Here is a 113,646-nt window from a genome sequence, read left to right as displayed (position 1 = left end):
TCGTCCCGCCATGGGCATCAACCACTTCCTTGACGATAAACAACCCCAAACCAAGGCTGGTGGACGGCTGGCCGAGTTCTTCGTCGGCGTTGCGCACCAGCGGATCGAAGATCGTGCCGATGGACTCTTCAGCAATAGGGGCCCCGTAGTTATGCACCGTGAGGCGAACAGCGTCGGGCAAGCCGGTGAGCGTCACCGTGACATCACGATTGCTCGAACCATGCTGCAAGGCATTGCCGATGAGGTTTTGCAGCAACTGACCCAGTCGCGAGGCGTCCCATACGCCTTGCGTATCACCGTCTACGCGTATTGTCGGATCGCACTCCGGGTTGCCGGCGCAGGCTTGGGCGATCGCCTCATGCGCCACGGTGGCCAGGTCCATGGGCGCCGGTTCGATCGGCAGGCTTTTGCCCAGGCGACTGCGCACCAGCTCCAGCAAGTCGCTGACCATGGCCGCCATGTGGCGGGCACCGTATTTGATGTGGTTGGCGCAGACCAGCGCTTCGCCCTCCAGCGTGGCTTTGCGCAGCAGTAATTCGGTGGACATGCTCACCGCTTGCAGGGGCGCGCGCAGGTCGTGGCCGAGAATCGCCAGAAAGATGTCCCGCGAGCGATTGACCTGTTCGGCATAGGCCGCGGTGGATTCGGCGAGGGCTTCGTCGATGGCTTCGTTGAAACGGATCATGTCCTGGAAATACGCCATGTCCGGTGATTCCAGGCTGTCGACCCACAGGCGGATGACACAGGCGCGCAGGTGACGGAATTCGCTGGTCATCTGAACCAGATCGAAACCCACGGTATGTCGCAACTCGCCATGGCTGGCGCCCGCTTCGTCCAGGCTCGGGGTTTTTTCCGGGCCTTCACCCTTGGCCTTGGCCATCTGTTCACGGGGACTCTGGGGCTTGCTCATGTCCCGCGCGGCGGCCAGCAAAATGGCCTTGGCGTGATCGCGCAGGGCCACGCCATCCATGTAGTCGGCCGCCGGCGTGATGGTTTTGGCGAACTGTTCCCATTCATCGACGATACGGTCCACCTGTTGCCGGATGAAATCGGGTAAACGCATGGGCGGGTTCCTGGGTAGGTGAGGGCGAGGCGTGTCGGAATAGTAGCGCCTTTGCGGCGCGAGTGAACCTGCCGCAGGGCGGCCGTACCCTGTGGTGCTTCAGGGGGGGGCGTCTGTAGGCGGTTTGCTCAGGTGGGGCAATGGCGTCCTGAAACGGGCCGTGGCGCCCGTCTCAGGAGGACCGCGTCGCTAAAACAGGAAGTAGCGTTGCGCCATCGGCAAGGTGTCCGCCGGTTCGCACCACAGCAGCACGCCGTCGGCCTTGACCTGATAGGTCTGCGGGTCGACGTCGATCTGCGGCAGGTAATCGTTGTGAATCAAGTCGGTCTTCTGCACGTCGCGACAACCCTTGACCACGGCGATTTTCTTCTTCAGGCCCAAGGCTTGCGGCAAGCCCGCCTCCTGCGCCGCCTGGCTGATGAACGTCAGGCTGGTCGCGTGCAACGAGCCGCCGTAGCTGGCGAACATCGGACGGTAATGCACCGGTTGCGGTGTCGGGATCGACGCGTTGGCATCGCCCATCAGGCTGGCCGCAATGGCGCCGCCCTTGAGGATCAGCGTCGGCTTGACCCCGAAAAACGCCGGACGCCAGAGCACCAGGTCGGCCCATTTCCCCACTTCAATCGAACCGACTTCATGGCTGATGCCGTGGGTGATCGCCGGGTTGATGGTGTATTTGGCGATGTAGCGTTTGGCGCGGAAGTTGTCGTTGCCCGCGCCATCGCCTGGAAGTGGACCGCGCTGCTTTTTCATCTTGTCGGCAGTCTGCCAGGTGCGGGTGATGACTTCACCGACCCGGCCCATGGCCTGGCTGTCCGAGCTGATCATCGAGAACGCGCCGAGGTCGTGGAGGATGTCTTCGGCGGCGATCGTCTCGCGGCGGATACGGCTTTCGGCGAAGGCCACGTCTTCGGCAATGCTCGGGTCCAGGTGGTGGCAGACCATCAGCATGTCGAGGTGTTCGTCGATGGTGTTGCGGGTGAACGGCCGGGTCGGGTTGGTCGAGCTCGGCAGCACGTTGGCGAAGCCACAGGCCTTGATGATGTCCGGGGCGTGACCGCCGCCCGCGCCTTCGGTGTGGTAGGTGTGGATGGTGCGGCCCTTGAACGCGGCGAGGGTGGTTTCGACGAAACCCGATTCGTTGAGGGTGTCGGTGTGGATCGCCACCTGCACGTCGTACTGGTCGGCGACGCTCAGGCAATTGTCGATGCTCGCCGGCGTGGTGCCCCAGTCCTCGTGCAACTTGAGGCCGATGGCGCCGGCCCTGACCTGCTCAATCAACGGTTCTGGCAGGCTGGCGTTGCCCTTGCCGGTCAGGCCGATATTCATCGGGAACGCGTCGGCGGCCTGGAGCATGCGCGCCAGGTGCCACGGACCGGAGGTGCAGGTGGTCGCATTGGTGCCGGTGGCAGGTCCCGTGCCACCGCCGATCATGGTGGTGACGCCGCTCATCAGGGCTTCTTCGATTTGCTGCGGGCAGATGAAGTGGATATGGGTGTCGATGCCGCCGGCGGTGAGGATCATGCCTTCGCCGGCGATGACTTCGGTGCTGGCGCCAATGGCGATGTTCACATTGGGCTGCACGTCCGGGTTGCCGGCCTTGCCGATGGCCGCGATGCGCCCGTCCTTGAGGCCGACGTCGGCCTTGACGATGCCCCAGTGGTCGATGATCAGCGCATTGGTGATCAGGGTGTCGACGACGTCGGCGGCGAGCAGCTGGCTCTGGCCCTGGCCGTCGCGGATGACTTTGCCACCGCCGAATTTCACTTCTTCGCCGTAGGTGGTGAAGTCTTTTTCGACTTCGATCCACAGCTCGGTGTCGGCCAGGCGAACCTTGTCGCCGACGGTAGGGCCGTACATGTCGGCGTAGGCCTGACGGGAAATCTTCATTCGTTCGCCTTGGTATTCAATTGAATTTGAAATCGTTCGCTGCGCTCACTTTCGCGAGCAAGCCCGCTCCCACAGGGGAGTGCGGTCGAATGTGGGAGCGGGCTTGCTCGCGAAGGGGCCGGTGCAGATGGCGCATTAATTACAGGTCACCCATGATCCTGCCGGCAAAGCCGAACACCCGGCGATGCCCGGCCAGATCCACCAGTTCCACCTCGCGACTCTGCCCCGGCTCGAAGCGCACGGCGGTGCCGGCGGGGATGTTCAGGCGCATGCCACGGCTGGCGGCGCGGTCGAACGTCAGGGCGTCGTTGGTTTCGAAGAAGTGGTAGTGCGAGCCGACCTGGATCGGCCGGTCGCCGCTGTTGGCCACCTTCAGGCTGAGGGTACGGCGGTCAACGTTGAGTTCGATGTCGCCGGGCTGGATCCGGTACTCGCCGGGAATCATCAATGGGCTCCTTGGAGAATTTTGTAGTAGAGGGCGGTCGGTTTGTAGCGCCCGCTCGGGTCGCAGGCGTAATCGGGGATTTCACCGGCGCGGGTGTAACCCAGGGCCTTGTAGAAGTCTTCGGCGGGAGAGCCGGCCTCGGTGTCGAGGTACAGCATGCCGCGTTTGTGTTGCAGCGCGGCCTGCTCCAGCGCCGTCATCAGCTGTTGGCCCAGGCCGCGCCGCCGCGCCTGCTCGCGCACCAGCAGTTTCTGCACCTCGGCGCGGTTCAGGCCATTGGCCTTCTGGCACAGGCCCAGCTGCACACTGGCCTGCACCTGTTCATCCTTGACCACCACCCACAGCAACAGGTTGCCTTTGTTCAGGCTCTCCTGAACCTCATCGAAATAGGCACGGGCCTGCGTGGCGTCGAGGCCGGCCATGAAGCCGACGCTGGCGCCATAACCGACGGCATCGAGCAGCAGGTCAATCAAACCCTGACGATAGTGCGCAAAGCTTTCAATGTTGACGCGTCGCAGTTGGGCGGGGTTCATCGGGTATCACTCCTTGCTGGCGGCCGGTGGCTCGGCGCCAGGATTGAGGGTCAGTTGCATGAAGGTCAGGTCCAGCCAGCGACCGAACTTGGTGCCCACCTGAGGCATCTGCCCGCTGATCACGAAACCGATGCGCTCGTGCAAGCGAATGGAGGCCGCGTTGCCGCTTTCGATGGCGGCGACCATCACGTGTTTACCGCAGCCCCTGGCGCGCTCGATCAGCACATCCATCAGTTTCGGGCCCAGGCCATTGCCGCGCTGGTCGCTGCGCACGTACACAGAATGTTCGACGGTGTGACGGAAACCGTCGAACGGCCGCCAGTCGCCGAATGAAGCGTAGCCCAGCACCTGGTTGTCAGCGTTGACGATCACCAGGATCGGATAGCCCTGGGATTGCCGCGCGCTGAACCAGGCCTGGCGGTTGCCCAGGTCGACGGCCTGTTCGTTCCAGATCGCGGTGGTGTTGAGCACGGCGTCGTTGTAGATGTCACGGATCGCCGGCAGGTCGGCATGCAGCGCATCGCGGATGTGGTAAGTCATGGCGTGGCCTCAGGCGATGGGTTGATGGACGGTGACCAGTTTGGTGCCGTCGGGGAACGTCGCTTCGACCTGGATCTCGGGGATCATCTCCGGGATGCCTTCCATCACTTGTTCGCGGCTGAGCAGGGTGGTGCCGAAATGCATGAGCTGGGCCACGGTCTGGCCGTCGCGGGCGCCTTCGAGCAGGGCGGCGGAAATGTAGGCCATCGCCTCGGGGTAATTGAGTTTCACACCGCGGGCCAGACGCCGCTCGGCCACGAGGCCGGCGGTGAAGATCAGCAGCTTGTCTTTTTCGCGTGGGGTCAGGTCCATCGTAGAAATCCATCAGGGCAGATAAAAAAGTTTCGGATCTGCAAACACAAATCCCTGTGGGAGCGGGCTTGCTCGCGAAAGCGGTGGATCAGTCTGTATCGATGTTGAATGACACACCGCTTTCGCGAGCAAGCCCGCTCCCACATTTAGATCGCATTTCAGGTGCTCCAGATTCTGGGTGGGACAGCTTCCCGGCCGAGCAAAACCGGCCTGAGCAATCGCCATAATTCAATCAGCCAGCCACGCGCCAGCAGCGCCTCGCTGGCCAGGCATCGGGCCACCAGCAACCCCGGCAGCTGAGTCAAATCCCCGCGCACGTCATTGGGCAGCGAACGGCACTGCTCCAGCAGCTCGCTATCGATCTCGCCGGTCACCAGCAGGGTGGCAAACACCGGTTGCCCATCCAGGCCTATCGGCGAATCGAGCAAACCGTCAGCCCCGACAATGCGCTGGCGTTCGTGCCAGAGCAACTGGCCGTCGCGGCGCAGATCCAGGTGCGCCTGGAAATGCCCCAGGTCAAAGCGCTCGCCGCTGGCCGGTCGACCCAGCGCCACCACATCCCAGTAGAACAACCGGGCATCGCCTTCAAGGTCGATCGAGGTGCTGAGCTCGGCCTGTGCCGCGCTGAAAATGATCGTTTCCTGGGGCAGCCATTCCAGTGTCGCGCCGGCCGCCACGTGCAGATCCAGCTGTTGGTAAGCCGGGCCGGCGGCGCGATACCACTTGGCCGCACCGGGGCTGGTGATCTGCGCCCAGGCATCGCGGCCGACGCTGGCCGCAATGTCCAGCCGATCGCCACCGGCAATTCCCCCTGGCGGGTGGACGATGATGTGCTGGCAGACCCCGGGGCCTTCGGCATACAAATGCTTCTGCACGCGCAAGGGGCCGAGGTGGCGGCGCTGCACCGGGCGCGTGCTGTCGCCGAAGCGGGCGTAGCCCAGCTCCAGCTCGGCGTGCCAGCTCGGGGTGAACAGCGTTGTGGGGGCAGGTGAATTCATGGTGTCTAATTATCGTTAGGTTGCTACAGATTAAAGCGTACGCTCATATCGTGACCAGACCGCGCACGCCCTCGGCTTCCATATTTTCGCCGCGACCCTGTTGCACGATCTCGCCCCGGGACATCACCAGGTATTGATCGGCCAGTTCGGCGGCAAAATCATAGAACTGCTCCACCAGCAGGATCGCCATGTCGCCACGGGCCGCGAGCTGCTTGATCACCGCGCCGATTTCCTTGATCACCGACGGCTGGATGCCTTCGGTGGGTTCATCGAGGATCAGCAGGCGCGGGCGGCTGGCCAAGGCTCTGCCGATGGCAAGCTGCTGTTGCTGACCACCGGACAAGTCACCGCCGCGCCGTTGCTTCATTTGCAGCAGCACCGGGAACAGTTCGTAAATGAAGGGCGGCACTTCTTTCGCCTCCGAGCCCGGGAAGCGCGACAGGCCCATCAGCAGGTTTTCCTCCACCGTCAGGCGGCCAAAAATTTCCCGGCCCTGCGGCACGTAGGCGATACCGGCATGCACGCGCTGATGCGGCTTGAACGTGGTGATCGGCTTGCCTTCCCAATTCACCGCGCCTTCTTTCGCAGGCAGCAGGCCCATCAGGCACTTGAGCAGGGTGGTCTTGCCCACGCCGTTGCGGCCGAGCAGGCAAGTGACTTCGCCGACCTTCACGTCAAACGACAGGCCGCGCAGGATGTGGCTTCCGCCGTAGTATTGGTGCAGCTTGTCGACTTGTAGCATTCCTTGAATCCTCCTTTAATCCCCTTGTGGGAGCGGGCTTGCTCGCGAATAGGGATTTACATTCGCCGGATGCGTTGACTGACACACCGCATTCGCGAGCAAGCCCGCTCCCACATTGGGATAGGTGTTCGCAAACCTTAGCGACCGAGGTAAACCTCGATCACCCGCTCGTTGTCCTGCACCTGCTCCAGCGATCCTTCCGCCAGCACGCTGCCCTGGTGCAACACGGTGACGTGGTCGGCAATCGAGCCGACGAAGCCCATGTCGTGCTCCACCACCATCAGCGAATGCTTGCCGGCCAGGCTCTTGAACAGCTCGGCGGTGAATTCGGTTTCGGCGTCGGTCATGCCCGCCACCGGTTCGTCGAGCAGCAGCAGTTGCGGGTCCTGCATCAGCAACATGCCGATCTCCAGGAACTGCTTCTGGCCGTGGGACAACAAGCCGGCGGGGCGATTGACCGAGGCGGTCAGGCGAATGGTGTGCAGCACCTCGGCGATGCGATCCTTTTGTTCGCCGTTGAGCCGCGCCCGCAGGCTGGCCCACACCGACTTGTCGGTTTTCTGCGCCAGTTCCAGGTTCTCGAACACGCTCAAGGCCTCGAACACCGTTGGCTTCTGGAACTTGCGGCCGATGCCGGCCTGGGCGATCTGCACTTCGCTCATCTGCGTCAGGTCCAGGGTTTCGCCGAACCAGGCCTTGCCGTGGCTGGGGCGGGTCTTGCCGGTGATGACGTCCATCAGCGTGGTCTTGCCCGCGCCGTTGGGGCCGATGATGCAGCGCAGTTCACCGACGCCGATATACAGGTTCAAATTGTTCAGCGCCTTGAAACCATCGAAGCTGACGCTGATGTCCTCCAGGGTCAGGATGGTGCCGTGGCGCGTGTCCAGCCCCGGTCCGACGCGCTGGCCCAGGCCGATGGCGTCGCGGCTGCTGCCGGCGTCCTTGTTAGGTTCCAGCGGCGGGAAGAAGGCCGGTTCGAGCATGAATTCAGCGGTGGCCGTGACTCTCATTGTTCACCTCTCTTTTTCAGCAGACCGATCACGCCCTTGGGCAGGTACAGGGTCACGACGATGAACAGCGCGCCGAGGAAGAACAGCCAGTATTCGGGGAACGCCACGGTGAACCAGCTCTTCATGCCGTTGACCACGCCGGCGCCAAGCAATGGACCGATCAAGGTTCCGCGTCCGCCGAGGGCGACCCACACGGCAGCTTCGATGGAGTTGGTCGGCGACATTTCACTGGGGTTGATGATGCCCACTTGCGGCACGTACAGCGCACCGGCCAGCCCGCACAGCACGGCACTCAGCACCCAGACGAACAGCTTGAAACCCCGTGGGTCGTAGCCGCAGAACATCAGGCGGTTTTCCGCATCGCGCAGCGCCGTCAACACCCGGCCAAACTTGCTCTGCGCCAGGCGCCAGCCGATGAACAGGCTCGCCACCAGCAACACCACGGTCGCGAAAAACAGCACCGCGCGGGTGCCCGGTTCCGTGATGCCGAAACCGAGGATGGTGCGGAAATTGGTGAAGCCGTTGTTGCCGCCGAACCCGGTCTCGTTGCGGAAGAACAGCAGCATCCCGGCGAAGGTCAGGGCCTGGGTCATGATCGAGAAATACACGCCCTTGATCCGCGAGCGGAAGGCGAAGAAGCCGAACACCAGGGCCAGCAATCCAGGTGCCAGCACCACCAGGCACAGGGCCCAGAGGAAGCTGCTGGTGCCGGTCCAGTACCAGGGCAATTCGGTCCACGACAGGAAGGTCATGAACGCCGGCAAGCCATCGCCCGAAGCCTGGCGCATCAGGTACATGCCCATCGCATAGCCGCCGAGGGCGAAGAACAGGCCGTGGCCGAGGGACAGCAGGCCCGCGTAACCCCAGACCAGATCCAGCGCCAGGGCGACGATCGCGTAGCAAAGGATCTTGCCGACCAGGGTCAGGGTATAGGCCGAGACATGCAGGGTGCTGTGCGCCGGCAACAGCGACAGCAGCGGCAACGCCAGCAGCAGAACGAGGACCACCACGCCGACGGCGATCGTGGCCTTTGGGCCGGCTTTTTGGGTCGCGGTAACGAGCAGGGGCTGGTTCATCAGTCGATCACCCGTCCTTTCAGTGCGAAGAGGCCTTGCGGACGTTTCTGGATGAACAGAATGATCAGCGCGAGGATAAGGATCTTGCCGAGCACGGCACCGATCTGCGGTTCGAGAATCTTGTTGGCGATCCCCAGGCCGAAGGCGGCGAACACACTGCCGGCCAGTTGCCCGACACCACCGAGCACCACCACCAGGAACGAGTCGATGATGTAGCTCTGGCCGAGGTCCGGCCCGACGTTGCCGATCTGGCTAAGCGCCACGCCGCCGAGGCCGGCAATGCCCGAGCCGAGGCCGAAGGCGAGCATGTCGACGCGCCCGGTGGGCACGCCGCAGCAGGCGGCCATGTTGCGGTTCTGGGTGACCGCGCGAACGTTCAAGCCAAGGCGTGTCTTGTTCAGCAGCAACCAGGTGAGCACCACCACGAACAACGCGAAGGCGATGATGACGATGCGGTTGTACGGCAGCACCAGGTTCGGCAGTACCTGAATCCCGCCCGACAGCCACGCCGGGTTGGCCACTTCAACGTTCTGCGCGCCGAACAGCAGGCGCACCAGCTGGATCAACATCAGGCTGATGCCCCAGGTGGCGAGCAGGGTTTCCAGCGGACGCCCGTAGAGGTGGCGAATCACCGTGCGTTCCAGCGCCATGCCGATCCCGGCGGTGACGAAGAACGCCACCGGCAAGGCGATCAGCGGATAGAACTCGATGGCCTGCGGCGCGAAACGCTGGAACATCAGTTGCACCACGTAGGTCGAGTAGGCGCCGAGCATCAGCATCTCGCCGCGGGCCATGTTGATCACGCCGAGCAGGCCGAAGGTGATCGCCAGGCCCAGCGCCGCGAGCAGCAGGATCGAACCCAGGGACATGCCGCTGAAGGCCTGGCCGAGCAGTTCGCCGATCAGCAGTTTGCGTTTGACCTGGGCGAGGCTGGTTTCGGCAGCGGTGTGCACATTGGCGTCGGTTTCCACGCCCGGCTCCAGCAGGCTTTCGAGGCGGGTGCGGGCCAGCGGATCACCGGTTTCGCCGAGCAGGCGCACGGCGGCGAGGCGCACGGCCGGGTCGGCGTCCACCAGCTGTAGATTGGCCAGGGCCAGGCTCAAGGCCGCATGGACGCTTTCGTCTTTTTCGCCCGCCAGTTGCTGGTCGAGGAACTTCAACTGCGCGGGCTTGGCGCTTTTCTGCAATTGCTGCGCGGCGGCCAGACGGATGTTGGCGTCGGCGGCGAGCAATTGATGACTGGCCAATGCGGTGTCGATCAGGCCCCGCAGGCGGTTGTTCAGGCGCAGGGTTTTTGGCTGGCCATCGACGGTCAACTCGCCTTGTTGCAGGGCGTTGATCAGCTCGATGCGCGCCGGATCGGGCTGCGCGGCCCAGGTTTCCAGGAGCTTGGCTTGCTGCACGGGATTGGCGGCGACGAAGTCTTCGGCGTCACCGGCGAAAGTGGCCATCGGCAATAACAGTGCGATGGCGAGGATGAAGCGGTAGAAGGCAGTGGGCATAGAGAGTCGCCTTGCACGGACTAGATGTGGGAGCGGGCTTGCTCGCGAAAGCGCTGTGTCAGTCACATTGATGCTGGATGTACCGCCGTCTTCGCGAGCAAGCCCGCTCCCACAGGGATTTATGCCCACCTCTGGTGCTGAGGTGGGCATCCTGCGATCAGTTGCTCTTCACCGCATACTCAGGCTTCTTGTCGTTGCCCGGGATGAACGGGCTCCATGGCTGGGCGCGGATCGGGCCTTCGGTCTGCCAGACCACGTTGAACTGACCATCGGCCTGGATCTCGCCGATCATCACCGGCTTGTGCAGGTGGTGGTTGGTCTTGTCCATGGTCAGGGTGTAGCCGGACGGTGCGGCAAAGGTCTGGCCGCCGAGGGCCTCGCGGACTTTGTCGACGTCGGTGGACTTGGCTTTCTCAGCCGCCTGCGCCCACATGTGGATGCCGACGTACGTGGCTTCCATCGGATCGTTGGTCACCGCTTTGTCAGCGCCCGGCAGGTTGTGTTTCTTGGCGTAGGCTTTCCAGTCGGCGACGAATTTCTGGTTGGCCGGGTTCTCGACCGACTCAAAGTAGTTCCACGCCGCGAGGTTACCCACCAGCGGCTTGGTGTCGATGCCGCGCAGTTCTTCTTCACCCACGGAGAACGCCACCACCGGAACATCGGTAGCCTTCAGGCCCTGGTTGGCCAGCTCTTTATAGAACGGCACGTTGGAGTCGCCGTTGACCGTGGAGATCACAGCGGTCTTGCCACCGGCCGAGAATTTCTTGATGTTGGCCACGATGGTCTGGTAATCGCTGTGGCCGAACGGGGTGTAGACCTCTTCGATGTCCTTGTCGGCCACGCCTTTGGAATGCAGGAACGAGCGCAGGATCTTGTTGGTGGTGCGCGGGTAGACATAGTCGGTGCCGAGCAGGAAATAACGCTTGGCGCTGCCGCCTTCTTCGCTCATCAGGTACTCGACGGCGGGGATCGCCTGCTGGTTCGGCGCGGCGCCGGTGTAGAACACGTTAGGCGACATTTCTTCGCCTTCGTACTGCACCGGGTAGAACAACAGGCCGTTGAGTTCTTCGAACACCGGCAGCACCGATTTACGCGACACGGACGTCCAGCAACCGAAGACCACCGCGACCTTGTCCTGGGTCAGCAACTGCCGGCCTTTTTCCGCGAACAGCGGCCAGTTCGACGCCGGGTCCACTACCACCGGCTCCAGCATCTTGCCGTTTACGCCGCCCTTGGCGTTGATCTCGTCGATGGTCATCAACGCCATGTCCTTGAGCGACGTTTCGGAGATCGCCATGGTCCCGGACAACGAATGCAGAATCCCGACCTTGATGGTCTCGGCGGCCTGGACAGTCCAGGTCATGCCCATCGCGGCAATGCTTGCCGTGAGTGTGAAAGCCTTGATCAAACTGCGACGCTTCATTGTGCGATCTCCATGAACGTTTAATTTTTCTGGTTGGCAGATGCGGACGACTGAAGGGTCTTTAGCAAGGGCTGTGCCCGGTCGGGAAAAGGCAGGGAAATGTCGGTTTAGAGCGCTTGCATGGGTGGGTGGCGCACCAGGAAGGGACGCGCCTGGCGCGTTGGTGCGCCGTGCTGCGCCACATTGGGGCGCAGAAATTGTGCGCGACACGGGTCCAGTGTGGGAGCGGGCTTGCTCGCGAAGGCGTTGTGACAGACAACATCTATGGCGACTGACACGCCCTCTTCGCGAGCAAGCCCGCTCCCACAGTTTTGAATGTGGTGAATCAGCGGCGGCGCATCAGGCCGATGAAGAACAGCCCGCCAATGGCGGCGGTGGCGACGCCGATGGGCAGGTCTTCGGGGGCGATCAGGGTACGGGCGGCGACGTCCACCCATACCAGGAACACGCTGCCGAGCAACACGCACACCGGCAGCAATCGACGATGTTCAGCCCCCACCAACCGCCGCGCAATGTGCGGCACCATCAACCCGACGAAACCGATCGAGCCGCTGATGGACACCAGCACCCCGGTCATCAGCGAGGCGATCACAAACACCCACAGGCGCACAGTCCTGGCATTCAACCCCAGCGTCACCGCCGTCTGTTCGCCCGCCATCAAGGCATTCAACGACCGCGCCATGCCCAGCAGCAAGACCAGGCCGAGCAGTACGCTGATCGCTGGTACGGCCAGCAGTTCCCAACGCGCCAGCCCGAGCCCGCCGAGCATCCAGAACATCACCGCCGAACTGGCGCGGTGATCGCCGAGAAACAGCAGCAGGTTGGCGATGGCCATCATCACGAACGACACCGCCACGCCGCACAGCAGCAGGCGATCGCTGTCCAGGCGGCCATGGCGGCTCGCGATCAGCAGCACCACCACCATGCTCAACAGCGCACCGATGAAGGCGGCGATGGGCAAGGTCAGCAGGCCGACGATTTCGCCGACGTGCAGCACCACGATCACCGCGCCGAGGGTGGCGCCGGACGTGACCCCGAGCAAATGCGGATCGGCCAGCGGGTTACGTGTCACCGCTTGCAGCACCGCGCCGATCAGCGCCAACCCGGCACCCACCAGCGCGCCGAGCAACAGGCGCGGCAGGCGGATCAGCCAGACGATGTGTTCCTGCCCGGCGCTCCAGTCAGGCACGCCTGAACCGAACAGCTTGTGCAGCAGGATCCGCCACACCACCTCCACCGGCACCCGCGCCGGGCCGAACCCCAGCGACACCACGCACGACACCAGCAACAGCGCGCCGAGGGCCATCAGCAACAGCGCATAACGACGGTTGATCATTCGCCGTGGAAACCCTTGGCCAGCGTGGCGACCGCGAGCACGTTGTCGATGCCCGGCGTGGCCTGCACGTAAGGGATGACGATGAAACGCCGGTGCCTGATCGCATCCACCGATTGCAGCGCCTTGTTGTCCAGCAGGAACTGCACTTTCTGTTCGGCGGTCACTTCGCCGTAGTCGACGATCACAATCACCTGTGGATTGCGCTCGACCACGTTTTCCCAATTGACCCGGGTCCAGCTCGCCTCGACGTCGTCGAGCACATTGCGCCCGCCGGCGGCGTCGATCAGGGCTTGCGGCATGCCCAGGCGCCCCGACGTCATGGCCCGGTCTTCGCCGCTGTCGTAGAGGAACACCCGTGGTTTTTCAGCCGGCAGGTCTTTGCGGATCCCGGCGACTTGCGCCTGCATCTGGCCGATCAGGGCATTGGCGCGATCCTGCACGTCGAAGATTTTCCCGAGGTTGCGCAGGTCGTTGTAGGTGTCTTCCAGGCTGGCCGGCGGGCGCTTCATCACAAAGGCGCAGGACTCGGTCAGCTCATAGACATTGATGCCCAGTGGCTGCAGGGTCTGCGGCGTCAGGTCACCGCCCACGCGCATGCCGTAATCCCAGCCGGCGAAGAAGAAATCGACGTTGGCATTGAGCAGGGTTTCCACCGACGGGTATTTGGCCGCCAGTTCCGGCAAGCCATCGAGGATGCCGAGCATGTCGGGCGTCACTGACTTCCAGCCCGACACGCCGCTGTAGCCGGCCATCCGTGGTTTGAGGCCGAGGGCGAGCATCATCTGGGTCATGTTGATGTCGTGGCTGACCGCGTGTTTCGGCGCTTGCTGGAAGGTCACTTCGCGGTTGCAGCTTTGAAGGGTCAGCGGGTAGTGCGTGGCCTCGGCCAATGCCTGGGCACTGCCCAGCATCAGGAAAAGGGACAACAGGGGACGCAAAATCATGGTTGGGTTATCCAGGTGATTCGTGGGTAGCCGTGCAAGGGGTGGTCATCGATCAGGGCATCGACGCCGAATACGTTGCGCAGCAACGCGGTGTTCAGGACCTGTTTCGGCGTGCCGCTGACGACGATGCGGCCGTGGTTGATCACGTACAGCCGGTCACAGAAGGCGGCGGCCAGGTTGAGGTCATGGATGCTTGCCAGGGTGCCGATCTGCAGGCGCTTGACCAGCTGCAACAGCTCCAGCTGATAGCGCGGGTCGAGGTGGTTGGTCGGCTCGTCGAGGATCAGCAATTGCGGCTGCTGGGCCAGGGCACGGGCGAGGATCACCCGTTGTTTTTCACCGCCGGACAGGGTTGAAAACGCGTGGTCTTCGAAGCCCTTGAGGCCCACCGATTCCAGTGCCTGGGCTGCGAGGTGGCGATCCTTGAGCGTATCGCCGTCAAACAGACCTTTGTGCGGCGTGCGGCCCATGGCAACGACTTCGTCGACGGTCAGGCCGAAAGCCTCGGGGAACTCCTGCAACACCACGGCGATGCGTTGCGCGCACCAGCGTGAAGATTGCTTCCAGACGTTGTGATGATCGAGCCTGACCTCGCCGCTTTCCGGTTTGCTGAAACGCCAGGCGCAGCGCAACAGGCTGGTCTTGCCACTGCCGTTGGGGCCGATCAACCCGACGAACTCACCGGCGGCCACGTGCAGCGAGGCATCGCGCAGCTGGAACTGGTGATGACAGTGGCCGTGGCCCAGCGGGGACCAGGTGAGGTGTGTGAGGTTCAGCGAGGTCATGCATTAACTCTGATAGTTGCGGTGATGCAGATGACGCTTTCGCGAGCAAGCCCGCTCCCACCATTGAAATACGTTCCAATGTGGGAGCGGGCTTGCTCGCGAAAGCGGTCTAAAGGAAAAAGAGACGCTAAGTGAACGAAATGCGCGGGCAGTTTACAGCGCCTTCAATCCCGCGCATCTCGTGTGCTTCATGATGAAGTTGAGGCGCTCTCAGTTTGCCGGGTGAAGCGCGACAGCAGCAGCTTGTCGAGCAGCCAGACCACCACCAGCGAAGCCCCCACCAAGGGGAATGCCACCGCCAGGGCGAACATGATGACCATCGCGGTTTTCCATTTCGGCAGGTCATGACGCAGCGGTGGCACGCCGAACTTGCCTTGCGGACGGCGCTTCCACCAGATCACCACGCCGCTGACGGCGCTGAGCAGGATCATCAGGCAGATCAGCAGCACGACGATCTGATTGAACACCCCGAACATCTTGCCTTCATGCAGCATCACGCCGATTTCCGTGGCACGGGCGACGGTGCCGTATTGCTCGTAACGCACATCGGCCAGGACCTTGCCGCTGTACTGATCGACATGCAGGGTGGCGTCGTTGCGCGGGTCATCGGCGAACACCGCGATGGTGAAAACGCCGGTCGCGGTGGTCGGCAAGGTGATGCTGTAACCCGGTTCGACCTTGCTCTGCGTGGCGATGTTTTGCACGTCCTGCAAGCTGATGGTCGGCGCGGCGGGGCCGGTTTGCGCACCGCTGTGGGCCATGTGTTCGGCATGGTCACCGGACATCGGCATCGGCGTGTTTTCCATGGCCCACGGCACGGTCTGGCGGTGAGCCTCGTTGAGGCTGCGCGCCTCGACGTCGGACTTCGGCACGTCATCCCACATCGCCGCCGGAAAGACGTTCCAGACGGCTGCGTATTGCTGGCCCCAGAAACCGGTCCAGGTCATGCCACTGAGCAACATCACCAGCAGCAAGGAAGCGCCCCAGAAACCGGTCACGGCGTGCAAGTCGCGCCACAGCACCCGGCCACGACTGCTCAGGCGTGGCCATAGAATGCCGGCGGCCTGGCCGCGCGGCCACCACAGGAACACTCCGGACACCACCAGCACCACACCCCAGCCGGCGGCCATTTCCACCAGGCGGTCGCCGACGGTGCCGACCATCAATTCGCCGTGAATTGCCCGTGCGATGGCTTGCAGGTTTTTCTTGGCGTCTTGCTCGCCGAGGATGTCGCCACGGTACGGATCGACGAATACGTTCAGCTCTTTGCCGCTGTCGAGCACGACAAACTGGGCGCTGCGTTCGGCGTTCACCGGTGGCAGGTATTGCTTGATGGTGCCTTGCGGATAAGCGTCTTTCACGCGTTTCATCAAGTCATCGGCTGCGACGGTGTGATGCCCGGCAGGAACATTGAGCCAGTTGCTGTACATCACCGAGTCGAGTTGCGGTTTGAACAGGTAAATGGTGCCGGTCAGGGCCAGCATCACCATGAATGGCGCGACAAACAATCCGGCGTAGAAATGCCAGCGCCAGGCCAGGTTGTAGAAATTCACTTTGGGCTGATTCATCACGAGTGCTCCGCGTACTTCGGATCTTTTAGTTATGGTTGGCGGGACTACGCGACGATGGGCGGGGCGCGGGTGCGGGCTCCGGGAAAAATGGTCTGCCGGGCATAGCCCAGGCGCGGGGAAGGGGGGGTGAAATGGCTGGTGGGGGGCGCATCGAACGCCGTGAATGACACGCCACCGGTGAGTGCCGGGCAATTGAACAGCAGGCTGCAATAGCCGCACTTTTCCCAGATGGCGTGATGTCCGGCCTGCGGCGGGCAGTGCTCGGCATCGGATTGCGCGCCGTGCCCGGCGTGGTCCAGCGTGGCCGTATCCATGGGCATGTCCATCGACATGCTCATGGCCGCGCGTGAGTCCATCGGCATCGACTGGGAAACCAGCGGGCCGATGAAGATCATCAACATGGCGAACAGGCTGATCCAGCTGCCGCGCGTCAGGCTCGATGGCTGACGGCGGGGGCTGGATGACCTGGCGCTAAGCGGGCGCATGGGCGTTTTCGGCTCAGTCGGTTACTGGACGTGCGCGTGCTTTTGCGTGCCTTCAGGCGCCTGCTTCTGCACCGCCACTTCAACTTTCACGTCACCGGACTTCTCGAAGTGCATGGTCATCGGGAAGCGCTTGCCGTCGCTCAGCAGGCTGCGGTCTTTCAGGTTCAGCAGCATCACGTGGTAGGCCATCGGTGCGAACGTGACTTCGCCACCCGCAGGGATTTCCACGCTCGGTACATGCTGCATTTTCATCACGTCGTTTTGCATCACGTGCTCGTGCAGTTGCGCCTCGCCTGCAATCGGCGAGTCGACACTGAGGAGGCGATCGGCGGATGTGCCTGCGTTGTGAATCACGAAGTAGGCGGCAACGTTCGGCGCGTTGGGGGGCAATTCCTGCGACCAGGGATGAGCGATTTCCAGCTCCCCGACCTTGTATTCGTGGGCATTGGCGAAGCAGGCAGGCAGCAGCAACGCGGCCACAACGATGAATTTGTTCAGCATGACGGTTCTCCGGAACGATTCAAAACGCAGGTCAATTGCGAAAAGGAATTACACCAGAGGGGATGCGCGGGGATTGAGGCTCGGCCATTGCTGGCGTGGCGACGGCGTATTGAGAGAGGCGGGGGGCATGCTTCGATTGGCTTCGAACTGCGCGAAATACAGTTGCGGAACATGGCCGGGCAACGCCACCAGTGGCGCGGAGCCGGAACAGCACCAGCAATGCTGCATGTTGGAATGATCATCGCTCGGCGAGGTTTGTTTCTCGATTTCACCCAGGGAGATCGCGACCATCTTGGTGCCGCCGGACGAACAGAAACTGCCCCACAACAACTGTTCGGCGGGCGATTTCGCCGACTGCGCCATCGCCCCGCTCATCGGCATGGCGAGCAGATTGAACAGCACTGCGAAGCAGGCTATCCAGGCAATTGCGAGCCGTTGTCGGGACATGGGACAGATCCGTTGGGTGGGCGATCAGGCGCGGCTATTTAGCCTGATCAATGCCGATAAGTAAAAAAGCGGCGTGCGGTGTGGTGTCGCAGTAAAAGTTACGTGCCCCTTGCGCTATCAGTGCGCACGTACCGCATGCACTTGCATATCTACACCAAGCGTAGCGCGAATGACGGCGAAGATCGCTGCCAGGTTGTCCATGCTCGGGTTGCCTTTGGCAGACAACATTCGATGCAGACTTTTACTGGGCTTTGCCGTCTCCTTTGCCAAACCTTCGAAGCCGACAGTGGCATTGACGAGATCACGCAAAATGATCCTGGCCATCTCGGGTTCGCCATTAAGAAACAGCGTAGCAGCCTCATCCAATAATGCCTGTGCGAACTCGGGGTCACGCTGGGCACGCTCGGCAATAGTATGTTTGTAGCTTCGGGTGAGCGCCATGATGTTATCTCCGGTGTCGGTCGGCTGTTTTTCGGGCCCGATATTCGGCAATCAATGATTTGGCCTGTTTGATGTCGGCTTTTTGAGTGGACTTGTCGCCTCCACCGAAAAGGATGATTAGCCGTTTGCCTTCTTGAACAAGATAGATTCTGTAACCGGGGCCCCAATTGATTCGGTATTCGCCAAGGCCATCGAACCACTTGATGTTGGATGTGTTGCCGAGTTCCAGTCTTATCAGCGCATTGGATACCTTAAGCGCGGCCTGCGCATTCAAGGTGCAAAACCAACGCCCGAAGGGGCTTGTTTCGTTGTCCTGCAAGTATTCTTCGAGTGTGATCACAGGCGGCCCTGAAGGTAACAAATAGGTTACTGTTCATGCAAGCCGCTAATCCTGCCTCACTGAGTCAGGGTCGCCAACGCTCCAAGTGTTTCCTCAAACGTCAAAAACTCCCGCTCAACCCCCGGCAACACCGGCCGCTTCAACACCAACACCGGCACTCCACGCTCACGCGCTATTTCCAGCTTCGGTTCAGTCGCGGTGCTGCCGCTGTTCTTGCTGATCAACACATCGATCCGCCGACTTTCGAACAATGCCCGCTCATCGTCGATCAGGAATGGCCCGCGCGCGCCGATCACTTCGCAGCGCTCGTTGCCCGGATACAGGTCCAGCGCTCGCAAGGTCCAGAACTGGTCTGCAGGGATTTCGTCCAGGTGTTGCAAGGGTTCGCGGCCCAGGGTGAACAGCGGTCGGCGGAAGGGTTTCAGGGCCTGGATCAGCTCGGCCCAATCGCCGACTTCGCGCCAGTCGTCCCCGGCCTGGGGCTGCCATGCCGGGCGTCGCAGTGCCCAGCACGCAATACCGCTCAACCGCGCTGCGGTCGCAGCGTTCTGGCTGATTTTTGCCGCGTAGGGATGCGTGGCATCGAGCAGCAGGTCAATCCGTTGGTCGCGGATGAACTGCGCCAACCCTTCGGCACCGCCATAGCCGCCGACGCGCACCTGGCAGGTCAGGTCCGTGGGTATTCGACCGATGCCCGCCAGGCTGTAGATGTGTTCCGGACCGAGGGTCCGGGCGATGGCCAGGGCTTCGGTCACCCCGCCCAGTAACAGCACGCGCTTCATTGAAAGGCTCCGGCATGACCCACAATCCCGCCCTGGCGGTCGATGGCAAATACTTCGACCTGGACCTGCGCCGGCACCACGCTGCGGGCAAAGTCCAGGGCGTGCAGGCACACCGCATCACCCAGGGCGATGCCGGCGGCGCTGGCCATGGCCAGGGCTTGCTGGCTGGTGTTGGCGTCGCGGATGCCTTGCTGCAACGCCGTATCCGCGCCGATCGCGGCGGCCCACTCGGCCAGTTGCGGCAAGTCGATGCTCGAATGCCGGCTGTGCAGGTCCATGTGCCCGGCCGCCAGTTTGCTGATCTTGCCGAAGCCGCCACAGATGCTCAGTTTGTCCACCGGCACTTTGCGCAGGTGTTTGAGCACGGCGCCGACGAAGTCGCCCATCTCGATCAGGGCGATTTCCGGCAGGTTGTAGACTCGGCGCATGGTGTCTTCGCTGGCGTTGCCGGTGCACGCGGCGATGTGCAGGTAGCCGTTGGTTTTGGCCACGTCGATGCCCTGGTGGATCGAGGCAATGTAGGCCGCACAGGAAAACGGCCGGACAATGCCACTGGTGCCGAGGATCGACAGACCGCCGAGAATCCCCAGGCGCGGGTTCATGGTCTTGAGTGCCAGCGCTTCGCCGTTTTCGACGTTGACCGTGACTTCGAAACCCCCGTGATAACCCGATTCCGTCGCGAGTCGGGTCAGGTGATCGGTGATCATTTTGCGCGGTACCGGGTTGATCGCCGGTTCGCCAACCCCCAGCACCAGCCCGGGACGAGTCACGGTGCCAACACCGCGCCCGGCCTTGAAATCAACGCCGGGTTCCGCGCGCAATCGCACCCGGGAATAGAGCAGGGCGCCATGGGTGACGTCGGGATCGTCGCCGGCATCCTTGAGGGTGCCGGCCTCGGCGCCGTCGTCCACCCGCCGGCAGAACTCCAGGCGCATCTGCACCTGTTTGCCCTTGGGCAAGGTGATTTCCACCGCGTCCGCCGTCGCGCCCGCAAGCAGCAGGCGTGCCGCCGCGAGGCTGGTCGCCGTGGCGCAGCTGCCCGTGGTCAGGCCACTGCGCAGCGGCGCGGGTTGTTCGGCGGTTTCATCACGCATCGCGAGGTTTCGTCATGTCCAGCAGGGTGATCGGCAAGGCCTGGCGCCAGGTGTCGAAGTCGCCCAGCGGTTGCGCCTGGGCGATATGAATGCGCGTCAGCTCCCCGCCATGTTGTTCACGCCACGCCATCAGGGTCATTTCACTTTGCAGGGTGACCGCGTTGGCGACCAGTCGGCCTCCCGGCTTGAGGGCCGCCCAGCAAGTGCCCAGCACGCCTTCGCGGGTAACGCCACCGCCGATGAAAATGGCGTCCGGACGTTCCAGTCCCTCAAGGGCTTGCGGCGCCCGGCCGCGAATCAGTTGCAAGCCGGGCACGCCGAGGGCATCGCGGTTGTGCTCGATCAATGGCTGGCGTCCTTCGTCGGCCTCGATGGCCAGCGCCCGGCAACTGGGATGGGCGCGCATCCATTCGATGCCGATCGAGCCACTGCCGGCGCCGACATCCCACAGCAATTCGCCAGGCACCGGGGCCAGACGGGCGAGGGTGATGGCGCGCACGTCGCGTTTGGTCAGTTGGCCGTCATGCTTGAACGCAGAATCCGGCAACCCGGCGAGGCGTGACAGGCGCGGTGTGTTCGGCTCGGCAATGCAGTCAATGGCGATCAGGTTCAAGTCGGCGATGGTGCAATCGGACCAGTCGCTGGCGATGCCGTCGATACGTCGCTCGGTTTCAGCGCCCAGGTGTTCCAGCACGCTGAGGCGGCTGGGACCGAAACCCTGTTCACGCAACAGCGCGGCGATGGCGGCGGGGCTTCGGCCGTCGTTGCTCAGTACCAGCAGGCGCGCGCCATTGAACAGTTGGGCGCACAGTGCGGCGACAGGGCGGGCCACCACCGACAGCGTGACCACGTCCTGCAATGGCCAACCCATTCGGGCGGCGGCGAGCGAGCAAGAAGAGGGGGCGGGCAGGATCAGCATGTCATCGCCGGACAGTTTCCGGGCAAGGCTGGCACCCACCCCGAACAACATCGGGTCGCCGCTGGCCAGTACACAGACAGGCTCGCCACGCCTCGCCAGGACGGGGTCCAGGGAAAAAGGGCTGGGCCACAACTGCCGCTCGCCACGGATGCAGGCGGGCAACAAATCCAGTTGCCGTTGCCCACCCATGATCCGCGAAGCGTTCAGCAAAGCGTGTCGGGCATTTTTGCCAAGACCCTTGAAGCCTTCTTCTCCGATGCCTACCACTGTCAGCCAGGGGGTCATGCCATTCCTCTTCCATCAATCGATGCCTAATCAACACCACGCCGGGCTGTGCCGGTGTGGGGGTTGCGCATCATAGCGCGCCGACGGTGGTACACGCCTTTCAACGTGATAGAGCGTTCAACCCGATCACGCTTTGCGCAGGTCGAACCGCTTCATGCGGATCTCGCGCTTTGTTTTTTCGATGCGCGCTCTATTGGCGTTCAGGCCGCCTCTATCCAGCGTCAGGTAAGCGCTTTGCTGGATCATTTTTGTCGAAGGATCTTCCCAGTCATAGAAAAGGAAGCTGCTTTTTTTCATATGCACTACCAATTCAAGATTGAAGACGGCGATGTGGAGACAACCTTTTGAATCGTAGCGTGCAGGTATCACTTGAAAACGCTTGCCCATCAGACTTTCTTCATCCAGCGAGTACAGCGCCGGTTGGTCGGGTTTCAGCGCGTCGAGCGTGTCGATCATGGCGTTTCCTTGTCGGGAATCCTGCATGCGTTGAGCGCTCTGGACCAAAAACTCCGCCACGCTACTGGAATCCATGTAACGGGTGCGGGTCGTGATGGTGTCCTCAAAGGCCGACCAACCCAAGTAGTTCAGTGTATTTACGAATTCATTCAGCCACGCTGTTGAGTTGGCGAAGCGGTTGCTGGCCCTGTCAGCGGAGTTGGTGGCGATCTGTGTGCAATCGGTGAAGTCGTCATAATCCTGTGGTGAAAGTTCACCAATACAGGAGACAAGATTGTGTGCGGTTAATAGTCCAGTCGAAATGCTTCCGTGCATGTGTTGTTCCTCATAGCGATAAAAAAGTGATGTTGGTTTTTGGTGCTCTTTTGAAAGTACAGGAGCTTAAAACGAGGGCTGTGTGGGGAATTGATTTTTGCTGTTAGCGATTGTCTCGCAGCGATTTCCAGTTGAAACGGGTCAGCGGCGTTGAGGATCCAGCGCTTTTCGTCGTCAAGCGGTGCGGGCTTTTCATCCCGCCGGACAAAGCAGGCATAATGCTGTCCTTCATTTCGTACCGGTCATCCTGTGAATCCTCGTCAGACATCCAACCCTTTGCGTCCTTCGGCCTGTCCCGGGTTGTTGCGCATCGTCCAGGCGTCGGACGGCGGTATTTGCCGGATCAAGCTCAACGGTGGCTCCCTGCGCGCATCGCAGGCGGTCGCTGTGGCGGAGGCCGCCGAGCGCTATGCCGGTGGCGTGATCGAGGCGACCAACCGCGCCAACCTGCAGATTCGCGGGATTGGCGGCGAACAGGCTGCCTTGATCGACAGCCTGCTTGCTGCGGGATTGGGGCCCAGCAATGCGGCGGGCGATGATGTACGCAACCTGATGCTCAGCCCCGCCGCCGGGATCGATCGGCTGAGGCTGATCGACACCCGGCCACTGGCCGAACAGATTCTGGCCACGGTGCAAGGCCACGAACGGTTCCACGACCTCAGCGCCAAGTTTGCCGTGCAACTCGATGGCGGCGAGGCCCTGGCCATGCTCGAACACCCCCACGATCTTTGGCTCTCGGCCTTTGAGCGTGACGGCGAGCGGCGTCTGGCATTCGGTCTGGCCGGCTGCCCGACGGACATGCCGGCAGGCTCGGTCGTCCTCGACGAGGGGCATGGCCTGGTGATCGCGGTACTTGAGTTGTTCCTCGACCTGGCGCGCCCCGAGCAAACGCGGATGCGTCATTTGCTGGCCGAGCACTCAATCGCGAGTTTGCTGGCGCAACTGGCCGAGCGTGTATCGATTCAGGCCGTTACCGAATGGCGGCGCGCCGCCGGTTCGAGTGATCTGCACATTGGCGCTCACCCCCAGACCGGCGACGGCGTTGCCTACGTGGGGGCGGTGCCGCCGCTGGGTCGACTGGATCCGGCAACACTGCGGGGCGCTGCACAACTGGCGGATGAATTCGGTGACGGCAGCTTGCGGTTCACGCCGTGGCAGAGTCTGCTGCTGCCCAACATCCCTGGCGAGCACAGCGCTGAAGTGATTCGGCGACTGGAGCAACTGGGCCTGTCGTGCGACGCCGCTCAGCCACTGACCCGGTTGATCGCCTGCACCGGTTCAAACGGCTGTGGCAAGGGCCTGGCCGAGACTAAGGGCGATGCCCTGCAACTGGCGGCGCTGCTGCACCTTCACGGGCACGCGCTGAGCGTGCACCTGAGCGGTTGCGCGCGTTCCTGTGCCGCCGCGCATACCGCGCAGGCTACGTTGCTGGCCGTCGCACCTGGTCATTACGATCTCTATTTTCGCGATGCAGCGCAGCCCGGTTTCGGCGCGCTGCACGCACGCAACCTTACTATTGAAGCGGTCGCCGCCTTGCTCGACGCCCGCTCACGGAGCCCCCTCGATGCTTGATTACATCCGCGACGGTCAGGAGATCTATCGCAACTCCTTCGCGATCATTCGTGAGGAGGCCAACCTCGCGCGAATCCCGGCCGATCTGGAAAAACTCGCGGTCCGGGTGATTCACGCCTGCGGCATGGTCGACGCCATCGACGGCCTACAGTTTTCCATCGGGGCGGGCAAGGCCGGGCGCGATGCGCTGGCGGCCGGTGCGCCGATCCTGTGCGACGCGCGGATGGTCTCCGAAGGCATCACCCGTGCACGGTTGCCGGCCAACAACCCGGTCATTTGCACCTTGCGCGATGAAAGCGTGCCGGCGCTGGCTCGGGAGCTGGGCAACACCCGCTCCGCCGCCGCACTGGAACTGTGGCGCCCGCACCTGGAAGGCAGCGTGGTGGTGATCGGCAATGCGCCGACGGCGCTGTTCTATCTGCTGGAAATGCTCGATGCCGGCGCACCGAAGCCAGCACTGATCCTCGGCTTCCCGGTGGGCTTCGTCGGCGCTGCCGAATCCAAGGCGATGCTCGCGGCGGACAGCCGTGGCGTGCCTTTTGTCATCATGCAAGGTCGCCTGGGCGGTAGCGCCATGGCCGCCGCCGCCGTCAATGCCCTCGCCACGGAGATCGAATGATGCAGCAACCTGGACGTTTGATCGGCCTTGGCGTCGGCCCTGGTGATCCGGAACTGATTACGGTCAAGGCCTTGCGCCTGTTGCGTGAATCGCCGGTGGTGGCGTACTTCGTCGCCAAGGGCAAGAAGGGTAATGCGTTCGGCATCATCGAGGCGCACCTGCAAGAAGCTCAGAATTTGCTGCCGCTGGTTTATCCCGTGACCACTGAAGCCTTGCCCGCCCCGCTTTCGTACGAGCAAGTGATCAGCGACTTTTACGATGACGCCGCCGACAAACTGGCTGCACACCTCGATGCTGGCCGTGACGTCGCCGTGATCTGCGAAGGCGATCCGTTCTTCTACGGTTCCTACATGTACCTGCACGACCGGCTGGCCGAGCGGTATCAGGCCGAAGTCGTGCCGGGCGTCTGCTCGATGCTTGGCGGTGCCTCGGTACTGGGTGCGCCACTGGTGTATCGCAACCAGAGCCTGTCGGTGTTGTCCGGCGTGCTGCCGCACGATGAACTCAAGCGCCGCCTGGCCGATGCCGATGCCGCGGTGATCATGAAGCTGGGACGCAATTTTCCCAAGGTCCGCCTGGTGCTGGAAGAACTCGGGTTGGCCGGGCGGGCGCTGTACGTCGAGCGCGCGACCATGGCGAACCAGAAAATCGTGCCGCTGGATCAGGTCGAGCCGATGTCCTCGCCCTACTTCTCGCTGATCATCGTTCCCGGTGAAAGGTGGCAAGGCTGATGCCCCGTCCAGTTCCGGCGATTGTCATTCTTGGCAATGGCAGCCTCGCCACTGCTCGCAACATTCAAAGCCTCTACCCAGGTGCGCTGATCCACGGGTTGGCCGAGCGCGTCGACGGCGCGGACTGTGTCTACCGCGAATTCGGCACGACCCTGCGTGAGCTTTATCAACAGGACACGCCGATCATTGCCCTGTGTGCCGCCGGGATTGTGATCCGTACGCTGGCGCCATTGTTGCTGGAAAAGGGCGCCGAGCCACCGGTGCTGGCGGTGGCCGAAGACGGCAGTGCCGTGGTGCCCTTGCTCGGCGGTCTCGGTGGCGTGAATGTGATGGCGCGGGAGATCGCCGCGGGATTGAACGTGACGCCCGCCATTACCACCAGCGGTGAACTGCGGTTTGGCACTTGCCTGCTCAATCCGCCCGATGGCTATGCCCTCGGTGATCTGGAGGTGGGCAAGCGGTTTGTCTCCGACTTGCTGGCCGGTGAAACGGTGCGCATCGAAGGTTCGGCACCGTGGCTGGCGCAAGCGCAGTTGCCTGAGGATGACCAGGCGCGCCTGGCGGTGCATGTCAGCCCCGTCGAACGGGCGCCGGCGGCCCACGAACTGCTGATCTATCCACGCAGTGTGTTGGTAGCCGTCAGTGCCGGCGTTGCAGACTTGCCGATCGCGATTCGCTCGGCCTTGCACCAGGCCGGCATTGCTGTGCAGTCGGTGGCCTGCCTGTTGGCGGCCGATACGGACATGGCCAACCCGGCGCTGCGTGAAGCGGCGCTTGAATTGGGTGTGCCGTTGCGATTTACCCATGCTGAAGCGGGGGCTGTTGAGCTTGCCCGCAACGCGATTGCGCAGCCTGTATCCGTTCTGGGTGACAGCAGCATTGCCATAGCGGTCGCCGAACAGCCGCTGGACCTGTTGCAGATCGGCCGCCCACGCGGGCGTCTGGCGGTGATTGGTCTGGGGCCGGGCGCGGCCGAGTTGATGGTGCCAGCGGTTAAATCCGAATTGTCTCGGGCCAATGATGTGCTGGGTTATGAAACCTACGTGCGCATGGCCGGACCGTTCCGCGACGATCAGGTGCTGCATTGCACCGACAACCGAGAAGAAATGCAGCGTGCGCGGCATGCCTTCGAGCTTGCGGCCCAAGGGCGCTCGGTGGTGGTGGTGTCTTCCGGTGATCCGGGGGTTTTCGCCATGGCCGCCGCCGTGCTTGAAGCGCTGCATGAGTCCACCGACGCGGCGTGGCACAACGTCGATCTGGAAATCCTGCCGGGTGTCTCCGCGTCACTGGCCACCGCTGCCCAGGCGGGCGCGCCCTTGGGCCATGACTTCTGCGTGCTATCGCTGTCGGACAACCTCAAGCCCTGGTCGATCATCGAGAAACGCCTGGACCTGGCGGCTCAAGCTGATCTGGCCCTGGCGTTCTACAACCCGATTTCCCGTTCACGTCCCTGGCAGCTTGGACAGGCGCTGGACATCGTTGCCCGTCACCGCGAACCACAGACGCCGGTCGTGCTGGGGCGGGACATCGGTCGTCCAGGTCAGACTTTGCGGGTCACCACGCTGGGTCAACTGAGTGTCGACCAGGTGGACATGCGCACCATGGTGCTCATCGGGTCCTCCACCACGCGTGTAATCCCTCGCCCGGATGGTCGTACCTGGGTGTACACGCCACGCAGCTATGGCGATAAGCTCACGCCCATTCAATAACAACTTTTATATCTTGAGTTGATACCAGATCGTCCAAATCACGGGCGATCTGGCGGGGGTTAATCAAAAGATGCACTGCGCAATAACAGTAGGCCATATACATATGCTGTATTTGGTTGAAGTTGTTGGTAGGTATGATTTGAGTTAGGTTTTGGGCGCTCCGGGATGGAGCGCATTTCATAAATAAAAGGATGTTATGTATGAATGTTTTTGAAAGTTCGGTCAGTGTTTCGCGCAGTGTTGATTTTGTGAAGTCCTGCGTTCGTAAACGCAAGGATAACCTGCCTGTTACAGCGCGTGCGAGGTCATTGGTCTCGGCGGTGGAGTCGAGCCCTACCAAGGAGCTGGATGCATTGGTGCTGGGCAATAGTCTGGTCGGTTACGGTAACAATATCAGCCTCCCAAACATGGCGATCATAGAAAACCTGATCACCATGTCGAAGATGGAAGCCAGCTACGAAGTGCTAGACAAGAAGGATCCCAATGCCTGGTACCTTGAGTTCACCAAGTGCATGGAGGATCTGGGGTGTTTTGTGGCGGATAAAGGTTATTCCAAACTCGCCACCAGTTCGTTGAAGCTACAAATGGATAATGTCATGGTTGATATCATTCAGGCTGCAGTCGAGGCAGCAAAAGCTGCCATTCCAGGCGCGAGCGTGCTGAGTGCCGTAACAAACTCAACACTGGATGCATTGAAGAAAGAGCCTGAAGCGATCAATTTATTGAATGCCGAATCGAAGAGTGCTGAGGGGGTGCGGTTATCCACTATTCCCTGCGAGCAACTGGCGAATGGCATTATCTTGATTGCGGTGGCGGCTATCGACCATCGAGGCGGCAGTGATGATGGGGGAGTGTTGTTTGTCGATTGGAAAACTTCGTCGCTCGACGTTTTCCATGGAAAGTCCTACATCACGTTCAATCCCGCCCGATATGCGGAAATAAAGCCATATATAGAAGAGTATCTCGGCAAACACCGCAAGGAAGTTCTGGTCAAGCGCTTCAGCCGGCGCAAGTGACGGTGTCAGGGCAGCCGGTCGACCCTCGATCGGCTGTTCCTACGGAACCAGATAGCCCCTGACCCCGGTAAAAATGATCTGCGCCGCCAGCGCGCACACGAACAAGCCCATCAAGCGGCTGACAATCTGCAACCCCTGATCACCCAGAATGCGCTCGATACGGTTGGAGAGGTACAGCACCACGCCCACCGTAAAGCTGGCCAGCGCAATGCTGATAATCGCCATGAGCTTGTCGTCCCAGTGCGGCTGGCTGACGCCCATCACCAGCAAGGCACCGATGGTGCCGGGGCCCACCGTCAGCGGGATGGTTAGCGGGACGATGGTGACGTCCTGCTGCACGTTGTCGGTCTGCACCGCCGATTTGCCCTGGGCCATGCCCAGTGCCGAGATGAACAGCACGCTGCCGGCACCGATGCGGAACGCATCGACGGTGATGCCGAAGACGCTGAAAATCACCCGGCCAAACAAATACAGCAACACACTGGAGACCAGCGTGGCGATCGCCACTTTCCAGGCCAGCCGGCGTTGTTCCTTGCGCGAGTAGCCGCGAGTCAGGCTGATGAAGCAGGACAACACGAAGAACGGGCTGTAGAGCACCAGCATCTTCAGGTAAACACTGAACAACACGTGGAGCATGGTGCAAGCTCACTGGCGAGGGAAGTCGAGGGGGAGTCTATCAGGCGTTACGGGGTCTGTCGGCTCAGGACGTGGATGTCGTGGTACGGCTCTGCAGGTCGCGCTGGGCCACCCAGTGTTCGATCAGTTCACGCAGCTGCGAGAGTTCCACCGGTTTGGCCATGTGCCCGTCCATGCCGGCCTGGCGCGCGCGCTCCTTATGTTCGGCGAGGATGTGGGCGGTCAACGCGACCACGGGGGTGCGGGTCCGCTGGTTGCCCACTTCCCAGGCACGCAACTGCTGGGTGGCGGAGAAGCCGTCGAGGATCGGCATTTCGCAGTCCATCAGCACCAGGTCGTAACGCTGGGCCTTCATTGCTTGCAAGGCTTCTTCGCCATTGCTGGCCGTGTCCGGTTGCAGGTTGAGCTTGCCCAGCATGCCGCGGATCACCTTGGTCGAGATGCTGTTGTCTTCGGCGACCAGGATGCGGAAATCGCTTGGCACCTTGACTGGCAGTGTCGGGCCGGACGACGTCATCGGCATGACCGCGAGGCCTTTGTTGCGTTGGTTCAGTTCGTCGGCCAGGGTGGTCTTGAGGGTGTAGCCAGCCACCGGTTTGGCAAGGATGCGTTTGACCCCCGAGTTGCGAGCGATGATCTTGCTGGGCGCATTGCTGATACCCGTGAGCATGATCAACAGGATGTCGTGGTTCAGGCTCGGGTCTTCCTTGATCTTGGCGGCCAGTTGCATGCCGGTCATGCCGGGCATGTTCTGGTCCAGCAGGACCACGTCGAAATAGTCTCGCAAGTGCGCCTTGGTGCGCAGCAGGGCCAGGGCTTCCTTGCCTGACGCCACCGCACTGACGTTCAGGCCCCAGGCGCTGCACTGCTGCACCAGGACCTTGCGACAGGTGTCGTTGTCATCCACCACCAGGACCCGTGCGCCTTGCAGCGGGCCGTCGAGGTCGGAGGTCGGGTGTTCGAGGCGATCCGGGTCCAGCGGCAAGGTCAGCCATAAGGTGCTGCCCTGGTTGCTGCCGCTCTTGATGCCGAATTCGCCGTGCATCAAGCGAATCAGCTGGCGGGCGATGACCAGCCCCAGATTGCCACTCAGGCGATTGGCCGAGAGGAAATGCTTGCTATGCAGTTCGGCATGCATCAACGCATCGCGCTCTTCGGCGTCCATGGGTTCGCCGCTATCCTGCACGGCGATGCGCAGGCGTGGCTTGGCACTGCGCTCGTCGAGCGCGACGACGATCAGGATTTCGCCTTCATCGGTCTTCTTCAGGGCGTTTTCAAGCAGGCTCAACAGGGTCTGGCGCAGGCGTGTCGGATCGCCGCTGATGACCCGCGGTACTTGCGGCTGGATGAAACTGATCAGCTCGACGTTCTGCTGTTCGGCCTTGGCGCGGAAGATACTCAGGCAGTCTTCGATCAGCGCGTTGAGATCGAACTGCACGTCGTCGAGTTCAATCTGTCCGGATTCGAGTTTGGAGATATCGAGGATTTCGTTGATCAGCGTCAGCAGTTCGTTGCCGGCACTGTGGATAGTCTGTACGTAGTCGCGCTGCTTGACCGAGAGAGGCGTGCCGAGCAGCAGCTCGGTCATGCCCAGTACGCCGTTCATCGGGGTGCGGATTTCATGACTGATCTTGGCCAGGAACTCGGCCTTGGCGTTGATCTCGGCGTTGCTGGCCGCCAGGTCGCGGCTGATGCTGAAGCGGTCTTCGGTGATGCGCCGCTGACGCTCGCTGAGGGCAATGCTCATCAGCAGGCCGCTGATGCAAATGAACGTCAGGAGGGTGGTGATCAGGCCATGGGGTTCGATCAGGGTCAGCCCGAGCAGTGCGGGCAGGATGATCAGCGTCCCGAGGTTGAACACCACCATGGCCGCCACGAACAGCCGCGCCGGGCGATAGCCTTTCTGCCAGTGATAGGCGCTGGCGAACAACATGGTCAGGCCCGCCAGGGCGACCAGGCCATAGGTGATGATGTTCAGTGGCAAGGTGTTGACGAAAAGCAGCAGCAGGCCGCAAATCGTAATGAATAGAATTTCGCCCAGTATCAGTTTGTTCAGCGGATGCGGGCCGAGGGGGGCGAAGAAACGATAGGCGAACATCAGGCCGCTGGGGGCCGTCAGTAACAGGGCGAGGTAGGCCCCCGGTGTTTTCAGGGCTTGCCAGTCCGGCAGCCAGGGGCCCGCCAGGTTCAGCAGCAGCACCAGGCTCAGCATCAGCAGAGCCTCGCAGGTCGCCAGCCAGACACTGCTGCGCGAGCGGGTGTAGGCGTAGCGGATGAGGTTGTGCAGGATCAGCATGGCGATACAGCCCAGCAGCAGGCCATAGAGTAGCGACTGGTTCTGGCTGGCCGCGGTCATGACCGCCGATTGCAGGGTGATATAGGGGCGTAACTGGTGCTCGGAGACCAGTCGCAGGTAAACATCGAGGGGGTTGTCGGTTTGCGGCAACGGCAGCATGAAGTCGCTGCTGGGCAGCGGCCGGTCAGCCTGGGGCTGTTTGTTGCCGGTAACCGATTGCTCGATCAGCTTGTCGCCGTCCAGCACATACATATTGAGTTGCAGCAGGTCGGGGGCGAACACTCTCAGCAATTGTTCATGCTTGCCGGGTGCAAGGCGGAAGCGAAGCCAGAGCGCGCCATCGGGCTCGGCGGCCGTGAGGCGGTCGAGTTCGATGGGGCTGAATTGGTTGGTGTAGCGGGCGGAACGGATGTCGCTCAGCTGCAGGTCGCCCTGTTCGTCAAGCAATACGCCCCAGCCACTGCCTTGCGCGGCCTGGGCCGGGAGCATGCAGAGCAGGATCAGCAGGGTGACGGTGAATCCTATGGCAATCCTGAGCCAGCGCACGGCGAAATCCCTTCGTAGGTTGATGCCAGAATATAACTATGCGCGGCGCCGGAATAGTCAGGCAAGGGCCCAAGGCCCTTGCCCGGCTGAATGGGTAGCTTATTCCTGATTTTCGCCACGCTCGCGGGCAATGGCACGGTAGCCAATGTCCTTGCGATAGAAGCAGCCTTCCCAATCAATGCTGGCCGCCAGCTTGTATGCCTGCTGTTGAGCGGCATCGACGCTGGCGCCCATGGCGGTGGCGCAAAGTACGCGACCACCGGCCGTCACCACTTGACCGTCCTTGAGTGCAGTGCCGGCGTGGAAGACTTTGCCTTCCAGTGCCGCTGCCGCATCCAGGCCCTGAATGGCAGAGCCCTTGGCGTAGTCACCAGGATAGCCGCCCGCGGCAAGTACGATGCCGACGCTCGGACGTGGATCCCATTGTGCTTCAACCTTGTCCAGCGCCTGTGCCAGGGCTGCTTCGACCAGCAGCACCAGGCTCGACTGCAGACGCAGCATGACCGGCTGGGTCTCAGGGTCGCCGAAACGGCAGTTGAACTCGATCACTTTCGGGTTGCCAGCCTTGTCGATCATCAGGCCCGCGTACAGGAAGCCAGTGTAGACGTTTCCTTCCTCGGCCATGCCGCGAACCGTCGGCCAGATCACCAGGTCCATGACGCGCTTGTGCACGTCACTGGTGACAACCGGAGCAGGGGAATAGGCGCCCATGCCGCCGGTGTTCGGACCGGTGTCGCCGTCGCCGACGCGTTTGTGGTCCTGGCTGGTGGCCATTGGCAGGACATTCTTGCCGTCGACCATGACAATGAAGCTGGCCTCTTCGCCGTCCAGGAACTCTTCGATCACCACGCGCGAACCGGCATCACCGAAGGCATTACCCGCCAGCATGTCGCGCACGGCGTCTTCGGCTTCGGACAGGGTCATGGCAACGATCACGCCTTTGCCGGCGGCCAGGCCGTCGGCCTTGATCACGATGGGTGCGCCTTTTTCACGCAGGTAAGCCAGGGCCGGCTCGATCTCGGTGAAATTCTGGTAGTCGGCGGTCGGGATCTTGTGGCGTGCCAGGAAATCCTTGGTGAACGCTTTCGAGCCTTCCAGCTGGGCGGCGCCAGCGGTCGGGCCGAAGCAATCCAGGCCACGGGAGCGGAACAGGTCGACGACGCCGGCGACCAGCGGTACTTCCGGGCCGACGATGGTCAGGGAAACGTTCTTCTCGGCGAAGTCGGCCAGCTGTTCCAGGGCCAGCACGTCGATGGCGACGTTTTCGCATTTGGCTTCAATGGCGGTGCCGGCGTTGCCGGGTGCCACGAACACCTTCTGCACGCGCGGATCCTGAGCCACTTTCCAGGCCAGGGCGTGTTCACGGCCACCGCTGCCAATGATCAAAACATTCATTTCAAAAACCTCAAATTCTGTAAGGCGCTGCAGTAGCGCTTTATGTGGGAGCGGGCTTGCTCGCGAAAGCGGTGTGTCAGTCAACAGGGTCACTGACGACAAATTGCATTCGCGAGCAAGCCCGCTCCCACATTTCGATCAAGTTGAATCAGTGACGGAAGTGGCGCATGCCGGTGAACACCATGGCGATGCCCGCTTCATCAGCGGCTGCAATCACTTCGGCATCGCGCATCGAGCCGCCTGGCTGGATCACCGCGGTCACACCCGCCTTGGCCGCATTGTCCAGGCCGTCGCGGAACGGGAAGAAGGCATCGGACGCCATGACCGAGCCCGCTACCTGCAAACCGGCGTGTTCAGCCTTGATCGCGGCGATGCGAGCGGAGTTCACGCGGCTCATCTGGCCCGCGCCGACACCGATGGTCTGGCGGTTCTTGGCGTAGACAATGGCGTTCGACTTGACGTACTTGGCGACTTTCCAGGCGAAGATCAGGTCGTGGATTTCCTGCTCGGTCGGTGCGCGCTTGGTCACGACTTTCAGGTCATCGGCGCCGATCATGCCGATATCGCGGCTCTGAACCAGCAGGCCGCCGTTGACGCGCTTGTAGTCCCAGGCAGCAGCACGATCCGCCGACCATTCGCCGCAGGCCAGCAGGCGCACGTTGGCTTTGGCCGCGACGATGGCGCGGGCTTCTTCGCTGACGCTCGGGGCGATGATCACTTCGACGAACTGGCGCTCGACGATCGCCTTGGCGGTCTCGGCGTCCAGTTCGCGGTTGAAGGCGATGATGCCGCCGAATGCCGATTCGGTATCGGTGGCGTAGGCCAGGTCGTAGGCCTTGCGGATACCGCCTTCGGCATCAGGGCTGACGGCCACGCCGCACGGGTTGGCGTGCTTGACGATCACGCAGGCCGGCTTGACGAAGCTCTTCACGCATTCCAGCGCGGCGTCGGTGTCGGCCACGTTGTTGTACGACAGTTCCTTGCCTTGCAGTTGGGTCGCGGTGGCGATGCCGACTTCGGCAGGCTTGGCTTCCACGTAGAACGCCGCGCTCTGGTGCGGGTTCTCGCCGTAGCGCATTTCCTGGGCCTTGATGAACTGGCTGTTGAAGGTGCGCGGGAATTCGCTGCGACCGGAGGTCGAGAGGGTGTCAGCGGCCTGGTTCACGGTGCCCATGTAGTTGGCGATCATGCCGTCGTAGGCGGCGGTGTGTTCGAACGCCTTGAGCATCAGGTCGAAGCGCTGGGCGTAGGTCAGGCCGCCGGCCTTGAGGTTTTCCAGTACGCTGGCGTAATCGCTGGCGTTGACCACGATGGCCACGTCTTTGTGGTTTTTCGCAGCCGAACGGACCATGGTCGGGCCGCCGATGTCGATGTTCTCGATCGCGGTCGGCAGGTCGCAGCCTGGCTTGTTGATGGTCGCTTCGAACGGGTAGAGGTTGACCGCCACCAGGTCGATCGGCTTGATGCCGTGCTCGTTCATGATGGCGTCGTCGATACCGCGACGACCAAGGATCCCGCCGTGGATTTTCGGGTGCAGGGTTTTCACCCGGCCATCCATCATTTCCGCGAAACCGGTGTAATCAGCGACTTCCACTGCGGCAACGCCGTTGTCCTGCAGCAGCTTGAACGTCCCGCCGGTGGAGAGGATCTCGACGCCCAGGGCTTCAAGCTCCTTGGCGAATTCGAGGATCCCGGTCTTGTCGGAAACGCTGATCAAGGCGCGGCGGATCGGCAGGCGGGTAGTCTGGTCGGTCATCTCAATTTCCATCAAAAGCAAAGGAGTCAGCAAAAAAGGCGACCGGTTTTACGCGGGCGCCTTTCTGGTTTGATTGAATGCTTACAGCAAATCGTACTGCTTGAGTTTCTTGCGCAGCGTGCCCCGGTTGAGTCCGAGCATCTCGCTGGCCTTGGTCTGGTTGCCCTTGACGTAGTTCATCACGCACTCGAGCAGGGGAGCCTCGACTTCGGAGAGCACCAGGTTGTACACATCCGTGACGGCAGCGCCCTCAAGGTGGGCGAAATAATTGTGCAGCGCTTTCTCGACACTCCCGCGAAGGGTCTGGCCTTCTTCGCTTGGGGTATTGAGGTGCTGTTTCAAATTCACGTTGTCGCTCACGGGTGTTGTTCCACTCACTAAAGTCTCGGTCATCATCGTCATGCGGCCACCCACTCTCCGTCCCCTGTCAGGCTCTTGTAACGTTCGGCGAAGAAGCCCTGAACGTTGGCGCATTGTGCTTCCGTATCTTCCAAACGATTGAAGTGGGCGCGAAACTCCCTGGCGCCCGGCAAGGTTGCGAGATACCAGCCCACATGCTTTCGAGCAATGCGTACGCCCATCACGTCTCCATAGAAGGCGTGCAGCGCAGCCAGATGCTCTAGCAGGATGCGTTCCACTTCGATCAGCTCCAGCGCCGGGAGCTTCTCGCCGGTGCGCAGGAAATGGTCGATCTCGCGAAAAATCCATGGCCGCCCCTGGGCAGCCCGGCCAACCAGCAGGCCATCGGCACCGGTCGCGTCGAGCACGTAGCGGGCCTTTTCCGGCGAGTCGATATCGCCGTTGGCGAAGACCGGAATCGACACCGCCTGCTTGATCGCGGCGATGGTGTCGTACTCGGCTTCACCGGTGTACAGGTCGGCACGGGTGCGGCCATGAACCGCCAGCGCCGTAATGCCTGCCTGCTCGGCGATCTTCGCCACCGTCAGGCCGTTCTTGTTGCTCCGGTCCCAGCCGGTGCGGATCTTCAGGGTCACCGGCACATCGACCGCAGCCACGACGGCCTGCAGGATCTCGGTAACCAGTGCTTCATCCTTCAACAGGGCGGAACCGGCGGCCTTGTTGCAGACCTTCTTCGCCGGGCAACCCATGTTGATGTCGATAATCTGTGCGCCCAGCTCGACGTTGGCCCGGGCCGCGTCCGCCAGCATCTGTGCGTCACCACCGGCGATCTGCACCGAGCGTGGCTCGGGATCACCTTCGTGGATCATGCGCATCCGCGACTTGCGGGTGTTCCATAAACTCATGTCGCTGGTGACCATTTCAGAGACTACTAGTCCCGCGCCCAATCGCTTGCACAGCTGACGAAAGGGTTGGTCGGTGACGCCCGCCATGGGGGCGAGAATCAAGCCGTTGTGTAATGTGTATGGACCGATGCGTACCGCCGACATAGGACTTCCCTGTTGTGGGGCCGGATCATGAGAGTTCGAAAAAGGGTTGGCATGATACCCGCTCTCGATGACTGGATAAAGGCTGAATTGAACAAAATCTGAACAGTTATTCTGTTATCGCCAGCGGTTTGGTCTGCGCGGAGTCAGTCAGAAAGCCGTCGTCAAATCGGCATCGGTGAATCGCTTCACTCGGGCGAATGGAAGCTCAGGCTGTAGTTCACCGCTTTGGCACCTGGGTCGAGAATGTCCAGCGCGATGTGGATCGGCGTTTGCGGAGGCATTTCCACCCTGCCTTCGAGGTCGCCGTTGAGGTACTCGCCAGGCTTGAAACGACGGCTGGCGATCAGGTGGCCGTTGAGATCGGCAAATCGCAGTTCCAGCAGCGGAAACGGCTGGGAGAAGGGCGCGCGGTTATAGATGATGGCATCGACCACCAGTGCACCGCTGAATTCGGGATGGCTGCGGACCACCAGGTTGCTGCTTTTGATTTTTGCGATGTCGACCTTGGACGGCACGGTGCAACCGATTTGCGGGCACAGTTGCTGGAACCATGGACGGTACTGGTCCTGGCGCGCCAGCTCGTCGAAATGGTAGGCGACGTATTGGCCGACGAGCGCGCCGGCCCCGAGCAGGATCAGCAACAGCCAGAAGAGTCGACGACCCCAGGGCGAACGGCGCTTTTGCCAGTCCAGTTGCAGCGGATCATCGGTCAAATCCTGCAGTACGTCGGCGCGAGCCCCGGGCTCGCTGCGTTCGCGTTTTTTGCGCAGGGGTTCGACGGAGGGCAAGTCGTCAGGTTCATCGCTGGTCGTGGCCGACAGGCGTTCCTGATGAAGCGGGCTGTCCAGCGGGTCGTGCAGGCGGAGCTGCGGCGGCTGGGGCTCGTCGTCCAGGTCCACCGGCTCCAGCGAAAGCGACGGTTCGGTGCGCGCGAGCAGGCCCGTTTCGTTCAGCGGTTCGCCAGTGTCCGGGGCTTCAATGGCATCGAGCCTGTCGAGGTCGTCAAGGTCGTTGATCGCTTGTGCGCGATCAGCCGCCGATTCGCTGAACAGGCTGTCGGATGTCCAGGGTTCTTCATCGGTTTCGACACTGTCGCGGCGTGCGCTGAGGGTGTCTTCGCGGTGCCGGCCGAATTCAGTGGTCGGCTGGATTTCCCGCTGTTCGAGCCGGGCAAGTTCTTCGTCCAGATCCAGGCTGTCCAGGTCCAGCTCGGTCGCGCTCCATTGCTTTTGGCTGATGGCCCGGGGTTCTGCCGGAACCGGCGCTTCGATGATGGCGGGCGTGACCGGGGCGACAGGCTCCTTGCCAGCCTGCTCAAGCAATTGCTTGGCCGCGTTGAACACCTGGAGGCATGAGCCACAGCGAACGACGCCGCGTGCCACGCTCAACTGAGCATGGCTGACGCGGAAGCTGGTTTGGCAATGCGGGCACTGGGTGACGAAGCTGTCGGTCATGCGGCAATCCGGTCTGTGCAGGCGTTCATTCTAGCGCCGACGGCCGGTAATGCGCACCCAGCCATCGCGATTGGCGATCGGATCCAGATCGAAGTCTTTGGCGTAGGCAGCGGCGACCTCGTCACCTTGCTCGGCGAGGATGCCCGACAGTGCCAGGCGACCGCCGGACTTGACCAGGCCGGACAGTTGCGGTGCCAGGGACACCAGCGGGCCGGCGAGGATGTTAGCCACCAGCACGTCGGCCTGGACCTGCGGCAGATCTTCCGGCAGGTACAGCGGGAAGCGTTCTTCAGCAATATTGTTGCGCCCGGCGTTATCGCGGGAGGCTTCGAGCGCCTGTACGTCGATGTCGGTGCCCACGGCTTGTCTGGCGCCCAGCAGCAAGGCGGCAATCGCCAGGATCCCCGAGCCGCAGCCGAAGTCCAGTACGTTGCAGTCTTTCAGGTCCTGGCCGTCGAGCCATTCCAGGCACAGGGCGGTGGTCGGGTGAGTCCCGGTGCCGAACGCCAGGCCCGGGTCCAGCAGCAGGTTCACCGCCTCAGGCTCGGGGGCAGCGTGCCAGCTTGGGACGATCCACAGGCGCTGGCCAAAGCGCATCGGCTGGAAACCGTCCATCCAGCTGCGTTCCCAGTCCTGGTCTTCGATCACTTCGCTGTGGTGCTCGGGCAGCGGGCTGCCGGTCAGCAGTTCCAGGTGGGCCAGTACCGGGCCGGCTTCGGTGCCGCCTTCGAAGAGCGCCAGCAGGTGGGTGTGCGACCACAGGGGCGTGGTGTTGAGTTCCGGCTCGAAGATCGGCTGATCCTCGGCGTCCATGAAGGTCACCGAGACGGCGCCCACTTCGAGGAAAGCGTCTTCGTAGGTTTCGGCTTGTTCTGGGCTGATGGCGAGACGGACTTGCAGCCAAGGCATGGCGGGCACCTTTGAAAAATATTGATTGCAGCCTAGCGGGCTGCGAGAAGCGCGCAAGTTTACGCGAGCGCGCGTCAGATGACGACCATCGGCGAATGGCGAAAAGATCGCAGCCTTCGGCAGCTCCTACAGGGGTAGGTTACGCCTTTGCAGGAGCTGCCGAAGGCTGCGATCTTTTGATTTATCCAGAAACAACAAAGCCGCCCGAAGGCGGCCTTGTCATGTGCCGGTTGAAGCTTAGTGCTTCTCGCCAGCCAGCTTGTGCTCAAGGTAGTGAATGTTCACGCCCCCTTTGCAGAAGCCTTCGTCGCGGGTCAGGTCGCGGTGCAGCGGGATGTTGGTCTTGATCCCGTCGACCACGATTTCGTCCAGCGCATTGCGCATGCGCGCCATGGCTTCGTCGCGGGTTGCGCCGTAGGTGATCAGCTTGCCGATCAACGAATCGTAGTTCGGCGGAACGGCATAGCCACTGTACAGGTGCGAATCGACGCGAACGCCGTTGCCGCCTGGTGCGTGGAAATGCTTGACCGTGCCCGGGCTTGGCATGAAGGTTTTCGGGTCTTCGGCGTTGATCCGGCATTCCAGCGCGTGACCGCGGATGACCACGTCATCCTGGGTGAACGACAGCTTGTTGCCGGCGGCGATGCTGAGCATCTCCTTGACGATGTCGATGCCGGTGACCATTTCCGAAACCGGGTGCTCTACCTGGACACGAGTGTTCATCTCGATGAAGTAGAAGCGGCCGTTCTCGTACAGGAACTCGAAAGTACCCGCACCACGGTAACCGATGTCGATGCACGCCTTGACGCAGCGAGCGAACACTTCCTGGCGAGCCTTCTCGTCGATGCCCGGTGCCGGCGCCTCTTCGAGCACTTTCTGGTGACGGCGTTGCAGCGAGCAGTCGCGGTCGCCCAGATGGATGGCGTTGCCCTGGCCGTCGGACAGTACCTGGACTTCCACGTGACGCGGGTTGGTCAGGAATTTTTCCAGATAGACCATCGGGTTGCCGAACGCTGCGCCCGCTTCGGAGCGGGTCAGCTTCGCCGAGGAAATCAGGTCTTCTTCCTTGTGCACGACGCGCATGCCACGACCACCACCACCGCCAGCGGCCTTGATGATCACCGGGTAACCGACTTCGCGACCGATGCGCAGCGCGGTTTCTTCGTCTTCCGGCAGCGGGCCGTCGGAACCTGGAACGGTCGGTACGCCGGCGGCGATCATCGCGTGCTTGGCCGAAACCTTGTCGCCCATCAGGCGGATGGTTTCAGCTTTCGGGCCGATGAAGGCGAAGCCGGAGTTCTCGACCTGTTCGGCGAAGTCGGCGTTTTCCGCGAGGAAACCGTAGCCAGGGTGAATGGCGGTGGCGCCAGTCACTTCGGCCGCGGCGATGATGGCCGGGATGTGCAGGTAAGAGTGGGCGGCCGATGCCGGACCGATGCAGACGGATTCGTCTGCCAGGCCCAGGTGCATCAGTTCCTTGTCAGCCTTGGAATAAACGGCGACGGTCTTGATGCCCATCTCTTTGCAGGCGCGCAGAATCCGCAGTGCGATCTCACCGCGGTTGGCGATCAGAACTTTTTCCAACTTCGCAGTCATCAAAGGCTCTCCGCGGTTCAAACGATGGTGAACAGCGGTTGGTCGTACTCAACCGGCTGGCCGTCTTCGACGAGGATGGATTCGATCACACCGCTGGTTTCAGCTTCGATGTGGTTCATCATCTTCATGGCTTCAACGATGCACAGGGTGTCGCCTTTCTTCACGGTCTGGCCGACTTCAACGAAGGACGGCGAGGTTGGCGAAGACTTGCGATAGAACGTACCCACCATCGGCGAACGGGCAACAGTGCCGTTCAGTACCGGTGCGGCCGGAGCAGCAGGGGCGGCAGCGGCAGCCGGGGCGGCGGCAGCGACAGGCGCGGCAGCCGGAGCAGGCATTGGCGCTGGCGCGTAGTACTGCTGGGCCGGGGTCTTGCTGTGGCGGCTGATGCGTACGGACTCTTCGCCTTCCTTGATCTCGAGCTCGTCGATGCCGGACTCTTCCAGCAATTCGATCAGTTTCTTAACTTTACGGATATCCATGAATCATCAACTCCCAAGGGTCGGTCAGGGGCGTTTAACGGCTGTTGTTCAAGCCTTTGCCTGTGTTTCAAGCTGCTCTAGGGCGGCCTCCAGGGCCAGTCGATAACCGCTGGCGCCAAGGCCGCAGATCACTCCCACCGCTACGTCGGAGAAGTAAGAGTGATGGCGGAAAGGTTCGCGTTTGTGCACGTTGGACAAATGCACTTCGATGAATGGGATGCTCACCGCCAGCAGCGCGTCACGTAATGCGACACTTGTGTGTGTAAAAGCTGCTGGGTTGATCAAAATGAAGTCCACGCCTTCGCTGCGAGCGGCGTGGATGCGGTCGATCAATTCGTATTCGGCGTTGCTTTGCAGGTGCAGGAGATGATGGCCGGCTTCACGCGCACGGCGTTCCAGATCCTGGTTGATCTGCGCCAGTGTCGTGGCGCCGTAGGTGCCCGGTTCACGGGTGCCAAGCATGTTCAGGTTGGGTCCGTGCAGAACCAGTAGCGTCGCCATCGGCTGTTCCCTTGTTATCGGTGAGCAATTGTCAGAACCCGGCGACTATGCCGCAAAGCCTTTGTGACTGTCCAGTTCTCTGCAATAGCCAGCACGATGTCCGATGTTTGCGCGAAATATATGACCGCTTGATTAAATCCGGTCATTCGCTTTGGCAACACGTTCGGCGAAGTCCGTGGCGTTTATCTCGCCGATGACACGGACATCGGCGCGTTCGACCCCGTCTTTGCCAAAAAACATCAGTGCCGGAGGACCGAACAGCTTGTAGCGGTCGAGCAGCGCCCGTTGTTCGGCGTTGCTGGCGGTGATGTCGAAGCGGATCAGCCGATAGTCCTTGAGGCGATCGACGACGGTGGCGTCGTTGAGTACTTCGTGTTCGATCACTTTGCAGCTGATGCACCAGTCGGCGTACCAGTCGAGCAGCAGCGGGACGCCGGACGAGCGGGCCTCGGCCAGTACGCGGTCGAGGTCTGCCGGCGTGGTCACGGTTTGCCAGGCGTTGGTGTCAGGCGTGGACTGGCTGCCGACGACGGTGCGAGGCTGGCCGATCGGATTGAACGGATCGCTCTGGCCGCTGAACCCGCCATACCAGCAGGCCAGCGCGTAAAACAGCAGGAACATGCCGAGTAATTGGCCCAGGCGTTTTCTCGGCGGTTTGTAGACGAACTCCAGCGCGCCCATGAACAAACCGACGCCACCGGCGAGCAAACCGATCAGCAATAAAGTGATCTGGCCCGGCAACACCCGACTGAGCAAGCCGATCGCCAACCCCAGCAACAGCACGCCAATCGCGTTTTTCACATAGATCAGCCACGGCCCGCTTTTCGGCAGCCACGCCGCGCCGCCCGTCGCCACCAGCAACAGTGGAGCCCCCATGCCCAGGCCGAGCATGAACAGTTTCAGGCCGCCGCCCAGGGCATCGCCGCTGGCGCTGATGTACAGCAGCGCGCCGGCCAGGGGCGCCGAAACGCAAGGCGAGACCAGCAGGCTGGAGACCACGCCCAGCACGGCCGCCCCCCACAGCGAGCCGCCTTCGGTGCGACCGGCAATCCGATCCAGTCGACTGCTGATGACCTGTGGCAACTTCAGTTCGAAGACGCCAAACATCGCCAGGGCAAACACCGCGAAAAACATCGCGAACGGCACCAGCACCCAGGCCGATTGCAACCGTGCCTGCAGATTGAGCTGCGCGCCGAACATTCCCATCAACGCGCCGAGCAGGGCAAAGCAGGCGGCCATTGGCAGTACGTAGGCCAGCGACAGATTGAAACCGCGCCAGCCGCCAACCTGGCCGCGCAGGACCACGCCGGACAGGATCGGCAGCATGGGCAGCACACAGGGCGTGAAGGTCAGGCCCAGGCCCGCGAGGAAGAACAGCGCCAATTCCCGCCAGCCCCAGGCATGGCCTGTCGAGGCGCCATCACCGGCGATACTCAAGCGTTCCGTCTCGGGCGGGTAGCACAGGCCTTTGTCGGCGCAGCCCTGATAGGTTACGGCCAGGGTGAAGGCGCGCGGATCGGTGCGCGGCAGTTCGACGTCAAGAATGCCGTGGTAGACCTCGACATCGCCGAAATACTCATCGTGCTTCTGTTCGCCCTTGGGCAATTGCGCGGCGCCGAGCGTGACCTCGACCGGGTCGGCGCGGAACTGGAAGCGGTGACGGTAGAGGTAATAGCCCTCGGTGGCGACGAAGCGCAGTTTGATCGATCGGGGCGTGCTTTCCACCAGGCTCAGCTGAAAGGCTTGGCGCACCGGCAGGAAGTCGGCGCTGTTGTTGATCGAGCCCAGGGTGGAACTGGGACGGCTCTCCAGCAGCCCGGCGGCGGTGGCCGGCAGGGTGAACACTAATAGCAGGAGGCAAAGCAGACGGCGCATGACGGTCTCGCGTATCGGGGTTGGGGGCATGATAGCGGACAGATGCGGGGTGTGCAGGCAGCGGAATTTCGTGGTGAATGTTCTGACGTCTTCGCGAGCAAGCCCGCTCCCACAGGAACTGCGCATGACCCTGTGGGAGCGGGCTTGCTCGCGAAAGCAATGTGTCAGACGCGGAAGGCCTGGACGGCGGTATGCAGTCGCCCACCCAGCACCAAAAGGTTTTCTCCTTGCTCACGCCCTTCGCCGATACGCAGCAAGTTATCCCCACCCAACTGGTGAATCCGCTCACTGTGATCGCGGATTTCGCTGACGGCGCCGCTTTGCTGGGCGGTGACATCGGCGATGCGCACGGCGGTGTCGGAAATGGTCTGGATCGCCCCGACGATTTTATCCAGCGCACCGTCAGCCGCCTGGGCCTGGTTGGCCGTGGCTTCGGCGTGCTCGACCTGGGCCCGCATGCCCTCGACCGATTGCCGCGCCGCGGTTTGCAGGCCGGCGATCAAGGTCTGGATCTCGGCGGTGGCGCCGGCGGTGCGTTGCGCCAGCGAGCGCACTTCTTCGGCCACCACGGCAAAACCACGGCCCATTTCCCCGGCACGCGCCGCTTCAATGGCCGCGTTCAGCGCCAGCAGGTTGGTCTGGTCGGCAATCGAGCGGATCACCGTCAGCACCCCGCCGATGGTCGCGGACTCTTCGGCCAGGTGCTCAATCATCTGTGCATTGCCCTGCACCTCATCCACCAGCGCATGCAGGCCGGTGAGGCTCTGGCCGATGACTTTCTGCCCGTGTTCCACCGCCAGTCCGGCATGGCGGCTGGCGTCGGCGGCCTGGCTGGCATCGCCGGCGACTTGCTGGATGGTCGCTTCCAGCTCGCCCAGGGAGTCGCGGATCATCGCCGTGTCACCGGCCTGGTGTTCGGCGCCGCGGTGCAGGTCGTTGCTCAGCTCGGCCAGGGAGCGGCTGCTGCCGGCGACCTGCTCGGCGTTGAGGCGAATGGTCCCCACCAGGTCCACCAGATAGGCGCGCAAGCGGTTGAGCGAGGCTTCAATGTCATGCAATTCGCGATTGGTCTTGCCCAGCTGGATGTCTTGGCTGAAGTCGCCCTCGGCCCAGGTCGACAGCGCGGGGGCGAGGTTGGTCAGCGTCCGGGCCAGGCGCCGTTGCAGGGTATCGATGAGCAGGGCGATGAGCAGGATCAGGCCGATCATTACGCCTTGCATCAGTCGCACTTCACCCTGGATCTGCCCGTGCTGGGCGCGCACCACGGGCTCCAGGCCGGCGATGGACTGTTGCACGTCGGCGATTTTCAGGTGGGTCGCGGTGCTGAGTTCTGCGCGCTTGCGGATTTGGTCGCGGGTGCGGGCCAGTTCCGCCGGGTAACGGTTGAGCAGGCTGTTGAGCTCGCGCTTGAAGCCGACCCCGGCATCTTCGGTGACAGCTTTTTCGCTGTTTTCCAGGCCCATCATCGCGGCGAAATCATCGGTGTTCGACTCGCTGCTGGCCGTCACGCCGAGCAAGGGCAGGGCGTCCAGTTGTCCGGCCTGGGCGCGCAGGTTGGTGACTTCGCGCTCGACATCGGCGGCCAGTTCGCTGCGACCGCTGCTGACCAGTTTGTCCCGGGCCAGCGACAGTTTGCCCAGATGCTGGGCGGCGGCGAGCAGTGGCGTCAGGTAGGCCGCGTTGCCGCTGGCGTACTGGCTGAGTTGGTCGAGGCTGGCGCCCAGTTCGCGCTCGGCTTGCAGCAGCAGGGCCTGCGGATCGCCCGCGAGTTTGCCGGCGGCGAGCAAGTCGGTTTTGCTGAACTCGTTCAGGTTCGACAGGCTGGGGCGCAAGGTGTCGGCGAGTGCCGGCGGCAATGCCCCGAGCTCCTTTTGCAGGTGTTCGATGGCCTGGCTGGCGCTGCTCAAGCGCAGGGCATCGCCGCTGGCGAGGTAGTCCTCGATGTTGCGCGCCACTTCATTCTGAAACTGCTGGGACAAACCCAGGTAGCGCTCCATTAATAAGTAAGGGCGCTCAAGGGCTTTTTGCGACCACCAGAGCGTGGCCCCCAGGGCCACGCACACGGCGACTAAAAGGAGGGTGTTTAGATTGGTCAGCAGCTTCAGGCGCATCGGGGGACAACCAACGGCAGAATGGTAAGTGCCTGAAGTTATTGCGTTTCTGTTACAGCGTTATGACGGAAGGCGTCGATCAGGATGAAAAGGTGGCACTTTGCTGTGATGCCAGCGCGGCCTGCACACGATTGCGTCCGGCGCCTTTGGCTCGATACAACGCTTCGTCTGCCTGGCTGGCCATCAACAGGCCGTCGGAGTCTTCACCCAGTTCCACCACCCCGGCGCTGAAGGTGCACCACAGATCCTGCGGCTGGGCCGGGTAGTGGATTTCGGCAAAGCGCTGGCGGATTTCATCCAGTACGTTCCAGGCCGCTTCAATGTCAGTGTCGGGCATGACAATGGCGAACTCTTCACCGCCGTATCGACCGATGAAGTCGGTCTTGCGCAATCGTTGCTTGAGAAACAGTGCCAGGCTCTTGATCACCCGGTCGCCCATGGGGTGGCCGTGGCTGTCGTTGACCCGCTTGAAGTGGTCGATGTCGAGCATGGCAAAGCTCAGAGGCTTGTTCTCGCGGCGGGCGCGGAACGAGCAGTCTTCGAGCAGTTGCAAAATGTGGGTGTGGTTGTACAGGCCGGTGAGGCTGTCGCGCACCATCCGCGCCTTCAGGTTACGCGCCCGCGCCGCGCGATTGCGCACGGTGGTGATCAGGTGCCGGGGCTTGATTGGCTTGGTCAGGAAGTCGTCGCCGCCCTCGCTCATGGCGTCGAGTTGCTTGTCCAGATCGTCCTCGGCCGACAGGTAAATGATCGGCACGCTGACGTAGCGGTCGTTATGGCGAATCACTTTGGCCAGTTCCGTGCCGGTGCAGGCGGGCATGTACATGTCGAGGATGATCAGGTCCGGCTGGAAATCGGCCAGTTCGGCCATGGCCTGGATCGGCTCGATCAAGGTCCGGGTCACGATCCCCGCGCTGTTGAGCAGGCGCTCGGTGTGCAAGGCCTGGGCGCGGGAGTCGTCGATGATCAGCACTTTGTAGGGTTCGTACTGGGCGACGCAGGTCAGGACTTCGATTTTCTCCAGCAGGCTCGACGCTTCGAGGGTGCCGGTGAGGAATTCCTGGCCACCGGCGCGCACGGCGGCCAGGCGGGTCGGGGTGTCGGTTTCGTGCAGGCTGAAGAACAGCAGCGGCAAACGGTGGTCGAGGCCTTCCTGGGCTTCGGCGGCCAGTTTCAGGCCGATGCCGGGGCCACTGAAGTCCACGTCCATGACAATCGCCGCTGGCAGGCGCTCCACCATGGAGGAGCGAAACGCCGCGACGCTGTCCAGCGACTGGGCGCTGAGTCCGAAGAATTCCAGTTGCTTGGCCAGGCGCTCGGCGCGGTCGAGGTCCTGCAACATGACGTAGATCGGCTTGCGCAGGGGCGGCAGGAACGTTTGATCGAGTTGATCGCCATGGCGCAAACCGGTGCGCGACAGGCGCTGCATCAAGCGGTTGAGGTCGGTGATCAAACCGCTGCTCAGGCGTCCGCGATTGGCGTCGACAGCCTCCAGCGACTGGCTGATATGGCGCGCCAGTTGAATGTGTTCCGGTTGTTCGAAGCGTTCGGCGAACCGCAGCAGGCGCAGGTTGGCCTCGCTCAGTTCCGCCAATTCGTTGGGTGACCACTCGCTGCGTTGCAGGCGCTGCCATATCTCAAGTATCTGACGTGCCTGATGAATGACCCGCTGGGCAAAGTGGTGCTTGAGGCGCTCGCGGCTGGGATCTTCTGGCTCGGTCATATCCTGACTACTAGTTAGGGTGCACGCTGAGGTCGACTGGTGGCTCTATGCTAGCACCTCTTTTCGATTGCATGAGTGTCGTACGTCAATAATCTGTAACGCGGACGCATTCAGTTTGTGACCGGTTGGTCTGTAATCGAATGATAATTCTTGAAGAAGGCTCTGTTCCGGGGGTTTCAGGATTTTACCCACAAGGCGCGTGGCGACTTTTCTCTGGGTTATGAGCCTCGTTGCCGAGTGGATTTACGGCTTGAATGGGCGAAGGTCTTTTGTGTAAGGGTTGTAGGGGAAACCCTTAGGGGCTGATGTCCTTCTGTAGGCGCGAGCCTGCTCGCGCAAATCGCGAATACGACGCGGGGTGTCAGGTGTTACACGTCATCGTTGTCGACCATCACGAGCAGGCTCGCCGCTACAGAAAGGAGCGCGTGTTGTCTGTTTACATCCATCGGGAAGCTTATTTCCGACATGCACCCAACGGCGGGTGCCGGGCCAAGGCACGTTGTTGTATGGTTGTGGTCGAACCGATGAACCCAAGAGCTTGAAAGGATATCGCCATGCTGGACTGGAAGAACCGCGCCGGTAGCGCGCCTGAACGTGCCGCTGAACCGAAGTCGGCAACCCGCAGTTACCTGGGCGGCCTGCTGTTCAGCCGGGCGCTGGCCACGCTGATCGGCCTCTACCTGTTAGTGGCGATCGCGCTGGGCTGGTACTGGAGCCAGGAACCCGCGCTGTTTCCGGTGCAGCAGACGGCGCAACTGGCCGCTGAAAAGGAAGGCAAGCAGATGGTGGTCGGCTACACCACCGTGGAAACCCTAAAGACCGTTGCCGGCACTTTGCTGACCAAGCAGGGCGGTTACATTTCCAACGACCGTTTCCCGCCGGGCCTGTGGATGGACAACATGCCGAGCTGGGAATACGGCGTGCTGGTGCAGGTGCGCGACTTGAGCCGCGCGCTACGCAAAGACTTCGCCCGTTCGCAGTCGCAATCCGCTGAAGACGCCGATCTGGCCAAGGCCGAGCCGCGTTTCAACTTCGACAACAAGAGCTGGGTGCTGCCGTCCAGTGAGTCCGAGTACCAGGAAGGCATCAACTCCCTGAGCCGCTATCAGGCCCGCCTGTCCGATCCGAACCAGAAAAGCGCGCTGTTCTATGCCCGCGCCGACAACCTGAACAACTGGCTGGGTGACGTCGGGACCCGCCTGGGCTCGCTGTCGCAACGTCTGTCGGCCAGTGTTGGCCGGGTCAAGCTCAACACCGCGTTGAAGACCGAAGTCGTGGTGCCGGGCGTGGCGCCGCAGGTTGACGAGGAAATCGTCGAAACCCCATGGCTGCAGATCGACAACGTGTTCTACGAAGCCCGCGGCCAGGCCTGGGCCCTGTCGCACTTGCTGCGCGCCATTGAAGTCGACTTCGCCGACGTGCTGGCCAAGAAGAACGCCACGGTCAGCGTGCGCCAGATCATTCGTGAGCTGGAAGCGTCGCAGGAGCCGGTGTGGAGTCCGATGATCCTCAACGGCAGCGGCTTCGGGGTGCTGGCCAACCACTCGCTGGTCATGGCCAACTACATTTCCCGGGCCAACGCGGCGGTGATCGATCTGCGTCAATTGCTGAATCAGGGCTGAGCCATGGTCGACAGTTCCATCGATAACCCGCGCGAAGCCGCTCACCGCGCGGCGTCGGATGCCGAGCAGATCGCCTGGGTCGATGAACAGGACAACCTGCTCGGCGCCCTGGTCCGCTGCGACCTGCGCGAGCGCGGGCTGATCGGGCGCGGCACCTATATCATGCTGTTCAATTCCGCCGGCGAGTTGTGCGTGCATCGTCGTACCCTGAGCAAGGCGATCTACCCGGGTTATTGGGACGTGGCGGCAGGCGGCATGGTGCTCGCCACGGAAACCTACGCCGAATCGGCGGCCCGGGAGCTGGAAGAGGAGCTGGGCGTGAGCGGTGTGGCCTTGACCGCCCATGACCACTTTTTCTTCGAAGACACCGGCAATCGGCTCTGGTGTTCGGCGTTTTCGGCGGTGTGGGACGGACCGTTGATCCTGCAACCGGAAGAAGTGCTTGAAGCGCGCTTTTTACCGATCGATCAAGTGCTGCGGGAAATCGAGGAAAAGCCTTATTGCCCGGACTCCCTGGCGGCGTTGAAGCGCTACCTCAGGTCTCGTGGGGAAGACGTCGCATAAGCGTTATAAATTGGCGCCGATTGGCTCTTAGCAATCGGCGTATTTGCCGTTACACTGCGCGACCTTTTCAAACTGTAACGGTATTGCTTTTTGCAGGAGCTGCCGCAGGCTGCGATCTTTTGACGTTGCTTTTGATTCGACATCAAAAGATCGCAGCCTCGTTGCACTCGTCAGCTCCTGCAGAGATCCAACCGTTTCAGTAGCGCTGCCCCTGCCTGAGTGGGGCTTCGCGGTCGATAGCCTCCCCAAGTGCTGCGACCAGTCTTTGTCCTCCCAAGAGGATTGCCGGTGGCCAAAAAAGCCGCATCCTTCGCCGCCCTTGGTGGCCTGGTATTTTCCACCGACGCAGGTCGTCATTGCCCGGAATGCAGTAAGCCGGTGGACGCCTGTATCTGCAAACAGACCGTTATCCCGGCCGGCGACGGCATCGCTCGCGTGCGTCGCGAAAGCAAGGGCCGTGGCGGCAAGACGGTGACCACCATCACCGGCGTGCCGTTGGCCGAAGACGCGCTCAAGGAACTGGCGACCACGTTGAAGAAACGCTGTGGCACCGGTGGAGCGTTGAAAGACGGGATCATTGAAATCCAGGGCGATCATGTCGAGCTACTCTTGGCCGAGTTGATCAAGCACGGTTTCAAAGCGAAGAAGTCCGGCGGCTAGCAGCCTCTGTGAAGACCACCTGCGGCTTGATCCAGTCCTGATTGCCTCACGACTGGCGTCGTCACCATGGTTTTCACAGAGCCTGTTCATGACCGGTTTCTAAACTCGTTGCGGTCGACGGGGTCTACCCCCTCGTTGACGAACCGTCATTTTCATTCTTTAGACTGCGCCGGCCTGAATCCAGGCGACGCACTATGACTTCTTTATAGGGGACTTCAATGTCCGTAAGACGCACACGCAAAGACGATGGCAGCCAATGGACAGTTGCGGACAGCCGCAGTGTTTACGGGATTCGCCATTGGGGGGCCGGGTATTTCGCGATCAATGACGCCGGTCGCGTCGAAGTTCGTCCGAACGGTCCGAGCAGTTCGCCTATCGATTTGTTCGAACAAGTCGACGAGTTGCGCAAGAGCGGCCTGTCGTTGCCGCTGCTGGTGCGTTTCCCGGATATCCTGCAAGACCGCGTGCGTCAGCTGACCGGCGCGTTCGACGCCAACATCGAGCGCCTGGAATACCAGAGCAAGTACACCGCGCTCTACCCGATCAAGGTGAACCAGCAGGAAGCGGTGATCGAAAACATCATCGCGACCCAGAACGTCTCCATCGGCCTGGAAGCCGGCTCCAAGCCGGAACTGCTGGCGGTGCTGGCACTGGCGCCGAAGGGCGGCACCATCGTCTGCAACGGCTACAAGGACCGCGAATTCATTCGCCTGGCGCTGATGGGCCAGAAGCTCGGCCACAACGTGTTCATCGTGATCGAGAAGGAATCCGAAGTCGGCCTGGTGATCGAGGAAGCCGCCTCGCTCAAGGTCAAGCCACAGGTGGGCCTGCGTGTGCGCCTGTCGTCCCTGGCGTCGAGCAAGTGGGCCGACACCGGTGGCGAGAAATCCAAGTTCGGCCTGTCGGCGGCGCAATTGCTGTCGGTGGTCGAGCGTTTCCGCGCGGCCGGCCTTGACCAGGGCATTCGCCTGCTGCATTTCCACATGGGTTCGCAGATCGCCAACCTGGCCGACTACCAGCACGGCTTCAAGGAAGCGATTCGCTATTACGGCGAACTGCGCAACCTCGGCCTGCCGGTTGACCACATCGACGTCGGCGGCGGCCTGGGCGTGGACTACGACGGCACGCACTCGCGCAATGCCAGTTCGATCAACTACGACATGGACGATTACGCCGGTGTCGTGGTCGGGATGCTCAAGGAATTCTGCGACGCGCAGAACCTGCCGCACCCGAACATTTTCTCCGAAAGCGGCCGCTCCCTGACGGCGCACCACGCCATGCTGGTGATCCAGGTGACCGACGTCGAGAAACACAACGACGACGTGCCGCAGATCGACAATAAGGAAGCGCTGCCGGAAACCGTGCAATGGCTGGTGGACCTGCTGGGTCCGACCGATATCGAGATGGTCACCGAAACCTACTGGCGCGCCACGCACTACATGAGCGATATCGCTGCCCAGTACGCCGATGGCAAGCTGACCCTGTCCGAAAAAGCCCTGGCCGAGCAATGCTACTTCGCCGTGTGCCGCCGCCTGCACAACTCGTTGAAGGCGCGTCAGCGTTCCCACCGTCAGGTGCTGGACGAACTCAACGACAAGCTGGCCGACAAGTACATCTGCAACTTCTCGGTGTTCCAGAGCCTGCCGGACACCTGGGCGATCGACCAGGTCCTGCCGATCATCCCGCTGCATCGCCTCGACGAAGAGCCGCTGCGCCGTGCTGTGCTGCAAGACCTGACCTGCGACTCCGACGGCAAGATCAACCAGTACGTCGACGAGCAGAGCATCGAAACCAGCTTGCCAGTGCACGCCCTGAACGAAGGTGAGGACTACCTGCTGGGCGTGTTCCTGGTCGGCGCCTACCAGGAAATTCTCGGCGACATGCACAACCTGTTCGGTGACACCGACTCGGTGAACATCTATCAGAACGCCGACGGCAGCGTGTACCACGCCGGTATCGAAACCCACGACACCATCGAAGACATGCTGCGCTACGTGCACTTGTCGCCGGAAGAACTGATGACCCACTACCGCGACAAGTGCGCCAGTGCCCGCATCAGCGCCAGCGAACGCACCCAGTTCCTCGACGCCTTGCGCCTGGGCCTGACCCGTTCGTCTTACCTGTCTTCCTGAGGCAAGTCCCGCTCCCATCAGGTTGTCTGAAAATTTTCCGCAGGCTGCGGAAATTTCAGATGACCTGGTAGGACGATTCTCTTTTTTCAGGCGAAACGACCTACCTCTTCGGCGATTCCTGCCATTGGTCCTCTTTTCGCGTAGGTCATTTCCTAAGTTGTACTTCCCCTCTCTACTCGGCCATGTCTCTCGGCGAGAATCCCCGGCCGTCCCTCCCGTAGAGAAACGCCGATGTTCGATCCAGTCAACGAACCTGACTTTCGTCTGGACGTAGCCGGTCTGTCCGACGCCTTCGAGGTCCTGGCCTTTACCGGTAGAGAAGCGATCAGCGAGCTGTTCGCGTTCGATGTGGATCTGCTGATCGATGACCCCTCGATTGATCTCGCCAGCCTGCTGTACCGTTCCGCTTCCCTGCATTTCGGGCCGTCGGGAAACACCCTCCACGGGCAGTTGCATGCGCTGGTCCAGCGCGAGCACGGCTCGGCCGTCAGGCTGTGCCAGGTGCGCCTGGAACCGAAACTGGCGTGCCTGGGCCAGCGCTTCAGCCAGCGCATCTTCAGCGGTCGCTCGGTGCCGCAAATCATCGACCAGGTACTCAAGGAGCATGGCATTGTCGGCCAGGACCGGCGCTTCGAACTGGGCGGCAATTATCCATTGCGCGATTTCTGTACGCAGTACCGCGAGTCGGACCTGCAATTTCTTCAGCGCCTGTGTGCCCAGGAGCGGCTTCACTACCATTTTGAACATCGGGCCCGGGGGCATTGCGTGGTGTTCGCCGATGGCCAGGGGCATTTTCGTGTGGGCGAGACTGCGGTCTTCGCTGGCGAGGGCGAACAACTGTCGGTGCGTCGCCTCGAGGTTTATCGAAGCGTCGACAGGGCGCAGCAGCGTGCCGAGTGCCACACGGACCTGGCGACTTTACGCAGCGGTCAATGGCTGCCGTTGGCCGGGCATCCGGCGCCCGAGTGGAACCGGCGGTGGCTGCTGACCCATGTCGAGCATCACGGCAGCCAGGATCCGCTGGTCCCTTACCGCAATAAAGTACGCGCGATGCACGGGGCTGCGCCGTTCGAGTCCAGCCATTGCGCGGACAAGCCCCGGATGCACAGCCTGCAACGGGCGTGGGTGGTGAGCGTCGACGAGTCGCGACCGGATCCGTCGCGCCCGGTGGCGGTGCAGTTTGACTGGTTGTATCAGGGCGAGGGGGCGACGCCGAGTCACTGCTGGCTACCACTGGCGCCGCAGCTGCAAGGGGCAAGCGGGGCGCCGTTGAGCGAAGGCACGGAGGTGGTGGTGAGCTTTATCGAGGGCGATCCGGATCAGCCGTTGATTACCGGGATACTGCACCTGCCCGATCCGGTCGAGGCGGCGCAGTTGCCGGTCCCCGTTGATGACTGCCCGCCTGAAGCGGTGCAAGACTGGCTGCGCTCGGGCGAGCCCCTGCTGATGCTGTGCCTGATGCCCGGTGGCGGCAGTTTCAATCATTGCACGCAAGCGCTCTGCACCTGCCGGGCGGCCATGCGGCTTGGCCAGAGTGGTGCAGCATGATCGCGGTGCACGCAGCCGATGCGATGCCGCAATGGTTGCTGCTGGATGTGCCGGACACGCCGCAGGCCGGTGCGACGTTAAAACACAGGTTTGACCAGGCCCGGTGGTTCTGGCTGTTCGAAGGCACCGAGTGGCACGCCATACGCGAGCAAGGCCCGGTGCTGGTCAACCTGCGGACCTGCCCGATGCCGGCCGAGGTTTACCAGCGTGAGGCGCAGCACTGGCGTGGCTTGCTGCTGATCAGCGAGGCATCACCGTCGGCGTTGCTGGCGCACTTGCGGCGCATGCTCACGGTCAGTGTCGACCTGCATCATCGAGCCTTGCTCAGCTATTACAACCCGCACACCGCCAGTTATTTTTTCGATGCCTGCGATGCCCGGGAGCTGAGTCGCTGGCTGGGGCCGATCAGCCAGGTGCGTTGGTTTGGCGGCACCTGGGCCGACCGGGCGCTCGGTAGTCAGGGATGGCAGAAGTTGCTCAATCCCGGGCTTGCCGTCAGCCCCTTGGCCGTCGAAGAAGCCCTCAGTCCCCGCCAGCAACAAAAACTGCAAACCTGCCTGCTGGAGCGTCATGCCTGGCACTGGAGCCAATCCACCTCGACGGATTACGCCCGGCTGTGGGCCTGTTTGCAGGAAGGATTGGCCCTGGGCTTCAGCGAACGCCCGGTGCTGGATGGCTGGTTGTGGCTACGCCTGCAGCACCCCGACGATATGCCGGTGCCGTCTTTGTCGGGACGGACCCAGCAGGAGCGGCTCGACAACTTGCGCCAGCGCTGGCGCAACGATCTGCCTTGAGCACCCGGGTTTCAGTGTGCGCGGGCGAACCAGCCGTCGTTGCGGCGCAGGCGCCAGGCGATGACGCCAAGGGTCAGGCTGCGCAGCGACATGAACAGCAGGAAGGTTATCCACAGGCCATGGTTGCCCCACCCTTGGAGCGCCCAGGCGAACGGCACCAGCAAGGCCACCGTCAGCAGCATGCCATTGCGCATTTCCCGGGCGCGGGTGGCGCCGATGAACAGCCCGTCCAGCAGGTAGCTCCAGACGGCGATCAGCGGCAGCGCGGCGAGGTAGGGCAGGTAGATGAACGCGGTGTCGCGCACGCTGGCAATGTCGGTTTGCATCTCGATGAACAGGTGCCCGGCCAACAGAAACACCAGCGCAAACCCCAGGCTCGCCAGCAACGACCAGCCGCAGGCCACCACCAGCGAGCGGCGCAGGGCGTCGCGGTCGCGAGCGCCGATGGCATGCCCGCACAGGGCCTCCACGGCGTGGGCCAGGCCATCGAGCGCATGGGCCGTCAACAGCAAGCCGTTGAGCAGCAGGGCGTTGGCGGCGACGGTGGCATCCCCCAGCCGCGCGCCTTGCACGGTGATCAGGAAAAACACCGATTGCAGCGCCAGGCTACGGATGAAGATGTCGCGATTGACCGCCAGCAGGGGCCGCCAACTGCGCCACAGCCCCAGCGCCGCCCAGACGATGTGCCCCGGGTAGGCGCGCAGGGCCTGGCGGGTCATCAGCAGGCCGATCAGGGCGCCGGTCCACTCGGCGATCACCGAGGCCCTGGCCGCGCCGGCCACGCCCCATTCCAGGCCGAGGACAAACCACAGGTTAAGGGCGATGTTCACCAGGTTGGTGCCCAGCAGTATCACCAGCGGCGCGCGGGCGTTTTGCGTGCCGAGAAACCAGCCGACCAGCGCATAACTGGCCAGCGCCGCGGGCAGCCCGAACAAACGGGTATGAAAGAATTCGCGGGTCATTTGGTCCAATTCCGCCGACGGCTGCATGAAATGCAGCGCGACCCCGCTTAACGGCACGCCCACCGCACCCAACACGATCGACAGTCCCAAGGCCAGCAGCAGCCCCTGCAACAAGATCTGCCGCAACGCCGCGCCATCGCCGCGCCCGGCGGCCTGGGCGGCAAACCCGGTGGAGCCCATGCGCAGAAAGCCCATGGCCCAGGCAAGGAAGGTGTACAGGCTGGACCCGACCGCAACGGCGCCGAGTTGATGGGCATGGGGCAGGTGACCGATGACGGTGCTGTCGACCAGCGCCACCAGCGGTACGGAAATGTTGGAAAGAATCATCGGCGCCGCCAGCGCCCAGACCCGTCGATGGGTAGGGCGGTCGCGCCAGTCGGCAATCAGGTTGGACATGCAGGCTCCTTGGGGGAGCGGGCATTGTAGCGGTGAACTCAATCCTTAAAACACCGCAGTACAAATGTGGGAGCGGGCTTGCTCGCGAAAGCGCAGAGTCAGGCGAAATCGTCATCGGCTGATCGGGCGCCTTCGCGAGCAAGCCCGCTCCCACAGTGGGGGGCTAATGCATGATCCAGCTGAGCAGCCACAGCCCTAGCATCAGCCAGATGATGCCCATGATGATCGACGCATTCATGAACGCGCGGATGGCCGACCACAGCAACACCAGGCCGAGAATCAGCACGACGATGCTGATGATCGAGGTGTCCATGCCCAGTGCACGGGACAGGCCGTCGACAAAGTTGCTGCTGGCACGGCTCACCCACTGGAACACGCCGCTGAGGGCGTCAACGATGAACCGGATGACTGTGCCAATCGCCTGGCCGAGCCATTCGAAAAAACCTTCTACCTGCATGGAATGAGCATCCTGATGAGTTCGAGCGTTGGGCCATTGAGCACGGTGGCTAGTTCCCCACAAGCATAGAGCGTTGCATCGTAACTGTGGGAGCGGGCTTGCTCGCGAAAGCGGTGAGTCCGTTGATGAAGATACCGACTGGAATACCGCTTTCGCGAGCAAGCCCGCTCCCACATGGAAACAGGGCTGACCACTCGATCGTTGTCACTTGCCTTCCCCCGTCATCCCCCCGAAGCTATACGCCTTCAGGAGAGCCCGATGAACCTTGTTGAACTGACCGAACGCCTGCACGCCATCCGTGATCGCAATGAATGGCGGCAATTTCACAGCCCGAAAAACCTGGCCATGGCCGCGAGTGTCGAAATGGCCGAGCTGGTGGAGATTTTCCAGTGGCTGACCGAAGACCAGTCGCGCCAGTTGCCGGCGGACAAACTGGCCCATGCCGGGCAGGAAATCGGCGATATCGTGCTTTATCTCTTGTTGCTGTGCAGTGAGTTGGGCCTGGACATGAATGACGTGGTGCGCAGCAAACTGGCCGACAGCGAACGGAGGTTCAGCTGATGAGCGACCGTCATTTCGATCAACTGGCGACACGTTTCGCGGAAAAAATCTATGGCGGTGCCAAGGGCGCGATTCGCCTGGCGGTGCTGCAGGCCGACCTGGCCGAAACCTTGCCGGACCGGCCGCTGCGGGTGCTGGACATCGGCGCCGGTCTGGGCCACATGTCGTTGTGGCTGGCCGAACGCGGCCATCAGGTGACATTGGCCGAGCCTGCCGAGCCCATGCTCGAAGGCGCCCGCCAACGCTTCGCCGAGGCCGGGCAAACGGCAACGTTCATCCAGGCACCGTGGCAGGACCTGCTCGGTCAGCTCACCGAACCCTACGATCTGGTGCTGTGCCATGCCGTCCTGGAATGGCTGGCCGAACCGCACGCGATCCTGCCGGTCCTGCATCAACTGACCAAGGCCGACGGTTGGCTGTCCCTGGCGTTCTACAACCGCGATGCGCTGATCTATCGCAACTTGCTCAAGGGCCATTTCCGCAAGATGCGCAAGAACGACATGGCCGGAGAGAAGCAGAGCCTGACCCCGCAGCAGCCACTCGATCCACGGGAACTGGCGGCGCAACTTGAGGGCATGTGGCAGGTCGAAACACAGAGTGGAGTGCGGGTGTTCCACGACTACATGCCCGTGGAATTCCAGGCCCGCGCCGAACTGGTGGACTTGCTCGAAATGGAACTGGCGCACCGTCGCCACCCCAGTTTTGCCGGGCTTGGACGTTACTTGCACTGGATCTGTCGGCCGATCTGATCGGAGCGCGAAATGAAAAGTCGTTCAGGGTTGTTGGTGATTTGCCTGGCGCTGGCGGCCTGCCAGGGCAGCAACCCGTATGTGGCATCTTCCAACCCCATCCCGCCGGCACCGCCGCAAGCGGCCAATACGTTCGACCGCAGTGCCTATCCCGCGCCACCCCGTGACTACGGGCGTTACCGCAGTTGGGCCTGGCTCAACGGCGATCTGCCGCCGGGCACCGCGTGGGCGGACTCGGCGCAGGTCGCCGAGGCGGTGAGCAATGCCCTCGATCAACGTGGCTTGCGCCCGCTGCATGACAATCGCCCGGCGGACCTGTTTGTCAGCGCGGCCCTGCGCCTGGAAACCCGCCTGCGCCAGGTTCAGGACGACTACGGGTATTACGGCGGTTACGGCGGCTACAACCGCTACGGTTACGGTCCGGGGTACGGCATGTACGGCAGCGTCCCGATCGTGCGCACTTATGAGGAACAAGTGGTCGTGGTGCAGGTGGACATGTTCGATGCGCAAAGCGGTCAACCGGTGTGGAGTTCCAGCGCTGAAACCAGCAGCCGGGGTACGCAGGGCCAGCAGGCGGACGCCATCAGGGAAGCTGTGGAAAAGGCCATGTCGGCGTATCCTCCCAGTTAGCTTCTGTAGATAAGAAGCGTTTCGCAGGTTCATGTCTTCAACCGGAGAATCATCATGTTCCGCCGTCTTGTGTTACTGGCCGTGGTCGCGCTGCTCAGTGCCTGCGCCGCCAACCAGGTCAATCATGACTTCGATGCCAGCCGCGACTTCGCGGCCTATCGCAGCTGGAGCTGGAAGGAACCCGCCCTGCAATACCGCCCTGATGATCCACGAATCAAGAGCGACCTGACCGAGCAACGTGTGCGCCAGTCGGTGACCGATCAACTGGACCAGCGTGGCCTGCGCCAGGCCGCACCCGGTGCCAAGGGTGACTTGAGTGTGCAGACCTACCTGATTGTCGAAGAGCGCCAGCAACAGGTGACCACCAACTACGGCGGCGGTTGGGGCAACCCGTGGTACGGCTACTGGGGCGCACCGATGTACAACGAAACGCGCCTGGTGAACTACAAGGTGGCGACCCTCCAGATCGACCTGCTCGACGGCAAGGACGGCAAGCTGGTGTGGCGTGGCAGTGATGAACAGATCCTCAGCCGTACACCGAACCCCTCCGATCGCAGCAATGCGATCCGCGAAACGGTCACCCGGATATTGGCCAACTATCCACCTCACGGATAAACACCTCATCCGCAAACACCACCAACTCCCCTGTGGGAGCGGGCTTGCTCGCGAAGGCGGTCGCTCAGCCGACAACGATTTCGCCTGACGCTCCCCCTTCGCGAGCAAGCCCGCTCCCACAGGGTTTTTTGTTGTCTGCGCTGGCGAGTTGCCAGCAACCACCCCATCGCTTGTCTACACTCCTTCACACCAATGGAGGTTGCGCTCGGCCATGGGCCGGCAAAGGAGTGCGCGATGTTGCCCCGCATGCAGTTTCGCGGTCCGGCCCGGCAACGGGGGGCGATCGGTTTGATGGCGGCTGGCACCCTGGCGCTGGCACTGGGGTTCACCCTGCTGGTGATCGACTCCGGCAGGCTTTACCTGGAACAGCGCAAGCTGCAACGGGTGGCCGACACCGCAGCCCTCGAAGCCGTGACCCGTGACGGCCGTTGCAAACCCGACCAGACGGCGACCACCTACGCCACGCAAAGCGCCACGCGCAACGGTTTTACCGTCGACGCGGACAGCACGCTGAAAGTCAGTTGCGGCACCGTGCAAATCGATGCCAATCACCTGCGGATATTCACCGCTGATCCCGGCAAAACCGCCGCCGTGCAAGTCATCGCCAGCCGTACCGTCACCACCAGCGTGGCGGCCGGTATTGGCGCCTTGCTGTCCGGTGCACCGGTGGGCCTCAGTACCCGGCTCAACGCCACCGCTGTCGCCGCCGAACCGAAACAGACGCTGGCACAGCTGAGCATCCGCAGCACCTTGCTGGGGGTCGACAGCGCCAGGTCGAACCTGCTGAACCCGTTGTTTTCGACCTTGCTGGGGGGCAACGTCAACCTGACCGTCGGTGGCTGGGACGGGTTGGTCAAGACCGACATCAATCTGCTGAAGTTCATGGACCAGCTCGCCATTGAAATAGGCGTCGAGGCCGGCAACTACACCCAGTTGCTGACCACTGAGGCGGGTGTGACCCAATTCATCAAGGCCGCCGCCGATGTGGTGAAACTCAATGGCGCCACGGCGCAGGTCAACACCGCCCTGGCCAAACTGCAAGTGGCGGCCACCGGTGCTTCGCCGATCAAGCTGGGTGATTTGCTGGCGCTGCAAACCGGCACGCAAGCGGCGGGCCTGGACGCCACGGTGCAGCTGTTTCAGCTGATTCAGGGCTTTGTGCAACTGGCGAACAAGAACAGCGCGGTGAACGCGGTGTTGCCGGTCAACCTGTTGGGACTGGCCGGGGTGACGACGCGCATAAAAGTCATTCAGCCCCCGCAGTTCTCCGCCGTCGGCGACCCGGCGCTGGCGAAAATCGCCCCGTTGGGGGCGAACAGGATTTATGTGCGCACCGCGCAGGTACGCATCCTGGTGTCGCTTGACCTGTCGCTGCTCGATAATGTGATGAAACTGGTCAACGCGATCCTGAAGCCGGTGGTGGGGCTGATCAATGTGTTGCTGTCGTCGGGTTGTCTGTTCGGCAACTGCACCCATGCCGACCTGCAACTCCTGCCCAATGGAGTGAGCCTGGACCTCGGCCTGGAAGCCGGCAAGGGCAGTAGTTATGTCACCGACTACTCCTGCGCCACCCCGACCAGCAAAAGCCTGACCGCCACCACCGAAATTTCGGCCCTGCAAGTCAAGGTCGGCCGGATCAACGACTCGATCTGGCTCTCGACCTCGCTGGATTCAAGCTTGTCGCCATTAACCCTGGTCGATATCGGCTCGCAGAAATGCAGGAGCTTGTCGGACTGCGACCCGCGAATTCCCTTTGGCGGGGGCGGCACCGAGCTACTGATTGACAGCGAGATTGTCGGCAAAACCGAATCCAACTACACCTATGCCAATCCCCATGAGGTCAATGTGTCACCGGACCCGACGCACCCGGTTGTGATGTCCGCAATGGTGGGCAGTTTGAAATCCGCGCTGACGGGTTTCGAGCTGATTGATCATGAGCCGAAGTTTGGCAATGTGTTGGGGGGGCTGCTCAACACGTTGACGTCGGCACTGAAGGAAGTCACAGGCCTGCTGATCCCGGCCATCACCGGCCTGCTCGCACCGCTGGTCGACCCGCTCATCGACAATCTGCTGATGAACCTGGGGATCGAGGTCAATAAGGTCGACGTCGGTTTCAACCTGACCTGCGGCGAGAAAGGCAAAGCCTACCTGGTGATCTGATCCAGCGGCACGATCGGCAGTTCGATGCAGAAGCGCGCGCCTTCGGTCGAGTTGCGCACGCTGAGCTTGCCGCCCATGTTCTCGACAATGCCGTAGCTCACCGACAGCCCCAGGCCGGTGCCGACGCCCACCGGTTTGGTGGTGAAGAACGGCTCGAAAATCCGCTCCAGCAAACGCGGGTCAATGCCGCCACCGTTGTCCTCGACCCACAGTCGCACCGACTGTTCATCCCGTTCGGCGTACAGCGAAATCCACGGCCTGAAGTCCGCATCGGCTTCGCGCTGACCGAGCAGCGCATCCCGGGCATTGACCATCAGGTTGATCAGCACCTGTTCCAGCTGATCGACATGACCGCGCACCTGCACCTCGAACACCGGTTCAGTGACGCGCACATCAACCCCTTTGCCCCGCATGCCTTCGGCCAACAGTGACAGCGTGCCCTCGATGGCCTGCGCCGGGTTGAACGGCTGTTGCTCGATCTCCGAGCGGCGGCCGAACACGCGCATGTGGTCCACCACGCGCGCGGCGCGCTGCACCTGCGTGTCGATGCGCTTGAGCTTGTCGGTCAGGTAATCGATTTGCACATCGCCTTTTTCCAGGCGCTTGAGCACATTGACGATGGCCATGCGCATCACGTTCAGCGGCTGGTTGATTTCATGGGCCAGGCCGGTGGCCATTTCACCCAGGGTGGCCATTTTCGCGCTTTGCGTGAGCTGTTGCTGGGAGCGTCGTACTTCGGTGTTGTCGCGGCCCACGGCCTGGATCTCCAGCAGCTGGCCTTGCGGGTCGAACACGCCGCGATCCGACCAGACCCACCAGGCGTGTTCCCGGCCGGGCAATTGCAGATTGATCTCGGCGGTGCTGACCGGGAAGTCCGGGGTCAACTGGCTCAGGCGGCGGGTGAAGGCTTCGCGCTGCTCCGATGACATCCAGCTGCCCAGGTTGACCCCCGGCAGTTGATCCGCCGAGCACTCCAGGTAAGTCGCCAGCGGCGTGTTGCCGAACGTCAGGGTCAGGTCCGGGCGGTAGCGGCAAATCATCGCCGGTGAATCTTCCACCAGAATCCGGTAGCGCTCCTCGCTCCGTTTGACCTGCTCGGCGGCCAGGGTCGCTTCGGTGACATCCAGCCACAGGCCCACGGCTTCGACCGGCAAGCCAAGATCGTCGCGCAGCAACTTGGCTTCATCGAGCAGCCAGTGGTAATCGCCGCGACTGTCGCGCAACCGATAGCGGGCGCTCACCGAGCCCTCGCGCAACAGCTGGCGGGTGCGCTCGAAATAACGGTCGCGGTCCTCGGGGTGAAGTCGTTCCACCCATGCCGCGCCGCTGCACTCGGCGAGTGTCCAGCCGAGCAACGGCATCAGGCTGTCGCTGAAAAAGGTCGGTTGCAACGCCCCTTCGACATAGCGCTGGACGTAAATCACGGCGGGCGAACGGGCGATCAGGTTGTCCAGCCGCGCATGGGCCGCCGCGGCCTGTTGCTCCTGGTTTTTGATGTCGCTGATGTCGAGCATGAAGCCCACGACGCGGCGGTTCTTGCCCACGCCCAGGGCCTGGCCTTGCAGTCGATACCAGTCCGGCGGTGCGCCCGTGTCGGGGTGATACAGGCGCACGCACAGCAACAGTGGCGTGCCTTCGTCCTGCAAGGCTTGCAGGCGACTGCGCAGTTCTTCGCGGTCGGTGGGGTGCACGTGCTCAAGCCAATCGGTCAATGGCAAACGTGCGCTGGCAAGGTTCAGGGCGGTGGCCAGCGATGGCGCCAATTGCACCTCGGCGCTGTCGCTAAACAGCTCCCACCACCCGGTGCCGAGCAACGTTTGCAAGGATTCGAGGCGCTCCAATTGCAGGTGATGCCGGTGTTCACGCACGCGCTCCAGCACGGGGCTGGCGAGCGCGGCGGCAAATTGCAGCCAGTCGCGTTCGCCGACATCGGGTGCCCGTTGATGCACCGAAAAACAACCACAAAGCAGCCAGGCCGCCACCCCTTGCGCATCGTGATAGGGCACGACAAAACCCTCGGCATTGCCGAAGGTGCGTTGCAGGCGCGGGTGCTCCATCAGTTTCAGGTGCTGGGGCGTGGAGCCGTTGAGGCTGTCGAGGCCGGTGCCCAGGCGCTGGCCGTTTTGCCACAGTTGCGGGGCCTCCACCGCTGCGTAGTGCTGGTGAATCTGCCAACCCTGTTCCTGCTCGTCGAGCAATGCCAGGGCGATGCACGGGATGTGAAAGCGCTGGGCCAGGGCTTGCAGTTGCTCGCTCAACACCTCGGGCAAGCGCGTCAGGCTGCACAGGCGCAACTGCTCGCCGATGTGCACCGCCAGCACCTGGCATTGCTCGCGCAGTCGCGATTGCCGGCGTTCGAGCAACAGGTCGCCGATGTCCAGCAGCTGCAGCAGCCAGGCGTCGGCCAGCGGCTGGACCCAGCCCCGCAGATGCAGGGTTTGGCCGTTGAGGCCGTAAAAGTCCAGATCCAGAAGTTGCCCCTGCCAGTCGGCGGGTGAACCTTCGACCTCAAGGCTGCTGTGGGGCAACAGGAAATCCAGCAGATTCGGCGCCTGTGCCGCGGGTATCTGTTGCGCCAGCCCGTGCCGCAGCGGACCGGTCAGGTGCAGCACCCGGCCTTCGGCGTCCAGATGCACCTGCAAACCGACGCTGAGCACACTCGGTGGCGCCAGGCTTTCCTGGGGCGGTGACGGGTGACGGTTAAGCAAGCGCCCGAAGAGTTTGTCCCCGGCACTCAAAATTGCAGGCTCGAAGTGGCAGTGAGTGTCGCCGGCAAATTCGGCACCGGCCCGAGCCCCGGCAGGTTCAGGAAGGGAATGACCGCGCTCAGTTTATTGGTCGGGTAGGCGATGCTGACCTTCAGCACGCCGGCCGTGAGGGTGGTGGTCGTGTCGGTGTCGACATTGAAATTCAACCCGGCGGGAATCCACGCCAGCTGCCGGGTCAACTCATCCTTGACCACGGTTTTCAGCGCGGTTTCGTATCCGGGGGTGTTCGGGTCCAGCGCCACGCTGCGGCGCACGGCTTCGGCGGTGGACTGGTTGAAGGATTGCATCAGCAGCAGCGGCAGGCTGTACGTGACGATCGCGTAGAACACGCCGAAAAAGATCACGAACACCAAGGCAAATTCAATCGCGGCGGCGCCTTTTTGTTTACGGGGGAGGTTGGTTTTCATGAGTGCGTCTACCCTGACTGTCACTGCGTAATGTCAGCATAGAATCATTCAGCCAAAAGGGACGTTTTTTAGCGCATGCAGAGTTTTGTACTGTTGATCTGGCTGACGCTGTGCGCGGTGCAGGATGCCCGCGAGCGCCACATCGCCAATGCCTTGACCCTGGGCGTCGGGGCGCTGGCCCTGGCCTGGCTGTTGTGGAGCGGCACCACCTGGCTGGGCGCGACGGCGGCACAGGGCGGTTGGGCCGCGTTGCTGGCGCTGGCCTTTACCTTGCCCGGTTATGCCTTGCGTCGCCTGGGTGCCGGCGATGTGAAACTGATGACCGCCCTGGGGCTCGCGACCGACGGTCGGCACGTACTGGGCGTGTTTATTGGTGCCGGATTGGCCAGTGTGTGCTGGCTGCTGCTGGCGCCGGGAATCTGGCTTCATATGGGTCAATGGCTTAGAAAACACCTTCGGTATTTGCAGCCTGGAATGTCAAATAAACAACCCTTTGCGCCCTTCCTCCTCGTGGGCTTGCTGCTGACGTTTGCCTGGTTCGGTTAGTTGTACAGAGTCGGGAAGTGCAGCTACTTTCATACTTAGTTGTACAGCTTCTGGCTGTGAGTACAGGAACGGTCAGGTTTTGACCATGCAGGGAGTTGCACGTGAACAAGCGTACCTCGGCAGTAAAAGTCCTTGTGGTCGACGATCAGCCACTGATCGTTGAAGAACTCTGCGAGTTTCTCGAGAGCAATGGTTACCGTTGCGTGCCTTGCGAATCCGGTCATCAGGCGATCGAACGATTCAACGACGACACCGACATCGGCCTGGTGCTCTGCGATTTGCACATGCCTGGCCTGGACGGCATTCAACTGGTCCAGGAGCTGCAACGCCTGTCCGGCAAACACCGTGCGTTCGAGGCGATCATGCTCACCGGGCGCGCGGACAAGCAGGATGTGATCAAGGCCTTGCGCGCCGGGATTGCCGACTACTATCAGAAGCCGATTGACCTGGGCGAGTTGCTCGAAGGCCTGCGGCGTCAGGAAGTGGTCTTGCATGAGCGGCACAAGACGCTGCAACTGGGGCATCTGAATCAGAAGCTTCAATACCTGTCCGAATCGATCGACGACCTGTATCAAGACCTCGACAAGGTTCGGCGTTCGCCCCATCCATCGGAGGCGGGTGACAGCGATGTCACCGATCTGGATCGTGTGGAGATACCGGCCATCTTCAATCAGCTGTCTCCGCGCCAGCTCGATGTGGCGCGGTTGGTGGGCAAGGGGCAGACCAATTATCAGATTGCCTGCGAGTTGGGGATTACCGAGAACACGGTGAAGCTGTATGTGTCGCAGGTGTTGCGGTTGACGCATATGCATAACCGGACGCAACTGGCACTGGCGCTTTCGCCCAGCACTTCAGGGTTGCGGCAGCGGGTGACTGCTCATTGAAGTTGTACGCTGATCACTGTGGGAGCGGGCTTGCTCGCGAAGGCGTTGTGTCAGGCGACACAGGTTTGATGGTGTACATATCCATTGTTGCGGTAACGGCTACTGACGGTTTCGCCCTTACGGCGACTCACTTTTTTTTCAAACCGAAACGCCAAAAAAAAGTAAGCAAAAAAAGGCTCGCCCCAAGCGTCCGGCCCCTCGCCAAGGCTCGGGGTTCCTTCGCTCCGGTATTCATCCGGGGACACTGCCCTCCGGTTGGCTTCGCTGCACCTACATGCAGCGTGTTCGACTACGTCGAACGGCGCTGCGCGCCACTCCCCGGATGAACACCTCCACTCAGCCTCCCGACGGGGCGGGTGGATCAAAATCAACAGCAGCCGAGGCGAGCTGACACTCGACCTGAATTGGCGGTTGCACTCAATCCCCTGTAGGAGCGAGCCTGCTCGCGATGGACGTCAACGATGACACGGGGCTCCTGAATGAGCGCGGTGTCTGGTCGTTCTTCGCGAGCAGGCTCGCTCCCACATTTGAAATGCATTCCACTGTAGGAGCGAGCCTGCTCGCGAAGGCGTACTCACAGACGCAACCTACCCAGGCCTACTCCTGCGACCCACTGTCCACCTTGCCCCCCTCGTACTGCTCAAAGAACTCCGGTATCTCGTGCTGATAACTCTTCAACCAGCGCTGCATTGCCAGTTCGCGTTCGGTAGCGGTCGCGGCCTGGATGTTGGGTGAGGCGGCGGTGTTGTTGCGTTGCAGTTGCAGCCAGCCTTCGGTTTCCTGTTGTTGCGGCGAGGCCGGGCCGGCATCGAGGCCGATGGCGTGGGTGCCGAGGGGCAGGACCAGCAGGCCGAGGCAGCAGAGGGTGGTCGGTTTCATCCAGTGTTCTCCCTATGGAAGCGCCGGGCTGGCGACGGCGGCGACTTGCGCGGCGACGGCGGGCCCTGATTTGGCCGGGGTCTTGAGTTTTTCGGCGCGCGCCTGGGCTTCGGTGACCTGGGCCGGGCTCAGGCCGAGGCGGCTGACCAGTTCGGCGGCGCGGCTCCAGTCGTCCTGATAGATCAGCAAGGTCACCAGGTTGACCGCCGCCAATCGGTCGCTCTGCTTGAGCTCCATGGCGGTGAGAAATTCGAAACGGGCGTCTTCGATACGCAGCTGGTTGAGGTACACCACGCCCAGGTCGTTGCGGATTTTTTCATCGGTGGGCGCCAGCCGGGCGGCCCGCTGCAAATGGGCCTGGGCCAGGCCATTGTCGCCCCGGGCGGCGGCGAGCTGGCCCAGGCCGTGTTCGGCTTCGGCGGCCAGGCAGCCGCCCAGCAGGCTGCGGTACAACGGCTCGGCTTCGCTGCGGCCCAGCAGCCGATAGACCTTGGCCTTGCGCAGGCGAACGTCGGCCAGGTTGTCCGGCAGGCTTTGCAGGTTGGCCAGGCTGGCGTGGAGCTTGCCGTCATTGGCCATGTCGTCGGCGAGGTTCAGCGACAGCTGTTGTTCGGAATTCAATTTAGCGCAACTGGCGGAGTCGGTCAGGGCGCTCCAGGGGGCCTGGCCGTTGCTTGCACAACCGCCCAGCAACAGCAGACTCAAACCGGCCATCAATGCTTTCATCACAATCCCTCTAAGAAGCAAAGGCTCGGGCCAGGGCGGTGAAGCCCGGGCCGGCCAGTACGATCAACAGCGCCGGGAAGAGAAAAAGCATCATCACGACGGACATTTTGGCGGACATCTTGGAGATGTATTCCTGCAGGCGCGTCAGGCGCCGGTCATCGAGCAGCGTTTTGAGCGCCATCAGCGATTTCATCGCGCCGCCGCCCTGATGAATCAGCTGCTGGAGGATCACGCAGGTGTCGGTGAACTCGTCCACCGCCATCAAGCGACTGGCCTTGTTCAATTCGTCGCCCAGCTCCAGGCCGGAATCGACCCGGGCCAGCACCAGGCGCAGTTCACGGGTCAGGACTGGCAGCAGTTGTTGGCCGTCATTGCTCATGACGCGCAGCGATTGTTCCACCGCCATGCCCGATTCGAACAGGATGCGCAGCAGCGGTATGAAGGTGGACATTTCGATCGCCAGTTTCTTTTGTCGACGGTGCGCGGCCAACGCCAACAGGCGTTTGGGCAACAGATAACCGATGCCGGTGGCGAACGCCGGAACGATCCACTGGTTGCTCACCTGCGGGAAAAACAGCGCCTGAATCAGAACGCTGAGCGCCAGCGCCATCAAGGGCACGCCGACCTGCAGGGCGGCGAACTGGGCGCGTTTGCGCGCGGTGCGCCAGCCCAGGCAGTTGAGCAGGGTCCGGGTTTCGTTATCCAGGTTGACCGACTGCTGGCCGACCCGGCTGGAGCCCAACGCATGCAGCCACTGGCTGAAGCGGTTTTCCCCCGGCGTCTTGCCATCCAGGCGTTGCACCACCTGGCGGGCGCGTCGGCGCATTTCCAGCACGACACTGACCAGCAGCAGGGCGGCGATCAGAAACAGCAGCGCGCTCAGCAGCATCGACAGGTTCATAGGCTGCGCAACATGCGCCACAGCGCCAGACAACCGAACACCTGCAAGCCGGCCGCGCTCACCAGCATCATCTGCCCCGAACTGTCGTTCCACATGGTCAGCAAGTACTTGGGGTTGGACACCAGAAAGTAGGCCGCGACGGTGACCGGTAAAAGCGCCAGGACCAGCGCCGTGACCCGGGTTTCGCCGGTCATGGCGCTCAGCTGGCGCGCGCCCTGTTCGCGCTCGCGGATCATCCTGATCAGGTTCTCCAGCAGCTCACTGGCATTGCCGCCGTAGCGGTGGTTGACCTTCAGGCCGAGAGCGAACAGGCGCAGTTCGTCCTTGTCGTACAGCTCGGCGAAGTCCGAGGCGGCATCCGGCAGGCTGACGCCCAACTGCACGCTGCGCTGCACCCGGCCCAGTGCATCCTTGAGCGGGTCTTCGGCGGCGTTGATGGCGCCGAGCACGGCGTCGGCCAGGGTGCGCCCGGACTTCAGGCTGCGCACCGTGTGATCGAGCAGCGGCGGCAATTGTTCGATCATGCGCTTGAGCCGACGCTGATAACGCCATTGCACATACAGCCGCAGCATCATCGGTGGCAGCAGCAACAGGACGAGCAATCCCAGCCAGCCGCCGACCACCAGGCCCAGCAACGCGCCCAATCCCCACAACGTCAGCCACAACCCCAGGCGTTCCGTGGGCCGCCCCAGGCCCGCCCGCAAGAAAGCGCGTTCCAGGGCCACCCAGGACGTTTTCTGCACCACAGGCTCCGGTTGGCCGCGGGTCAGGCGTTCCAGGGTGCGCTCGGTGCCGGGCTGGCGCAGCCCGCGCTGGAGCAAACGCACCGACAGGCCAAGCAGGGCCAGGCAAACGAGGGTCAGCAGCAAGGGTTTGAGCATGCCGTGGCCTTCAGTACGTCGAGGAAGAAAACGCCGACTCGCGGCGCAGTTTGTCGCCGGCGGGGTTGACCGCCTCGCGCAGGAAACCGAAGCCGCTGCGGCGGTCGAGGCGGAACAGGGTATTGGTGACGTACACGTCCTCGCGAATGCCGATCACCTCCACCACTTCGCTGACGCAACGGCGGCCATCGGGCATGCGCGTCAACTGGATCACCACGTCCAGTGCCGCGCAGATCATCTGGCGCAAGGTGCGTTCGGCGATGCTGCGGCCGGTCAGGCCGACCAGGGTTTCCAGGCGCAGCAAGGCATCCTGGGCGCTGTTGGCGTGCACCGTGCTCATCGAGCCGTCGTGGCCGGTGTTCATGGCGGTGAGCACGTCGACCACTTCGACGCCGCGGATCTCGCCGAGGATGATGCGGTCGGGGCGCATCCGCAGGGCGTTGCGGATCAGGTCGCTGGCCTTCACCTCGCCATGGCCCTCGGCATTCGGCGGGCGGGTTTCCAGGCGTACGACGTGGGGGTGGCCGAGTTGCAGTTCGGCCACGTCTTCGATGGTCACCAGCCGCTCGTGGGGGTTGATCAACTGGCTGAGGATGTTCAGCAGGGTGGTCTTGCCGGTGCCGGTGCCACCGCTGATCAGGATGTTGCAGCGCTTGCCCACGGCCTCCTGAATAAACTCGAAGATCGCCTGGTCGATGGTTTGCATGACCATCAGGTCGGTGCTTTTGAGCATGTCCCGGCGGAATTTTCGAATCGACAGGCAGGGTCCGTCGAGGGCAATCGGCGGGATGATCGCGTTGACCCGGCTGCCATCCGGCAGGCGGGCATCGACCATCGGCGACGACTCGTCCAGGCGCCGACCCAGCGGCGCGAGAATGCGCTGGATGACGCGCTCGACGTGGTGGGCATCGATGAAACGCAAATCGCTCTGGTGCAGCAGGCCGTCGCGCTCGATGAAGACCCGGTGCGGGCCGTTGACCAGGATCTCGGTCACCGCCGAGTCGCGCAGCAGCACTTCCAGCGGGCCGAAGCCGGTGAGTTCGTCGACGATCTCTTCGGCCAGGCGTTCCATCTCGTAGCGGGAAATCGCCAGGTGCAATCGGGCGATGTACTCGGCCACTTTGTCGATGACGAACTGCGACAACACCTGCCGCGAACCTTCCAGCAGGTTTTTGCCGGACTCTTCGATGGCATCGATGATGTAGCGGTGCAGCACCAGTTTCAGGCCTTCGTGGTCGGTGTTGCCGGCCACCCCGCGCGGGGTCGCGCCGAACAGTTTTTCAGCGCTCATTGCACACCTCTCAAGCGACTGAACCAGGACTTGGGTTTGGCCAGGTTTTCAGAGCGCTTGGCCAGGCGCTCGCCGAGGGTGCGCAGGCTTTGGGTCAGCACTTCCCGTGGCGCCAGTTCGAACAGGGTCACGCCCTGGTTCTTGGCGTTCAGGCGCACTTCCGGGCTGTAGGCGAGGGTGGCGATGATTTCCATGCCGAAGCTTTTACCCAGCGCATCGGAGTCCGGCGCGACGCTGCGCAGGTAGCGATCCACCAGCAGCTTGGCGTGATCGAGCTTCATGCCTTTTTCCCGCCACAGGTTGAGCACCGCGAGGTTGCGCCGGCAGTCGATCACGTTCTGGTCGGTGTACCACAGCAGCTTGTCGCAGTGGCTGACGAAGGTGCGCAAGGCTTCGCTGTCCGGTTGCCCGGTGAGGTTCACCACGATGTGCTGGAAGTGCTGGCGCAGGGCGCTGAGCAGCATGTACAGCTCGGCGGCGCTGGTCTGCTCCAGCGGCTCATCGTGGCTGGCGTAGGCGAGGATGCGCAGCCCCACTTCGCATCGGGTGAAGGCGCTGTCGATCAGCGTCGCGTCGAGGCGGCGCACGTGGCGCAGCGCATCACCGAAGTGAAACGAACTCTCCAGCCCCAGCAACGCCAGGCTGTCGCCGCGTGGCAGCCCGAGGTCGAGCAGCAGGGTTTGCTGGCCGCTCTTCTGCACCACCTGCGCCATGTGATTGGCGAGCAGCGCGCCATCGGCATTGCTCTGCACCCCGTACAGCACCGTCAGGCCGCCCAGATGCGTATTCGGCGCCACCGGTGGCAGGCGTTTGCTCAGGCGGCGCACCAGGCCGGCGACCTCGCTGGAACGCGAGCCATATGCAACGAAATCCCGCGCACCGGCCCGCATGGCGTTGAGCACCAGCTGGTTGTCCATGCCGTCGCCCAGCGCGACGATGGCGAGCATTGGCTTGGCTTCCAGTGCGCCCTCGATCAACGCGCACTGGGCCACCACGTGTTCCCGGTCGAGGCCGACGAACACCAGGCTGGCGAAGGTCACGTCCACCAGCGCCAACAGTTCGTCGAGGCTGTCGCCACCGGCATTGACCACCTGGCCCAGCGGCGCAAGGGCGCCTTGCAGCCACTCAAGGTCAGTGCTGTTGCGCGTGATGGCGAGGAAGGTCTGGCTCAGGCTCTGGCTCATTGCGATAACCCGCTGCGTTTATCGAAGTCGCCGTTTTCGAGGAAGTACAGGCGATACCAGTTCGGGTCGTAGTTGCGCAGCTTCTCGCCGGGCAACGACGGCAACGGCGCATTGGCGGCCAACGGCTGGACCAGGTGCGGCGTGACGATCATCAGCAGTTCGCGCTCTTCACGGTTGATCGTGGAGTTGCGGAAGAACGCGCCGATGATCGGAATGTCGCCCAGGCCCGGAAATTTGTTCACCTGCGAGGTGTTTTGCGTGCTGATCAAACCGCTGATGACGAAACTCTCGCCATCGGCCAGGGAGATGCTGGTATCGGTGCGGCGAATGGTAAACGCCGGCACGGTGGTGCCACCGATGGTCACGGCGTTGTTGTAGTCCAGTTCGCTGACTTCGGGCGCGACCTTGATCGCAATGCGGTCGTTGCTGACCACCGTTGGCGTGAGCGTCAGGCGGATGCCGAATTCCTTGTATTCGATGGAGTAGCTGTTGCTGTTGGCGCTGGGGATCGGGATCGGGATTTCCCCGCCGGCCAGGAAGCTGGCGCTTTGTCCGCTCAAGGCCACCAGGCTGGGCCGCGCCAGGGTGTAGGCGAACCCGCTGCCTTCCAGGGCGTTGACGATGCCGAGGAATTTGCTGCTGCCGCCGCCCCAGACAATGTTGAACGCGTCGTTGGCCAGCGGAATGCTGGGCGAGGCAATGCGCGGATCGATGTTGAACAATGGCACCACGCCCGGCGTGACTCCGGTGTTGGGCACGGTGCCGGGGGCGCCGAACAAAAAGTTGTTCGAGCCCTTGCCGTAGATCGAGGTGCTGGCCTCCTTGAGTTTGGTGCGGCTGACTTCGACGAAGCGGATGTCGGTCTGCACCTGCGAAGGCAGCACCGGATCATCGGAGGGCAACCGGGCGGCACTGGTCATGGCGGCGGTGGCGCGGCCCTGGACGAACACCATGCTTTGCCGTGGCGCGCTGGCGCAGGACGTCCAGACCATCAGGCTGGTCGCGCCGGCGGCCATGCCGGTGAGCAGGAAGGCCTGGTCGCCGTTGACCCGCACGTCGGCGATTTTCGGGTCACCCACGGCGATCCGGGTAATCGGCACCGGCGATTGCACGGCTTGTTGCTGGCCTTCGCCCACTTCCAGCACGGCCGGCATCGGGCCCAGCGCGGCGCAATTGCCGCTGGTTGCCATGGCTTGAGTCAGCGGCATGCCGCTCAGCAAGGTGGCCCAGATCCAGCCGTTGAACAACGGCGTAAAACGTCTGCGCATTGAAAGGCGTCCTTGCTCGATTCAGGGAGTCTGTTGCGTGATTTCATTGCCGCGGATGACTTCCACGCCTGACTTGCGCGCCGGCGTAGAAGCGCCAAAGGCAACGGTTGTCTTGGGCGGTGGGGTCATGGCCAGTTGGTTGAACTGGATCAGGTCGCGGTCGGCATTGGCGAGGTTTGTCGATGAGTCGCTTTCGCCGGCCCAGTAACGGGCCAGGCGTTTCTCTTCGGCGCTGCGCACGGCCAGGCGCAACACTCCGGCCTGGGACGCGAGCATCAGCCGGCTCAGCAATTGTTCGGGCACGGCCAGCAGCACGGTGCGGGCGGCGGTGCGCTGTTCCTGGCGGGTTTTTTCGTCGCTGCCCTGGGTCGGGCTGGCGGGCCGGCCGTCGTTGGTCAGGCCCATTTGCTCGCCCACGCCCAGTACGCGCAACGCGGGGACCACGAGCTGCGCCGAGGGCTGGGCGATGTTGGTGTCCATGCGCAAAAACAGCAGCACATCGACATAGTCCCCCGCCGTCAGCTGACCGCCGGCGTTGACCACTTCATCCACGGCAACGGCCAGGGCGCGTTCATCGGGACGAATCATCCGCGCCAGTTGGCTGCCGGCCTGGAAGCTGTCATCACTGAGCCAGCTGCCGGCACTGAGGGCGCGCCAGGGCGTTCGGCCGATGGCTTGATCGAGACGGGTCAGGCTGCCGGCGGGAACGGTACGGAGTTTTTCCAGGGCGACGTCGGCGGCGGTGATTTGGGCAAAGGGCGCGATGTCTCGCTGCAGCACCACCACGGGCTGGCGGGTGGTGTCTTCTTCCTGGGGCACGGGGAGCTGGACGCCCGGTGTGGGCGAGGTGATCGACGTTTGTGCAACGGGAGCGGCGGCTGGCTGACGGTCCAGCGTGAGGCCCCAGTAACCGGCAATGACGGCACCCACCAGGGACAATCCGGCAAGACCCAGAGTGATACGGCTGTTCATCACGGCTCTCCCTTTCCGCTGCTCTAAAAACTCGTCTATCCAACGAGACAACTTCGCAATCAGGCAGCTATGAACCTAAAACTGTTTCGCTATTTGACCGTAGCGCAGCTAGAGCAAAACGCCATTACCCAATGGAAAAAACCCAACGAAAGTAAAGAATTAAGACGAAATGCGCGGTTTTTTGGCGTCAACGAAACGATTAATACTTTTGGATTAATGCGTTTTTACAGTTGTTGGGGCGGGGAATGCCGACAATGCTGGTGCTGGCATAGGGAAATCATGTTGCGTTTGTGCAACACCCGGGTGCACCAGGAGAGCAGTCATGTCTTTTTCCAAGCTTGTTCAGAAGGTCAAATCCGAAATCGCTTTCTACAGGGGGCTGGCCAAGGATACCGAGGGGGCTTCGGGTATTGAGTACGCGATTGTGGCGGCGATGGTGGCGGTGGTGATCGCCGGGCTCAGTACTGGAATGGGCACGACCATCACCAATATCTTCAAAAAGATTTCCGTCGCGTTGGGTGGGACTTAAGGGGGCGGCGGCTTGCTTATGCTGAAAACGGTTCTAACGTCAGCGCTCGTCCATTCCCAGGTGTTGCCTATGAACTCTCCTGCATTGTCGCGCCAACAACTTCTTCTGGTGGATGACGAAGAAGATGCTTTGCTTGAGTTGGCGGAATTGCTGGAGGGTGAGGGGTTCAATTGCTTTACCGCGACGTCGGTCAAGCTGGCGTTGCACCACCTGACACGCCATCCCGATATCGCTCTGGTGATCACTGACCTGCGCATGCCCGAAGAGAGTGGCATGTCGTTGATCAAGCGCTTGCGCGAGCATACGGCGCGCCAGCATTTGCCGGTGATCGTGACGTCCGGGCATGCGGACATGGAGGACGTCAGTGACATGCTGCGCCTGCAGGTGCTGGATTTGTTTCGCAAGCCGATTTATCACGTGCGGTTGCTTGAGACGTTGAATAATCTGTTTCCGCAGCCGATCGCTCAGGCCGTCAATCCCTGAGCTTTTCTGTGGGGGTGGGTTGAGTACATATCCATTGCTGCGGTAACGGCTGCTTACGGTTTCGCCCTTACGGCGAGGCACTTTTTTCGAACGCCAAAAAAGTCCCCAAAAAGGCTCGCCCCGGCGTCCGGCCCCTCGCCAATCCCCGGATAAACACCTGCGCTCAGCCTCCCGAGGGGCGGGTGGATCAAAATCAACAGCTGCAGGCGAGCTAACGCTCGGCCTGATGAGTGGTGAAGAGCGGATGTTCGCTAGTTTGCTTCTGGTGGGAGCGGGCTTGCTCGCGAAGGCGACCTGACAGCCGACCTGATTTAGCGGATTTACGCGTACCCCTGTAGGAGCGAGCCTGCTCGCGATGGACGTCAACGATAACGCGGGCTGTCTGAATGAACGCCGTGCCTGGGCGTTTTTCACGAGCAGGCCTCGCTCCTACAGTCAGTCTGCTGCGTACACAAAATTTGTGCTCGACCAAGATCGATGTGGGAGCCACCCTGTCCCCCATCCCCGTTACAACTGATAGCTGAAGCTAATGCTGTAGCGCGGCTTGCAATTGAATGTGTCGAGGGCTTCATCCGACATTGGCTTGGCCGCTTCCAGCGCGATGTTGTAGTACCTGGCATCGCCAAATCTCAAACCCACCGCCGCCGATGACATGTCGTTGCCCTTGACCGGCAGTGTGTTGAACCAGGTCTTGGCGCGGTCCAGCACCACATAGGGTTGCAGGATCCTCACCCAGCGCCAGTCGCGATTGAAGCTGTAGTTGATCTCGTAGGCCGCCCCCCAACCCTTGTCGCCGGACGCCTGGTCGTCAGGGTAGCCACGGCCGAAGTTCTGCCCGCCGAACACCGCCCGCTCGCTGTCGGGCAGGGTGTCGTCGCTCCAGTACAGCGCGGCGGAGAGCACGCCTTGCCAGTTGTCGAAAAACTTGTCGCTTTGCACGCCCGACAGGCGCAGGCGGAAGAAGTCCAGGTCGAGGGCGGTGTTGTTGGTTTTGGCGCCCATGCCATCGATGCCCTGATACAACCCGCCGCTGAGGATGCGCAGTTGGCGGTCGCTGGCCTTGCGCCAGTCGCTTTCGAACGCCAGGGCGCGGATGTCGGTGCGTTCTTCGACACTGACCGGGAAACCGACCACTTGGTAGCGGGTCTTGTCATTGACCGCGTACAGGCGCGCGCCGGCGCTGAGCAGTTCGTTGGGCGAGGCGATGACGGGATGACTGAAGCCGATGGAGTAGCGGTCGTTTTCCCGGTGCGGCTTGAGTTCCAGGCCGTTGTCCAGTCGTATATTGGAGCCGGGGTCGGCGCGATAGCGGGAGGCCCAGAGGGCCAGTTGCGTACCCTCGGCATTGAGGAACTGGTTGTAGTCCAGGCGGTAGTAATGTTCGTGATCATCCCCTGGTGGAAACAGGCCGCTGAGGCTCAGTTGTTCGCCCATGGCGGTCTGGGCATTGCTGCTCACGCCGAGCAGGGCCTGGGTGCCGTTGCGGTTGTCCTCGGTGGTGCTCAGGGTGCTGGTGAACGGTTTGCGGCTGGCCTGGGCAATCAGTTGGGTCGCGCCATCGGTGGTGCCCGGCGGCGGCACCTGGGCCTGCAAGGTCACGCCGGGGATGCGGCTCATCAGCGTGGTGTAGCGTTCGAACGTCTTGCGGGTCAGGGGGCGCTCGGCCTGGAGCTTGGCCACCAGCTTGTCCAGCAGGCCCTTGACCCTTCCGATATCGCCCTGCAACTGGTAATCCTTGATGTAACCCTCCACCAGCACGACCCGCGCGACACCGTTATCGAACGTTTGTCGGGGCAGGAACGCGTAGGACAGCAGGTAGCCATCCTGTTGATAGCGACGGGTGATGCTGCGGGTCGCTTCGATCAGTTCGGCGAGGCTGGTTTCGTGGCCCAGCAACGGTTGATAGAGGGCTGCCAGTTCGCTGAGCGGATAAATCGTCCCGCCTTCGATCTGCACGGTCTTGAGGTTCAACCGGGTGCCCATCATCAGTGGTTGGGCCTGGGTCGCGCCCGGCTCCGGGACTTGCAAGGGGGCCGCCGTCGGGCGGTAGGCATCGGCCGGTAGATTCGGCACGGGGAGGTTGCGGATGGTTTCGTTGCTGTTGAGAAAACCGGGCAGGGTGTCGGCGAGGAGGGTGGAACTGAGGGGCAAAAGCAGCAAGCAAGCCATCAGGCGCATTAGGACACTCCCTGTTGTCGCACGTGGATCTTCTTGATCCAAAGAAAAGGCGAAAGACCGAGCTGTGTCTTCCGCCCTCAACCAAGCGTAGGCGCTGGAGTCGGGGCCGTCGACACGGCCCGGTGCAAGTCAGCGTCTATTGCCACCCAGGGCGCCGGTGAGCCCGCCCAGCACACCGCCCAGTGCGCCTGTTGCCCCACCGGTTGCCCCTGTGCCCGAAGTGCCGGCGTTGACCAGGCCGCCGACGGCGCTGACGGTGCCGCCGACCGTGGTGACAGTGTTGCCGAGGGCCGTGACGACGGGGTTGCTGTTGCTGGCGGCGATGGCCTCGCCGAGGTTCGCCACGGCACTGCCGGCCTGGCCGGTCAGGCTGGCGACCGGGGCGCCGACACCGGTGGCGGCGCCGATGTTTTGGGTGAGCCCGGCGACCGCTGTGGTGACTGGATTGACCGCTGCACCGACCGTTGCGCCGAGGTTGCCCAGGGGCGCGGTCGGTCCGGTGCTGGCGATGCCGCTCCCGCCCAAGGCACCCCCGACGGAAGCGACCAGGTTGCCGCCCGCCGCCGCGTTCACGCCGGCCGCGCTGACCAGCCCGTTGCTGTTGCCGAGGTTCAGGCCGTTGCCGACGTTGACCACGGCGCCGCCGACTGTCTCCAGCAGGCCACTGCCGCCCAGGCCGCCACCGCTGCCGGCCCCGGCCCCGGTGCCATTGGCCAGCAGGCCACCGGCCTTGCCGACAGTGATACCGGTGTTGCTCAGTGCGCCGCCGACGGTGTTGGTGAGCGCATTGCCTTTGCCGGCATCGGTGATTTTGCCGCCCACGCCGTCGACGGTGCCGCCGACTTTCTGGACGATGCCCTTGAGGGGATCACCCAGGCCGGTGGCGTCACCGATCTTGTCGGTGGTGCTCTCGACCATGGCAATCACCGGCACCAGTTTGTTGCCCACTTCCCCGGTCACTGAGCCGAGCGGGCCCGTGGTGGTGGCGGTACTCAAGGTATCGCCGAGCATGGTGACTTTCTCGCCGACGCCGTCGAGGACCGGGGCAACTTTGGTCACCACCCCACCGACCACCGGAATGCTGTGGGTGGCCGTGGCCAGTTTGCCGCTGACATCGGAAACGCCGTTGCCGACATCCTGCACCACGCCGCCCACCGCCGATGCCGTGACACCGAGGCCATTGGGGTCGGTGCCCAGTTTGCCCACGCCATTGGCCACGCCGTCACCCAAGGTGCTGACCACGTTGCCGGCCGTATTGGCCACGCTTTGCACCACGCCGCCCGCCACGGGCACCGAGCCCAGCGAGTCGCCGATCTGCCCTACGCCGTTGCCGACGCCGCCGACGGTGTTGCCGACATCCTGCAACAGGGTGGTGGTGACCAGCGGCGTACCGCCAGGATTGGTCGGGTTGGTGGGGTCGGTCGGGTTTGTCGGATTCGTCGGGTTGGTGGGATTGGTCGGGGTAGTGCCCCCACCGCCAGTGCCTCCGGTGCCACCGGTTCCGGCTGTGCCATCGGTACCGCCCGTACCTCCCGTGCCACCGGTACCGCCCGTTCCAGCGGTATCGCCGCTGCCGCCCGTTGCGCCGCCACTGCCGGCCGCGCCACCGGTGCCTGCTGCGGTCTCGCTGTCCGGCGAGGAGCTGTCGGAGCTGCTGTGATGACCGCCACCACCGCTGCTGCAACCGGCGAGGCCGAGAGAAAGAACGAGCGCCAATGCTGTTGCCGATTTGCACCAAACCTGAGTGTTCATGAGTGAGAGTCCTTGCACCTGTCACAACGTCGTTGTCTTCGATGGCTGACCGGTTCTGTCGCCGGCCATGTCGTCGTCCGTTGTGCACATGACGCCTGCAAGGGCTCTGGAAGGCCATTCTCCAGTTGGTATTAATGCTGTCGGGTTTGGCGAGGGAGGGAGGGGAATTGCCTTTAAATCAATGGGATCGAGGGGATGGGGACGCGGCGGACACTTAAGTTATATACACAATTGATCATGCACTTTCCTTCAGCCAGGCCGCGTAATCGTTCTTCGCGAGCAAGCCCGCTCCCACACTGGATCGGTGTACACAAGACCCGTGTGGGAGCGGGCTTGCTCGCGAAGGCGATCGGACAGACAACATAATTTCCCATGTCTTACGATCAGGCCACCGGCCGCCAATGCCCCACCATGTGTTCCAGATCCCCGGCCCCGATCAACTGCAAATCCCCGCTCGATCCCGCCGCGCTGGCCAGCAATGCCACTTCGCAGGGCAGGCGCACCGGTTTCCTGAATTGCACCGCGATCTCGATGTTCGCCGCCGGCAAATGATCCGCCAGCGCGGCGAGGGTGCGGGCCTTGTTCCACAAGCCATGGGCGATGGCCGATGGAAAGCCGAACAGTCGGGCGCTGGCCGCACTCAAGTGAATCGGGTTGTAGTCGCCGGAGACTTTCGCGTACCGGCGACCGATGTCCGAAGGCGCTTTCCATTGCGCGACCTGGGTCAGCGCCAGCGTCGAGGCCAGTCCGTCTTCGACGGGGTCGCCCTCAAGCTTGACCCCGCGACAGAGCATCTGGCTTTCGGCCTCCCACAGCGTCCCCAACTGATCATCCAGCGTCGTGACCAGATCGAACGTCGCCCCCTTGGCATGGGGTTGCAGATTCTGCACCTGCACGCTGACCCGCACCCGATTGAGCCCACCCATGGGCCGCAACACACGAAGGCGATTGCTCAGGTGAATCAGCCCCAGCAGCGGGAACGGAAAGTCCCTGGCCGTGAGCAACTGCATCTGCAAGGCGAAGGCGAGGATGTGTGGATAGGTCGGTGGCAGCAGGCTGTTGTCAGCGAATCCGCAGACGGTGCGGTAGGCCGCCAGGCGTTCGGGGTCGACCTCGACCCAGCAGCGCAGTCCCGAGTCAGGCAGGGTGCTGCCGGTGATTTTGCGGCGGGTCGCGGCCTTCACATACAGCGCCGGCAGGCCGGGTTCGCGAGGCAATGTGTGCCAGTCAGTCGTCATGCCTAAGCCCCCAGAACGCTTTGCCCGCAGACGCGCAAAGCCTGCCCGGTGAACGCGCCCGTGCCCGGTTGCGCCAGCCACGCCACCGCTTCGGCGACGTCCTGCGGCAGGCCGCCCTGGCCCAGCGAACTCATGCGGCGCCCGGCTTCGCGCAGGCCGAAGGGCACCCGTGCGGTCATCCGGGTTTCGATAAAACCGGGGGCCACCGCGTTGATGCTGATACCCCGTTCCTGCAATGACGGCGCCCAGGCTTGAGCAAGACCGATCAGCCCGGCCTTGCTCGCCGCGTAGTTGGTTTGCCCGCGGTTGCCGGCGATGCCGCTGATCGAGGCCAGCAGAATCACCCGGCCGTTGTCCCGTAGCGTGCCGCTGTCGAGCAGGGCCTTGGTCAGCACTTGCGGGGCGTTGAGGTTGACCGCGAGCACCGCGTCCCAGAAATCCGGGGTCATGTTGGCCAGGGTTTTATCCCGGGTGATGCCGGCGTTGTGCACCACGATATCGATGCCGTCGGGCAACTGTTCGACCAGTTGCGTGGCGGCGTCTTCGGCGCAGATGTCCAGGGTGACGCTGCGCCCGCCCAGGCGTGCGGCGAGCGCATCGAGATCGTTTTTCGCCGGTGGGACGTCGAGCAGGATGACCTCGGCGCCGTCGCGGGCCAGGGTTTCGGCAATGGCGGCGCCGATGCCGCGAGCCGCGCCAGTGACCAGCGCCTTGCGCCCGGCCAGCGGACGGGTCCAGTCGGTGACCTGGGTGTCGCAGGCGTTCAGCCGAATGACCTGCCCGGAGACGAACGCGCTTTTGGGCGAGAGGAAAAAACGCAGTGGGCCTTCGAGTTGATCGTCGGCACCCTCGCCGACATAGATCAGTTGCAAGGTGCCGCCGCTGCGCAGTTCCTTGGCCAGCGAACGGCTGAAACCCTCCAGGGCGCGTTGGGCACTGGCGGCGAACGGGTCGGTCAAGGTCTGCGGGTCACGCCCCAGAATCACCAGGTGCGCGCAGTGGTCGAGGTTCTTCATCAGGGGCTGGAAGAACTCGCGCAGCTGTTTGAGCGGGTCGGTCTGCAACAGATCGCTGGCATCGAACACCACGGCCTTGAGTTTCGGGCCGTGGCCGGGAATCCACGCCGTCGCCATCGAAGGGTCGCCGCCGTAGCGGTAGATCGCATCAGTCAGACGGTGGGCAAACGCGCTGACGTTCTGCGCCAGCGGCCCGCCACCGATCAGCAACGCGCCCTCGACCGGACGCAGCCGGCCGGCCTGCCAGCGTTCCAGGCGGACCGGTGAAGGCAGGCCCAAGGCCCCGACCAGGCGATGGCCGATGGACGAATTGGCGAAGTCGATATAGCGGTCAGACATGGAACGCGCTCCAGCAGCTGGGGTTCAAAGTGTGGACCATCAATGGCGATCAGTCGTTCGATCCACGAGATAAGGCCTACGCTTGATCATTGTAGGAGCTGCCGAAGGCTCGGGCCGCGTTCGGAAGATCTTTTGATCCTGGTCTTAAAACTCAAAATCAAAAGATCGTCCGAACGCGGCCCGAGCCTGCGGCAGCTCCTACCAGGGATCGGCTCAACTTTCAGGTATTCATCAGGAGCGTTTCATGACTCAACTGCGCCGCGTCGCGATCATCGGCGGTAACCGGATTCCCTTCGCCCGTTCCAACGGACCGTACGCCACCGCCAGCAACCAGGACATGCTCACCGCCGCGCTCGAAGGCTTGATCGAACGCTACAACCTGCACGGCCTGCGCATCGGCGAGGTGGTCGCGGGGGCGGTGCTCAAGCTGTCGCGGGACATGAACCTGACCCGCGAGTGCGTGCTCGGTTCGCGGCTATCGCCCTCGACGCCGGCCTATGACATCCAGCAGGCCTGTGGCACGGGGCTGGAAGCCGCATTGCTGGTGGCGAACAAGATTGCCCTGGGCCAGATCGAGTGCGGCATCGCCGGTGGCGTCGACACCACCTCCGATGCGCCGATCAGTGTCAGCGAGGGCCTGCGCAAAATCCTGCTGCAAGCCAACCGCGCCAAGAGCACCGGCGACAAGTTGAAAACCTTCCTGCAACTGCGCCCCCGGCACCTGATTCCAGAGTTCCCGCGCAACGGCGAACCGCGCACCGGTTTGTCCATGGGCCAGCACTGCGAGTTGATGGCGCAGACCTGGAACATTCCCCGTGAAGCGCAGGACCAACTGGCACTGGAAAGTCATCAGAAACTGGCCGCGTCCTATTCGCAGGGCTGGCACAACGACTTGATGACGCCGTACCTGGGCCTGACCCGGGACAACAACCTGCGCCCGGACCTGACCCTGGAAAAACTCGCCTCGCTGAAAACCGCGTTCGAGAAAAGTGCCAAGGGCACCCTGACCGCCGGCAACTCCACGCCGCTGACCGATGGCGCGTCGCTGGTGCTGCTGGGCAGCGAGGCATGGGCGAAGGAGCGCGGCTTGCCGATCCTCGCCTACCTGCGCGACGGTGAGGCGGCAGCGGTGGATTTCGTCAACGGTGCCGAAGGCCTGTTGATGGCGCCGGTGTATGCCGTGCCGCGTTTGCTGGCGCGCAACGGCCTGAGCCTGCAGGACTTCGACTACTACGAAATTCACGAAGCCTTCGCCGCGCAAGTGCTGTGCACATTGAAGGCCTGGGAGGATCCCGAATATTGCAAGACCCGCCTGGGTCTCGACGCACCGCTGGGCTCGATTGATCGCAGCCGGCTTAACGTCAAGGGCAGCTCGTTGGCGGCGGGGCATCCGTTCGCGGCCACGGGTGGGCGAATCGTGGCCAATTTGGCGAAGTTGCTGGAGGCGGCGGGGAAGGGGCGGGGGCTTGTCTCAATCTGCGCGGCGGGTGGTCAGGGGGTGACCGCGATCATTGAACGCTAAATTCTGAATGTTGTGAGAAACCTGTGGGAGCGGGCTTGCTCGCGAAAGCGGCCGTACATTCAACATTGATGTGTCTGAAAAATCGCCTTCGCGAGCAAGCCCGCTCCCACAGAGGGATTGTCGGTGTTGAATTGATTCGGGACATGGCTTAGCGTCGCCCCATCAGCCGTCCCGCCACACAAGGCCAGTCAATGCCGTCTAACGGACAAGTCTCCCTCGAACGCAGCATCCCGCCCATCACAACGCTGCCGCGCCCGCTTTACGCCCGTGTAGAGAGCCTCAACGCCGGTTCATGGACACCGTCCCACCACCACGACTGGGTGCAGTTTTCCTACGCCATCAGCGGCGTGCTCGGCGTGCACACCGCCGAGGGCAGTTTCTTCGCGCCGCCGCAGTGGGGGATCTGGATTCCGGCGGATCTCGAACATCAGGTCGTGACCTCGATGCGCGCCGAAATGCGCAGCCTGTATGTGCGGCGCGAGGATTGCCAATGGGCGGACGGTCGCTGCCGGGTGCTGGAAGTGACGCCGCTGGCCCGGGAACTGATCAAGCGCTTTTGCCAGCTGCCGGTGGAATATCCACAGGGCGATAGCCCGGAAGCGCGAATGGTGAGTGTGCTGCTCGATCAGTTGGCGACGTTGCCGGAAGTCGGATTCTCCCTCCCGTTGCCGCGCCATGAACGGTTGCTGGGTTTGTGCAACGAGCTGATCGAAAATCCCGAGCACAACGTGACGTTGCAGGAATGGGCCGGGCGCTTGGGCATGTCGGAGAAAACCCTGATGCGCCTGTTCCAGCGCGAAACCGGGTTGAGCTTTCGTGGCTGGCGCCAGCGTATGCGGTTGTTGTCGTCGCTGAGTCTGCTGGAGGAAGGGGACAGCGTGACCAATGCCGCGCTGGCTTGCGGGTACGACTCGACGTCGGCGTTTATTGCGGCGTTCAAAGGCCTGTTCGGGTTTACGCCGGGGGAGTTGTTTCGGCAGTAACACCACAGAACCCATGTGGGAGCGGGCTTGCTCGCGAAGGCGGTGTGTCAGTCAAGAATGATGTTGACTGGTGTACCGTCTTCGCGAGCAAGCCCGCTCCCACCGTTTGAAATGGGGTGTTGCTGATATCAGGTACGGAACCGGCGCACCAACCCATCCAGCTCATTCGACAACCCGGCCAGGCTCTGGGAATCCAGTCGCGCCGAGTTCGCCAGCTCCGCCACCAATTGCGCATCGCCATGGATCTGGCTGATGTGCCGGTTGATGTCTTCGGCCACCTGGTGCTGTTGTTCCGCTGCCGTGGCGATCTGGGTGTTCATGTCGCGGATCACGTCCACCGATTCGCGAATCTGCCCGAAGCTGCTGCGTGCTTCGCCGATGCGTGTCACCGATTGTTGCGACACTTCCAGGCTGGCGTGCATCTGCTGCGTCACCTGGCTGGTGCGCTTGGCCAGGTTGCCCAGCAGCCCGTCGATTTCCGCGGTGGAATCGGCCGTGCGCTTGGCCAGTGCCCGCACCTCGTCCGCCACCACCGCAAAACCGCGGCCCTGCTCGCCGGCACGCGCCGCTTCAATGGCCGCGTTCAGCGCCAGCAGGTTGGTTTGTTCGGCGATCGAGCGAATGGTGCCCAGGATCGACTGAATGTCATTGCTGTCGCGTTCCAGCTGTTGCATCGACTGGGCCGACTGTTCGATTTCCTGGCTCAGGCGATCCACGCTGCTCACGGCGGCATCGATCTGTTGCTGGCCTTCGCGGGCCTGGCGCTGGCCACTGTCGGCCGACTCGGCGGCCTGGCTGCAGGAGCGCGCCACTTCGTTGGCGGTGGCGACCATTTCGTGGAAGGCCGTGGACACCATGTCCACCGCTTCACGCTGGCGCCCGGCGGCTTCGGCCATGTCGCTGGAGACCTGGGTCGAGCTTTTGGAGGTGGCCAGGATCTTGGTCGCGGCACCGCCGATGCTCTGGATCAGGTTACGAATCGCGGTCAGGAACTGGTTGAACCAGTTGGCCAGTTGCGCGGTTTCGTCGCTGCCACGTACGTGCAGGTTCTTGGTCAGGTCGCCTTCACCCTGGGCGATGCCTTCCAGGCCGTCGGCCACGCTGCGGATCGGGCGCACGATGACGCTGGCGAAGCTGGCGCCGACGATGGCGAAGACCACGGCCAGCACGGCCGCGATGATCGCGATCAACCAGGTCAGCTGGGTCGCGGTGCTCATCACGTCGCTTTGTTTGATCAGGCCGATGAAGGTCCAGCCCAATTGCTCGGACGGCCAGACGTTGGCCATGTAGCGCTCGCCGTTGAGTTCGACTTCGACCAGGCCTTTGCCGGCCTTGGCCAGTTGTGCATAACCGTCGCCGAGGCTGCCCAGGGCCTTGAAGTTGTGTTCCGGTTGCTTCGGATCGACCAGTACGGTGCCGGAGTTTTCCAGCAGCATCAGGTAGCCGGTTTCGCCAAGCTTGATCTGTTTGACCAGTTCGGTGAGCTGCTTGAGCGACACGTCGATGCTGACCACGCCGCCGTTGGTGCCCAGCTTGTTGTCGATGGTGCGTACGGTGCTGACGTAGGACGTATCGTTTTCGGCCCAGTAGTAGGCCTCGGTACGGAACGGTTTGCCCGGCTTGGCCTGGGCCGCCTTGTACCACGGACGCTGGCGCGGGTCGTAGTTGGCGAGCTTGGCATCGTCCGGCCACGACACATAGCCACCGGCGGCGGTGCCGAGGATGGCGTAGGCGTAGGACGGATGGGCGTTGCCCAGGTCCTGCAGGAAGGCGAAGACTTTTTTGTCCGTCTCGCCCTGGGGAATGCTGGCGGCGTTGGCAGCCATGTAGGTCTTGAGGCTGTCGTCGGAGTTGGTGATCAGCGGTTGTTTGGCCAGGTATTCGACGTTCTGGCTGATGCCGTCGAAGAACAGTTGCATGGCATTGCTGACCTGACGGATTTCGCGACCGCTGTTGTCGACGAATTCGTCCTTGGCATCACTGCGCAAGTTCAGCACAACGAGGGTGGCGACCAGCACCACGGGCAAGCAGGCGATGATTGCAAACGCCCAGGTCAACTTCTGTTTGATGTTCATCCGCGCTCCAGATTTTCTTGTAGGCCCACGCAGTGCAGATGACTCGCGGTTTATTGGCAGCCGTAAACGTTGGTGTTCACCCAGGATCCATGAGTGCGGCATCGTTATTTTTTGGGAAACGATTGTCGGACAAATCAGTCTGTCACTAAGGACTTCGGCTGTTGCCGCCGGAAATTGAGGGCTGTTTGGAAATATCCTGTAATCAGCGGGTGGCCGGTGACGCTTCTGTGATCCTGCGCCACCGCTGCCGGATCGCCGGTTTTCGTGATGAAACCGGCACATTGTGTGCATCGGCAATGTTCATAGGTCGGCAACCCCTCCCCCGAATGGATGGATTGCCGTATAACGAATGACTTTCGCGTGTTTGGTAATAAAGGACCCACAATAAAAGCTGATGAAGACTCCAAAACGCATTGAACCCCTGATCGAGGACGGTCTGGTCGACGAGGTGCTGCGCCCACTCATGAGTGGCAAAGAAGCAGCTGTTTACGTGGTGCGCTGCGGTAACCAGTTACGTTGCGCGAAGGTCTACAAGGAGGCGAACAAACGCAGTTTTCGTCAGGCGGCCGAGTATCAGGAAGGCCGCAAGGTGCGCAACAGCCGTCAGGCCCGGGCCATGGCCAAGGGCTCCAAGTTTGGCCGCAAGGAAACCGAAGACGCCTGGCAGAACGCCGAAGTGGCGGCGCTGTTCCGCCTGGCCAGCGCCGGTGTGCGGGTGCCAAAGCCGTACGACTTCCTCGAAGGCGTGCTGCTGATGGAACTGGTGGCGGACGAGTACGGCGATGCCGCGCCGCGCCTGAACGACGTGGTGCTGGAACCGGATCAGGCGCGCGAATATCACGCCTTCCTGATTTCGCAGATCGTGCTGATGCTGTGTACCGGCCTGGTGCACGGTGACCTGTCCGAGTTCAACGTGCTGCTGACGCCGACGGGGCCGGTGATCATCGACTTGCCGCAAGCGGTGGACGCGGCGGGCAACAACCACGCGTTCAGCATGCTGGAGCGGGACGTGGGCAACATGGCGTCCTACTTCGGGCGTTTCGCGCCGGAGTTGAAGAAGACCCGCTACGCCAAGGAAATGTGGGCGCTGTACGAGGCGGGTACGTTGCACCCGGCCAGTGTCCTGACCGGCGAGTTCGACGAGCCGGAAGAGTTGGCGGACGTCGGCGGCATCATGCGCGAGATCGAGGCCGCACGCCTGGACGAAGAGCGCAAGCAAGCGGCCCGTGCGGCGGATGACGCGCCACCGGGCAAAACCGAAGAACCGCCTCCGCCCTGGATGCAGTGATCGGTTGATCGAAAAAAAACCGGCTTCGGCCGGTTTTTTCATGCCCCCACAAATCCCATGTGGGAGCGGGCTTGCTCGCGAAGGCGGTGTGTCATTCAACATCTATGTCGACTGATACGACCTCTTCGCGAGCAAGCCCGCTCCCACAGGGTAAGGCGTTCAGTCAGGTGCGCACCGGCTCGGCACAACACCCCGACGCCAGATTCTTCAGAATCGGACAATCAGGCCGATGATCCCCCTGGCAATGCTCGACCAGGTCCTGCAACGTATCGCGCAACTGGCCCAGTTCGCGGATCTTGCGGTTCAGTTCATCGATATGCTGCCGGGCCAATGCCTTCACATCGGCGCTGGCCCGCTGGCGATCCTGCCAGAGCGTCAACAGTTTGCCGACCTCTTCCAGGGAAAACCCCAGGTCCCGGGAGCGCTTGATGAACGCCAGGGTGTGCAGGTCGTCGTCGCCATACACCCGATAACCGCTGTCCGTGCGATGGGCCGCCCTGAGCAGGCCGATGGATTCGTAATAACGGATCATCTTTGCGCTCAGGCCGCTGTGGCGGGCCGCTTGGCCGATGTTCATCAGTTGTCCTCCAGGTCCTTGGGCTTCCAGGTTTTCAACAGTAGCGCATTGCTCACCACGCTCACACTCGACAGCGCCATCGCCGCGCCGGCCAGCACCGGGTTGAGGAAACCGAAGGCCGCCAGTGGAATGCCGATCAGGTTGTAAACGAAGGCCCAGAACAGGTTTTGCCGGATCTTCGCGTAGGTCTTGCGGCTGATCTCCAGCGCCGCCGGCACCAGGCGCGGATCACCGCGCATCAGGGTGATCCCGGCGGCGTGCATGGCCACGTCGGTGCCGCCGCCCATGGCAATGCCGATGTCGGCCGCCGCCAGTGCCGGCGCATCGTTGATGCCGTCCCCGACCATCGCCACCCCACCGGTTTTTTTCAGCGCGGCCACTTCGGCGGCCTTGTCAGCCGGCAGTACTTCGGCGTACACGTGGGTGATGCCCAAGGCATCGGCCACCACTTTGGCACTGCCACGGTTATCGCCGGTGAGCAGGTGACTGCTGATGTGGCGTGCGTTGAGTTGTTGCACCGCTTGCAACGCGCCCGGCTTGAGGGTGTCGCCGAAAGCGAACAGGCCCAGTACGCGGGGAACGGGGCTTTGCTCGATCAGCCAGGACAGCGTCCGGCCCTCGGTTTCCCAGGCCGTTGCCGAACCGGCCAATTCACCTGCGCTCAATCCGCTCTCTTGCAGCAGACGCCGATTGCCCAAGGCCAGCCGCCGACCGTCCAGGCTCCCGGCAATCCCGCGTCCGGTCAGGGACTGGCTGTCGGTGACATCGGCCACCGTCAAACCGCGCTCGTTACAGGCATCCAGCACCGCCTTGGCCAGCGGGTGCTCACTGCCGCGCTGCAGGGCGCCAGCCAATTTCAGCAGGGTGGCTTCGTCACCGTCGATGGCGCTCAAATGGGCGATGCGCGGGGTGCCTGACGTCAGGGTGCCGGTCTTGTCGAACACCACCGCGCTGACGTCGCGGGCACGTTCCAGCGCTTCGGCGTCCTTGATCAGAATGCCGTAGCGCGCGGCTACCCCAGTGCCGGCCATGATCGCCGTTGGCGTGGCCAGGCCCAGTGCGCAAGGGCAGGCGATCACCAGCACCGCGACGGCATTGATCAGCGCCGTTTCCAGGGGCGCGCCGTACAGCCACCAGCCGATCAACGTGGCCAGGGCCAGCAGCAGGACCACCGGGACGAAGACCTGGCTGACTTTATCCACCAGTTTCTGGATCGGTGCCTTGGCGGCCTGAGCGTCTTCCACCAGGCGAATGATCCGCGCCAGCACCGTTTCCGCGCCAAGCGCCTGCGTACGAACCAGCAACCGGCCTTCGCCATTGATTGCGCCGCCGGTGACGGTATCGCCGGGCTGCTTGGGGACCGGCAGGTTTTCGCCGCTGATCAAGGCTTCGTCGGCGTGGCTCTGGCCGTCGATCACCTCGCCATCCACCGGGAAGCGTTCGCCGGGTTTGACCAGCACCAGATCATTGAGGCGCAGGGCGCTGATGGCGACGTCCCGTTCCTGGCCGTCAATCACTTGAATCGCCCGCTCCGGGCGCAAGGCTTCCAGGGCGCGAATGGCGCTGGCGGTCTGGCGCTTGGCGCGGCTTTCCAGGTATTTGCCCAGCAACACCAACGCGATGACCACGGCCGAGGCTTCGAAATACAGGTGCGGCATACGGCCGGCGGCGGTGGCCCATTCGTAAATACTCAAGCCATACCCGGCGCTGGTGCCCAGGGCGACCAGCAAATCCATGTTGCCGGCACCGGCGCGCACGGCTTTCCACGCCGCGACGTAAAACCGCGCGCCGAAGATGAACTGCACCGGTGTGGCCAGCGCGAATTGCGCCCAGGCCGGAAGCATCCAGTGCACGCCGAACGGTTGCAGCAGCATCGGCAGAACCAGCGGCAGGGCGAGGACGATGGCCGCGATCATGGCCCAGCGCTCGCGGTGCAGGCGGGTTTGTTGAGTGTCGGTTGTGGGTTGATCGGCTTGCCAGACGCTGGCGGTATAACCGGCCCTGGTCACGGCGGCGATCAGGCTTTGCGCATCGACCTGCCCGAGCAGTTCCAGATGGGCGCGTTCGTTGGCCAGGTTCACGCTGACGCTGTTCACCCCGGGCACCTTGCCCAGCGCCCGTTCGACGCGGCCGACGCAGGACGCGCAGGTCATGCCCTCGATGCTCAACTCCAGGCTCTGCTGCGGCACGCTGTAGCCGGCCTTTTCCACGGCCTCCATCAAGGCCGGCAAGCTGCCGGTTGGCGCCTGGACCCGCGCCTGTTCCGTGGCGAGGTTGACACTGACGGCGCTGGCGCCGATGACTTTGCTCAAGGCACGCTCGACGCGCCCGGCGCAGCTGGCGCAGGTCATGCCGGCAATCGGCAGATCGAAAGTGGTGGATTCAGACATGGGGCTTACTCCCTGTAGAAGATGTCTACAGGATCAACCTTGCCATGCTGGCAAGGTCAAGCCCCCATCTGCTGATTGTCGCAGGTCAAATGTGGGAGCGGGCTTGCTCGCGAAGGCGGTGTGTCATTCAACATCTATGTCGACTGATATGACCTCTTCGCGAGCAAGCCCGCTCCCACAGGGGATCTGTGTCAGTAACCCAAGCCCGCGCGCTTCAGGTACATCCCTTCCTGTGTCATCGCAATCCGGTACTTCTGCACATCCCCCGCGCGCAGCGTGATGTCCTGCGAACCCGGCGCCAGCATGCCCGGATTGCAGCCCGGCGCCTGGCCCGGCAGCAGTTTGAGGCGCAAGGAGACATTGCCCGGTGGCAGGTTGAACGAGGTGCTTTGCTCCTGGAACAGTCGCGCCGACAGCTGGTCGTGGATGTACACGCCGATCTCGCAACTCGTCGCGACTTCCAGCCGCTCGCGGGAAATGATCAGCACGCCGTAGTCTTCCCCGGCGGCTTGGGCCGAAGGCGTGGCGGCGAAAAGGCCGAGCAGGCCAAACAGGCTGAAAACTGACCAGCGCATGGCTGAATCTCCTGAGATCGAATCATTGATGCACGCAGCTTGGCCGAGCGCGGCGCCGATTGCCAGCCCGGCAGATCACTTCAGAACTTGACCTTGCCATGGTGGCAAGCTCGACACTGCCGGCAACCTCACTCGAAAGCCTCATTAAAGGAGTCGTCCCATGCAAGTGTTCAATGTTGAAGGCATGTCTTGCGGTCATTGCGTCAGGGCCATCACCCAGGCCGTCCAGGCCAAGGATCCGGCGGCCAGCGTGCGCGTCGACCTGGCGGCGAAAGAAGTCGGTGTCGAGTCGGCGCTGACCCCGGATCAAGTGATCGCGCTGATCAGCGAAGAGGGCTACGGCGTCAAGCTGGCCTGATTTTTTAATAGTTAGCGAGCTATCGGAATGTTCAAGGCGTCCGGGCGCGGCTAGACTGTCGGGCTGCCGACCTCTGCCCAACTGGATGCCTGATGAACTTCCGTACCATTCTCATTCTTGGCGCCTTGAGCGCTTTCGGTCCGCTGGCGATCGATTTCTATTTGCCGGCGTTCCCGGCCATGGCGCTGGCCTTCGGTACGGACGAACAGCATGTTCAGCTGACCCTGGCGGCGTATTTCTTCGGCTTGTCCATTGGCCAGCTGGCTTACGGGCCGGTGGCGGATCGTTTCGGTCGGCGCATTCCGCTGTTGATCGGTGTCGGGCTGTTTACCGCGGCTTCATTGGCGTGCGCTTATGCACCCAACCTGCAATGGCTGATCGCGGCGCGATTCATCCAGGCGCTGGGCGGCTGTGCAGGGATGGTGATTTCCCGGGCGGTGGTCAGTGATAAATGCGATGCAGTGGGGTCGGCCAAAGTCTTTTCGCAGTTGATGCTGGTGATGGGGCTGGCGCCGATTCTCGCGCCGATGCTCGGTGGCTTGCTGGTCAACACGACGGGTTGGCAGTCGATCTTTCTGGTGCTGACCGGTTTCAGCGCCCTGGCGGGATTGGCCGTTGCCCTCGGCTTGCCGGAAAGTCTGCCAGCCAATATACCCCGCCAACCGTTGTCCGGAGCGTTGCGTCAGTACGGCCGGTTACTCGCGGACCCGGTGTACCTCGGCCATGCCTTGACCGGGGGCATCGCCATCGCCGGCATGTTCTCCTACATCGCGGGTTCTCCGTTCGTCTTCATCAAACTCTACGGCGTACCGGCCGAGCATTTTGGCTGGTTCTTTGGAGCCAATGCCGCCGGTTTCATCCTGGTGGCCCAGGTCAACGCTCGCCTGTTGGCCAAGCGTGGCCCGGCTTTCCTGCTGGCGCGTACCGTGTGGATTTATCTTGGTGCTGGCCTTGCGCTGCTTGCTGTCAGCGCGATGCATACCGTTGCGCTTTGGCCGTTACTGATTCCGTTGTTCGTCTGCATTTCCAGCCTTGGCTGCATCCTGCCCAACGCCTCGGCCTGCGCGATGAATGGCCAGGGCGCACGGGCCGGCAGTGCTTCGGCGATGCTCGGTTGCCTGCAATTCAGCGTGGCCGCCGGCGCCGCTGCACTGGTCGGGGTTTTGCACGACGGCAGCGCCATGCCGATGGCCATGGTCATCAGCCTGTGTGGTGTTCTGGTGGTGAGCGTGGCGATGCTCACCCGGCGTTTGCAAAATGCCCGGGCACTGGCGCAAGCCCAGGTGTGAGGAGGGGTCAGCCGACAGCGCGTTGCTGACGGTCGGGAATCTGATGGGGCGCGTGCAGGCGCGCTTCGAGGGTATTGGTGAAGGCACGGGCTTCGGCTTCACTGCGGAACGTGACCGCATGCTGGTCCAGGCGGACCTGCCACTGGGATTTTGCCAATTCTTTTATCAGGATCTTCATTACTGACCTCCTCAAGTAAAAGATTGTCTCGCAGAGGCTTCGATTGTAGTCCTGAATACGATCGCTATTGTGACAAGAGGTAACTGTCGGACTGACGGTTTGTAACAAAAAAAATCGCATGAAAATGTAGGAGCTGGCGAAGCCTGCGATCTTCTGATTCTGGTTTTGCCGCCAGAAAAGATCGCAGGCTGCGCCAGCTCCTACAGACGCCTAGAACCCTTCCAGCACAATCTTGCCCTTGGATTTGCCGCTTTCCAGCAGGGCATGGGCACGGCGCAAATTGGCCGCATTGATGGTGCCGAAGTGTTCGCCGACCGTGGTTTTCAATGTCCCGTCGTCGATCAGCTGTGCCACGCGGTTGAGCAGTTTGTGCTGTTCGATCATGTCCGCGGTTTCGAACAGCGAGCGGGTGTACATGAACTCCCAGTGCAGCGACAGGCTCTTGCGCTTGAGCTTGGTCACGTCCAGGGCTTTCGGGTCATCGATCAACGCCAGCTTGCCCTGTGGGGCCAGTGCCTCGACCAGTTGATCGAGGTGATGATCGGTCTGGGTCAGGCTGGCGACGTGGGTCACCTGCGGGATGCCCGCGTGCTTGAGTGCTTCGCTCAGCGGCTGGCTGTGATCGATCACCTGGTCGGCGCCCAGTTCCTTCACCCAACTCTGGGTTTGTGGACGGGAAGCCGTGCCGATGACCTTCAGTCCGGTCAGCTGTTTCGCCAGCTGCGTGAGAATCGAACCGACACCGCCGGCGGCCCCGACGATCAACAGGCTCTGGCCTTCATCGCTTTTACCCTCACGTACTTGCAGGCGCTCGAAGAGCAATTCCCACGCGGTGATGGCGGTCAACGGCAGGGCGGCCGCTTCGGCGAAGCCCAGGGTTTTCGGCATATGGCCGACGATCCGCTCATCCACCACGTGCAGCTCGCTGTTGCCGCCGGCGCGGGCGATGGAACCGGCGTAGAACACCTTGTCGCCGGCCTTGAACAGGGTCACTTCACTGCCGACCGCTTTAACCACGCCGGCCACATCCCAGCCCAGTACTTTCGCGGCGCCGGCCTCAGGCTGGACGTTCTGGCGGACCTTGGTGTCCACCGGGTTGACCGAAATGGCCTTGACCTCCACCAGCAGGTCGCGAGGGCCGGCGACCGGCTCCGGCAGTTCGATGTCTTGCAGGGCTTGTTCGTCGCTGATCGGCAGGGACGTGTAATAGGCAATGGCTTTCATCTAGGGCTCCGCGAATAAGGTAGAGAAGAAATCAGGCGAGGGTGCGCAGGCGCTTGAGTTCAAAGTGCTCCAGGAAGTCTCCGGCCTGGGCGCGGAAATGCTGGATGTGCGCACTGGCATCGTGGGCTTGCAGGGCTTCGTCACTGCTCCAGTGTTCAATCATGTAGAACGCCAGGGGGTTGGCCAGGTCTTGATGCAAGTCGTATTGCCCGCAACCGGCTTCGGCGCGAGTTGGCTCCACCAGCGCCCGCAGGTGCTGTTCAAGGGCATCTTGCTGGCCGGGCTTGGCAATGAGGGTGGCGATAGCGGTGAAGGGCTGGGACATGGACGACTCCGGGAACGGGCTGATTTCGATGGGCAGATGATTAGCTATTTCTCATGAAGATAAAACCCGCTAAAAGAGCAGTCTCTTTCAATATTTTTTTGATAATCGAGGCTCAAGATGCTGCGATTCGATGACTTGCAGTTGTTCGTTCGGGCGGCGGACCTGGGCAGTCTGTCGGCGGCCGCGCGGGGTATGGACATGTCGGCGGCGGTGGCCAGTGCCGCCTTGAAACGCATCGAACAGCAACTCGGCGCCCGCCTGCTCGCCCGTTCGACCCGCAGCCTGCGCCTGACCGCCGAAGGCGAAGGGTTTCTTGAATATGCCCGGGCGGCCCTGAGCAACCTCGATGAGGGCCGGCGGTTATTGGCCAGTGGCCAGGATCAGGTCAGCGGCGTGTTGCAGTTGTCGGCGCCATCTGACTTCGGTCGCAACTTGCTATTGCCCTGGCTGGATGAGTTTCAACGCGAGCACCCCCAACTCACCGTGCGCTTGTTGCTCGGTGACCGCATCGCCGATCTGTTCCGCCAGCCGGTGGACATTGCCCTGCGCTACGGCGAGCCCGAAGACTCCAGCCTGGTCGCATTGCCGATCGCCCCGCAAAACCGGCGCGTGCTCTGCGCGGCACCCAGTTACCTGGCCCGGCATGGCGAGCCGCGACAACTGGAGCAATTGGCCCAGCACAATTGCCTGCTGTTTATGCTCGGCAGTCGGGTCCACGATCATTGGAGTTTCCACGACGGCAAACGGGAGGTCGGCCTGACCGTCAGCGGTGATCGTTTCAGCGACGATGCGGATGTCGTGCGGCTGTGGGCCGTGGCGGGCGCCGGGATTGCCTACAAATCCTGGCTCGATGTGGCCGCCGATGTGCTCGCCGGTCGACTGACAGTGCTGATGCCGGAGCTGCTGTGCGAGCGCGCACCGCTGAATTTGTTGTGCGCCCATCGCGCACAATTGAGTAAGCCGGTGAACCTTCTGCGGGAAATGCTTGCCAGCCGATGCGCGTTGTTGAGCAGGCATTTTCCGGGCTTTAAGGGAACTGGTCATTAGTCGCAGGAAAAAAGCGAAATTTCCCTCAGGAACTATCAACACCCAGGGTTTGCAAATGGCAGGAACCCATTGTCGGCACGCCTATACTTGCGCTCGCCTCATGTAAGCGCCGTCAATCGCAATAGCCAAGCACGCTGGATTCGACCGTATCTGATGACCCATCGCCAGGCCTCTTCAACCTTCGTCCGGAGATGGCTGATGTAGGCCATGGCTTTGCAGGCTTTGCGGCGGTTTCCACGTCTTGGCCGACTGCGCCTTTGTGGTCAAGATCTCTCCGAGCAGTAGACGAAACGATTCAACAGGGAGTGAATTCATGGAACATGCACCTTGCATCAGCGAGATAGCCACCTTACTGGCAGACCCGAAGCGCAGCGCAATGATGTGGGCCTTGATGGACGGTTCTGCGCGGCAAGCTGAAGATCTGGCCCTGTTGGCCGGTCTGTCACCGTCTTCGGCCAGCGCCCACTTGGGGCGTTTGTCCGCAGGTGGTCTGGTGAAAGTCGAGAGCCGTGGGCGCAAACGCTTCTTCCGCCTGGCGGCCCCCGAAATCGGTGCCGCGATCGAAGCACTGGCCAGCGCGACGCTGGCCAGCAAGCCCCAGGACATTCCGGAAATTTTTAAGCACACCACGCCGCTGGCCAAACCCCTGGCCAGGCGCTCGTCCCTGTTGCGCGCCCGGCTTTGTGACGATCACCTGGGCGGCACGCTGGCCGCGGATCTGTACCAGCGCCTGGTGGAAGCGGGCTGGATCGAACAGTTCGATCAGCGAGTCACGATTACGCTCAAGGGCGCTACCGAGTTGGCGGCGCGGGGGGTGTTCATCCAGGCGCTGGCCCATCGCAACGGCAAATCCGCGTGTGCGTGTCCCGACTGGAGCGAAAGACGCCCGCACATGGGCGGGGCACTGGGGGCGGCGTTGTTGCAGTTGTTCATGCAATCCGGCTGGTTGAGCCTGCCCGGCGATTCCCGGGCTTTACTGGTGACAGCGTCGGGGCAGCGTGAAATTCACCGGTTTGCCAAGGAGACCGAGCTGGAAATGGCGCTTTAGAGAATGTGAGCAAGATGCTGGCAAGCTGAACGCCGATCAATAATGTGGGAGCGGGCTTGCTCGCGAAAGCGGTGTGCCAGTCAACAGAGTTGTTGAATGTGCTGACCGCTTCGCGAGCAAGCCCGCTCCCACATTAGATTGTCTGCGTTCTTACGGTTTCACCAACCGCGCATCCAGGCTGTTCTGCGCCAGGCGCCTGGCCTGATCCTGGGTCATGCCCAGATGCTCATGCAGCGCATGGAAGTTCTCGGTGACGTAGCCGCCGAAGTACGCCGGGTCGTCGGAATTCACGGTCACTTTCACGCCACGTTCGAGCATGTCGAGAATGTTGTGCTGCGACATGTGATCGAACACGCAGAGCTTGGTGTTGGACAGCGGGCACACGGTCAGCGGGATCTGCTCGTCGATGATGCGCTGCATCAGGCGCTCGTCTTCAATGGCGCGTACACCATGGTCGATGCGCTGGATTTTCAGCAGGTCGAGGGCTTCCCAGATGTACTCGGGCGGGCCTTCTTCACCGGCGTGGGCGACGGTCAGGAAGCCCTCGCCACGGGCACGGTCGAACACCCGCTGGAATTTGCTCGGCGGGTGACCCATCTCCGAGCTGTCCAGGCCGACGGCGACAAACGCTTCGCGAAACGGCAGCGCCTGGTCGAGGGTTTTCTCGGCCTGCTCTTCGCTCAAGTGGCGCAGGAAACTCAGGATCAGGCCGCTGGTGATGCCCAGTTGCTGCTCGCCGTCCTTCAAGGCGGCGGCGATGCCGTTGAGCACCACTTCGAAAGGGATGCCACGGTCGGTGTGGGTCTGCGGGTCGAAGAACGGTTCGGTGTGAATCACGTTCTGTTCTTTGCAGCGCAGCAGGTAAGCCCAGGTCAGGTCGTAAAAATCCTGGGAAGTGCGCAGCACGTCGGCGCCCTGGTAGTAGAGGTCGAGAAATTCTTGCAGGTTGTTGAAGGCGTAGGCCTTGCGCAGGGTTTCGACATCGCTCCACGGCAGGGCGATCTTGTTGCGTTCGGCCAGGGCGAACAGCAGCTCGGGTTCCAGCGAACCCTCCAGGTGCAAGTGCAGTTCTGCCTTGGGCAGTGCGTTCAGCCAGTCGTACATGTGCTTTTCTCATCAGGTGCAGATGACGGGCATTCTACAGGTGCTAGCGCAAACAATTGGCAAAACCTGACCGAAAGGTTCATTACACCGCCTCCTGTTCCCGTCGATAAGCGTAGGTGTCGGCGAAGCGCGAGAGCAGGAATTCGGCGCATGTAGTGCCCGGATACTTCGCCGGATGCCGCTCATCCTGACAGCCGGGCAGGCATTCGATGCGGGTGTCGGGGTGCGGCTCGGCGAAGAACGGCATGGAATAGCGATCCACGCCCAGCGGACTGATGACCCGATGGGGTGTCGACAGGTAACGGTCGTTGCTCCAGCGCGCCATCATGTCGCCGAGATTGACCACGAACGTGCCGTCGATTGGCGGCGCGTCGATCCACTGCCCTTTGACGCTCCTGACTTGCAGGCCGCCGGCGGCATCCTGGTAGAGCAAAGTGATGCAGCCGTAGTCCGTGTGGGCGCCGGCGCCTTGCTGCTCGGCGGAACTGGCGGTATGGCGAGGCGGGTAATGAATCATCCGCAGCACGCTGACCGGTTCATGGAAGCGCGAATCGAAGAAGTCCCGCTCGATGCCCAGGGCCAGGGTCATCGCCCGCAACAGCGTTTGCGCGAGTCCTTGCATGTCGAGGTAGTGCTGCTCCATCAGCGCTTCCCAGCCAGGCATCGATGGATGGCGGTTGGGACCGCGCAAGGGTTTTTCCGCCAGCACCTCGGGATGGTTGGCCGGCAGGTGCAGGCCCATGTCGAAGGTTTCCTTCAGGTCGCTGGGCTTGCCGGGGTCAAGTTGCTCGGTGGCAATCGCGCCGTAGCCGCGATGATGGCGGGTCTGGGTGATGTCGATCTTGAGCTTCTCGGCGTCCGGCAGGGCGAAGAACTGCCGGGCACTGTCGAGCACCGCATCGAGGCGCGCGGCGGAAATCGGGTGGCCCTTGATGTAGAAAAAGCCCCATTCGCGGCAGGCGTGGTCGATTTGACCGGCGACGGTTTGCCAGGCGTGTGCGTCATCGCTGTAGAGCGGGGCGATGTCGATAATCGGAAGGCTGGTCATGCGCAATCCTTATGATCGCTGGAAATCCATTGTGGGAGCGGGCTTGCTCGCGAAAGCGGTGTGTCTTCAACATTGATGTTGACTGATGCCCGGTCTTCGCGAGCAAGCCCGCTCCCACAGGTACGGTGTTCAGATTGAAGATTCTTACTTCGGCATCTCGGCCTTCATGCCTTCCACGTAATAATTCATCGACGCCAGTTCCGTATTAGTCGCGCTCGCGCCGGCCGGGATTTTCTCGACGCCGGCCTGATCCTTGATCGGCCCGGTGAACGGACGCAGCGCGCCGCTCTTGATGTCGGCGATTAGCTGCTCGGCTTCGGCCTTCACCGGTGCAGGCACCAGGTCGCTGATCGGCAATTCAACGGTGCCTTCCTTCAAGCCGCCCCAGTAATCCTCGGATTTCCAGCCATGGTCGATCACGCTCTGGGTGGCCTGGATATAGTGCGGCGCCCAGTCATTGACGATCGAGGTCAGCACCGCCTTGGGCCCGAAGTGCGCCATGTCTGAAGCGTAGCCGACGGCATACACGCCGCGACGTTCGGCGGCCTGGATCGGTGCCGGGCTGTCGGTGTGCTGGAACACCACGTCCACGCCCTGGTCGATCAGCGCATTGGCGGCATCGGCCTCTTTGCCCGGATCGAACCAGGAGTTGACCCACACCACCTTGATCTCGGTGCCGGGGTTGTATTTGTTCAGGGCCAGTTGAATGGCGTTGATGTCACGGATCACTTCGGGGATCGGGAACGAGGCGACGTAGCCGATCTTTTTGCTCTTGGTCATCTTTGCCGCGAGGAAGCCGCCGATGTATCGGCCCTCGTAGGTACGCGCCAGGTAAGTCCCGAGGTTCTTGTCCTGCTTGTAGCCGGTGGCGTGCTCGAAGGTCACCTTGGGAAACTGTTTGGCGACCTTGAGCGTCGGGTTCATGTAGCCGAAAGACGTGGTGAAGATCAGGTCGTACTTGTCTTTGGCCATGTTGCGGATCACCCGCTCGGCGTCCGCGCCTTCGGCGACGTTTTCCACGTAGTGAGTGGTGATCTGCGGGCCGAGTTTTTCCGCCAGCGCCTGGCGTCCCTGTTCATGCTGATATGTCCAGCCGTGGTCCCCGATCGGGCCGATATAGACGAAGCCGACTTTCAGCGGATCGGCGGCGCTGGCGGACAGGCTGATCCCGAGGCTGATGGCGGCGCACAGCAGTTTGTGCAGTGGACGTATTTGCATGAACCCGAACTCCCTTTTGTTGTGTGTGGAAAGGGTCAATGCAAAAGGCTGACCAACCGGACAACAAAATATTCAGATCCGTGGTGACGCCTTCGCGGGCGAGCGCGCTCCCACAAAAGCAACGCATACCCCGTGGGAGCGGGCTTGCCCGCGAAGAGGCGCGCAAGGCCAATAAAAGTGCACCTGACAAATCGGTTGCCATCCATTGGTGCGCTAAGGTGTAACGAAACGTTAGCGCCGTCCCGCAGTCAGTACCTCATCGCTCCTCCATGGCAAACAGGCCCGTCATGCTCACGATCCTCAAGCAAGAAACCTTTCTGCTGCTGGCGCTGATCGCCGCCCTCGTTGCATTCCCCCTGGAGCATGGGTTGTTGCACAGCGGGCAGGCGGTGGCGCTGGGCGCCGGGCTGGTGCTGATCGGGTTCATCGTCGCCGCCTCGATGCGCGTCGCCCATCAAGCCGAACGGCTGGCGGAAAAGGTCGGCGATCCCTACGGCACGATGATCCTGACCCTGGCCGCGGTGCTGGTGGAAGTGGTGATCCTGGCGATCATGATGAGCAACGAAGCCTCCGCGACGTTGGTGCGCGACACGATCTATTCGGCGGTGATGCTCGACATCAACGGCATCCTCGGCCTGGCGGCGTTGATGGGCGGGCTCAAGCATGGCGAGCAGTCCTATAACGATGACTCGGCACGCAGCTACAGCGTGATGATCCTCACCGCCATGGGTGTGTCGATGGTGGTGCCCGAGTTCATTCCCGAATCGAACTGGAAGCTGTATTCGGCGTTCACCATCGGCGCGATGGTGGTGCTTTACGCCTTGTTCCTGCGCATGCAGGTGGGGCCGCACAGCTACTTTTTCAGCTACAGCTACCCGGACAAGCGCCGCAGGAAAGACCCTCAGGAAACGGAGCCGGCACCGATCAGCCTGCCGCTGTCGATTGGCATTCTGGTGTTTGGCGTGGTGGTCATTGGCGCTCTGGCCGAAGTGATGTCCAAGACCCTCGACCTGGGCCTGGAAGGAACGGGCGCACCGCCGGTGATCACGGCGATCCTGGTGGCGGCGATCTCCGCCGCGCCGGAAATCCTGACGGCATTGCGTGCGGCACTGGCCAACCGCATGCAGTCGGTGGTCAACATTGCGTTGGGCGCGTCGCTGTCGACGGTGATTCTGACGGTGCCGGTGATGGAAGCCATGGCGCTCTACACCGGCCAGCCTTTCCAGATGGCCATGACCCCGGTGCAGACCGTGATGATCTTCATCACCCTGATCGTCAGCGCGATCAACCTCAACGATGGCGAAACCAACGCCATCGAGGGCATGACCCATTTCGTGCTGTTTGCGACGTTCATCATGCTGTCGCTTCTCGGTCTTTGAAACACACCTCAGAACGCTGTGGGAGCGGGCTTGCTCGCGAAGAAGGCGTCTCAGTCGACAATACTGTTGAATGACACACCGCTTTCGCGAGCAAGCCCGCTCCCACCATTGGCCAGCGTTGTGTCAGGTGCCGGCAATCAACTGCCTTGCCGCCTGGCTGTGATCGGCGATCAATCCCTTCAGGTCCAGCCCCTCGACTTGCCCGTCGATCACCCGCCACTGTCCACCGACCATCACCCGGTCCGCCCGGTCCGCACCGCACAACAGCAGCGCCGATACCGGGTCATGGCTGCCGGAGAAGCGCAGTTCATCGAGCTTGAACAGCGCCAGGTCAGCCTGCTTGCCCACGGCCAGTTCACCAATGTCGCTGCGACCGAGCAACTGTGCCGAACCCTTGGTCGCCCAGCCCAGTACGCGTTCCGGGGTGATCTTCTCGGCGCCGTAGCGCAGGCGCTGGATGTACAGCGCCTGGCGCGCTTCGAGGATCATGTTCGACGCGTCGTTGGAGGCCGAGCCGTCCACGCCCAGGCCCAGCGGTGCGCCGGCGTCGGTCAGTTCGATGCTCGGGCAAATGCCGGAAGCCAGGCGCATGTTTGAACTCGGGCAATGGCAGATACCGGTGCCGGCGGCGCCGAGGCGGGTGATTTCATCCGGGTTGAAGTGAATGCCATGGGCCAGCCAGGTGCGCGGGCCGAGCCAGCCGACGCTGTCCAGGTAATCCACGGTACGCAGGCCGAAGCGTTGCAGGCAGAAGTCTTCTTCATCGAGGGTTTCCGCCAGGTGCGTGTGCAGGCGCACATCGAGTTTGTTCGCCAGTTCGGCGCTGGCGGACATGATTTCCGGGGTTACCGAGAACGGCGAGCAGGGCGCCAGGGCAATCTGGATTTGCGCGCCGTCACCGCGTTCATGGTATTCGGCGATCAGGCGCTGGCTGTCGTCGAGAATGACCTGGCCTTCCTGCACGGTCTGTTGCGGAGGCAAGCCACCGTCTTTTTCACCGAGGCTCATCGAACCGCGCGTCAACATGGCGCGCATGCCCAGTTCGCGGACGCTCTCGACTTGCACATCGATGGCGTTTTCCAGGCCTTGGGGGAACAGGTAATGGTGGTCGGCGGCGGTGGTGCAACCGGACAGCAGCAGTTCGGCCAGCGCCACTTTGCTGGCCAGGGCCAGTTTTTCCGGGGTCAGGCGTGCCCAGACCGGGTACAGGGTTTTCAGCCAGGGGAACAACGGCTGGTTGACCACCGGCGCCCAGGCGCGGGTCAGGGTTTGATAGAAGTGGTGATGGGTGTTGATCAGCCCCGGCAGGATCACGTGTTCGCGGGCATCGAACACTTCGTTGCAAGGCGTGGAAGGCTGCTGGCCCTGGCCGAGCACTTCGACGATGACACCGTCTTGCAGCACCAGGCCACCACGGGCATCGAGACCGTTGGCGGTGAAAATGGCGAGGGGATTTTTTAACCAGGTACGGGTCGCAGGCATGTTGGCCGGCTCCTCTGAAAGTTGGGTTCAGGGTTGCCAGCTCAGTGTTGCCCTGTCTGCTGATCCAGGGTCGCCGGGGAGGCGAGGTGCGAAGTTTCAATCAAAAGCGCGATACGGACAAGCCCCGCCCGACAGAACAACGCAGATCCTGTCTGGAATCAAACCCTGTGGGAGCGGGCTTGCTCGCGAAGGGGCCGTCACGTTCAACATCCATGCCGAATGACGCATCGCCTTCGCGAGCAAGCCCGCTCCCACATTTGATCTGGGGGGTTACCAGGGAATGGTTTCACCCCGGTAATTGACGAAATGATGCCCGCCCTTGCCGACATACGCATTGACCTGATCGACCAGGCCACGGGTGCTGGTTTGCACGTCGATATCGGCGCCTTCACCGCCCATGTCGGTTTTCACCCAGCCCGGATGCAGCGACAGCACGGTGAGTTTCTGCTCGCCCAACTGCGTGACGAAACTGTTGGTCATCGAGTTCAGCGCCGCCTTGCTGGCCTTGTACAACGCCAGTTCCGGCGCGTCCGGCATGGTCACGCTGCCCAGTACCGAACTCATGAACGCCAGCACGCCGGTATCCGGGCGAATCTGCCCGACAAAGCGCTGGGCCAGGTTGATCGGCGCCACGGCGTTGGTGAAAAACAGCTGGCCGACTTGCGCCAGCGTCGCGCCGCCGGGCGTTTGCACGTCCGGTCCCTTGACCCCGGCGTTGACGAACAGCAGGTCGAACATTTCGCCCTTGAGTTGCTGGCTCAAGGCGATCACCGCTTGCTGATCGTCCATGTCGAGTTTCTCGACCCGCACCTTGCCCAGGGCCTGCAAGGCTTCGGCATTTTGTGGGTTGCGCACGGTGGCGGTGACTTGCCAGCCATCGGCCAGCAGGGTTTTCACCAGGCCGAGGCCCAGCCCCCGGGAGGCGCCGATGATGAGTGCGTTTTTTGCCTTGGACATGAGTGGCTTCCTTGATGGTTGAGAATCACGGATTCAGTGGACAGCGTTGACGGAGACGTTGCTGCAATTCCTGGCGCAGCGCACCGAGTTCGTCGATACGGGTTTCGATCAGCTTGAGCTTGTCTTGCAGCAATTGCGTGACGGCACTGTCGGGATCGGCAGACTGCCACAGCGCCGCGACGCTGTGGCCGATTTCGCCGAGGGTAAAGCCCAATCGTTGAGCGGTCTTGATGTACAGCACCAGTTGCACCATGTCGGGCGGATAGTCGCGATAACCGTTGGCGCTGCGTTGTGCCGCGATCAGTCCGCGCTGTTCGTAGAATCGCAGCGTGTCGCGGCTGACGGCGCTGGCCAGGGCTAATTCACCGATGCGCATCATGACCTCTCGAAGGGGCTTGACCCTGGAGCATACTCCAGGCTTTAGCCTTGTTGCTCCCTGAATTGATGGAGCAAGGCCAATGTGGACTTCAGCACAATATCGCCAACTGGTGCGCGGCAGCGCGTGGTACGACCTGATCGTCATGGCCGCGTTTGCCACGCCGTGGAGTTTTGCCGCTCTGCATGGGCTGTTGTTGAGTGTGAGCCAGGCTTTGAATCTGCCTGGCGCGTTGCCGCCGTTCGAACCGATGCACGGGCTGATGGCGAATCTGCTGGGCTCGATTGTCTGCGTGTGGTCAGTGCTGCGCATCCGTGATCCGCGGAAGGTCTATGGGCGGTATGACGCCGCGGGACGGTTCCTGTTCGCGGCCTGGCAGCTGTATGCGTTGCTTCATGGCGGGAGTTCGCTGTTGGTGATTTTCCTGGTCTTTGAATTGGCGTGGGGCGTGGTCCAAGTGTTGCCGGTACGGGCGCCTTCGCGAGCAAGCCCGCTCCCACAAGGTCAGCACATGACGTGTGGGAGCGGGCTTGCCCGCGAAGAGGCCCGTACCGATCACCGCTAACGTCCGGCCTGCCACGGCTGCCCCAGCGATACCGGCGCATACAGCCGCGTGCGCAGCGCATTGCGTGACAGCAGCACCAACACCACGATGGTCGCGACATACGGCAACATCGCCAGCAGACTTGATGGAATCGCCAGCCCCAATCCCTGCGCCACCAGATGCAGGATGCTGGCGAGCCCGAACAGGTACGCGCCAAGCAACAGGCGCCATACCCGCCAGCTGGCGAAAACCACCAGCGCCAGGGCGATCCAGCCGCGCCCGGCGCTCATGTTTTCCGCCCACATCGGCGTGTAGGCCAGGGACAGATAGGCACCGGCCAACCCCGCCATCGCCCCGCCGAACAACACCGCCAATGCCCGTACGCCCAACACCGGCAACCCCATGGCACTGGCCGCGTCGGGGTTTTCTCCCACCGCCTGAATAATCAGGCCGATGCGGCTTTTCACAATCACCCAGGCCACCAGTGCAAACAGCACGAACGACCCATACACCAGCACATCCTGCGCAAACAGCATCCGGCCGATCAGCGGGATGTCGCTCAGATACGGGATCGCCACCGGCTCGAATCCCGCCAGCGGTTTGCCGACCCACGCTGCGCCGACAAAGGTCGACAGGCCCACCCCGAAAATCGTCAAGGCCAACCCGGTGGCCACCTGATTGGCGTTGAACACCAGCGCCACCAGCGCGAACAGCGAGGACAGCAGCATCCCGGCGAGCATCGCCAGCAGCACGCCAAGCCACAGGTTGCCGGTGCTGAATGCGACGATAAAACCGATGGCCGCACCAAACAGCATCATGCCTTCCTGGCCCAGGTTGAGTACGCCACTCTTCTCGCAGATCAGTTCACCCAGCGCCACCAGCAGCAACGGCGTACCGCAGCGGACCATGGCGTAGAAAATATTGCTCAGCAGGTCAATATCCATCACAGCGCTCCTGCAGGTTGGGCGGCGGGTGCGCGGTGGGCCCAGCGCAGGTTCAATCGCGGGCGGTAGAGAATCAGCACATCGCTGGCCAGCAGGAAAAACAGCATCATGCCCTGGAACAGTTGGGTAATGGCTTGCGGCAGGTTCAGGCTCATTTGCGCGTTTTCCCCACCGATGTACAGCAGTGCCATCAACAGGCTGGAAAACAGAATGCCAATCGGATTCAGGCGCCCGAGAAACGCCACGGTAATCGCCGCGTAGCCGTACCCCGGCGACACCTGCGGCACCAGTTGGCCGATCGGCCCGCTGACTTCACAGACACCGGCCAGGCCCGCCAGCCCACCGCTGATCAACAGCGCGAGCCAGATCAGGCGCTTCTCGCGAAAGCCCACGAAACCGGCCGCGCGCTTGTCCAGCCCGAGCACTTTGATCTGGAACCCGACAAAGCTTTTCTGCAACAACACCCACACCACGACCAGGGCGAGCAGGGCGAAATACACGCCGAAGTGGACGCGACCGTCGTCCATCAGCAACGGCAAGCGACTGGCATCGCCAAACATCGCCGACTGCGGAAAGTTGAACCCGTCCGGGTCCTTCAACGGGCCGTGCACGCAGTACAGCAGCAGGTTCAGGGCGATGTAATTGAGCATGATGCTGGTGAGGATTTCGTTGGCGTTGAAGTGCGTGCGCAACCAGGCGGTCAGCCCGGCCCACGCGGCGCCGGCCAGGGTGCCGGTGCACAGGATCAGCACCAGCGCCCAGCGGCTTTGCAGGTCGATGAGGTTCACCGCCAGCGCACTGCCGGCCAAGGCGCCCAGCAGCAGTTGACCTTCGGCGCCGATGTTCCAGATCCGCGCCTGATACGCCACGGCCAGGCCCAAGGCGCAGAGCAGAATCGGCAAGGCCTTGACCAGCAACTCGGATAGGCCATACAAGTCGCTCACCGGGGCGATCAGCAACGTGTGCAAGGTCAGCCACGGATCATGCCCCAAGGCCACAAAAAGCAGCGAGCCGCAGCCCAGGGTCAGGCCCGCCGCCAGCAACGGCGAGCACCAGAGCATCAGGCGCGATTGCTGGCCACGGGGTTCAAGAGAAAGCAGCATGTGACACTCCGTTAAAGCGTTGCGGATGCGCGGGGTTGAGGGGCGTCGAACCGGCCGGCCATCCAGCCGCCGACATCGATCAGGCGGGTGTCGACTGTGGCCCTGAGCGGTGACAGCCGTCCGCCGCACAAGGCACCGAGGCGGTCGCCGATCTGGAACAGTTCGTCGAGGTCTTCGGAGATCACCAGGATCGCCGCGCCGGCATCGCGCAAGGCAATCAATGCGCGGTGGATGGTCGCCGCGGCGCCGACATCGACGCCCCAGGTCGGGTGGGCGGCCACCAGCAGTTTGGGCTGCTGGAGGATTTCCCGGCCGAGGATGAATTTCTGCAAGTTGCCGCCAGACAGGCTGCGGGCCGGGGTCTGGCTGCCCGGTGTCTTGACGCCGAAACGCTGGATGATGACCCGGGCCAACGCCTCGACTTTGCTGCGCTGCACCAGGCCCTTGCTCACCAACCCCTGTTGAAATGCGGTGAGCAGGGCGTTGTCCGCCAGACTCAGTTCCGGCACGGCACCATGGCCCAGGCGTTCTGCAGGGACGAACGCCAGTCCGTGTCGACGTCGGGCATCGGGGGGCAAATGCGCAACCGGTGCGCGGCCGAAACGGATCGTCGCGCCCTCTTCGCGGACCAGCCGCTGTTCGCCACTGAGCAAGGCCAGCAATTCGTCCTGGCCGTTGCCGGCCACCCCGGCGATGCCGACGATTTCGCCGCTGCGCACCTCAAGATCAATGCCCTTGAGTGAACAGCCGAACGGGTCCGGGTTGTGCCAGGACAAGCCATCTACCTGCAAAAAGGCCTCGGTGCCGGTGGCTTTCGGGTAGTCGGTGATCAGTTGCGCCGCTTCGCCCACCATCAACTGCGCCAGTTGCGGGTCCGAACACTCGGCCGGTACGCAATGCCCGGCCACCCGACCGCCGCGCAGTACGGTCGCGCTGTGGCACAAGGCACGGACTTCGCCGAGTTTGTGACTGATGAACAGAATGCTGCAGCCCTCGGCGGCGAGCCGGCGCAGGGTGACGAACAGGTCGTCGGCTTCGTGTGGGGTCAGCACCGAGGTCGGTTCGTCGAGGATCAGCAGGCGAATGTCCTGCATCAGGCAGCGAATGATTTCGACCCGTTGCCGTTCGCCGATCGACAGGCTGTGGACCAGTCGCTCCGGTTCCAGCGCCATGCCATAGCGCTGCGAGACTTCGCGGATTTTCGGTTCAAGCTGTTTCGGCGTACCCGCCCTGGCGCCCATGGCCAGGGCGATGTTCTGCGCCACACTCAAGGTTTCGAATAACGAGAAATGCTGGAACACCATGCCGATCCCGAGGCCGCGTGCCTGGGCCGGGTTGCGCATGGTCACTCGCTGTCCTTGCCAGAGCAGTTCCCCGGCATCGGCCTGGACCACGCCATAGATGATTTTCATCAAGGTACTTTTGCCGGCACCGTTTTCGCCGAGCAAAGCGTGGATTTCACCTGGGGCGATGCTCAGGTCGATGGCGTCGTTGGCCAGGCAGCCGGGATAGCGTTTGGTGATTCTGCGCAGCTGCAGGCGGGGCGTTTGATCGGGAATCGGCACGGAGTTGGGCATGACGGGCTCAAGGCGGCTGGTTATGCCTGTGGATAAAGCAATTTCCTGGCCATTGAGTCAGGAAAGCTTGAAAGTCCTGCACGGCAAGCGCCTGGGCATGGGGCCTGGCCGTGATTTGGTCTTGTGTCCGGCACCAATCGAGGGCGAAGCCGTTGATCAGGCTCCAGTTTTACGCGTGGAACATTGGTCAAAAAGTGAGCAGGTGAGCGCAAGCCATGCCCGGCATGGTGCCGCGAGGGCCATGAACGGGTTATCCACAGATTGCTCCACAGTATTTGTGCGCAAGCGCAAACGACGGGTATAAGGGCGGGGCGGCTATCTTCTAATGGTGATAAACCGATCTAAGTGCATGTTTTTGCGCGGATTTTTTACGGTGAAAGGAAATTTGGACGAAAAATGATCAAAGCCCGCAAAGCCGCATGACAGAAGGGTTACAGCCGTATGTGCTCAGGTTATCCACAGTCGGGTGCACAGTAGATGTGGGCAACTGTGCAGTGCACCGACAATCGGTATTGCCCCAAAAGATCGCAGCCTTTAGCGCTGCAATAAAATTCGCCCGCGACTCAAGTCGGCCAGTTGCGATTGCAATGCATCGATCTGTTGTTCACCCACGGCCAGTTGCAGATTAACGCCATTGGCGGTGAACTCTTCTTGAACGATCAGACCTCCCAGGTCCGCGACTCGTAACTTCACTAACGCCAGTTCACTGAATGCACAGGCACACCGCAGTGGCACCCGACTGATCAGCTCGATTTTCGGCGCGGCTTGCAGGCATTTGTTGGCACCCCCACCATAGGCCCGGGCGAGCCCGCCGGTGCCCAGCTGAATGCCGCCATACCAGCGAATCACCAGCACCGCGACCCGGTCGCAATCCTGGGCCTCGATCGCCGCCAGGATCGGCCGGCCAGCAGTGCCGCCGGGCTCGCCGTCGTCGGTGCTGCGGTATTGATCGCCGAGTTTCCACGCCCAGCAATTGTGCGTGGCGTTGAGGTCGCTGTGCTGCTCGATGAATGCCTGGGCTTGCGCAGGGCTGTCGATCGGCGCGGCGAAGGTGATGAAGCGGCTTTTGCGAATCTCTTCGCGGAACTCGCAAAAACCGCTGAGGGTAAATGGCATAAGCGTCTTAGATGGTTGGCGTCAGGCCGCAGCCCTTGAGAATGATACGGATCAGGTTGTTGCCGGCGTCTTCCATGTCCTGTTTGGTCAATTTGCTACGTCCGCTGACCCGGCAGATCTGGGTGGCGAAGTCTGCGTAATGCTGGGTGCTGCCCCACAACAGGAAGATCAGGTTGACCGGGTCGACCGGGTCCATTTTGCCTGCATCGATCCACGCTTGAAACACCGCGGCCCGGCCCTGGAACCAGGTGCGATAGTCCTGGTTGAAATATTCGGTCAGGCATTCGCCACCGCTGATGACCTCCATGGCGAAGATCCGCGAGGCCTGTGGCTGGCGCCGGGAAAATTCCATCTTGGCGCGAATGTAGCGGGTCAGGGCTTCGGCCGGATCGTCCTCGGCGGTCAGGGTGTTGAAGGTGCTGTCCCACAACTCGATGATGTTGCTCAGCACCGCCACGTACAAACCGAGCTTGTTGGTGAAGTAATAATGCAGGTTGGCTTTCGGCAGCCCGGCATTCAGGGCAATGGTGTTCATGCTGGTGCCTTTGAATCCGTGACGGGCGAACTCGTCTTCGGCGGCTTTGATGATGGTCTCTTCGTTCTTCTGACGAATGCGGCTGGCGGGTTTGCCGCCGTGGGCTGGGACTTCAAAGGTCATAGGCACTTCCGAAAGGTGGGTGGGTGCGGCCAGTGCGTTGATAGCGTACCCGCAAGCTACAGACAAGTCCTGACACGATAAAACCCGAAGTGCAGCGGGCTATCGCGTCGCCGCCAGGCTCTCCAGAAAACTCTCCAGCACCAGATGCGGTCGACGTCCCTTGCGCGTGACCGAGGCAAGGCTCAGGTCATAGAAGCGTGCGGTGGGCTTCAGCGCGCGCAATCGACCCTGTTGCACCCAGAGGCTGGCGTAGTGATCGGGCAGATAGCCGATGTAGCGCCCGGTCAGGATCAGGAAGGCCATGCCTTCGCGATCCGATGCACTGGCCGTGCAATTGAGCGCCTGGTAATGCGCCTGGATGTCCGCTGGCAAGCGGAAGGTCGGGGCGATCGCGTCCTGGCTGTTGAGGCGCGCGTCGTCCAGTTGCTTGTCATCGACATAAAACAGCGGGTGGCCAACCGCGCAGTACAACAGTGAACGTTCGCTATACAGCGGTTGATACTCCAGGCCCGACAAGGCGCTGGCCTGTGGCACTACACCGACATGCAATCGACCATCGAGCACGCCTTGCTCCACTTCGTTGGGCGCGATCATGCGGATCTGAATCTGCACGTCCGGCCCGCGCTCCTTCAATTGTGCCAGGGCATGGGTAATGCGCATGTGGGGCAGGGTAACCAGGTTATCGGTCAGGCCGATGGTCAGTTCGCCGCGCAAATGCTGGTGCAGGCCATTGACCTCGGTCCGAAAACTTTCCAGCGCACTTAATAGCTGCAAGGCCGATTGATAGACCTCGCGGCCTTCTTCGGTCAGGGAAAAACCGGCGCGACCACGCTGGCACAGGCGCAGGCCGAGACGCTGTTCCAGATCGCTCATCTGTTGGCTGATCGCCGAGCGACCGATGCCGAGCACGCTTTCGGCGGCAGAGAAACCACCGCATTCGACCACGCTGCGAAAGATCCGCAACAGGCGGATGTCGAAGTCGCTGACTTGCGACAACGGGTCGGGGCGGCGGCTGCTCATGTGAAGGGTCCGATAGTTTAGTCGTTGGCTGACTAAAGGTTAGAAGAGTTGGATTTCACCGACTTTATCCTCGTGGCAATTTAGCTGCAACAACGCTTTTCAATCCCTACGCCGCTTATTGCCTTGCGAGGTTTCGCCCATGAACTTGCCTGAAAACGCCCCGACTTCTCTGGCCAGCCAGCTCAAGCTCGACGCGCACTGGATGCCTTACACCGCCAACCGCAACTTCCAGCGCGATCCGCGCCTGATCGTGGGCGCCGAAGGCAGCTGGCTGATCGACGACAAGGGCCGCAAAGTCTATGACTCGCTGTCGGGCCTGTGGACGTGCGGCGCCGGGCACACCCGCAAGGAAATTCAAGAGGCGGTGGCCAAGCAACTCGGCACCCTCGATTACTCCCCAGGCTTCCAGTACGGCCACCCGCTGTCGTTCCAGCTGGCGGAAAAAATCACCGACCTGACGCCGGGCAACCTGAACCACGTGTTCTTCACCGACTCGGGCTCCGAGTGCGCCGATACTGCCGTGAAGATGGTGCGTGCCTACTGGCGCCTGAAAGGCCAGTCGACCAAGACCAAAATGATCGGTCGTGCCCGTGGCTATCACGGCGTGAACATCGCCGGCACCAGCCTCGGCGGCGTCAACGGCAACCGCAAACTGTTCGGCCAGGCGATGATGGACGTCGATCACCTGCCGCACACCTTGCTGGCGAGCAACGCCTACTCCCGTGGCATGCCGGAGCAGGGCGGTATCGCTCTGGCCGATGAACTGCTGAAGCTGATCGAGCTGCACGATGCCTCGAACATCGCAGCCGTGTTCGTCGAGCCCTTGGCCGGTTCCGCTGGCGTGCTGGTGCCGCCACAGGGTTACCTCAAGCGTCTGCGCGAGATTTGCGATCAACACAACATCCTGCTGGTGTTCGACGAAGTGATCACCGGTTTCGGGCGTACCGGCACCATGTTTGGCGCTACCACCTTCGGCGTGACCCCGGACCTGATGTGCATCGCCAAGCAAGTCACCAACGGCGCGATCCCGATGGGCGCGGTGATTGCCAGCTCCGAGATCTACCAGACCTTCATGAACCAGGCGACGCCTGAATACGCAGTGGAATTCCCCCACGGCTACACCTATTCCGCCCACCCGGTGGCGTGCGCCGCAGGCCTGGCAGCACTCGACCTGCTGCAAAAGGAAAACCTGGTGCAAAGCGTGGCCGAAGTCGCGCCGCATTTCGAAAATGCGCTGCACGGCCTGAAGGGCACCAAAAACATCATCGACATCCGCAACTACGGCCTGGCCGGCGCGATCCAGATCGCACCGCGTGATGGCGACGCCATCGTGCGTCCATTCGAAGCCGGTATGGCGCTGTGGAAAGCCGGGTTCTACGTGCGCTTCGGCGGCGACACCCTGCAGTTCGGCCCAACCTTCAACAGCAAGCCGCAGGACCTTGATCGTCTGTTCGACGCGGTCGGCGAAGTGCTGAGCAAGATCGACTGATTTCTCCTTCTATATAGACGCACACGACAGGCGTCCCGAAGAGGGCGCCTGTGGACAACTTTTCAGGAGCTTCCATGAGCGTTATTCCGCATTTGATCAATGGTGAGCTGGTCACCGAATCCGGCCGCACCACCGACGTGTTCAACCCGTCGACCGGCCAGGCGATCCACAAGCTGCCATTGGCCAGCCGTGAAACCATTCAACACGCCATCGATGCCGCCAAGGCCGCGTTCCCGGCCTGGCGCAACACGCCTGCGGCCAAGCGCGCCCAGGTGATGTTCCGCTTCAAGCAGTTGCTGGAGCAGAACGAAGCCCGCATCGCCCAGTTGATCAGCGAAGAGCACGGCAAGACCCTGGAAGACGCCGCCGGTGAATTGAAGCGCGGTATCGAGAACGTCGAATTCGCTTGCGCCGCACCGGAAATCCTCAAGGGCGAATACAGCCGTAACGTCGGCCCGAACATTGATGCCTGGTCAGACTTCCAGCCGCTGGGCGTAGTGGCCGGTATCACACCGTTCAACTTCCCGGCCATGGTGCCGCTGTGGATGTACCCGTTGGCGATCGTCTGCGGTAACTGCTTCATCCTCAAGCCTTCCGAACGTGACCCGAGTTCGACGCTGCTGATCGCGCAACTGCTGCTGGAAGCCGGCCTGCCCAAAGGTGTGCTGAGCGTTGTGCACGGTGACAAGGTTGCGGTGGATGCACTGATCGAAGCGCCGGAAGTCAAGGCGTTGAGTTTTGTCGGTTCCACGCCGATTGCCGAATACATCTATGCCGAAGGCACCAAGCGCGGCAAACGCGTCCAGGCATTGGGCGGGGCGAAGAACCATGCGGTGCTGATGCCCGATGCGGATCTGGATAACGCCGTCAGCGCACTGATGGGCGCGGCCTACGGTTCCTGTGGCGAACGCTGCATGGCGATCTCGGTGGCTGTCTGCGTGGGTGACCAGGTGGCCGACGCGCTGGTGGCGAAACTGACGCCACAGATCAAGGCGCTGAAAATCGGTGCTGGTACGACCTGTGGTCTGGACATGGGGCCTCTGGTCACCGGTCAGGCGCGTGACAAGGTCAGCGGTTATGTCGAAGACGGCGTGGCGGCCGGTGCGACGCTGGTGGTGGACGGTCGTGGTCTGAGCGTTGCCGGTCACGAGGGAGGTTTCTTCCTGGGAGGCTGCCTGTTCGACAACGTCACGCCAGAGATGCGCATCTATAAAGAAGAGATCTTCGGTCCGGTGCTGTGCGTCGTCCGGGTCAACAGCCTGGAAGAGGCGATGCAACTGATCAACGATCACGAGTATGGCAACGGCACCTGCATCTTCACCCGTGACGGGGAAGCGGCGCGGTTGTTCTGCGATGAGATCGAAGTCGGCATGGTCGGCGTCAATGTGCCGTTGCCGGTGCCGGTGGCCTATCACAGCTTCGGTGGCTGGAAGCGTTCGCTCTTTGGTGACCTGCACGCCTACGGTCCGGATGGTGTGCGTTTCTACACTCGCCGCAAGGCCATCACCCAGCGTTGGCCGCAACGCGCGAGCCATGAAGCTTCGCAGTTCGCGTTCCCTAGCTTGTAAGTAGAGGGGAAGAAGGCCGGCTCACTTGAGCCGGCCTTCTCGTTTTCGGGGCTTTTTGACCTATATGACAGATTTATGAAATTAGAGGTTGACGGCAGATTTCAGATGTCTATAATTCGCCCCACTTCCGGCGCAGTCGAAACGGAAAACTCCTTGGTAAACAATGAGTTACGTAGGTTTCGACAGCAAGTTGCTTCAGGTCATCGAAGCCGAAAGGGAGTTGAAAAAGAGGTGTTGACAGCAGCGTGTAACGCTGTAGAATTCGCCTCCCGCTGACGAGAGATCGGAAGCGCAAGTGGTTGAAGTTACAAAGGAAACTTTGAAAACTTCTGAAAATAACCACTTGACAGCAAATGAGGCTGCTGTAGAATGCGCGCCTCGGTTGAGACGAAAGATCTTAACCAACCGCTCTTTAACAACTGAATCAAGCAATTCGTGTGGGTGCTTGTGGTATCAGACTGCTAGTCAACAGATTATCAGCATCACAAGTTACTCCGCGAGAAATCAAAGATGTAACCAAC

Annotated in this window: 105 protein-coding genes and 1 pseudogene (1 of these 106 only partly in view); 31 read left to right on the top strand and 75 right to left on the bottom strand. The window is 62.2% G+C overall.

Annotated features, from left to right (window positions below):
* From F8N66_RS19290 to F8N66_RS19160, 25 genes are all read right to left on the bottom strand, one after another.
* On the bottom strand, positions 1–1,063 hold the 5' portion of the coding sequence (locus tag F8N66_RS19290) for a sensor histidine kinase (protein ID WP_150771713.1). Its footprint begins 68 nt before the window's first position; the window shows 1,063 of its 1,131 coding nt (coding positions 1–1,063); the start codon lies at positions 1,061–1,063; its stop codon lies off the left edge, out of view.
* Between the two features lie 189 nt (positions 1,064–1,252).
* A complete protein-coding gene (ureC, locus tag F8N66_RS19285) occupies positions 1,253–2,953 on the bottom strand; it encodes an urease subunit alpha (RefSeq protein WP_150771712.1) in 1,701 nt (566 codons plus the stop codon).
* A gap of 139 nt (positions 2,954–3,092) precedes the next feature.
* Positions 3,093–3,398 carry an urease subunit beta gene (locus F8N66_RS19280; protein WP_150771711.1) on the bottom strand — a complete coding sequence of 102 codons (306 nt, stop codon included), beginning with the start codon at positions 3,396–3,398 and terminating at the stop codon, positions 3,093–3,095.
* Positions 3,398–3,931 carry a GNAT family N-acetyltransferase gene (locus F8N66_RS19275; protein WP_150771710.1) on the bottom strand — a complete coding sequence of 178 codons (534 nt, stop codon included), beginning with the start codon at positions 3,929–3,931 and terminating at the stop codon, positions 3,398–3,400. The genes F8N66_RS19280 and F8N66_RS19275 overlap by 1 nt, the downstream gene beginning before the upstream one ends.
* Positions 3,932–3,937: 6 nt before the next feature.
* Complete coding sequence (locus tag F8N66_RS19270; RefSeq protein ID WP_150771709.1) at positions 3,938–4,471, bottom strand: GNAT family N-acetyltransferase; 534 nt, start codon at positions 4,469–4,471, stop codon at positions 3,938–3,940.
* Positions 4,472–4,480: 9 nt separating this feature from the next.
* Positions 4,481–4,783, bottom strand: coding sequence for an urease subunit gamma (locus F8N66_RS19265; RefSeq protein WP_045060358.1), 303 nt, complete (start codon positions 4,781–4,783; stop codon positions 4,481–4,483).
* Between the two features lie 158 nt (positions 4,784–4,941).
* Positions 4,942–5,781: an urease accessory protein UreD gene (locus tag F8N66_RS19255; protein ID WP_150771708.1), complete on the bottom strand. Its 840-nt coding sequence runs from the start codon at positions 5,779–5,781 to the stop codon at positions 4,942–4,944.
* Between the two features lie 43 nt (positions 5,782–5,824).
* Positions 5,825–6,523 carry an urea ABC transporter ATP-binding subunit UrtE gene (gene urtE / locus F8N66_RS19250; RefSeq protein WP_150771707.1) on the bottom strand — a complete coding sequence of 233 codons (699 nt, stop codon included), beginning with the start codon at positions 6,521–6,523 and terminating at the stop codon, positions 5,825–5,827.
* A gap of 137 nt (positions 6,524–6,660) precedes the next feature.
* Positions 6,661–7,533: an urea ABC transporter ATP-binding protein UrtD gene (gene urtD / locus F8N66_RS19245; RefSeq protein ID WP_150771706.1), complete on the bottom strand. Its 873-nt coding sequence runs from the start codon at positions 7,531–7,533 to the stop codon at positions 6,661–6,663.
* The gene (gene urtC / locus F8N66_RS19240; protein WP_150771705.1) at positions 7,530–8,609 is read right to left on the bottom strand and encodes an urea ABC transporter permease subunit UrtC; all 1,080 of its coding nucleotides are present in this window, start codon (positions 8,607–8,609) and stop codon (positions 7,530–7,532) included. Before urtC ends, urtD begins: the two co-directional genes overlap by 4 nt.
* On the bottom strand, positions 8,609–10,111 hold the full coding sequence (gene urtB, locus F8N66_RS19235) for an urea ABC transporter permease subunit UrtB (protein ID WP_150771704.1): 1,503 nt from the start codon (positions 10,109–10,111) through the stop codon (positions 8,609–8,611). Before urtB ends, urtC begins: the two co-directional genes overlap by 1 nt.
* Positions 10,112–10,268: 157 nt before the next feature.
* A complete protein-coding gene (gene urtA / locus F8N66_RS19230) occupies positions 10,269–11,534 on the bottom strand; it encodes an urea ABC transporter substrate-binding protein (RefSeq protein WP_150771703.1) in 1,266 nt (421 codons plus the stop codon).
* Positions 11,535–11,859: 325 nt separating this feature from the next.
* Complete coding sequence (locus tag F8N66_RS19220; protein ID WP_150771701.1) at positions 11,860–12,870, bottom strand: FecCD family ABC transporter permease; 1,011 nt, start codon at positions 12,868–12,870, stop codon at positions 11,860–11,862.
* Entirely contained in the window at positions 12,867–13,814 is a 948-nt protein-coding gene (locus F8N66_RS19215) for an ABC transporter substrate-binding protein (protein ID WP_150771700.1), read from the bottom strand. The genes F8N66_RS19220 and F8N66_RS19215 overlap by 4 nt, the downstream gene beginning before the upstream one ends.
* Complete coding sequence (locus tag F8N66_RS19210; protein WP_150771699.1) at positions 13,811–14,599, bottom strand: ABC transporter ATP-binding protein; 789 nt, start codon at positions 14,597–14,599, stop codon at positions 13,811–13,813. The genes F8N66_RS19215 and F8N66_RS19210 overlap by 4 nt, the downstream gene beginning before the upstream one ends.
* A gap of 188 nt (positions 14,600–14,787) precedes the next feature.
* Positions 14,788–16,167, bottom strand: coding sequence for a PepSY-associated TM helix domain-containing protein (locus tag F8N66_RS19205; RefSeq protein ID WP_150771698.1), 1,380 nt, complete (start codon positions 16,165–16,167; stop codon positions 14,788–14,790).
* Between the two features lie 47 nt (positions 16,168–16,214).
* Positions 16,215–16,655, bottom strand: coding sequence for a DUF2946 domain-containing protein (locus F8N66_RS19200; RefSeq protein WP_150771697.1), 441 nt, complete (start codon positions 16,653–16,655; stop codon positions 16,215–16,217).
* 21 nt (positions 16,656–16,676) lie between these two features.
* On the bottom strand, positions 16,677–17,156 hold the full coding sequence (locus tag F8N66_RS19195; RefSeq protein ID WP_150771696.1) for a copper chaperone PCu(A)C: 480 nt from the start codon (positions 17,154–17,156) through the stop codon (positions 16,677–16,679).
* A gap of 48 nt (positions 17,157–17,204) precedes the next feature.
* Entirely contained in the window at positions 17,205–17,603 is a 399-nt protein-coding gene (locus tag F8N66_RS19190) for a DUF2946 domain-containing protein (protein WP_150771695.1), read from the bottom strand.
* Between the two features lie 117 nt (positions 17,604–17,720).
* A complete protein-coding gene (locus F8N66_RS19185) occupies positions 17,721–18,044 on the bottom strand; it encodes a DNA-binding protein (RefSeq protein WP_150771694.1) in 324 nt (107 codons plus the stop codon).
* A 4-nt stretch (positions 18,045–18,048) separates the two neighbouring features.
* Positions 18,049–18,384, bottom strand: a complete 336-nt coding sequence (locus F8N66_RS19180; protein ID WP_150771693.1) for a type II toxin-antitoxin system RelE/ParE family toxin — start codon at positions 18,382–18,384, stop codon at positions 18,049–18,051.
* A 56-nt stretch (positions 18,385–18,440) separates the two neighbouring features.
* On the bottom strand, positions 18,441–19,166 hold the full coding sequence (locus tag F8N66_RS19175; protein ID WP_150771692.1) for a cobalt-precorrin-6A reductase: 726 nt from the start codon (positions 19,164–19,166) through the stop codon (positions 18,441–18,443).
* Positions 19,163–20,260 (bottom strand): cobalt-precorrin-5B (C(1))-methyltransferase, encoded by a 1,098-nt coding sequence (locus F8N66_RS19170; protein WP_150771691.1) that lies wholly within the window; start codon positions 20,258–20,260, stop codon positions 19,163–19,165. The genes F8N66_RS19175 and F8N66_RS19170 overlap by 4 nt, the downstream gene beginning before the upstream one ends.
* Positions 20,253–21,464, bottom strand: a complete 1,212-nt coding sequence (gene cbiE / locus F8N66_RS19165) for a precorrin-6y C5,15-methyltransferase (decarboxylating) subunit CbiE (RefSeq protein ID WP_150771690.1) — start codon at positions 21,462–21,464, stop codon at positions 20,253–20,255. Before cbiE ends, F8N66_RS19170 begins: the two co-directional genes overlap by 8 nt.
* Before the next feature lie 126 nt (positions 21,465–21,590).
* A complete protein-coding gene (locus tag F8N66_RS19160; RefSeq protein ID WP_150771689.1) occupies positions 21,591–22,235 on the bottom strand; it encodes a hypothetical protein in 645 nt (214 codons plus the stop codon).
* Between the two features lie 249 nt (positions 22,236–22,484).
* On the opposite strand from F8N66_RS19160, the gene cobG reads away from it, so the two are divergent.
* From cobG to F8N66_RS19135, 5 genes are all read left to right on the top strand, one after another.
* Positions 22,485–23,807, top strand: coding sequence for a precorrin-3B synthase (cobG, locus tag F8N66_RS19155; protein ID WP_150771688.1), 1,323 nt, complete (start codon positions 22,485–22,487; stop codon positions 23,805–23,807).
* Positions 23,800–24,426 carry a precorrin-8X methylmutase gene (locus F8N66_RS19150; protein ID WP_150771687.1) on the top strand — a complete coding sequence of 209 codons (627 nt, stop codon included), beginning with the start codon at positions 23,800–23,802 and terminating at the stop codon, positions 24,424–24,426. Before cobG ends, F8N66_RS19150 begins: the two co-directional genes overlap by 8 nt.
* On the top strand, positions 24,426–25,157 hold the full coding sequence (locus tag F8N66_RS19145; protein WP_150772074.1) for a precorrin-2 C(20)-methyltransferase: 732 nt from the start codon (positions 24,426–24,428) through the stop codon (positions 25,155–25,157). The genes F8N66_RS19150 and F8N66_RS19145 overlap by 1 nt, the downstream gene beginning before the upstream one ends.
* Positions 25,157–26,866 (top strand): precorrin-3B C(17)-methyltransferase, encoded by a 1,710-nt coding sequence (gene cobJ / locus F8N66_RS19140; RefSeq protein ID WP_150771686.1) that lies wholly within the window; start codon positions 25,157–25,159, stop codon positions 26,864–26,866. Before F8N66_RS19145 ends, cobJ begins: the two co-directional genes overlap by 1 nt.
* Positions 26,867–27,066: 200 nt before the next feature.
* Complete coding sequence (locus tag F8N66_RS19135; RefSeq protein WP_191623027.1) at positions 27,067–27,882, top strand: hypothetical protein; 816 nt, start codon at positions 27,067–27,069, stop codon at positions 27,880–27,882.
* 39 nt (positions 27,883–27,921) lie between these two features.
* Here F8N66_RS19135 and F8N66_RS19130 read toward each other — a convergent pair whose 3' ends face one another.
* The 14 genes from F8N66_RS19130 to gcbA form a co-directional block, all read right to left on the bottom strand.
* A complete protein-coding gene (locus F8N66_RS19130) occupies positions 27,922–28,518 on the bottom strand; it encodes a MarC family protein (RefSeq protein WP_150771685.1) in 597 nt (198 codons plus the stop codon).
* Between the two features lie 64 nt (positions 28,519–28,582).
* On the bottom strand, positions 28,583–31,360 hold the full coding sequence (locus tag F8N66_RS19125) for a hybrid sensor histidine kinase/response regulator (protein WP_150771684.1): 2,778 nt from the start codon (positions 31,358–31,360) through the stop codon (positions 28,583–28,585).
* 99 nt (positions 31,361–31,459) lie between these two features.
* Positions 31,460–32,755, bottom strand: coding sequence for a phosphoribosylamine--glycine ligase (gene purD, locus F8N66_RS19120; protein ID WP_150771683.1), 1,296 nt, complete (start codon positions 32,753–32,755; stop codon positions 31,460–31,462).
* 148 nt (positions 32,756–32,903) lie between these two features.
* On the bottom strand, positions 32,904–34,511 hold the full coding sequence (gene purH / locus F8N66_RS19115) for a bifunctional phosphoribosylaminoimidazolecarboxamide formyltransferase/IMP cyclohydrolase (RefSeq protein ID WP_150771682.1): 1,608 nt from the start codon (positions 34,509–34,511) through the stop codon (positions 32,904–32,906).
* Between the two features lie 81 nt (positions 34,512–34,592).
* Positions 34,593–34,913 (bottom strand): DNA-binding transcriptional regulator Fis, encoded by a 321-nt coding sequence (gene fis, locus F8N66_RS19110; RefSeq protein ID WP_015093301.1) that lies wholly within the window; start codon positions 34,911–34,913, stop codon positions 34,593–34,595.
* Complete coding sequence (gene dusB / locus F8N66_RS19105; RefSeq protein ID WP_150771681.1) at positions 34,910–35,920, bottom strand: tRNA dihydrouridine synthase DusB; 1,011 nt, start codon at positions 35,918–35,920, stop codon at positions 34,910–34,912. The genes fis and dusB overlap by 4 nt, the downstream gene beginning before the upstream one ends.
* A 185-nt stretch (positions 35,921–36,105) precedes the next feature.
* Positions 36,106–37,374: a DUF3426 domain-containing protein gene (locus F8N66_RS19100; RefSeq protein WP_150771680.1), complete on the bottom strand. Its 1,269-nt coding sequence runs from the start codon at positions 37,372–37,374 to the stop codon at positions 36,106–36,108.
* Positions 37,375–37,404: 30 nt separating this feature from the next.
* On the bottom strand, positions 37,405–38,283 hold the full coding sequence (gene prmA, locus F8N66_RS19095; RefSeq protein ID WP_150771679.1) for a 50S ribosomal protein L11 methyltransferase: 879 nt from the start codon (positions 38,281–38,283) through the stop codon (positions 37,405–37,407).
* A 237-nt stretch (positions 38,284–38,520) separates the two neighbouring features.
* Positions 38,521–39,879, bottom strand: coding sequence for an acetyl-CoA carboxylase biotin carboxylase subunit (gene accC / locus F8N66_RS19090; RefSeq protein ID WP_056852463.1), 1,359 nt, complete (start codon positions 39,877–39,879; stop codon positions 38,521–38,523).
* Positions 39,880–39,896: 17 nt separating this feature from the next.
* Entirely contained in the window at positions 39,897–40,361 is a 465-nt protein-coding gene (accB, locus tag F8N66_RS19085) for an acetyl-CoA carboxylase biotin carboxyl carrier protein (RefSeq protein WP_034149717.1), read from the bottom strand.
* Between the two features lie 48 nt (positions 40,362–40,409).
* Positions 40,410–40,862 carry a type II 3-dehydroquinate dehydratase gene (aroQ, locus tag F8N66_RS19080; protein ID WP_150771678.1) on the bottom strand — a complete coding sequence of 151 codons (453 nt, stop codon included), beginning with the start codon at positions 40,860–40,862 and terminating at the stop codon, positions 40,410–40,412.
* Positions 40,863–40,994: 132 nt separating this feature from the next.
* Positions 40,995–42,737, bottom strand: a complete 1,743-nt coding sequence (locus tag F8N66_RS19075) for a protein-disulfide reductase DsbD (protein ID WP_150771677.1) — start codon at positions 42,735–42,737, stop codon at positions 40,995–40,997.
* A gap of 164 nt (positions 42,738–42,901) precedes the next feature.
* Entirely contained in the window at positions 42,902–43,630 is a 729-nt protein-coding gene (locus tag F8N66_RS32170; protein WP_412070743.1) for a methyl-accepting chemotaxis protein, read from the bottom strand.
* Positions 43,631–44,927: 1,297 nt separating this feature from the next.
* Complete coding sequence (gene gcbA / locus F8N66_RS19060) at positions 44,928–46,571, bottom strand: diguanylate cyclase GcbA (RefSeq protein ID WP_150771674.1); 1,644 nt, start codon at positions 46,569–46,571, stop codon at positions 44,928–44,930.
* A gap of 554 nt (positions 46,572–47,125) precedes the next feature.
* On the opposite strand from gcbA, the gene F8N66_RS19055 reads away from it, so the two are divergent.
* From F8N66_RS19055 to F8N66_RS19030, 6 genes are all read left to right on the top strand, one after another.
* Entirely contained in the window at positions 47,126–48,193 is a 1,068-nt protein-coding gene (locus F8N66_RS19055; RefSeq protein ID WP_150771673.1) for a DUF2333 family protein, read from the top strand.
* Between the two features lie 3 nt (positions 48,194–48,196).
* Complete coding sequence (locus F8N66_RS19050; protein ID WP_150771672.1) at positions 48,197–48,757, top strand: NUDIX hydrolase; 561 nt, start codon at positions 48,197–48,199, stop codon at positions 48,755–48,757.
* A gap of 288 nt (positions 48,758–49,045) precedes the next feature.
* Complete coding sequence (locus F8N66_RS19045; RefSeq protein ID WP_007914613.1) at positions 49,046–49,417, top strand: translation initiation factor Sui1; 372 nt, start codon at positions 49,046–49,048, stop codon at positions 49,415–49,417.
* A gap of 218 nt (positions 49,418–49,635) precedes the next feature.
* The gene (gene speA / locus F8N66_RS19040) at positions 49,636–51,549 is read left to right on the top strand and encodes an arginine decarboxylase (RefSeq protein ID WP_150771671.1); all 1,914 of its coding nucleotides are present in this window, start codon (positions 49,636–49,638) and stop codon (positions 51,547–51,549) included.
* Between the two features lie 231 nt (positions 51,550–51,780).
* Positions 51,781–53,097, top strand: coding sequence for a type VI secretion system Vgr family protein (locus F8N66_RS19035; protein ID WP_150771670.1), 1,317 nt, complete (start codon positions 51,781–51,783; stop codon positions 53,095–53,097).
* Positions 53,094–53,891: a DUF4123 domain-containing protein gene (locus tag F8N66_RS19030; protein WP_150771669.1), complete on the top strand. Its 798-nt coding sequence runs from the start codon at positions 53,094–53,096 to the stop codon at positions 53,889–53,891. The genes F8N66_RS19035 and F8N66_RS19030 overlap by 4 nt, the downstream gene beginning before the upstream one ends.
* Positions 53,892–53,902: 11 nt before the next feature.
* Here F8N66_RS19030 and F8N66_RS19025 read toward each other — a convergent pair whose 3' ends face one another.
* Both F8N66_RS19025 and F8N66_RS19020 read right to left on the bottom strand, forming a co-directional pair.
* The gene (locus F8N66_RS19025) at positions 53,903–55,249 is read right to left on the bottom strand and encodes an MATE family efflux transporter (protein ID WP_150771668.1); all 1,347 of its coding nucleotides are present in this window, start codon (positions 55,247–55,249) and stop codon (positions 53,903–53,905) included.
* 163 nt (positions 55,250–55,412) lie between these two features.
* The gene (locus tag F8N66_RS19020) at positions 55,413–55,706 is read right to left on the bottom strand and encodes a hypothetical protein (RefSeq protein ID WP_150771667.1); all 294 of its coding nucleotides are present in this window, start codon (positions 55,704–55,706) and stop codon (positions 55,413–55,415) included.
* Between the two features lie 258 nt (positions 55,707–55,964).
* Here F8N66_RS19020 and F8N66_RS19010 point away from each other — a divergent pair, with 258 nt between their 5' ends.
* The 5 genes from F8N66_RS19010 to F8N66_RS18985 all read left to right on the top strand — a co-directional run bounded on the left by F8N66_RS19010 (position 55,965) and on the right by F8N66_RS18985 (position 60,421).
* Positions 55,965–56,267, top strand: a complete 303-nt coding sequence (locus F8N66_RS19010) for a MazG-like family protein (protein ID WP_150771665.1) — start codon at positions 55,965–55,967, stop codon at positions 56,265–56,267.
* Positions 56,267–57,016, top strand: coding sequence for a methyltransferase domain-containing protein (locus tag F8N66_RS19005; RefSeq protein WP_150771664.1), 750 nt, complete (start codon positions 56,267–56,269; stop codon positions 57,014–57,016). Before F8N66_RS19010 ends, F8N66_RS19005 begins: the two co-directional genes overlap by 1 nt.
* Positions 57,017–57,028: 12 nt before the next feature.
* Positions 57,029–57,646 carry a DUF4136 domain-containing protein gene (locus F8N66_RS19000; protein ID WP_150771663.1) on the top strand — a complete coding sequence of 206 codons (618 nt, stop codon included), beginning with the start codon at positions 57,029–57,031 and terminating at the stop codon, positions 57,644–57,646.
* Positions 57,647–57,700: 54 nt separating this feature from the next.
* Positions 57,701–58,261 (top strand): DUF4136 domain-containing protein, encoded by a 561-nt coding sequence (locus tag F8N66_RS18995; RefSeq protein WP_150771662.1) that lies wholly within the window; start codon positions 57,701–57,703, stop codon positions 58,259–58,261.
* A 234-nt stretch (positions 58,262–58,495) separates the two neighbouring features.
* Entirely contained in the window at positions 58,496–60,421 is a 1,926-nt protein-coding gene (locus tag F8N66_RS18985; protein WP_150771661.1) for a pilus assembly protein TadG-related protein, read from the top strand.
* On the opposite strand, the gene F8N66_RS18980 is transcribed toward F8N66_RS18985, so the two are convergent.
* Together F8N66_RS18980 and F8N66_RS18975 are read right to left on the bottom strand one after the other, a co-directional pair.
* Positions 60,406–63,159 carry an ATP-binding protein gene (locus tag F8N66_RS18980; RefSeq protein WP_150771660.1) on the bottom strand — a complete coding sequence of 918 codons (2,754 nt, stop codon included), beginning with the start codon at positions 63,157–63,159 and terminating at the stop codon, positions 60,406–60,408. The two genes, F8N66_RS18985 and F8N66_RS18980, sit on opposite strands and share 16 nt — an antisense overlap.
* Entirely contained in the window at positions 63,156–63,596 is a 441-nt protein-coding gene (locus F8N66_RS18975) for a TadE/TadG family type IV pilus assembly protein (protein WP_150771659.1), read from the bottom strand. Before F8N66_RS18975 ends, F8N66_RS18980 begins: the two co-directional genes overlap by 4 nt.
* 75 nt (positions 63,597–63,671) lie before the next feature.
* On the opposite strand from F8N66_RS18975, the gene F8N66_RS18970 reads away from it, so the two are divergent.
* Entirely contained in the window at positions 63,672–64,142 is a 471-nt protein-coding gene (locus tag F8N66_RS18970) for a prepilin peptidase (RefSeq protein WP_150771658.1), read from the top strand.
* Between the two features lie 101 nt (positions 64,143–64,243).
* A complete protein-coding gene (locus F8N66_RS18965) occupies positions 64,244–65,026 on the top strand; it encodes a response regulator transcription factor (protein WP_150771657.1) in 783 nt (260 codons plus the stop codon).
* Between the two features lie 597 nt (positions 65,027–65,623).
* Here F8N66_RS18965 and F8N66_RS18950 read toward each other — a convergent pair.
* The 8 genes from F8N66_RS18950 to cpaB are packed head-to-tail and all read right to left on the bottom strand — an operon-like array spanning position 65,624 to position 73,128.
* A complete protein-coding gene (locus F8N66_RS18950) occupies positions 65,624–65,905 on the bottom strand; it encodes a DUF3613 domain-containing protein (protein ID WP_150771655.1) in 282 nt (93 codons plus the stop codon).
* 12 nt (positions 65,906–65,917) lie between these two features.
* Positions 65,918–66,631, bottom strand: a complete 714-nt coding sequence (locus F8N66_RS18945; RefSeq protein WP_150771654.1) for a tetratricopeptide repeat protein — start codon at positions 66,629–66,631, stop codon at positions 65,918–65,920.
* Positions 66,632–66,641: 10 nt separating this feature from the next.
* Entirely contained in the window at positions 66,642–67,532 is an 891-nt protein-coding gene (locus tag F8N66_RS18940) for a type II secretion system F family protein (protein ID WP_150771653.1), read from the bottom strand.
* Positions 67,529–68,413: a type II secretion system F family protein gene (locus F8N66_RS18935; protein ID WP_150771652.1), complete on the bottom strand. Its 885-nt coding sequence runs from the start codon at positions 68,411–68,413 to the stop codon at positions 67,529–67,531. The genes F8N66_RS18940 and F8N66_RS18935 overlap by 4 nt, the downstream gene beginning before the upstream one ends.
* Positions 68,414–68,423: 10 nt before the next feature.
* Positions 68,424–69,704, bottom strand: coding sequence for a CpaF family protein (locus F8N66_RS18930; protein ID WP_150771651.1), 1,281 nt, complete (start codon positions 69,702–69,704; stop codon positions 68,424–68,426).
* The gene (locus tag F8N66_RS18925; RefSeq protein WP_150771650.1) at positions 69,701–70,888 is read right to left on the bottom strand and encodes an AAA family ATPase; all 1,188 of its coding nucleotides are present in this window, start codon (positions 70,886–70,888) and stop codon (positions 69,701–69,703) included. The genes F8N66_RS18930 and F8N66_RS18925 overlap by 4 nt, the downstream gene beginning before the upstream one ends.
* On the bottom strand, positions 70,885–72,156 hold the full coding sequence (locus F8N66_RS18920; protein ID WP_150771649.1) for a type II and III secretion system protein family protein: 1,272 nt from the start codon (positions 72,154–72,156) through the stop codon (positions 70,885–70,887). Before F8N66_RS18920 ends, F8N66_RS18925 begins: the two co-directional genes overlap by 4 nt.
* Positions 72,157–72,177: 21 nt before the next feature.
* Entirely contained in the window at positions 72,178–73,128 is a 951-nt protein-coding gene (cpaB, locus tag F8N66_RS18915; RefSeq protein ID WP_150771648.1) for a Flp pilus assembly protein CpaB, read from the bottom strand.
* Between the two features lie 322 nt (positions 73,129–73,450).
* Between cpaB and F8N66_RS18910 the strand changes: the two genes are divergently transcribed.
* Positions 73,451–73,657: a Flp family type IVb pilin gene (locus F8N66_RS18910; protein WP_150771647.1), complete on the top strand. Its 207-nt coding sequence runs from the start codon at positions 73,451–73,453 to the stop codon at positions 73,655–73,657.
* Positions 73,658–73,726: 69 nt separating this feature from the next.
* Positions 73,727–74,140, top strand: coding sequence for a response regulator (locus F8N66_RS18905; protein ID WP_150771646.1), 414 nt, complete (start codon positions 73,727–73,729; stop codon positions 74,138–74,140).
* 507 nt (positions 74,141–74,647) lie between these two features.
* Here the strand turns inward: F8N66_RS18905 and F8N66_RS18900 are convergent.
* The 4 genes from F8N66_RS18900 to F8N66_RS18880 form a co-directional block, all read right to left on the bottom strand.
* Complete coding sequence (locus F8N66_RS18900; RefSeq protein WP_150771645.1) at positions 74,648–76,318, bottom strand: ShlB/FhaC/HecB family hemolysin secretion/activation protein; 1,671 nt, start codon at positions 76,316–76,318, stop codon at positions 74,648–74,650.
* Between the two features lie 129 nt (positions 76,319–76,447).
* Positions 76,448–78,070, bottom strand: a complete 1,623-nt coding sequence (locus F8N66_RS18895) for a collagen-like triple helix repeat-containing protein (RefSeq protein WP_150771644.1) — start codon at positions 78,068–78,070, stop codon at positions 76,448–76,450.
* Between the two features lie 383 nt (positions 78,071–78,453).
* A complete protein-coding gene (locus F8N66_RS18885) occupies positions 78,454–79,308 on the bottom strand; it encodes a MaoC family dehydratase (protein WP_150771642.1) in 855 nt (284 codons plus the stop codon).
* A 2-nt stretch (positions 79,309–79,310) separates the two neighbouring features.
* Positions 79,311–80,663 carry a 3-oxoacyl-ACP reductase gene (locus tag F8N66_RS18880; protein WP_150771641.1) on the bottom strand — a complete coding sequence of 451 codons (1,353 nt, stop codon included), beginning with the start codon at positions 80,661–80,663 and terminating at the stop codon, positions 79,311–79,313.
* 244 nt (positions 80,664–80,907) lie between these two features.
* Between F8N66_RS18880 and F8N66_RS18875 the strand changes: the two genes are divergently transcribed.
* Positions 80,908–82,185, top strand: a complete 1,278-nt coding sequence (locus tag F8N66_RS18875) for an acetyl-CoA C-acetyltransferase (protein ID WP_150771640.1) — start codon at positions 80,908–80,910, stop codon at positions 82,183–82,185.
* 191 nt (positions 82,186–82,376) lie between these two features.
* Positions 82,377–83,168 carry an AraC family transcriptional regulator gene (locus F8N66_RS18870; RefSeq protein ID WP_150771639.1) on the top strand — a complete coding sequence of 264 codons (792 nt, stop codon included), beginning with the start codon at positions 82,377–82,379 and terminating at the stop codon, positions 83,166–83,168.
* 128 nt (positions 83,169–83,296) lie between these two features.
* Here the strand turns inward: F8N66_RS18870 and F8N66_RS32165 are convergent, their stop codons facing one another.
* A complete protein-coding gene (locus tag F8N66_RS32165) occupies positions 83,297–84,025 on the bottom strand; it encodes a methyl-accepting chemotaxis protein (protein ID WP_371917492.1) in 729 nt (242 codons plus the stop codon).
* Positions 84,026–84,154: 129 nt separating this feature from the next.
* Positions 84,155–85,243, bottom strand: a pseudogene (locus tag F8N66_RS32160) (cache domain-containing protein); the annotation flags it as partial.
* Positions 85,244–85,637: 394 nt separating this feature from the next.
* Here F8N66_RS32160 and F8N66_RS18855 point away from each other — a divergent pair.
* Complete coding sequence (locus F8N66_RS18855; protein WP_150771637.1) at positions 85,638–86,531, top strand: PA4780 family RIO1-like protein kinase; 894 nt, start codon at positions 85,638–85,640, stop codon at positions 86,529–86,531.
* A gap of 163 nt (positions 86,532–86,694) precedes the next feature.
* On the opposite strand, the gene cueR is transcribed toward F8N66_RS18855, so the two are convergent.
* From cueR to F8N66_RS18835, 3 genes are all read right to left on the bottom strand, one after another.
* Positions 86,695–87,108 carry a Cu(I)-responsive transcriptional regulator gene (cueR, locus tag F8N66_RS18850; RefSeq protein WP_150771636.1) on the bottom strand — a complete coding sequence of 138 codons (414 nt, stop codon included), beginning with the start codon at positions 87,106–87,108 and terminating at the stop codon, positions 86,695–86,697.
* The gene (locus F8N66_RS18845) at positions 87,108–89,498 is read right to left on the bottom strand and encodes a heavy metal translocating P-type ATPase (protein WP_150771635.1); all 2,391 of its coding nucleotides are present in this window, start codon (positions 89,496–89,498) and stop codon (positions 87,108–87,110) included. Before F8N66_RS18845 ends, cueR begins: the two co-directional genes overlap by 1 nt.
* Positions 89,499–89,689: 191 nt before the next feature.
* Positions 89,690–90,073 carry a hypothetical protein gene (locus tag F8N66_RS18835; RefSeq protein WP_150771634.1) on the bottom strand — a complete coding sequence of 128 codons (384 nt, stop codon included), beginning with the start codon at positions 90,071–90,073 and terminating at the stop codon, positions 89,690–89,692.
* Positions 90,074–90,233: 160 nt separating this feature from the next.
* Between F8N66_RS18835 and F8N66_RS18830 the strand changes: the two genes are divergently transcribed.
* Together F8N66_RS18830 and F8N66_RS18825 are read left to right on the top strand one after the other, a co-directional pair.
* Positions 90,234–90,431 carry a heavy-metal-associated domain-containing protein gene (locus F8N66_RS18830; protein WP_150771633.1) on the top strand — a complete coding sequence of 66 codons (198 nt, stop codon included), beginning with the start codon at positions 90,234–90,236 and terminating at the stop codon, positions 90,429–90,431.
* A gap of 92 nt (positions 90,432–90,523) precedes the next feature.
* Positions 90,524–91,720, top strand: a complete 1,197-nt coding sequence (locus F8N66_RS18825) for a multidrug effflux MFS transporter (protein ID WP_150771632.1) — start codon at positions 90,524–90,526, stop codon at positions 91,718–91,720.
* A 7-nt stretch (positions 91,721–91,727) separates the two neighbouring features.
* Here the strand turns inward: F8N66_RS18825 and F8N66_RS31535 are convergent, their stop codons facing one another.
* The 3 genes from F8N66_RS31535 to F8N66_RS18815 all read right to left on the bottom strand — a co-directional run bounded on the left by F8N66_RS31535 (position 91,728) and on the right by F8N66_RS18815 (position 93,447).
* Positions 91,728–91,898: a hypothetical protein gene (locus tag F8N66_RS31535; protein ID WP_008066222.1), complete on the bottom strand. Its 171-nt coding sequence runs from the start codon at positions 91,896–91,898 to the stop codon at positions 91,728–91,730.
* 210 nt (positions 91,899–92,108) lie between these two features.
* On the bottom strand, positions 92,109–93,122 hold the full coding sequence (locus tag F8N66_RS18820) for a zinc-binding alcohol dehydrogenase family protein (protein ID WP_150771631.1): 1,014 nt from the start codon (positions 93,120–93,122) through the stop codon (positions 92,109–92,111).
* A 31-nt stretch (positions 93,123–93,153) separates the two neighbouring features.
* Positions 93,154–93,447 (bottom strand): putative quinol monooxygenase, encoded by a 294-nt coding sequence (locus F8N66_RS18815; protein WP_150771630.1) that lies wholly within the window; start codon positions 93,445–93,447, stop codon positions 93,154–93,156.
* A 117-nt stretch (positions 93,448–93,564) separates the two neighbouring features.
* On the opposite strand from F8N66_RS18815, the gene F8N66_RS18810 reads away from it, so the two are divergent.
* Entirely contained in the window at positions 93,565–94,494 is a 930-nt protein-coding gene (locus F8N66_RS18810) for a LysR family transcriptional regulator (RefSeq protein ID WP_150771629.1), read from the top strand.
* Positions 94,495–94,807: 313 nt separating this feature from the next.
* Positions 94,808–95,542 carry an ArsR/SmtB family transcription factor gene (locus F8N66_RS18805; protein ID WP_150771628.1) on the top strand — a complete coding sequence of 245 codons (735 nt, stop codon included), beginning with the start codon at positions 94,808–94,810 and terminating at the stop codon, positions 95,540–95,542.
* Between the two features lie 150 nt (positions 95,543–95,692).
* Here the strand turns inward: F8N66_RS18805 and F8N66_RS18800 are convergent, their stop codons facing one another.
* From F8N66_RS18800 to F8N66_RS18790, 3 genes are all read right to left on the bottom strand, one after another.
* Complete coding sequence (locus F8N66_RS18800) at positions 95,693–96,646, bottom strand: adenosine deaminase (protein WP_150771627.1); 954 nt, start codon at positions 96,644–96,646, stop codon at positions 95,693–95,695.
* An 82-nt stretch (positions 96,647–96,728) separates the two neighbouring features.
* Entirely contained in the window at positions 96,729–97,694 is a 966-nt protein-coding gene (locus F8N66_RS18795) for a 2-oxoglutarate and iron-dependent oxygenase domain-containing protein (protein WP_150771626.1), read from the bottom strand.
* Positions 97,695–97,838: 144 nt separating this feature from the next.
* A complete protein-coding gene (locus F8N66_RS18790) occupies positions 97,839–98,912 on the bottom strand; it encodes a BMP family ABC transporter substrate-binding protein (protein ID WP_150771625.1) in 1,074 nt (357 codons plus the stop codon).
* A gap of 287 nt (positions 98,913–99,199) precedes the next feature.
* Between F8N66_RS18790 and F8N66_RS18785 the strand changes: the two genes are divergently transcribed.
* Positions 99,200–100,291 carry a calcium:proton antiporter gene (locus tag F8N66_RS18785; protein WP_150771624.1) on the top strand — a complete coding sequence of 364 codons (1,092 nt, stop codon included), beginning with the start codon at positions 99,200–99,202 and terminating at the stop codon, positions 100,289–100,291.
* 123 nt (positions 100,292–100,414) lie between these two features.
* Here F8N66_RS18785 and F8N66_RS18780 read toward each other — a convergent pair whose 3' ends face one another.
* From F8N66_RS18780 to F8N66_RS18770, 3 genes are all read right to left on the bottom strand, one after another.
* On the bottom strand, positions 100,415–101,773 hold the full coding sequence (locus F8N66_RS18780; RefSeq protein ID WP_150771623.1) for an 8-oxoguanine deaminase: 1,359 nt from the start codon (positions 101,771–101,773) through the stop codon (positions 100,415–100,417).
* Between the two features lie 270 nt (positions 101,774–102,043).
* Positions 102,044–102,730, bottom strand: coding sequence for an SDR family oxidoreductase (locus tag F8N66_RS18775; RefSeq protein WP_150771622.1), 687 nt, complete (start codon positions 102,728–102,730; stop codon positions 102,044–102,046).
* A 25-nt stretch (positions 102,731–102,755) separates the two neighbouring features.
* Positions 102,756–103,106, bottom strand: a complete 351-nt coding sequence (locus F8N66_RS18770) for a MerR family transcriptional regulator (protein WP_150771621.1) — start codon at positions 103,104–103,106, stop codon at positions 102,756–102,758.
* Between the two features lie 82 nt (positions 103,107–103,188).
* On the opposite strand from F8N66_RS18770, the gene F8N66_RS18765 reads away from it, so the two are divergent.
* Entirely contained in the window at positions 103,189–103,671 is a 483-nt protein-coding gene (locus tag F8N66_RS18765; RefSeq protein WP_150771620.1) for a hypothetical protein, read from the top strand.
* On the opposite strand, the gene F8N66_RS18760 is transcribed toward F8N66_RS18765, so the two are convergent.
* The 6 genes from F8N66_RS18760 to F8N66_RS18735 form a co-directional block, all read right to left on the bottom strand.
* Positions 103,668–104,594: an ABC transporter permease gene (locus F8N66_RS18760; RefSeq protein WP_150771619.1), complete on the bottom strand. Its 927-nt coding sequence runs from the start codon at positions 104,592–104,594 to the stop codon at positions 103,668–103,670. The two genes, F8N66_RS18765 and F8N66_RS18760, sit on opposite strands and share 4 nt — an antisense overlap.
* Entirely contained in the window at positions 104,594–105,697 is a 1,104-nt protein-coding gene (locus F8N66_RS18755) for an ABC transporter permease (protein WP_150771618.1), read from the bottom strand. The genes F8N66_RS18760 and F8N66_RS18755 overlap by 1 nt, the downstream gene beginning before the upstream one ends.
* A gap of 11 nt (positions 105,698–105,708) precedes the next feature.
* Positions 105,709–107,274 carry an ABC transporter ATP-binding protein gene (locus F8N66_RS18750; RefSeq protein ID WP_150771617.1) on the bottom strand — a complete coding sequence of 522 codons (1,566 nt, stop codon included), beginning with the start codon at positions 107,272–107,274 and terminating at the stop codon, positions 105,709–105,711.
* 534 nt (positions 107,275–107,808) lie between these two features.
* A complete protein-coding gene (locus F8N66_RS18745) occupies positions 107,809–108,390 on the bottom strand; it encodes an IMPACT family protein (protein WP_150771616.1) in 582 nt (193 codons plus the stop codon).
* 7 nt (positions 108,391–108,397) lie between these two features.
* A complete protein-coding gene (locus tag F8N66_RS18740) occupies positions 108,398–109,048 on the bottom strand; it encodes a TetR/AcrR family transcriptional regulator (protein ID WP_150771615.1) in 651 nt (216 codons plus the stop codon).
* 99 nt (positions 109,049–109,147) lie between these two features.
* A complete protein-coding gene (locus F8N66_RS18735) occupies positions 109,148–110,068 on the bottom strand; it encodes a LysR family transcriptional regulator (protein WP_150771614.1) in 921 nt (306 codons plus the stop codon).
* Between the two features lie 139 nt (positions 110,069–110,207).
* On the opposite strand from F8N66_RS18735, the gene F8N66_RS18730 reads away from it, so the two are divergent.
* On the top strand, positions 110,208–111,557 hold the full coding sequence (locus tag F8N66_RS18730) for an aspartate aminotransferase family protein (RefSeq protein ID WP_095191985.1): 1,350 nt from the start codon (positions 110,208–110,210) through the stop codon (positions 111,555–111,557).
* 74 nt (positions 111,558–111,631) lie between these two features.
* Complete coding sequence (locus F8N66_RS18725) at positions 111,632–113,125, top strand: CoA-acylating methylmalonate-semialdehyde dehydrogenase (RefSeq protein WP_150771613.1); 1,494 nt, start codon at positions 111,632–111,634, stop codon at positions 113,123–113,125.
* Positions 113,126–113,646 lie beyond the last annotated feature (521 nt).

Origin of the sequence: Pseudomonas fluorescens (genome assembly GCF_902498195.1) — a bacterium.
Classification (GTDB): Bacteria; Pseudomonadota; Gammaproteobacteria; order Pseudomonadales; family Pseudomonadaceae; genus Aquipseudomonas; species Aquipseudomonas fluorescens_BU.
The sequence above is the reverse complement of the archived record's forward strand: the minus strand, read 5'-3'. Positions and strand labels throughout refer to the sequence as shown.

Coding starts and splice junctions, on each gene's coding strand:
- ureC (WP_150771712.1), bottom strand. CDS start 2,953: ATGAAGATTTCCCGTCAGGCCTACGCCGACATGTACGGCCCTACCGTC.
- F8N66_RS19280 (WP_150771711.1), bottom strand. CDS start 3,398: ATGATTCCCGGCGAGTACCGGATCCAGCCCGGCGACATCGAACTCAAC.
- F8N66_RS19275 (WP_150771710.1), bottom strand. CDS start 3,931: ATGAACCCCGCCCAACTGCGACGCGTCAACATTGAAAGCTTTGCGCAC.
- F8N66_RS19270 (WP_150771709.1), bottom strand. CDS start 4,471: ATGACTTACCACATCCGCGATGCGCTGCATGCCGACCTGCCGGCGATC.
- F8N66_RS19265 (WP_045060358.1), bottom strand. CDS start 4,783: ATGGACCTGACCCCACGCGAAAAAGACAAGCTGCTGATCTTCACCGCC.
- F8N66_RS19255 (WP_150771708.1), bottom strand. CDS start 5,781: ATGAATTCACCTGCCCCCACAACGCTGTTCACCCCGAGCTGGCACGCC.
- urtE (WP_150771707.1), bottom strand. CDS start 6,523: ATGCTACAAGTCGACAAGCTGCACCAATACTACGGCGGAAGCCACATC.
- urtD (WP_150771706.1), bottom strand. CDS start 7,533: ATGAGAGTCACGGCCACCGCTGAATTCATGCTCGAACCGGCCTTCTTC.
- urtC (WP_150771705.1), bottom strand. CDS start 8,609: ATGAACCAGCCCCTGCTCGTTACCGCGACCCAAAAAGCCGGCCCAAAG.
- urtB (WP_150771704.1), bottom strand. CDS start 10,111: ATGCCCACTGCCTTCTACCGCTTCATCCTCGCCATCGCACTGTTATTG.
- urtA (WP_150771703.1), bottom strand. CDS start 11,534: ATGAAGCGTCGCAGTTTGATCAAGGCTTTCACACTCACGGCAAGCATT.
- F8N66_RS19220 (WP_150771701.1), bottom strand. CDS start 12,870: ATGATCAACCGTCGTTATGCGCTGTTGCTGATGGCCCTCGGCGCGCTG.
- F8N66_RS19215 (WP_150771700.1), bottom strand. CDS start 13,814: ATGATTTTGCGTCCCCTGTTGTCCCTTTTCCTGATGCTGGGCAGTGCC.
- F8N66_RS19210 (WP_150771699.1), bottom strand. CDS start 14,599: ATGACCTCGCTGAACCTCACACACCTCACCTGGTCCCCGCTGGGCCAC.
- F8N66_RS19205 (WP_150771698.1), bottom strand. CDS start 16,167: ATGAATCAGCCCAAAGTGAATTTCTACAACCTGGCCTGGCGCTGGCAT.
- F8N66_RS19200 (WP_150771697.1), bottom strand. CDS start 16,655: ATGCGCCCGCTTAGCGCCAGGTCATCCAGCCCCCGCCGTCAGCCATCG.
- F8N66_RS19195 (WP_150771696.1), bottom strand. CDS start 17,156: ATGCTGAACAAATTCATCGTTGTGGCCGCGTTGCTGCTGCCTGCCTGC.
- F8N66_RS19190 (WP_150771695.1), bottom strand. CDS start 17,603: ATGTCCCGACAACGGCTCGCAATTGCCTGGATAGCCTGCTTCGCAGTG.
- F8N66_RS19185 (WP_150771694.1), bottom strand. CDS start 18,044: ATGGCGCTCACCCGAAGCTACAAACATACTATTGCCGAGCGTGCCCAG.
- F8N66_RS19175 (WP_150771692.1), bottom strand. CDS start 19,166: ATGAAGCGCGTGCTGTTACTGGGCGGGGTGACCGAAGCCCTGGCCATC.
- F8N66_RS19170 (WP_150771691.1), bottom strand. CDS start 20,260: ATGCGTGATGAAACCGCCGAACAACCCGCGCCGCTGCGCAGTGGCCTG.
- cbiE (WP_150771690.1), bottom strand. CDS start 21,464: ATGACCCCCTGGCTGACAGTGGTAGGCATCGGAGAAGAAGGCTTCAAG.
- F8N66_RS19160 (WP_150771689.1), bottom strand. CDS start 22,235: ATGCACGGAAGCATTTCGACTGGACTATTAACCGCACACAATCTTGTC.
- F8N66_RS19150 (WP_150771687.1), top strand. CDS start 23,800: ATGCTTGATTACATCCGCGACGGTCAGGAGATCTATCGCAACTCCTTC.
- F8N66_RS19145 (WP_150772074.1), top strand. CDS start 24,426: ATGCAGCAACCTGGACGTTTGATCGGCCTTGGCGTCGGCCCTGGTGAT.
- cobJ (WP_150771686.1), top strand. CDS start 25,157: ATGCCCCGTCCAGTTCCGGCGATTGTCATTCTTGGCAATGGCAGCCTC.
- F8N66_RS19135 (WP_191623027.1), top strand. CDS start 27,067: ATGAATGTTTTTGAAAGTTCGGTCAGTGTTTCGCGCAGTGTTGATTTT.
- F8N66_RS19130 (WP_150771685.1), bottom strand. CDS start 28,518: ATGCTCCACGTGTTGTTCAGTGTTTACCTGAAGATGCTGGTGCTCTAC.
- purD (WP_150771683.1), bottom strand. CDS start 32,755: ATGAATGTTTTGATCATTGGCAGCGGTGGCCGTGAACACGCCCTGGCC.
- purH (WP_150771682.1), bottom strand. CDS start 34,511: ATGACCGACCAGACTACCCGCCTGCCGATCCGCCGCGCCTTGATCAGC.
- fis (WP_015093301.1), bottom strand. CDS start 34,913: ATGACGATGATGACCGAGACTTTAGTGAGTGGAACAACACCCGTGAGC.
- dusB (WP_150771681.1), bottom strand. CDS start 35,920: ATGTCGGCGGTACGCATCGGTCCATACACATTACACAACGGCTTGATT.
- F8N66_RS19100 (WP_150771680.1), bottom strand. CDS start 37,374: ATGACCGACAGCTTCGTCACCCAGTGCCCGCATTGCCAAACCAGCTTC.
- prmA (WP_150771679.1), bottom strand. CDS start 38,283: ATGCCTTGGCTGCAAGTCCGTCTCGCCATCAGCCCAGAACAAGCCGAA.
- accC (WP_056852463.1), bottom strand. CDS start 39,879: ATGACTGCGAAGTTGGAAAAAGTTCTGATCGCCAACCGCGGTGAGATC.
- accB (WP_034149717.1), bottom strand. CDS start 40,361: ATGGATATCCGTAAAGTTAAGAAACTGATCGAATTGCTGGAAGAGTCC.
- aroQ (WP_150771678.1), bottom strand. CDS start 40,862: ATGGCGACGCTACTGGTTCTGCACGGACCCAACCTGAACATGCTTGGC.
- F8N66_RS19075 (WP_150771677.1), bottom strand. CDS start 42,737: ATGCGCCGTCTGCTTTGCCTCCTGCTATTAGTGTTCACCCTGCCGGCC.
- F8N66_RS32170 (WP_412070743.1), bottom strand. CDS start 43,630: ATGATCCGCGACTCCCTGGGCGAGCTGGAAGCGACCATCCAGCAAGTC.
- gcbA (WP_150771674.1), bottom strand. CDS start 46,571: ATGACCGAGCCAGAAGATCCCAGCCGCGAGCGCCTCAAGCACCACTTT.
- F8N66_RS19055 (WP_150771673.1), top strand. CDS start 47,126: ATGCTGGACTGGAAGAACCGCGCCGGTAGCGCGCCTGAACGTGCCGCT.
- F8N66_RS19050 (WP_150771672.1), top strand. CDS start 48,197: ATGGTCGACAGTTCCATCGATAACCCGCGCGAAGCCGCTCACCGCGCG.
- speA (WP_150771671.1), top strand. CDS start 49,636: ATGTCCGTAAGACGCACACGCAAAGACGATGGCAGCCAATGGACAGTT.
- F8N66_RS19035 (WP_150771670.1), top strand. CDS start 51,781: ATGTTCGATCCAGTCAACGAACCTGACTTTCGTCTGGACGTAGCCGGT.
- F8N66_RS19030 (WP_150771669.1), top strand. CDS start 53,094: ATGATCGCGGTGCACGCAGCCGATGCGATGCCGCAATGGTTGCTGCTG.
- F8N66_RS19025 (WP_150771668.1), bottom strand. CDS start 55,249: ATGTCCAACCTGATTGCCGACTGGCGCGACCGCCCTACCCATCGACGG.
- F8N66_RS19020 (WP_150771667.1), bottom strand. CDS start 55,706: ATGCAGGTAGAAGGTTTTTTCGAATGGCTCGGCCAGGCGATTGGCACA.
- F8N66_RS19010 (WP_150771665.1), top strand. CDS start 55,965: ATGAACCTTGTTGAACTGACCGAACGCCTGCACGCCATCCGTGATCGC.
- F8N66_RS19005 (WP_150771664.1), top strand. CDS start 56,267: ATGAGCGACCGTCATTTCGATCAACTGGCGACACGTTTCGCGGAAAAA.
- F8N66_RS19000 (WP_150771663.1), top strand. CDS start 57,029: ATGAAAAGTCGTTCAGGGTTGTTGGTGATTTGCCTGGCGCTGGCGGCC.
- F8N66_RS18995 (WP_150771662.1), top strand. CDS start 57,701: ATGTTCCGCCGTCTTGTGTTACTGGCCGTGGTCGCGCTGCTCAGTGCC.
- F8N66_RS18985 (WP_150771661.1), top strand. CDS start 58,496: ATGTTGCCCCGCATGCAGTTTCGCGGTCCGGCCCGGCAACGGGGGGCG.
- F8N66_RS18975 (WP_150771659.1), bottom strand. CDS start 63,596: ATGAAAACCAACCTCCCCCGTAAACAAAAAGGCGCCGCCGCGATTGAA.
- F8N66_RS18970 (WP_150771658.1), top strand. CDS start 63,672: ATGCAGAGTTTTGTACTGTTGATCTGGCTGACGCTGTGCGCGGTGCAG.
- F8N66_RS18950 (WP_150771655.1), bottom strand. CDS start 65,905: ATGAAACCGACCACCCTCTGCTGCCTCGGCCTGCTGGTCCTGCCCCTC.
- F8N66_RS18945 (WP_150771654.1), bottom strand. CDS start 66,631: ATGAAAGCATTGATGGCCGGTTTGAGTCTGCTGTTGCTGGGCGGTTGT.
- F8N66_RS18940 (WP_150771653.1), bottom strand. CDS start 67,532: ATGAACCTGTCGATGCTGCTGAGCGCGCTGCTGTTTCTGATCGCCGCC.
- F8N66_RS18935 (WP_150771652.1), bottom strand. CDS start 68,413: ATGCTCAAACCCTTGCTGCTGACCCTCGTTTGCCTGGCCCTGCTTGGC.
- F8N66_RS18930 (WP_150771651.1), bottom strand. CDS start 69,704: ATGAGCGCTGAAAAACTGTTCGGCGCGACCCCGCGCGGGGTGGCCGGC.
- F8N66_RS18925 (WP_150771650.1), bottom strand. CDS start 70,888: ATGAGCCAGAGCCTGAGCCAGACCTTCCTCGCCATCACGCGCAACAGC.
- F8N66_RS18920 (WP_150771649.1), bottom strand. CDS start 72,156: ATGCGCAGACGTTTTACGCCGTTGTTCAACGGCTGGATCTGGGCCACC.
- cpaB (WP_150771648.1), bottom strand. CDS start 73,128: ATGAACAGCCGTATCACTCTGGGTCTTGCCGGATTGTCCCTGGTGGGT.
- F8N66_RS18910 (WP_150771647.1), top strand. CDS start 73,451: ATGTCTTTTTCCAAGCTTGTTCAGAAGGTCAAATCCGAAATCGCTTTC.
- F8N66_RS18905 (WP_150771646.1), top strand. CDS start 73,727: ATGAACTCTCCTGCATTGTCGCGCCAACAACTTCTTCTGGTGGATGAC.
- F8N66_RS18900 (WP_150771645.1), bottom strand. CDS start 76,318: ATGCGCCTGATGGCTTGCTTGCTGCTTTTGCCCCTCAGTTCCACCCTC.
- F8N66_RS18895 (WP_150771644.1), bottom strand. CDS start 78,070: ATGAACACTCAGGTTTGGTGCAAATCGGCAACAGCATTGGCGCTCGTT.
- F8N66_RS18885 (WP_150771642.1), bottom strand. CDS start 79,308: ATGACGACTGACTGGCACACATTGCCTCGCGAACCCGGCCTGCCGGCG.
- F8N66_RS18880 (WP_150771641.1), bottom strand. CDS start 80,663: ATGTCTGACCGCTATATCGACTTCGCCAATTCGTCCATCGGCCATCGC.
- F8N66_RS18875 (WP_150771640.1), top strand. CDS start 80,908: ATGACTCAACTGCGCCGCGTCGCGATCATCGGCGGTAACCGGATTCCC.
- F8N66_RS18870 (WP_150771639.1), top strand. CDS start 82,377: ATGCCGTCTAACGGACAAGTCTCCCTCGAACGCAGCATCCCGCCCATC.
- F8N66_RS32165 (WP_371917492.1), bottom strand. CDS start 84,025: ATGGTGTCCACGGCCTTCCACGAAATGGTCGCCACCGCCAACGAAGTG.
- F8N66_RS18855 (WP_150771637.1), top strand. CDS start 85,638: ATGAAGACTCCAAAACGCATTGAACCCCTGATCGAGGACGGTCTGGTC.
- cueR (WP_150771636.1), bottom strand. CDS start 87,108: ATGAACATCGGCCAAGCGGCCCGCCACAGCGGCCTGAGCGCAAAGATG.
- F8N66_RS18845 (WP_150771635.1), bottom strand. CDS start 89,498: ATGTCTGAATCCACCACTTTCGATCTGCCGATTGCCGGCATGACCTGC.
- F8N66_RS18835 (WP_150771634.1), bottom strand. CDS start 90,073: ATGCGCTGGTCAGTTTTCAGCCTGTTTGGCCTGCTCGGCCTTTTCGCC.
- F8N66_RS18830 (WP_150771633.1), top strand. CDS start 90,234: ATGCAAGTGTTCAATGTTGAAGGCATGTCTTGCGGTCATTGCGTCAGG.
- F8N66_RS18825 (WP_150771632.1), top strand. CDS start 90,524: ATGAACTTCCGTACCATTCTCATTCTTGGCGCCTTGAGCGCTTTCGGT.
- F8N66_RS31535 (WP_008066222.1), bottom strand. CDS start 91,898: ATGAAGATCCTGATAAAAGAATTGGCAAAATCCCAGTGGCAGGTCCGC.
- F8N66_RS18820 (WP_150771631.1), bottom strand. CDS start 93,122: ATGAAAGCCATTGCCTATTACACGTCCCTGCCGATCAGCGACGAACAA.
- F8N66_RS18815 (WP_150771630.1), bottom strand. CDS start 93,447: ATGTCCCAGCCCTTCACCGCTATCGCCACCCTCATTGCCAAGCCCGGC.
- F8N66_RS18810 (WP_150771629.1), top strand. CDS start 93,565: ATGCTGCGATTCGATGACTTGCAGTTGTTCGTTCGGGCGGCGGACCTG.
- F8N66_RS18805 (WP_150771628.1), top strand. CDS start 94,808: ATGGAACATGCACCTTGCATCAGCGAGATAGCCACCTTACTGGCAGAC.
- F8N66_RS18800 (WP_150771627.1), bottom strand. CDS start 96,646: ATGTACGACTGGCTGAACGCACTGCCCAAGGCAGAACTGCACTTGCAC.
- F8N66_RS18795 (WP_150771626.1), bottom strand. CDS start 97,694: ATGACCAGCCTTCCGATTATCGACATCGCCCCGCTCTACAGCGATGAC.
- F8N66_RS18790 (WP_150771625.1), bottom strand. CDS start 98,912: ATGCAAATACGTCCACTGCACAAACTGCTGTGCGCCGCCATCAGCCTC.
- F8N66_RS18785 (WP_150771624.1), top strand. CDS start 99,200: ATGCTCACGATCCTCAAGCAAGAAACCTTTCTGCTGCTGGCGCTGATC.
- F8N66_RS18780 (WP_150771623.1), bottom strand. CDS start 101,773: ATGCCTGCGACCCGTACCTGGTTAAAAAATCCCCTCGCCATTTTCACC.
- F8N66_RS18775 (WP_150771622.1), bottom strand. CDS start 102,730: ATGTCCAAGGCAAAAAACGCACTCATCATCGGCGCCTCCCGGGGGCTG.
- F8N66_RS18770 (WP_150771621.1), bottom strand. CDS start 103,106: ATGCGCATCGGTGAATTAGCCCTGGCCAGCGCCGTCAGCCGCGACACG.
- F8N66_RS18765 (WP_150771620.1), top strand. CDS start 103,189: ATGTGGACTTCAGCACAATATCGCCAACTGGTGCGCGGCAGCGCGTGG.
- F8N66_RS18760 (WP_150771619.1), bottom strand. CDS start 104,594: ATGGATATTGACCTGCTGAGCAATATTTTCTACGCCATGGTCCGCTGC.
- F8N66_RS18755 (WP_150771618.1), bottom strand. CDS start 105,697: ATGCTGCTTTCTCTTGAACCCCGTGGCCAGCAATCGCGCCTGATGCTC.
- F8N66_RS18750 (WP_150771617.1), bottom strand. CDS start 107,274: ATGCCCAACTCCGTGCCGATTCCCGATCAAACGCCCCGCCTGCAGCTG.
- F8N66_RS18745 (WP_150771616.1), bottom strand. CDS start 108,390: ATGCCATTTACCCTCAGCGGTTTTTGCGAGTTCCGCGAAGAGATTCGC.
- F8N66_RS18740 (WP_150771615.1), bottom strand. CDS start 109,048: ATGACCTTTGAAGTCCCAGCCCACGGCGGCAAACCCGCCAGCCGCATT.
- F8N66_RS18735 (WP_150771614.1), bottom strand. CDS start 110,068: ATGAGCAGCCGCCGCCCCGACCCGTTGTCGCAAGTCAGCGACTTCGAC.
- F8N66_RS18730 (WP_095191985.1), top strand. CDS start 110,208: ATGAACTTGCCTGAAAACGCCCCGACTTCTCTGGCCAGCCAGCTCAAG.
- F8N66_RS18725 (WP_150771613.1), top strand. CDS start 111,632: ATGAGCGTTATTCCGCATTTGATCAATGGTGAGCTGGTCACCGAATCC.